The organism is Fusobacterium perfoetens ATCC 29250, assembly GCF_000622245.1.
GTDB lineage: Bacteria > Fusobacteriota > Fusobacteriia > Fusobacteriales > Fusobacteriaceae > Fusobacterium_B > Fusobacterium_B perfoetens.
In genome coordinates this window covers 57,672-159,297 of record NZ_JHXW01000005.1, presented here as the reverse complement: position 1 = coordinate 159,297, position 101,626 = coordinate 57,672, and the positions used below count along the sequence as shown (strand labels likewise).

At 26.3% G+C, this 101,626-nt stretch carries 90 protein-coding genes and 2 rRNA genes (1 of these 92 running past the window's edge); 67 read left to right on the top strand and 25 right to left on the bottom strand.

Annotated features, from left to right (window positions below):
- Positions 1-143, top strand: a 23S ribosomal RNA gene (locus T364_RS0103175); the annotation flags it as partial.
- A gap of 46 nt (positions 144-189) precedes the next feature.
- Positions 190-306 (top strand): 5S ribosomal RNA (rrf, locus tag T364_RS0103170).
- A gap of 893 nt (positions 307-1,199) precedes the next feature.
- On the opposite strand, the gene brnQ is transcribed toward rrf, so the two are convergent.
- Positions 1,200-2,483, bottom strand: a complete 1,284-nt coding sequence (gene brnQ / locus T364_RS0103160; RefSeq protein ID WP_035945258.1) for a branched-chain amino acid transport system II carrier protein — start codon at positions 2,481-2,483, stop codon at positions 1,200-1,202.
- 594 nt (positions 2,484-3,077) lie between these two features.
- Here brnQ and T364_RS0103155 point away from each other — a divergent pair.
- The 5 genes from T364_RS0103155 to T364_RS0103135 all read left to right on the top strand — a co-directional run bounded on the left by T364_RS0103155 (position 3,078) and on the right by T364_RS0103135 (position 7,671).
- A complete protein-coding gene (locus tag T364_RS0103155; RefSeq protein WP_027128293.1) occupies positions 3,078-4,217 on the top strand; it encodes an ABC transporter substrate-binding protein in 1,140 nt (379 codons plus the stop codon).
- Positions 4,218-4,286: 69 nt separating this feature from the next.
- Complete coding sequence (locus T364_RS0103150) at positions 4,287-5,171, top strand: branched-chain amino acid ABC transporter permease (protein ID WP_027128292.1); 885 nt, start codon at positions 4,287-4,289, stop codon at positions 5,169-5,171.
- Between the two features lie 10 nt (positions 5,172-5,181).
- The gene (locus T364_RS0103145; protein ID WP_027128291.1) at positions 5,182-6,156 is read left to right on the top strand and encodes a branched-chain amino acid ABC transporter permease; all 975 of its coding nucleotides are present in this window, start codon (positions 5,182-5,184) and stop codon (positions 6,154-6,156) included.
- The gene (locus T364_RS0103140) at positions 6,149-6,946 is read left to right on the top strand and encodes an ABC transporter ATP-binding protein (protein ID WP_027128290.1); all 798 of its coding nucleotides are present in this window, start codon (positions 6,149-6,151) and stop codon (positions 6,944-6,946) included. The genes T364_RS0103145 and T364_RS0103140 overlap by 8 nt, the downstream gene beginning before the upstream one ends.
- Before the next feature lie 2 nt (positions 6,947-6,948).
- Complete coding sequence (locus tag T364_RS0103135) at positions 6,949-7,671, top strand: ABC transporter ATP-binding protein (protein ID WP_027128289.1); 723 nt, start codon at positions 6,949-6,951, stop codon at positions 7,669-7,671.
- An 89-nt stretch (positions 7,672-7,760) separates the two neighbouring features.
- Here T364_RS0103135 and T364_RS0103130 read toward each other — a convergent pair whose 3' ends face one another.
- The 3 genes from T364_RS0103130 to T364_RS0103120 are packed head-to-tail and all read right to left on the bottom strand — an operon-like array spanning position 7,761 to position 9,559.
- A complete protein-coding gene (locus tag T364_RS0103130; RefSeq protein ID WP_027128288.1) occupies positions 7,761-8,456 on the bottom strand; it encodes a 5'-methylthioadenosine/adenosylhomocysteine nucleosidase in 696 nt (231 codons plus the stop codon).
- Between the two features lie 24 nt (positions 8,457-8,480).
- The gene (locus T364_RS0103125; protein ID WP_027128287.1) at positions 8,481-8,672 is read right to left on the bottom strand and encodes a hypothetical protein; all 192 of its coding nucleotides are present in this window, start codon (positions 8,670-8,672) and stop codon (positions 8,481-8,483) included.
- An 8-nt stretch (positions 8,673-8,680) separates the two neighbouring features.
- A complete protein-coding gene (locus T364_RS0103120; protein WP_051532626.1) occupies positions 8,681-9,559 on the bottom strand; it encodes a YitT family protein in 879 nt (292 codons plus the stop codon).
- A 188-nt stretch (positions 9,560-9,747) separates the two neighbouring features.
- Between T364_RS0103120 and T364_RS0103115 the strand changes: the two genes are divergently transcribed.
- Both T364_RS0103115 and groL read left to right on the top strand, forming a co-directional pair.
- The gene (locus T364_RS0103115) at positions 9,748-10,020 is read left to right on the top strand and encodes a molecular chaperone GroES (RefSeq protein ID WP_027128285.1); all 273 of its coding nucleotides are present in this window, start codon (positions 9,748-9,750) and stop codon (positions 10,018-10,020) included.
- A gap of 17 nt (positions 10,021-10,037) precedes the next feature.
- Complete coding sequence (groL, locus tag T364_RS0103110; RefSeq protein ID WP_027128284.1) at positions 10,038-11,648, top strand: chaperonin GroEL; 1,611 nt, start codon at positions 10,038-10,040, stop codon at positions 11,646-11,648.
- A 135-nt stretch (positions 11,649-11,783) separates the two neighbouring features.
- On the opposite strand, the gene T364_RS0103105 is transcribed toward groL, so the two are convergent.
- Positions 11,784-12,467 (bottom strand): hypothetical protein, encoded by a 684-nt coding sequence (locus T364_RS0103105; RefSeq protein WP_027128283.1) that lies wholly within the window; start codon positions 12,465-12,467, stop codon positions 11,784-11,786.
- A gap of 13 nt (positions 12,468-12,480) precedes the next feature.
- The gene (locus tag T364_RS0103100; protein ID WP_027128282.1) at positions 12,481-13,200 is read right to left on the bottom strand and encodes a ParA family protein; all 720 of its coding nucleotides are present in this window, start codon (positions 13,198-13,200) and stop codon (positions 12,481-12,483) included.
- Between the two features lie 552 nt (positions 13,201-13,752).
- Here T364_RS0103100 and T364_RS0103095 point away from each other — a divergent pair.
- The 9 genes from T364_RS0103095 to T364_RS0103055 all read left to right on the top strand — a co-directional run bounded on the left by T364_RS0103095 (position 13,753) and on the right by T364_RS0103055 (position 23,237).
- Positions 13,753-15,246 carry an ABC transporter substrate-binding protein gene (locus T364_RS0103095; protein ID WP_035945256.1) on the top strand — a complete coding sequence of 498 codons (1,494 nt, stop codon included), beginning with the start codon at positions 13,753-13,755 and terminating at the stop codon, positions 15,244-15,246.
- A 14-nt stretch (positions 15,247-15,260) separates the two neighbouring features.
- Positions 15,261-16,160 carry an ABC transporter permease gene (locus T364_RS0103090; RefSeq protein ID WP_027128280.1) on the top strand — a complete coding sequence of 300 codons (900 nt, stop codon included), beginning with the start codon at positions 15,261-15,263 and terminating at the stop codon, positions 16,158-16,160.
- A 10-nt stretch (positions 16,161-16,170) separates the two neighbouring features.
- Positions 16,171-16,986, top strand: a complete 816-nt coding sequence (locus T364_RS0103085) for an ABC transporter permease (protein WP_027128279.1) — start codon at positions 16,171-16,173, stop codon at positions 16,984-16,986.
- Positions 16,987-16,992: 6 nt separating this feature from the next.
- The gene (locus tag T364_RS0103080) at positions 16,993-17,967 is read left to right on the top strand and encodes an ABC transporter ATP-binding protein (protein WP_027128278.1); all 975 of its coding nucleotides are present in this window, start codon (positions 16,993-16,995) and stop codon (positions 17,965-17,967) included.
- Positions 17,942-18,706, top strand: coding sequence for an ABC transporter ATP-binding protein (locus T364_RS10385; RefSeq protein ID WP_051532624.1), 765 nt, complete (start codon positions 17,942-17,944; stop codon positions 18,704-18,706). Before T364_RS0103080 ends, T364_RS10385 begins: the two co-directional genes overlap by 26 nt.
- Before the next feature lie 103 nt (positions 18,707-18,809).
- Positions 18,810-19,748, top strand: coding sequence for a hypothetical protein (locus T364_RS0103070; protein WP_027128277.1), 939 nt, complete (start codon positions 18,810-18,812; stop codon positions 19,746-19,748).
- A 330-nt stretch (positions 19,749-20,078) separates the two neighbouring features.
- The gene (locus tag T364_RS0103065) at positions 20,079-20,741 is read left to right on the top strand and encodes a YczE/YyaS/YitT family protein (RefSeq protein WP_027128276.1); all 663 of its coding nucleotides are present in this window, start codon (positions 20,079-20,081) and stop codon (positions 20,739-20,741) included.
- A gap of 106 nt (positions 20,742-20,847) precedes the next feature.
- A complete protein-coding gene (locus tag T364_RS0103060; protein WP_081775653.1) occupies positions 20,848-21,936 on the top strand; it encodes a glycosyl hydrolase family 28-related protein in 1,089 nt (362 codons plus the stop codon).
- Positions 21,937-22,247: 311 nt separating this feature from the next.
- Complete coding sequence (locus T364_RS0103055) at positions 22,248-23,237, top strand: LacI family DNA-binding transcriptional regulator (RefSeq protein WP_027128274.1); 990 nt, start codon at positions 22,248-22,250, stop codon at positions 23,235-23,237.
- Between the two features lie 104 nt (positions 23,238-23,341).
- On the opposite strand, the gene T364_RS0103050 is transcribed toward T364_RS0103055, so the two are convergent.
- Positions 23,342-23,533 carry a hypothetical protein gene (locus T364_RS0103050; RefSeq protein WP_147386020.1) on the bottom strand — a complete coding sequence of 64 codons (192 nt, stop codon included), beginning with the start codon at positions 23,531-23,533 and terminating at the stop codon, positions 23,342-23,344.
- A 122-nt stretch (positions 23,534-23,655) separates the two neighbouring features.
- On the bottom strand, positions 23,656-25,182 hold the full coding sequence (locus T364_RS0103045; protein WP_027128272.1) for a sodium:solute symporter family protein: 1,527 nt from the start codon (positions 25,180-25,182) through the stop codon (positions 23,656-23,658).
- Between the two features lie 192 nt (positions 25,183-25,374).
- Here T364_RS0103045 and T364_RS0103040 point away from each other — a divergent pair, with 192 nt between their 5' ends.
- Together T364_RS0103040 and T364_RS10380 are read left to right on the top strand one after the other, a co-directional pair.
- The gene (locus T364_RS0103040; RefSeq protein ID WP_027128271.1) at positions 25,375-26,247 is read left to right on the top strand and encodes an N-acetylneuraminate lyase; all 873 of its coding nucleotides are present in this window, start codon (positions 25,375-25,377) and stop codon (positions 26,245-26,247) included.
- Positions 26,248-26,310: 63 nt separating this feature from the next.
- Positions 26,311-27,147, top strand: coding sequence for an ROK family protein (locus T364_RS10380; protein ID WP_211249022.1), 837 nt, complete (start codon positions 26,311-26,313; stop codon positions 27,145-27,147).
- A gap of 112 nt (positions 27,148-27,259) precedes the next feature.
- Here T364_RS10380 and T364_RS0103030 read toward each other — a convergent pair whose 3' ends face one another.
- Together T364_RS0103030 and T364_RS0103025 are read right to left on the bottom strand one after the other, a co-directional pair.
- Complete coding sequence (locus T364_RS0103030; protein WP_027128270.1) at positions 27,260-27,901, bottom strand: NUDIX hydrolase N-terminal domain-containing protein; 642 nt, start codon at positions 27,899-27,901, stop codon at positions 27,260-27,262.
- 10 nt (positions 27,902-27,911) lie between these two features.
- A complete protein-coding gene (locus T364_RS0103025; protein WP_027128269.1) occupies positions 27,912-28,943 on the bottom strand; it encodes a threonine aldolase family protein in 1,032 nt (343 codons plus the stop codon).
- Positions 28,944-29,080: 137 nt separating this feature from the next.
- Here T364_RS0103025 and T364_RS0103020 point away from each other — a divergent pair, with 137 nt between their 5' ends.
- The 10 genes from T364_RS0103020 (at position 29,081) to T364_RS0102975 (ending at position 38,737) form a co-directional block, all read left to right on the top strand.
- The gene (locus T364_RS0103020) at positions 29,081-29,773 is read left to right on the top strand and encodes a DUF554 domain-containing protein (RefSeq protein ID WP_027128268.1); all 693 of its coding nucleotides are present in this window, start codon (positions 29,081-29,083) and stop codon (positions 29,771-29,773) included.
- 9 nt (positions 29,774-29,782) lie between these two features.
- On the top strand, positions 29,783-30,232 hold the full coding sequence (locus tag T364_RS0103015; protein WP_051532623.1) for a YbjQ family protein: 450 nt from the start codon (positions 29,783-29,785) through the stop codon (positions 30,230-30,232).
- 305 nt (positions 30,233-30,537) lie between these two features.
- Complete coding sequence (locus tag T364_RS0103010) at positions 30,538-31,254, top strand: amino acid ABC transporter permease (protein ID WP_027128266.1); 717 nt, start codon at positions 30,538-30,540, stop codon at positions 31,252-31,254.
- Positions 31,247-31,975 (top strand): amino acid ABC transporter ATP-binding protein, encoded by a 729-nt coding sequence (locus T364_RS0103005; protein ID WP_027128265.1) that lies wholly within the window; start codon positions 31,247-31,249, stop codon positions 31,973-31,975. The genes T364_RS0103010 and T364_RS0103005 overlap by 8 nt, the downstream gene beginning before the upstream one ends.
- 34 nt (positions 31,976-32,009) lie before the next feature.
- Positions 32,010-32,735, top strand: coding sequence for a basic amino acid ABC transporter substrate-binding protein (locus T364_RS0103000; protein WP_027128264.1), 726 nt, complete (start codon positions 32,010-32,012; stop codon positions 32,733-32,735).
- 343 nt (positions 32,736-33,078) lie between these two features.
- On the top strand, positions 33,079-34,443 hold the full coding sequence (locus T364_RS0102995) for an alanine/glycine:cation symporter family protein (RefSeq protein WP_027128263.1): 1,365 nt from the start codon (positions 33,079-33,081) through the stop codon (positions 34,441-34,443).
- Positions 34,433-35,200, top strand: coding sequence for a DeoR/GlpR family DNA-binding transcription regulator (locus tag T364_RS0102990; protein ID WP_027128262.1), 768 nt, complete (start codon positions 34,433-34,435; stop codon positions 35,198-35,200). The genes T364_RS0102995 and T364_RS0102990 overlap by 11 nt, the downstream gene beginning before the upstream one ends.
- 309 nt (positions 35,201-35,509) lie before the next feature.
- A complete protein-coding gene (locus T364_RS0102985) occupies positions 35,510-36,784 on the top strand; it encodes an MFS transporter (RefSeq protein ID WP_027128261.1) in 1,275 nt (424 codons plus the stop codon).
- 20 nt (positions 36,785-36,804) lie between these two features.
- The gene (locus T364_RS0102980; RefSeq protein ID WP_027128260.1) at positions 36,805-37,845 is read left to right on the top strand and encodes a sugar phosphate isomerase/epimerase family protein; all 1,041 of its coding nucleotides are present in this window, start codon (positions 36,805-36,807) and stop codon (positions 37,843-37,845) included.
- 22 nt (positions 37,846-37,867) lie between these two features.
- Positions 37,868-38,737 carry a YitT family protein gene (locus tag T364_RS0102975; protein ID WP_245596552.1) on the top strand — a complete coding sequence of 290 codons (870 nt, stop codon included), beginning with the start codon at positions 37,868-37,870 and terminating at the stop codon, positions 38,735-38,737.
- A 119-nt stretch (positions 38,738-38,856) separates the two neighbouring features.
- Here the strand turns inward: T364_RS0102975 and T364_RS0102970 are convergent, their stop codons facing one another.
- Positions 38,857-39,321, bottom strand: a complete 465-nt coding sequence (locus T364_RS0102970; RefSeq protein WP_027128258.1) for a CAP domain-containing protein — start codon at positions 39,319-39,321, stop codon at positions 38,857-38,859.
- Positions 39,322-39,461: 140 nt separating this feature from the next.
- Here T364_RS0102970 and ylxM point away from each other — a divergent pair, with 140 nt between their 5' ends.
- From ylxM to T364_RS0102915, 11 genes are all read left to right on the top strand, one after another.
- Positions 39,462-39,773: a YlxM family DNA-binding protein gene (ylxM, locus tag T364_RS0102965; RefSeq protein ID WP_027128257.1), complete on the top strand. Its 312-nt coding sequence runs from the start codon at positions 39,462-39,464 to the stop codon at positions 39,771-39,773.
- A gap of 9 nt (positions 39,774-39,782) precedes the next feature.
- Positions 39,783-41,135: a signal recognition particle protein gene (gene ffh / locus T364_RS0102960; protein WP_027128256.1), complete on the top strand. Its 1,353-nt coding sequence runs from the start codon at positions 39,783-39,785 to the stop codon at positions 41,133-41,135.
- A gap of 64 nt (positions 41,136-41,199) precedes the next feature.
- Positions 41,200-41,460: a 30S ribosomal protein S16 gene (gene rpsP / locus T364_RS0102955; RefSeq protein ID WP_027128255.1), complete on the top strand. Its 261-nt coding sequence runs from the start codon at positions 41,200-41,202 to the stop codon at positions 41,458-41,460.
- A 137-nt stretch (positions 41,461-41,597) separates the two neighbouring features.
- Positions 41,598-43,769, top strand: a complete 2,172-nt coding sequence (locus T364_RS0102950; protein ID WP_027128254.1) for a Tex family protein — start codon at positions 41,598-41,600, stop codon at positions 43,767-43,769.
- A gap of 16 nt (positions 43,770-43,785) precedes the next feature.
- Positions 43,786-44,112, top strand: coding sequence for a hypothetical protein (locus T364_RS0102945; RefSeq protein WP_027128253.1), 327 nt, complete (start codon positions 43,786-43,788; stop codon positions 44,110-44,112).
- Positions 44,113-44,388: 276 nt separating this feature from the next.
- Entirely contained in the window at positions 44,389-46,218 is a 1,830-nt protein-coding gene (locus T364_RS0102940; RefSeq protein ID WP_027128252.1) for an ATP-binding protein, read from the top strand.
- On the top strand, positions 46,219-48,996 hold the full coding sequence (gene ileS / locus T364_RS0102935; protein WP_027128251.1) for an isoleucine--tRNA ligase: 2,778 nt from the start codon (positions 46,219-46,221) through the stop codon (positions 48,994-48,996). It begins immediately after the preceding gene.
- A gap of 9 nt (positions 48,997-49,005) precedes the next feature.
- Positions 49,006-49,473, top strand: coding sequence for a signal peptidase II (gene lspA / locus T364_RS0102930; protein ID WP_027128250.1), 468 nt, complete (start codon positions 49,006-49,008; stop codon positions 49,471-49,473).
- Between the two features lie 29 nt (positions 49,474-49,502).
- Positions 49,503-50,378 (top strand): glycine--tRNA ligase subunit alpha, encoded by an 876-nt coding sequence (gene glyQ, locus T364_RS0102925; protein ID WP_027128249.1) that lies wholly within the window; start codon positions 49,503-49,505, stop codon positions 50,376-50,378.
- Between the two features lie 46 nt (positions 50,379-50,424).
- On the top strand, positions 50,425-52,494 hold the full coding sequence (gene glyS / locus T364_RS0102920; RefSeq protein WP_027128248.1) for a glycine--tRNA ligase subunit beta: 2,070 nt from the start codon (positions 50,425-50,427) through the stop codon (positions 52,492-52,494).
- Positions 52,495-52,600: 106 nt separating this feature from the next.
- Positions 52,601-53,794 carry a coenzyme F420-0:L-glutamate ligase gene (locus T364_RS0102915; RefSeq protein ID WP_027128247.1) on the top strand — a complete coding sequence of 398 codons (1,194 nt, stop codon included), beginning with the start codon at positions 52,601-52,603 and terminating at the stop codon, positions 53,792-53,794.
- 51 nt (positions 53,795-53,845) lie between these two features.
- Here the strand turns inward: T364_RS0102915 and T364_RS0102910 are convergent, their stop codons facing one another.
- Complete coding sequence (locus T364_RS0102910) at positions 53,846-54,010, bottom strand: hypothetical protein (protein WP_158413624.1); 165 nt, start codon at positions 54,008-54,010, stop codon at positions 53,846-53,848.
- A gap of 268 nt (positions 54,011-54,278) precedes the next feature.
- Here T364_RS0102910 and T364_RS0102900 point away from each other — a divergent pair, with 268 nt between their 5' ends.
- The 7 genes from T364_RS0102900 to T364_RS0102870 all read left to right on the top strand — a co-directional run bounded on the left by T364_RS0102900 (position 54,279) and on the right by T364_RS0102870 (position 62,900).
- The gene (locus T364_RS0102900) at positions 54,279-55,091 is read left to right on the top strand and encodes a Cof-type HAD-IIB family hydrolase (RefSeq protein WP_027128245.1); all 813 of its coding nucleotides are present in this window, start codon (positions 54,279-54,281) and stop codon (positions 55,089-55,091) included.
- A 51-nt stretch (positions 55,092-55,142) separates the two neighbouring features.
- Positions 55,143-55,763 (top strand): TetR/AcrR family transcriptional regulator, encoded by a 621-nt coding sequence (locus T364_RS0102895; protein ID WP_027128244.1) that lies wholly within the window; start codon positions 55,143-55,145, stop codon positions 55,761-55,763.
- A gap of 230 nt (positions 55,764-55,993) precedes the next feature.
- A complete protein-coding gene (locus T364_RS0102890) occupies positions 55,994-57,397 on the top strand; it encodes a TolC family protein (RefSeq protein WP_027128243.1) in 1,404 nt (467 codons plus the stop codon).
- On the top strand, positions 57,397-58,521 hold the full coding sequence (locus T364_RS0102885) for an efflux RND transporter periplasmic adaptor subunit (protein WP_027128242.1): 1,125 nt from the start codon (positions 57,397-57,399) through the stop codon (positions 58,519-58,521). The genes T364_RS0102890 and T364_RS0102885 overlap by 1 nt, the downstream gene beginning before the upstream one ends.
- 9 nt (positions 58,522-58,530) lie before the next feature.
- A complete protein-coding gene (locus T364_RS10375) occupies positions 58,531-61,635 on the top strand; it encodes an efflux RND transporter permease subunit (RefSeq protein WP_051532622.1) in 3,105 nt (1,034 codons plus the stop codon).
- On the top strand, positions 61,620-62,114 hold the full coding sequence (locus tag T364_RS0102875) for a TetR/AcrR family transcriptional regulator (protein WP_027128241.1): 495 nt from the start codon (positions 61,620-61,622) through the stop codon (positions 62,112-62,114). The genes T364_RS10375 and T364_RS0102875 overlap by 16 nt, the downstream gene beginning before the upstream one ends.
- Before the next feature lie 111 nt (positions 62,115-62,225).
- Positions 62,226-62,900, top strand: a complete 675-nt coding sequence (locus tag T364_RS0102870; RefSeq protein WP_027128240.1) for a lipopolysaccharide kinase InaA family protein — start codon at positions 62,226-62,228, stop codon at positions 62,898-62,900.
- 50 nt (positions 62,901-62,950) lie between these two features.
- Here the strand turns inward: T364_RS0102870 and T364_RS0102865 are convergent, their stop codons facing one another.
- Complete coding sequence (locus T364_RS0102865; protein ID WP_027128239.1) at positions 62,951-63,973, bottom strand: YeiH family protein; 1,023 nt, start codon at positions 63,971-63,973, stop codon at positions 62,951-62,953.
- 109 nt (positions 63,974-64,082) lie between these two features.
- On the opposite strand from T364_RS0102865, the gene T364_RS0102860 reads away from it, so the two are divergent.
- Positions 64,083-64,931: a LysR substrate-binding domain-containing protein gene (locus T364_RS0102860; RefSeq protein ID WP_027128238.1), complete on the top strand. Its 849-nt coding sequence runs from the start codon at positions 64,083-64,085 to the stop codon at positions 64,929-64,931.
- 138 nt (positions 64,932-65,069) lie between these two features.
- Here T364_RS0102860 and T364_RS0102850 read toward each other — a convergent pair whose 3' ends face one another.
- From T364_RS0102850 to T364_RS0102830, 5 genes are all read right to left on the bottom strand, one after another.
- Complete coding sequence (locus tag T364_RS0102850) at positions 65,070-65,765, bottom strand: uracil-DNA glycosylase (RefSeq protein WP_027128237.1); 696 nt, start codon at positions 65,763-65,765, stop codon at positions 65,070-65,072.
- 23 nt (positions 65,766-65,788) lie between these two features.
- Positions 65,789-67,567 (bottom strand): TIGR03960 family B12-binding radical SAM protein, encoded by a 1,779-nt coding sequence (locus tag T364_RS0102845; RefSeq protein WP_027128236.1) that lies wholly within the window; start codon positions 67,565-67,567, stop codon positions 65,789-65,791.
- 15 nt (positions 67,568-67,582) lie between these two features.
- Complete coding sequence (locus T364_RS0102840; RefSeq protein ID WP_027128235.1) at positions 67,583-68,005, bottom strand: HD domain-containing protein; 423 nt, start codon at positions 68,003-68,005, stop codon at positions 67,583-67,585.
- The gene (locus T364_RS0102835) at positions 67,992-68,849 is read right to left on the bottom strand and encodes a KH domain-containing protein (protein WP_027128234.1); all 858 of its coding nucleotides are present in this window, start codon (positions 68,847-68,849) and stop codon (positions 67,992-67,994) included. The genes T364_RS0102840 and T364_RS0102835 overlap by 14 nt, the downstream gene beginning before the upstream one ends.
- A 69-nt stretch (positions 68,850-68,918) precedes the next feature.
- Entirely contained in the window at positions 68,919-69,572 is a 654-nt protein-coding gene (locus tag T364_RS0102830) for a toxin-antitoxin system YwqK family antitoxin (protein WP_027128233.1), read from the bottom strand.
- Between the two features lie 149 nt (positions 69,573-69,721).
- Between T364_RS0102830 and mutL the strand changes: the two genes are divergently transcribed.
- The 6 genes from mutL to lysS are packed head-to-tail and all read left to right on the top strand — an operon-like array spanning position 69,722 to position 75,824.
- Complete coding sequence (gene mutL, locus T364_RS0102825) at positions 69,722-71,605, top strand: DNA mismatch repair endonuclease MutL (RefSeq protein WP_035945252.1); 1,884 nt, start codon at positions 69,722-69,724, stop codon at positions 71,603-71,605.
- A 9-nt stretch (positions 71,606-71,614) separates the two neighbouring features.
- A complete protein-coding gene (gene rlmH, locus T364_RS0102820; RefSeq protein ID WP_027128231.1) occupies positions 71,615-72,082 on the top strand; it encodes a 23S rRNA (pseudouridine(1915)-N(3))-methyltransferase RlmH in 468 nt (155 codons plus the stop codon).
- A gap of 24 nt (positions 72,083-72,106) precedes the next feature.
- Positions 72,107-72,445, top strand: a complete 339-nt coding sequence (locus T364_RS0102815) for a DUF1292 domain-containing protein (protein WP_027128230.1) — start codon at positions 72,107-72,109, stop codon at positions 72,443-72,445.
- Positions 72,445-72,813, top strand: a complete 369-nt coding sequence (locus T364_RS0102810) for a DUF1934 family protein (protein WP_027128229.1) — start codon at positions 72,445-72,447, stop codon at positions 72,811-72,813. Before T364_RS0102815 ends, T364_RS0102810 begins: the two co-directional genes overlap by 1 nt.
- 8 nt (positions 72,814-72,821) lie before the next feature.
- On the top strand, positions 72,822-74,276 hold the full coding sequence (locus T364_RS0102805; protein ID WP_027128228.1) for a tetratricopeptide repeat protein: 1,455 nt from the start codon (positions 72,822-72,824) through the stop codon (positions 74,274-74,276).
- Between the two features lie 51 nt (positions 74,277-74,327).
- Entirely contained in the window at positions 74,328-75,824 is a 1,497-nt protein-coding gene (gene lysS, locus T364_RS0102800; RefSeq protein ID WP_027128227.1) for a lysine--tRNA ligase, read from the top strand.
- Between the two features lie 51 nt (positions 75,825-75,875).
- Here lysS and T364_RS0102795 read toward each other — a convergent pair whose 3' ends face one another.
- Complete coding sequence (locus tag T364_RS0102795; RefSeq protein ID WP_027128226.1) at positions 75,876-77,072, bottom strand: HTH domain-containing protein; 1,197 nt, start codon at positions 77,070-77,072, stop codon at positions 75,876-75,878.
- A 156-nt stretch (positions 77,073-77,228) separates the two neighbouring features.
- Here T364_RS0102795 and T364_RS0102790 point away from each other — a divergent pair, with 156 nt between their 5' ends.
- The 8 genes from T364_RS0102790 to T364_RS0102755 all read left to right on the top strand — a co-directional run bounded on the left by T364_RS0102790 (position 77,229) and on the right by T364_RS0102755 (position 87,254).
- Positions 77,229-78,785 carry an AbgT family transporter gene (locus T364_RS0102790; RefSeq protein ID WP_027128225.1) on the top strand — a complete coding sequence of 519 codons (1,557 nt, stop codon included), beginning with the start codon at positions 77,229-77,231 and terminating at the stop codon, positions 78,783-78,785.
- A gap of 10 nt (positions 78,786-78,795) precedes the next feature.
- Complete coding sequence (locus tag T364_RS0102785; RefSeq protein ID WP_027128224.1) at positions 78,796-79,977, top strand: M20 metallopeptidase family protein; 1,182 nt, start codon at positions 78,796-78,798, stop codon at positions 79,975-79,977.
- Between the two features lie 137 nt (positions 79,978-80,114).
- A complete protein-coding gene (recJ, locus tag T364_RS0102780; RefSeq protein ID WP_027128223.1) occupies positions 80,115-82,688 on the top strand; it encodes a single-stranded-DNA-specific exonuclease RecJ in 2,574 nt (857 codons plus the stop codon).
- Positions 82,689-82,800: 112 nt separating this feature from the next.
- The gene (locus T364_RS0102775; RefSeq protein WP_027128222.1) at positions 82,801-84,363 is read left to right on the top strand and encodes a chloride channel protein; all 1,563 of its coding nucleotides are present in this window, start codon (positions 82,801-82,803) and stop codon (positions 84,361-84,363) included.
- Between the two features lie 18 nt (positions 84,364-84,381).
- Complete coding sequence (locus T364_RS0102770) at positions 84,382-84,990, top strand: copper homeostasis protein CutC (RefSeq protein WP_027128221.1); 609 nt, start codon at positions 84,382-84,384, stop codon at positions 84,988-84,990.
- A 187-nt stretch (positions 84,991-85,177) separates the two neighbouring features.
- Positions 85,178-85,939: an amino acid ABC transporter substrate-binding protein gene (locus T364_RS0102765; RefSeq protein WP_027128220.1), complete on the top strand. Its 762-nt coding sequence runs from the start codon at positions 85,178-85,180 to the stop codon at positions 85,937-85,939.
- A 32-nt stretch (positions 85,940-85,971) separates the two neighbouring features.
- Complete coding sequence (locus tag T364_RS0102760; protein ID WP_027128219.1) at positions 85,972-86,598, top strand: amino acid ABC transporter permease; 627 nt, start codon at positions 85,972-85,974, stop codon at positions 86,596-86,598.
- Entirely contained in the window at positions 86,598-87,254 is a 657-nt protein-coding gene (locus tag T364_RS0102755) for an amino acid ABC transporter ATP-binding protein (RefSeq protein WP_027128218.1), read from the top strand. The genes T364_RS0102760 and T364_RS0102755 overlap by 1 nt, the downstream gene beginning before the upstream one ends.
- Positions 87,255-87,351: 97 nt before the next feature.
- Here the strand turns inward: T364_RS0102755 and glpQ are convergent, their stop codons facing one another.
- Together glpQ and T364_RS0102745 are read right to left on the bottom strand one after the other, a co-directional pair.
- A complete protein-coding gene (gene glpQ / locus T364_RS0102750; RefSeq protein ID WP_245596554.1) occupies positions 87,352-88,392 on the bottom strand; it encodes a glycerophosphodiester phosphodiesterase in 1,041 nt (346 codons plus the stop codon).
- Between the two features lie 470 nt (positions 88,393-88,862).
- Positions 88,863-90,368 carry an L-lactate permease gene (locus T364_RS0102745; protein ID WP_027128216.1) on the bottom strand — a complete coding sequence of 502 codons (1,506 nt, stop codon included), beginning with the start codon at positions 90,366-90,368 and terminating at the stop codon, positions 88,863-88,865.
- A 498-nt stretch (positions 90,369-90,866) separates the two neighbouring features.
- Here T364_RS0102745 and T364_RS0102735 point away from each other — a divergent pair, with 498 nt between their 5' ends.
- Positions 90,867-91,820: an L-lactate dehydrogenase gene (locus T364_RS0102735; RefSeq protein WP_027128215.1), complete on the top strand. Its 954-nt coding sequence runs from the start codon at positions 90,867-90,869 to the stop codon at positions 91,818-91,820.
- A 233-nt stretch (positions 91,821-92,053) separates the two neighbouring features.
- Here T364_RS0102735 and pssA read toward each other — a convergent pair whose 3' ends face one another.
- A complete protein-coding gene (gene pssA, locus T364_RS0102730) occupies positions 92,054-92,815 on the bottom strand; it encodes a CDP-diacylglycerol--serine O-phosphatidyltransferase (protein ID WP_027128214.1) in 762 nt (253 codons plus the stop codon).
- 221 nt (positions 92,816-93,036) lie between these two features.
- Here pssA and T364_RS0102725 point away from each other — a divergent pair, with 221 nt between their 5' ends.
- Together T364_RS0102725 and T364_RS0102720 are read left to right on the top strand one after the other, a co-directional pair.
- The gene (locus T364_RS0102725) at positions 93,037-94,332 is read left to right on the top strand and encodes a hypothetical protein (protein ID WP_027128213.1); all 1,296 of its coding nucleotides are present in this window, start codon (positions 93,037-93,039) and stop codon (positions 94,330-94,332) included.
- Between the two features lie 9 nt (positions 94,333-94,341).
- Entirely contained in the window at positions 94,342-95,115 is a 774-nt protein-coding gene (locus T364_RS0102720; protein ID WP_027128212.1) for a type III pantothenate kinase, read from the top strand.
- A gap of 160 nt (positions 95,116-95,275) precedes the next feature.
- Here T364_RS0102720 and T364_RS0102715 read toward each other — a convergent pair whose 3' ends face one another.
- The gene (locus tag T364_RS0102715; protein ID WP_027128211.1) at positions 95,276-95,542 is read right to left on the bottom strand and encodes a type II toxin-antitoxin system RelE family toxin; all 267 of its coding nucleotides are present in this window, start codon (positions 95,540-95,542) and stop codon (positions 95,276-95,278) included.
- The gene (gene relB, locus T364_RS0102710) at positions 95,539-95,769 is read right to left on the bottom strand and encodes a type II toxin-antitoxin system RelB family antitoxin (RefSeq protein ID WP_027128210.1); all 231 of its coding nucleotides are present in this window, start codon (positions 95,767-95,769) and stop codon (positions 95,539-95,541) included. Before relB ends, T364_RS0102715 begins: the two co-directional genes overlap by 4 nt.
- A 202-nt stretch (positions 95,770-95,971) precedes the next feature.
- On the opposite strand from relB, the gene T364_RS0102705 reads away from it, so the two are divergent.
- A complete protein-coding gene (locus T364_RS0102705) occupies positions 95,972-100,744 on the top strand; it encodes an autotransporter outer membrane beta-barrel domain-containing protein (RefSeq protein WP_027128209.1) in 4,773 nt (1,590 codons plus the stop codon).
- Between the two features lie 40 nt (positions 100,745-100,784).
- Here T364_RS0102705 and T364_RS0102700 read toward each other — a convergent pair whose 3' ends face one another.
- Positions 100,785-101,626, bottom strand: partial view of a pyridoxal phosphate-dependent aminotransferase gene (locus T364_RS0102700; RefSeq protein ID WP_027128208.1) — the 3' portion only. The gene runs 361 nt beyond the window's last position; only the last 842 of its 1,203 coding nucleotides appear in the window; the start codon falls outside the window, past its right edge; its stop codon occupies positions 100,785-100,787.

Here is a 101,626-nt window from a genome sequence, read left to right as displayed (position 1 = left end):
CCGCTGAAAGCATCTAAGCGGGAAACTGACTTTAAGATAAGTACTCTATAGACAACTTCGAGACTAGGAGTTAGATAGGTTGGGAGTGTAAGTGAAGTAATTCATTAAGCGGACCAATACTAATAAGTCGGAATCTTAATCAAGAGAAATTACTATGTAGTATTGAGTGTTTAAAAACTCAAAATATAAGTTGGCAAGAAAAGCTACGAGGGTACACCTAGTAACATACCGAACCTAGCAGTTAAGCTCGTAAACGCTGAAAGTACTTGGGGGGCAGCCCTCTGGGAGGATAGGAACTTGCCAACTTTTTTTATTTTTTGAAAAAATATATTAAAATATTAAATTAATAGTAAATAGGTTAAATAAAACTAAAGAGATATAGAATATAAAAAAAATTATATTAGAATTATGTGATTTAAGTGAGTTAGTTAAAAGAAAAATTAATAATGAAGAATTGATTATTAGAATAATTGGATAAACTATTATTGTTAAAAATATTAATTTTTTGAGAAAATCTTTTATATATAAGAAGCTTGAGATTTATGAGATTTATTAGAAATAAAAGAAAATGTTTAGAAGTTTGAAAGAAGTAGAAAAAAGTAGTATAAAAATATTAACTTTTTTAATATTAAATAAGAGTGAAATAAAATTTTTAGAATTAAATAAAAAGATAGTCTAATTTATAAAATTATTAATCATTATGGAGATAGCAATGTTTAAATAATCATAGATTAATAAAATATGAATTAAAATTTATGAAAATAGAATATCTTAAAAAAGTTTTTTAAATTTAAATTTATAATAGAAAAATCATTAGAAGATAAATAAAAGAGTTTTAAATTTATTTTAGGATAAAAGGATTAAAATTTTTGTTAAAACTATGGTACTGATTAATAATTATTTTGAAAAACAAGATATTAATTTAAGAATTAAAAGGAAAATAAAAATTAAATAAGCTATTATCAATTATTTTTTACTTAAAATATATAAAAATTATGTTTTAAGTAAATAAAATTTTTAATATAAAAATTTTAAAAAATTTAGACTTGGAATTTATTTAGAGATATATTTAAAAATTAAAAAGAATAGCTTAAGATTAATTTTGAAAATTGAATAATATATTTTATTGGAAAAATTCTTTATATAAATAAAAAAATAACACTTAATTTAAATAATTAAGTGTTATTTTTTAGATAAAATTAATATTTTTTATATTTTTTTCTGTTACTAGATATGATGTATGCAATGAAAATTCCTAAGATACAAGGAATTAACCAAGCAAATCCTTCTTTACCTAAAGGTAAAAGTTGAATAAATTTAGTAAAAGAAGTGATTTTAAAAGTATTTCCTAAAACTTCGATAATACTAATAAAAATAGAAATATATGTTCCAGTTCTAAAAGCAGCTTTATTTTCAATACCAACAATGTTTAACATTATTAAAACTATTGTTATAGGATATAAAATACAAAGAACAGGAACAGAAAGTTTAACTATGAAATCAACTCCTCCTATAGCCATAATAGTAGAAAATAAACTTGTTGCAATAGCTATAGTTCTATAGGAAAATGGAGTAATTCTTGAGAACCAATCACTTGTAAGAGCTGTTAATCCAACAGAAGTAGTAAGACATGCAGCAGCAACACAAATTCCAAAAGCAATTTTTCCTATTGATCCTAGTGTCATTTGTGCTATATATAAAGCTAATCCAGTAGTATTAGTACCTATATTAATACCACTTATTCTAGCACCTAGGTACATTAATGATAAATAAATCAATCCCAAACCTAAAATAGCTATAACTCCAGCACTTGTTAAATATGTTTTTTGTTCATTAGTATTTATAATTCCTTTTCCTTCAAGACCTTTAACAACAACAACACCAAATAAAACAGCAGCTAAAGCATCCATTGTTTGATATCCTTGAATAAATCCAAATGTGAATATTCCATTGGTTACTTTTTCTATTGGAGTACCAAAATCTCCAAAAATTCCAATAATTGTTATAGAAAATAAAATGATTAAAATAATGGGAGTCAAAAATTTTCCAATAATATCAGTTATTTTTGACTCTTTTAATACTAAAGCCAAAGTAATTCCAAAGAATAAAACAGATGCAATAATAGAAACAACTAAAGGATTTAGGTTTGGTGTAAGAGGTAAAACTCCCATTTCGATAGTAGTAGAACCTGTTCTTGGAATAGCAAATAAAGGACCTATTACTAAAACAAGAATACTACAATATAGATTATTGAATCTTCTAGAAATTTTTATAGAAAAATTTTCTAATTCTCCTACTTTTATAAATGCTAAAACTCCAAGTAAGGGAAGACCAGCAGCAGTTAGTAAAAAACCTATTCCAGATAGAAACCAATCTTTTCCCATATTATAACCAACAGAAGGAGGGAATATTAAATTTCCTGCTCCAAAGAACATAGCAAATAATGCAAAACCGAGTACTAAAATTTCTTTTCTTTTGTTCATATTAAATAATCTCCTAAGTAATGTTATATAAAAAGGCAGCCTTATATAAATTAGGTTGCCGCTTTTATTTTTTGTTATAATACCACTTAAAAATTTTATCAAAAAAAATATTTTATGTCAATCTTTATTTTAAAACATATTAAATATATTATTTTTTTAATAATTAAATATTAAATATTTGATATTAAATAAAAAGATAAAATTATTTTTTTAAAGATAAATATAATAAATTACAAGAAATATAAAAAAAATAAAATTATATATAAAAAAAAAGCTTGATTTTTTTTTAATTTGGGTTTATACTTCTTTTAAATAATTTTTAGAATTTAGTTTTATGAAAGGAGAGAAAAAATATGTTTATACTTAATATAATAGGATTAGTCATATGTGCAGTAATTCTCATACAAGTGAACATGAGATTAATTTTATATACAAAAAATTATGTTAGGTTATGAATTTATGTTAATTATATTTTTTCTTTTAATTTATTTAAAATTATTTTTTAAAGATAAAAGTTATTTAAACAACCTAACAAGGTTGTTTTTTTTTATATAAAAAATAATTAAAATTAATTTATATTAAGGAGGAGTACTTATGAAAAAAAATACGATAACATTATTAGGACTTTCTTTATTAATGGTTGCTTGTGGAGGAAAACAAGAGGCAAAAGAAGCTGAGGTTATTAAAATTGGAGGATTAGGACCATTAACAGGACCAGTAGCTGTATATGGTGTGTCTGCTACTAATGGAGCTAAACTAGCTTTTGAGGAAATTAATAAAGCAGGAGGAGTTTTAGGAAAAAAAATAGAATTTATACTTTTAGATGAAAAAGGAGATTCTACAGAAGCTGTAACTGCGTATAATAGACTTATTGATGAAGGAATTGTTGCTTTAGTTGGAGATATTACCTCAAAACCAACTTTAGCTGTAGCTGAAATAGCTGCTCAAGATAATATGCCAATGGTTACACCTACAGGAACACAATTTAATATTACAGAAGCGGGACCAAATGTATTCCGTGTATGTTTTACAGACCCATATCAAGGAGTAATTCTTGCTAATTTAGCAAAAAATAATTTAAATGCTAAAACTGCTGCTATAATGGTTAACACTTCTAGTGACTATTCAGATGGTATAGCACAATCATTTGCAGAAGAAGCTAAAAAAGTAGGACTTAAAATTGTAGCACAAGAAGGATATGCAGAAGGAGATAAAGATTTTAGAGCTCAATTAACAAAGATAGCTGCTACAAATCCGGATGTATTATTAGTCCCAGAATATTATGAACAAACAGCTTTAATAACAACTCAAGCTAGAGAAGTTGGAATAAAAGCTAAATTTATTGGACCAGATGGATGGGATGGAGTTGCTAAAGCATTAGATGCCTCAGCTTATCCAGCTATTGAAAATAGTTACTTTACAAATCACTATTCATTAGAAGATACAAATGAAAAAATTCAAAACTTTGCATCAGCATATAGAGCAAAATATAATGAGGATCCATCAGCTTTCTCAGCATTATCTTATGATGCTGCTTATTTAGTTAAAGAAGCTATAGAAAAAGCAGGAAATACAGATAAAGATGCTATAGTAAAAGCTATGAAAGAAATTGATTTTACTGGAGTTACAGGACATTTAAATTTTGATGAAAAAAATAATCCAGTAAAAGCTGTTACTATTTTAAGAATAGAAAATGGAAATTATAGATTTGATTCAGTTATTCAACCTAAATAAAATAAAATTTATATAGTTACCTTATTTTTATAAGGTAACTATATATTTAACATACAAAGGAGAGAATTTATGGAATTTTTATTGCAGATTATTAATGGATTGCAAATAGGAAGTATATATGCTTTAGTTTCATTAGGTTATACAATGGTTTATGGAATTGCTCAACTTATAAACTTCGCTCATGGAGATATTATAATGGTTGGGGCATATATTTCTTTATTTAGCATACCTGTTTTTTCTAGAATGGGATTACCCGTGTGGCTTACTATAGCACCAGCTATAGTTATTTGTGTTCTTTTAGGAATGTTAACAGAAAGAGTTGCTTATAGACCTCTTAGAAATTCACCTAGAATTTCTAATTTAATCACAGCCATAGGAGTAAGCTTATTATTAGAAAATCTTTTTATGAAATTATTTACACCTAATACAAGAGCTTTTCCAAAAGTATTTAATCAAGCTCCTTTATCATTCGGAGGATTACATCTTAACTATGGAACAATTGTAACAATTTTTTTAACAATTATATTATCAGTTGGACTACAATATTTTATGAAAAAAACTAAATATGGAAAAGCAATGATGGCAACAAGTGAAGATTATGGTGCAGCTAAATTAGTAGGAATTAATGTTGATAATACAATTCAACTTACTTTTGCAATTGGTAGTGGACTTGCAGCAATAGCATCTGTTTTATATGTATCTGCTTATCCTCAAGTTCAACCTTTAATGGGATCTATGTTGGGAATAAAAGCATTTATTGCAGCAGTACTTGGTGGAATTGGAATTCTTCCTGGAGCTGTTCTTGGTGGATTTATATTAGGAATTGTTGAAAGTTTAACAAGAGCATATTTATCATCACAACTTGCTGATGCTTTTGTTTTTGCTATACTTATAATAGTATTACTTGTTAAACCAACAGGAATTCTAGGTAAAAACATTAGAGAAAAAGTTTAGGAGGAAAGAGATGGATAAAACAAAAAAATGGAGTTATTTATTAACTTTTATTTTAGTCACAATTTTATTTTTTGCATTAACAGGACTTATTAATGCAAGAATAATTTCAAGATATCAATCAAGTATTATGATTCTTATTTGTATAAATATTATTTTGGCTGTTAGTTTAAATATTACAGTAGGATGTCTTGGACAAATTACAATAGGCCATGCTGGGTTTATGTCAGTAGGAGCTTATGCAGCAGCTTTATTTTCAAAAGCTGGTTTTGTAGATGGACTTCCTGGATATATATTAGCTCTTATAGTTGGTGGAATTATTGCTGGAATTATAGGAATAATTATAGGAATTCCTGCTCTTAGATTAAATGGGGATTATTTAGCTATAATTACTCTTGCTTTTGGAGAAATTATAAGAGTATTAATTGAATATTTTGATTTTACAGGTGGAGCACAAGGATTAAGAGGAATACCTCGTTTTAATAATTTTAGTATTATTTATATAATAATGGTTGCTTGTGTTATGATGATGTATTCTTTAATGACTAGCCGTCATGGAAGAGCAATTCTTTCAATAAGAGATGATGAAATAGCTAGTGGAGCTTCTGGTGTAAATACAACTTATTACAAAACATTTGCTTTTACAGTATCGGCTGTTTTTGCTGGTATTGCAGGAGGAATATATGGACATAATTTAGGAATTTTAGGAGCTAGACAATTTGATTTTAACTATTCTATTAATATTTTAGTTATGGTTGTATTAGGTGGAATGGGAAGTTTTACAGGTTCTATAATTTCTGCTATAGTGTTAACAATATTGCCAGAAGTTTTAAGAGAATTTTCAGATTATCGTATGATAGTTTATTCTTTATTATTAATTTTAACAATGATATTCCGTCCAACAGGACTTTTAGGACGTAAAGAGTTTCAAATTTCAAAATTAGTAAATAAATTCATTCTTAAGAAAAAGGAGGGTACAAATGAGTAAAACAATTTTAAATGCTAAAGATATATGTATAACATTTGGTGCCCTTAAAGCAGTAACAGATTTTAATTTAGAGATTAAAGAAAAAGAGTTAGTAGGATTAATTGGACCAAATGGAGCAGGAAAAACAACAGTTTTTAATATTTTAACAGGAGTTTATTCTGCTACATCAGGAACTTATACTTTTAATGGGGAGATAATTACAAAAACTCCTACATTTAAGCTTATAAAAAAAGGTTTAGCTAGAACATTCCAAAATATAAGATTATTTAAATATATGACTGTTTTAGACAATGTTTTAGTTGCTAATAACTTTAATATGAAATATGGAGTATTAACAGGAACTTTTCGTTTTCCAAAATTTTGGAAAGAGGAAAAAGAAGCGAAAAATAAAGCAATGGAGTTATTAAAGATTTTTGATTTAGACCAATATGCCAATATTGCAGCAGGAAATCTTCCATATGGAAAACAAAGAAAACTTGAAATAGCTCGTGCAATGGCAACAAATCCAAAATTACTTTTATTAGATGAACCAGCAGCAGGAATGAATCCTACAGAAACAGAAGAATTAATGAAAACTATAAAATTAATTAGAGATAAATTTGGAATTGCTATTCTTTTAATAGAACATGATATGAAACTTGTTTTAGGAATTTGTGAAAGGCTTATCGTTTTAGACCATGGAACAATAATAGCAACAGGAGAACCTAAAAAAGTTGTAAATGACCCAGCAGTTGTTACAGCTTATTTAGGTAAAGATGATGACGAAGATGAGTTTATTGAGGAGGAATAGTAATGGAAAAGGAAACTATGTTAGAAGTAAATGATTTGCATGTTTATTATGATAATATTCATGCTTTAAAAGGAATATCTCTTAAAGTAAAAAAAGGTGAAGTAGTTTCACTTATAGGTGCTAATGGTGCTGGAAAAACAACAACTCTTCAAACAATTTCAGGATTAATTCCTTCAAAAATGGGAAAAATTATATTTGAAGGAGAAGATATAACAAAAACTCCGTGCCATTTAATTTGTAAAAAGGGAATAGCACAAGTTCCAGAGGGAAGAAGAATATTTGCAAGATTATTAGTAAAAGATAATTTAAAATTAGGTGCTTTTACTGTTAATGATACTCCTGAAAACTTAGAAAAAGATAGAGCTAAATTTTATGAAGTATTTCCTAGAATGGCCGAAAGAAAAAATCAAATGGCTGGAACTTTATCTGGAGGAGAACAACAGATGCTTGCAATGGGAAGAGCCTTGATGAGTAGACCTAAGTTATTAATATTAGATGAACCATCAATGGGACTTTCTCCTTTATTTGTTAAAGAGATATTTTCAGTAATTAAAAGATTAAAAGAGTCAGGAGTAACTATCTTACTTGTAGAACAAAATGCTAAAATGGCTCTTTCTGTAGCTGACTATGCTTATGTAATAGAAACAGGAAGAATTACTATGGAAGGAAAAGCAAAAGATTTATTAAATAATCCAGATATTAAGAAAGCTTATCTTGGAGCTTAGTGATAATAAAAAAAGGACTATTTAAAAATATTAATAGTCCTTTTTATTTTGAATAAAAATATAGTAGATATTTTAAATATCAAAAATTTTTATAGATTATTTAAGATTTCTAAAACTATTTTAGCTGAATGGTCAGAAGCTAAAGGTTTAAATTCTTCATAATTCATATGAGCAGACCCATCAGCTTTATCAGACATAGCTCTTATCACAACAAAAGGAATATTAAAATGAGAAGCTACTTGAGCTACAGCTCCTCCTTCCATTTCTACAGCAAAAGCATCAAAGATAGAACCGATATTTTGAACTTTATTTTTATCAGCTATAAATTGGTCACCTGTAGCAATGATACCAGTGTAAACTTTATCATCTCCTAAAACTTTAATGGCAGCATTTTTAGATAATTCAACTAAAGTTTTGTCAGCATCAAAGAAAACAGAATCTTCTCCATCAATAAGTCCTAAAGGACAACCAAAACCTGTAAGGTCAAAATCATGTTGAACAAGTTTTTCTGAAACTACAATATCTAAAATATTAAGTTTATTATTAATAGCTCCAGCAATTCCTGTAAATATAATTTTTTCTATACCAAAATTTTCAATAGCTATTGTACAACCTATAGCAGCATTAACTTTTCCAACTCCTGTTCTAAATAGTACAATATCTTTATCAAAAATTTTTCCTTCATAGAAGGTAACCTTTCCTATAGTTTTTTCAGTAGGATTTGTCATAAAATTTTTTATTAAATTTATTTCAGAATCCATAGCTCCGATTATACCAATTTTCATAAATTAAATTCTCCTTTATATAAATTAAATTCTTTTACAATATAGATTAACTTCTTCTCCATCAATAAGAGTTAGTATATACCAATCACAATTATCTTTTAAACCACTTTGACCAACTTTTTGAAATCCAATAATACAATCACTTGCAAAAATTTTTTCAAAAGTTTCTACAGATACAACCTCTGTATCTAACTTTATTATCTCCTCTTTAGTCATTTTTCCTCCTAATTATTATCAATATTTTTAAATCCTTCACCTAATACTTCGGAAACTTCACTGATGAAGATAAAAGCATTTCTATCAATATTTTTTACAATTTTTTTAACAGAACTTACTTCGTATCTACTTACTATACAATAAACAATCTCTTTAGGGTCCCCTTTATATCCACCTTTGGCTATTAATAAAGTAGTACCTCTATCTAATTCTTCCATAATTTTATCTTTAATTTCATTACTTTTATTAGAAATTATTCCCACAGATTTAGAAGTATCAAGTCCTTCTTGTATAACATCTATTACTTTGGTAGAAGTAAAAAGTCCAACTAGAGTATACATAAAAACTTCTTTTCCAAAAAGAAAACCAAGTAGAGATAAAACTATAAAATCTAAAACAAGAAATGCTTTTCCAACAGAAATGTCAAAATATTTATTTAAAATCTTAACTAAAATATCAGACCCTCCACTAGAACCTCCAGCCATAAAAATACTTCCTAAACCAATTCCAATCAGAAGTCCTCCAAAAAGAGAAGCCATTATTTTATCATTCATAGGACCTTGGAAATCTTTTAAAATTCTAAAAGCTAGAGATGTCATAGCTGTTCCATAAAATGTTTTAATAATAAATTTACCACCGATTAATTTATATCCAAGAATTATCAATGGGATATTTATAAGAAAATAAGATGTACTTATATTAAATCCAAAAAGAAAATAAAGTATAGTACAAATACCAGCTACTCCTCCATCAGCCATTTTATTGGCTACAAAGAAATAATTAACTCCAAAAGCATAAATAAAAGCTCCTAAAGTAATGATAAAAGTATCTTTAATAATATCTTTGAAATTTGTTTCTAAAAAAATAGATTTTAAAGTTTTTTTCATAGAAATCACCTAGAATATTAATTGATTACCACAATAATTATAATCTATTTTTTTAAATTTAGCAATATCACAGAAAAGATAATAAAATTTCTAAAAAATTCTTGACAAAGAAAAGAATAAGTGATAATATAGCATTATGAAAATTATTAGCACTCACTTATTAAGAGTGCTAAAAGGAGGGAAGGAAAATGAGCATTCAAGCTATTGGAGAAAGAGTAGTTGCTAAAGAAGTCAAAATAGAAGAAAAAACTCAAAGTGGTATTATATTATCAGGAATGAGTAATAAGAAAAATCCAAATGTGGTAGAAGTAGTTGGAATAGGTTCTGGAGAAAAAGTTTCTAAAGAAATTTCTGTTGGAGATAAAATAATTCATTCTGGATATGGAATTACAAAAGTAAATGATAATAATGAAGAATTTTTAATAATAGATTTTGAAAATATTTTAGGTATAATAAAATAATTTTAGGAGGCTAGAAAATGGCAAAAGTATTATTATTTGATGAAGCAGCTAGAAAAAAATTGGAAAAAGGTGTGGATACTTTAGCTAATGCTGTAAAAATAACTTTAGGTCCTAAAGGAAGAAATGTTATTTTAGATAGAGGATTTGGTTCTCCTTTAATAACAAATGATGGAGTATCTATAGCAAGAGAAATAGAATTAGAAGACCCATTTGAAAATATGGGGGCAAAATTAATAAAAGAAGTGGCTACTAAAGCCAATGATGTGGCTGGAGATGGAACTACAACAGCTACAATTTTAGCTCAAGCAATAGTAAAAGAGGGATTAAAAATTGTAAGCTCTGGAGCTAATCCTATGTTTGTAAAAAAAGGAATAGAAAAAGCTGTAACTGAAGTAATAAAAAAATTAAAAGAAAAATCTAAAAAAGTTGAAACAAACAGTGAGATAGAACAAGTAGCTTCTATATCAGCTGGAGATAAAGAAATAGGAAAATTAATAGCTGAAGCTATGGCAAAAGTTGGAGAAACAGGAGTTATAACTGTAGAGGAAGCAAAATCTTTTGAAACTTCTTTAGAAGTTGTAGAGGGAATGGAATTTGACAAAGGTTATATCTCTCCATATATGGCTGACCCTACAAAAATGGAAGCTGATATGGAAAATCCATATATATTAATAACTGATAAAAAAATAACAAATATTCAAGAACTTTTACCAATATTAGAAAAAGTTGTAAAAAGTTCAAAACCATTGTTATTAATAGCTGATGACTTAGAGGGAGAAGCTTTAACAACTTTGGTTCTTAACTGTATCCGTGGAACTTTAAATGTAGTAGCTGTAAAAGCTCCAGGATTTGGAGATAGAAGAAAAGCTCTATTAGAAGATATTGGAGTTTTAACAGGGGCTGTTGTAATTTCTGAAGAAAAAGGAATGAAATTAGAAGAAGCAGACTTAAGTATGTTAGGAAGAGCCAAGAGAATAAAAGTTAATAAAGATAAAACAACAATAGTTGATGGACTTGGAGATAAAGAAGAGATAAAAGAAAGAATATTACAAATTCAAAGTCAATTAGAAAATACAACTTCTGAATATGACAGAGAAAAAATGCAAGAGAGAATAGCAAAAATTTCTGGTGGAGTGGCAGTTATAAAAGTTGGAGCTGTCACAGAAACAGAGATGAAAGATAAAAAATTAAGAATAGAAGATGCTTTAAATGCCACAAGAGCAGCTGTAGAAGAGGGAATTGTTCCTGGTGGAGGAGTTGCTTTAGTGGAAATTGGAAAATCTATGGAAGATTTTAAACTTGATGGTGAAGAGGGAATGGGAGTAGAGATTGTTAAAAAAGCTTTAACTGCCCCAATGAGACAGATAGCTATCAATGCTGGACTTGATGGTGGAGTTGTAGTTGAAAAAGTAAAAACTCTTAACCCTGGAGTTGGTTTAAATGCTGCCACAGAAGAATATGTGGATATGTTAGAAGAGGGAATAATAGACCCAACTAAAGTAACAAGGTCAGCTGTACAAAATGCTGCTTCAATAGCTGGATTAATACTTACAACTGAGGTATTAGTAACAGATAAAAAAGAAGAAAAGGTAGGAGGAAACCAACCTAATCTTCCAGATATGATGTAAAAAAATTAATAAAAAATAAATTAAAATATAAAAATGTAGGTAAATACATTTAAAAAACTTTCAAATCAAACTTTCAATCAATAAAAAAAGTTGGAGAAATCCAACTTTTTTTATTTTATAGAAAATTATAATTTTTTATTGTACATCATTTAAAATTTTATCTATTTTTTTTAAAAGAGTGATTAAAGTTTTTTTCTTTTTGCTAGGAAGATTTTCTAAAGTTTCTTTTTTTGGAAGATGATTTAAAAAATTATCCAAATAAAAATTATCATTATCTTCAAATTCTATTGGTGTTTTCAAATCAATTATTAAACTTTCATTTAAAATATCTATATTATTAGTTTTTTCCAATTTTGAAATAATCTCTTGAGGATTTTCAGATTTTAAAATTTCATCAATTTTTTTATAAGAAAGTTTAGCAATAGACTCTTTAGAAAAATCAGTAGAACATAGAGAGTATAATTTATAACGATTTCTATGTCTTAGGGCTGTCATTTTATTATAACCGTTTGTTTCTAACCATTTAACATAGCAACCTGTATATCTATTTCCACTCAATTTACTTTCCACTTCAGTAAAAATTTTTCCTAATTCTAGAGAAGTACGAGCTTGTAAGTTTAATACTTCCAGAGATTTTTCTTTTAAAAAATCATTAAGCTCATTATCATCTGTTAAATTAAAATCTCCATTAATAGATTTTATAATTTGAAAATCAGTTTTTTCTTTAGAATGAGAAGTATTAGTTTTAAGATTATCATCTTGCTTAGTTCTACGAGAATTAAGTAGATTTTTTAATCTTTCATCAATTTTTTTTTCCATATTTTTCACCTATTTATTCACCTAGTTCAATCATAATGTCAGCTAAAGTTTTCTTTGCATCATCTAAAAGTTTAGATTTTGTTTCCCAAATAGTTTTTCCATTTCCTAAAAGATTTTCTACTTGTGAAAGCTCTCTAATAGGCTCTGGGAAAAGAATATCTGTTTCTCTTAAAAGATTTTTTAATTTTTCAAGATTTTCATTTTGAGTAACAGTACTTCTATATTTATTAGGAACAACAGCTAGAATTTTTTCAATTCCAGCTTCTTCTATAACATTAACAACTCCCTCAATAGTAGCTCTATCACAGAAAACAGGGATTATAATTTTATCAGCACATCTAACAAATTCAGAGTCTATTTTTAAAAGAGGCATACTATCTATTAATATATAATCATACTCCTCTCTCATTCTATTTAAAAATGGTTCTAATTTTTTTGAGAATACAGATGAAAATTTACTATTTTCAAGAGGGATAAAGAAAAGATTTTCTCTTAGTTTTATAAGCTCTCCTCTTTTACCTCTAACCCAAACCTTAAGACCATTTTTAAAAGTTGGAACTTCACCATCTTTAAAAGTATAATGAAGAATATTATTTTGAGAGTCTGAAGTCAAAATTAAAACTTTCTTTCCAATAGAAGCAAGTCCAGCACCTAATTGGACGGTAAGAAAAGTTTTTCCAACTCCACCTTTATTAACTTTAACAATTATAACTTTACCATTATTTTTATCCATATAAAACTCCTGTATAAAATATAATTTTTTATCTACTTATTGTATCACAAATAGTAAGAAAAGTTTAGAAAAAAATATTTTTTACAAAATAAAGCTTGATTTAATTTGATTTTCATAATATAATCTGTAAAGTATAAAATGGGTAAGTAATAATTATAAAAATTTATATAGAATTTAGTATAAAACTCAAATTGAGTTAATAATAAAAAAGGAGGATGTACTAAAATATATAGGTATATTTAAGTTAAAAAATTTGATTTTTTTAGGGGGTTTTTTAAAACTTACTAATAGTTAAATTTAAATATATGAATTTTTTATAAAAATTTAGTATAAAAAATTTATATATATCAATTAATTTAACTTTCTTCATTTAGAGGAGAATTTATAAAAAAAGAGTTTTATATATTCAAATCATGAGAACGAAAAATGGAGAACCTAAAAAAAGGATTTTGTACTCCGAGAAGTCTGCTGGGTAGCTATGAGAGTAGTAGACACCATACATATATATTCTTTTGGATTTTTTTATTCAAAAAAATTAAGTACAAATATTTTATGAAAAAGAAGATTTTTGCACTGTTAATGATGTTGATTATGTTAGTAGGATGTGGAGGAAAAAATGAGTCAGAAACTACTATAACAAAAAATAAAGTAGTAGTAAGAGTATCACAAGACCCAGATTTTTTAGACCCACATCAATATGTTGCTGCAGCTACAGGAGAAATTCTTTTTAATATTTTTGAAGGATTATTAAAAATGGATTCTACAGGAGAAATTCATCCTGCTATTGCTGAAAGTTATACAATTTCAGAAGATGCTTTAACTTACACTTTTAAAATAAAAAAAGGAATTTTATTTCAAAATGGTGTAGAAGTAACACCTGAATTAGTTAAAGCTTCTTATGATAGATTTTTATTAAAAGATTTTCCAACTAATCTATCAACTACAGAGTTCAAAAAAAATATTGAATATGTAAAAGTAAATGGAGATGAAGTTATTTTTAAATTTAAAAAAGTATCTGGAGAAGGAATAGCAGCTTTCTTAGATGGAATTGTTTATGAAGAGGGAGAAAAAATTTATGGAACAGGACCATATTATTTAGAAAGTTATATGCCTGGAGAAAAAGTTACTTTAAAAAGATTTAAAGATTATTGGGCTAATGACAAAATTGGAAATGTAGAAGAAGTTGATTTTAGAATTATAAAAGATGAGCAAGGAGCTATAATAGCTTTCCAAATGGGAGAAGTAGATGTAATTCCTAGATTATTAGTAGGATATATTGATATGATAGGAGAAAATGGAAAGATAGAAAAAGGGGAACAAAATATGGTTCAACTTTTAGCTTTAAATAATGCTGTAAAACCTTTGAATAATCTAAAAGTTAGACAAGCTATTCATTATGCTATAGATAAACAAGAAATTATAGATGGAGCTTCTCTAAAAGAGGGAAGTATTTCTGGAGGGCCAATTAGTCCATCTGTAAAATCTATTTATAATGAAGAAACAGAAAATTTATATAAAATAGATATTGAAAAAGCAAAAGCTTTATTAAAAGAAGCTGGATATCCAAATGGATTAAAAATAAAATTAAGAGCTCCAGCTAACTATCAACTTCATGTGGATACAGCTCAAATAATAAAAGAGCAATTAATAAAAGCGGGAATTGAAGTTGAAATAGAAGAGATAGAATGGGGAACTTGGTTAAGTGATGTTTATAAAAATAGAAATTATCAAATGACTGTTATAGGATTTGAAGGAAAACCATCTCCTTATGCAACAGTTGACAGATATATAACTAAAGACCCAAGAAATATGGTTAATTTTTCAAATAAAGATTATGATAAAGTATTAGAAAAAATACCTTATGAAATAGACCAAGAAGAACAAGGAAAATTATATAAAGAAGCTCAATATATATTAACAGAAAATGTTGGTTCAGTATTTTTACAAGCACCAAATTATATAGTGGCTTTAAATAAAAATATAGAAGGATTTAAAATCTATCCAATATATGTAATAGATATAGGAAGTTTATCAATAAAAAAATAAAAAGGAGATAAAAAGTGTTTTTTATAAAAAAGATTTTTACTTCATTAACAACACTTTTTCTAGTATCTGTTATTAGTTTTACAGTTTTAAATGTTATACCAGGTGACCCTATTTTATCAAAATTAGGTGTTGATGCAACTAAAGAACAGGTAGAAGTTTTGAAAAAAGAATATGGTTTAGATAAACCTAAATATATAGCTTATATAGAGTGGGTAGGAAAAACTATACAAGGGGATATGGGAGAATCTATAAGATACTCTACCCCTGTTAATGAGCTTATAAAAAAGAGAGTGAAAACAACTTTAAATTTAGCAACAATGGCTATGGGAATTACAATTTCTGTAGGTTTTCCATTAGGACTTTTTTCAGCAATGAGAAATAAAAAAAGAGGAGATAAATTTTTAACAATTTTTAATATGATTGGAATTTCTATTCCTTCTTTTTGGATGGGATTACTTTTAATGATGATTTTTGGAGTTTATTTAAAAGTTTCATTAAAAACTGTAAATGGAATACTTCCAGCAGTAACTTTGGCTATTTCACAGATTTCAATAACTTCTATTTATTTAAAAAATATTATACTAGAAGAGTTAAATAAAGATTATGTAAAAGCAGCTATTGCTCGTGGGAGAGGAAAGGCAGAAGTTATAATAACTGATGTATTAAGAAATATATTATTTCCAATGCTTACTATAATTTCTGGATTATTTATAAAAGTTTTGGCTGGTAGTGTAATAGTAGAAAACTTATTTAATATTTCAGGGCTTGGAAGTCTTATGGTTTTAGCAGTAGAAAACAGAGATTATCCAGTAGTACAAGCTTTGGTTTTATATAGTGCAGTAGTTGTAATATCAATAAATTTAATTACGGATTTATTATATTCTTATATAGATCCTAGAGTAAAAATATCATAAGGTGAATTTTATGAAGAAATTAAAAAGTATTAATAAAAATCTTCTATTTGGAATAGGATTTTTTGTAGTGCTTATATTAATTATAGTATTGACTAAAATATTTAGTCCTTATGGAGTAACTTCTATAGATATAGATAATAAATTAGTTTCTCCAAGTTTAACTCATCTTTTTGGAACAGATAAATTTGGTAGAGATATATTTACAAGAATTATGGAAGGTGGAAGAATAGCTTTATTTGTAGGGTTTTCATCTATAGGAATAGGACTTTTTGTAGGTGGAATTTTGGGAATGTATTCTGGTTATATAGGTGGATATGTAGATGAAATTATAATGAGAATTATAGATGCTTTTATGTCTTTTCCAGGAATACTATTTGCTTTGATGATGATAACAGCTTTTGGCCCAGGAACTTTTAATACAATTCTTGTTATAGGAATAATGAATATACCTCATTTTACTCGTTTTGCTAGAGGAGAAACTTTAAAAGAAAAAGAAAAAAATTATACTCTTTCAGCTAAAACTAGAGGGGCTTCAAATTTATGGATATTAAGACATTATATTTTTCCTAATATAAGAGGAAAATTAATTGTGTCTACAGCTTTATCCTTAGGTGTATCTATTCTTACAGAAGCTTCATTGAGTTATTTAGGACTTGGAATACAAGCTCCTTATCCTAGTTGGGGTTCTATGCTTAGAGAAGCACAAATTTATTTTCTAGCAGCTCCATGGTATGCAATATTTCCAGGATTATTTATAACACTTACAATTTGTTCTATAAATCTTATAGGAGAATATGCAAGAGAAAAGTATAATTCTAAAGGATAGGTAAAAATGAAATTATTAGAAGTTAAGAATTTAAACATATCTGTAGATTATAAAGGAGAATTATTATCTCTGGTTGAAAATTTAAATTTTTATGTAAAACAGGGAGAAATATTTGGAATAGTTGGGGAGTCTGGTTGTGGAAAAAGTATTTCTTCTAAAAGTATTTTAAGAATATTAGAAGATAGGTTTCATCCAACAGGAGAGATAATATTTCAAGATAAGAATTTATTGGATTTAACAGAAAAAGAAATGAGAAAGATTAGAGGAAATAAAATAAGTATGGTCTTTCAAGATGCTCTTAGTGCTTTAAATCCATTAAAAAAAATTGGAAAACAAGTTGATGAAGCATTACAAATTCATAAAAAAGATTTAACAAAAGAGGAAAGAAAGAAAAAAGTTTTAGAAATATTAGAAGAGTGTGATATTTATAATCCAGAAGAAGCTTGTAAAAAATATCCTCATCAACTTTCAGGGGGACAAAGACAGAGAGTAATGATAGCTATGGCTGTTATATGTGAGCCTGATTTAATAATTTGTGATGAGTCAACAACAGCTTTGGATTTAAGAACACAACTTAGAATAATAAAACTTTTAAAAAAATTAAATAAAGAAAAAAACATGACAATAATATTTGTTTCTCATGATATAGCTCTTATTGAATCTATTTGTGACAGAGTAATGGTAATGTATGGTGGAAGAAGTGTGGAAATTTTAGAGGGAAGTTTAAAAAATGCTAAACACCCTTATACAAGAGCTTTGTATAGTATGCTTTTCAGTATGGAGGATAAAAATAGAATGTTGCCATATGTACTGGGAACAGTTATTTCTCCACTTGTAAGAACTAGAGAAAAATGTTATTTCGGTGATAGATGTAAATATTACAATAATTGTAAAGAAAATGATTTGATGGAAATTGAAAAAAATCATTTTGTAGCTTGTGAAAAGGTGATAAAAGATGTTATTAGAGATAAAAAATCTTAATAAATTTTATGATGACAAGCATATATTAAAAAATGTATCTTTTCATATAGAAGAGGGAGAAGTTTATGGACTTGTGGGGGAGTCTGGTTGTGGAAAATCAACAACAGCTAGAGTACTTACAGGTTTAACTTCAATTAAAAGTGGAGAAATAATTTTTGAGGGAAAGAAAATTGATTATAAAAAAATAAGAGGGGTTAGGGATATACAAATGGTATTCCAAGACCCAAACTCATCTTTAAATCCTATGAAAGATATAAAGTGGATATTAGAGGAGCCATTCAAAATAAATAAGTGTAAAGATAAAAAACTTATGGAGAGCAAAATAAAAGAGATGCTTGAAATGGCAAATCTAAATGAAGATGTATTGGTAAAATATCCTGGTGAATTAAGTGGAGGACAAAAACAAAGGATAGCAATAATTTTGGCTCTTCTTTCAAATCCAAAACTTTTGATAGCTGATGAAGCTGTTTCATCATTAGATTTATCAGGACAAGCAAGTATTTTAAACTTTTTTAAAAAGTTACAAAAGGATTTAAAATTATCATATTTATTTATTTCTCATGATTTGAGAGTAGTTTATCATATGTGTGATAGAATAGGAGTTATGAGAAATGGAGAGATAGTGGAAGAGGGAACTCCAGAAGAGATATACTTAAATCCAAAACATGATTATACTAAAGCTTTATTAAAAGCTTTACCAGGTTCTTCAGATTTTGAAGAAGCATTAAATAATATATAAAAATAAAATGAACTTATTTTGAAAGCAAAAACTCAAGATAAGTTCATTATTTTTATAAGTTACTAGAGAAAAATAATATATAAATAATTTTGGGAGAATCTAAATGAAATCAGTACTACAACAAGATGAGTTAATTGAATTTATAAAAAATAATAAAAAAATAGTTTTTGAAAATCTTTTTGAAGAAGAAGAGATGAAGGTATTACTAAATGCTTATAACTATCTTAATATTTTTTCTCTAAAATATTTTTTTGCAGATGGAAAAAGTAAATGTATAAATAAAGATGGAACTTATAGAATTGTATATACTTATAATTATGCTACAAAATATAAATTTTTAAAGAAAAAGTATTTAGAACTTTTAAGATTTGAAAGAAAAATTAGAGAAGGTGTTTTAAATTATGAAATAGAATTAAAAAGCCATTTTATCTTTTTCTTAGATGAATTTCTTAAAAAAAATAAACTTCAATTTAATGAGTTTTTAAACTCTTTAGAAGATTACGATTTTAATACTAAATCTTTAAGGCTGATTTCTCCAAAAACATTAGAGAAAATAGAAAAAGAATGGAAAAAGCAAACAGACATATTTCCTAGAAAAAATCCTGATTTTTCAGAGTATTATTATCTTTTAATAAAGGTTTTAAGTTTTGGAACTCTTGGAATATTATTGAACCATAGTTATAAAGGGAAAAAGATTTATACATTATTTAGAAATTATTTAAAAAAACAAAATAATTTTTCTATTGGAAACATATTTAATGATTTACAATCTATAATAATTTTAAGAAATAGTTTATGTCATAAAGAAAGCCTAATAATCTTTTTAGAAAAAGGATTAAAAGCTAATAATATATATAAAAATCCTAAGAAAGATTTTCTTCAAACAAGAATAAACTCAATAATAAGAATTTATGAATACTATCATTTGAAGAATAATAAAAAGAAAAATTTAAAGGAAAATACTTGGATAAGAAATTACACAAGATATAGATTAAGTAATAGAAAAGAAATTAAATTTGAAAAATTAAAAATAAATGTATAAAAAAAAAGCCACCAACACTTGACGGGAAGCTGCGTGACTTTCGGTTTCGTTAATTAATTATACTATTTTTTTTTTTAAAAGTAAAGATATAATATAAAATTATCATATTTTTTTATAGTTTTTATTATAAATTTAATTTCTTTATTTACATTTTTTAATTTTTCGAATAAAATATGATACATTAATATTAGAGAATATGTGTTTTAATTGCGTGTAGTCTCCTTTGTATAAAAAGTTGTGGTAAATATATTATACAAAAAAGAGTGCTGGGTAAAGTATTTTTAAAATGCTACTCAGTTTTTTTTAAAATAAATTTTGTAGAGGGAAGAGATGGAGAGGAAAAGAGTAGAAGAAGTAAAAAAATATTTAAGATTATTAGCTGGACTTTTTATGTGTGCTTTAGGTTGCATAATGATATTGAGGTCAGACTTAGGATTAGCTCCTTGGGATGTATTACATCAAGGGCTTTCAAAAACTGTGGGAATAACAATAGGTCAAGCAAGTATAGGACTTGGGATAACAATAGTGTTTTTGGATATAGTTTTAGGTCAACCAATAGGGCTTGGTACAATTATTAATTTTATTTGTGTAGGACTTTTTATGGACTTAATTATATTTTTAGATTTTATACCTGTAAAAGAGTCTTATATCTATAGATTTATAATTTTATTTATAGGAATATTTTTTTATGCCTACGGGACTTTTTTCTATATGGTACAAGGAATGGGTTGTGGTCCAAGAGATGGATTTATGCAAATTTTAACTAAGAAAACTAAATATCCTGTTGTATATATAAAAAATTCTATAGAGCTTTTTGCTTTAATAAGTGGTTGGCTTTTAGGAGGAAAAGTTGGAGTAGGAACTTTTGCTACAGCTCTAATAATGGGAGTGTTTTTACAATATATTTTTAGATTTTATAAAATTGATTTAAAAACTTTAAAACATAGAAATATAAAAGAGGAACTTATACATTTAGGGGAAGTTTTAAGATAATAATTTTAGGAACTATTAAAATTAATTTAGTAGTTCCTTTTTTATAAATTTTTATTGTACTATATTTTTGAATTTGTTATTATATTATTTATAAAGAAAAAATCTAATGAAAAGAGATGATAAAATGCAATTAGAAGTAAATACTGTTGTAGAATTAAAGAAATTAAATCTTTCAAAAGGGAATATTGTTAAAGTTTTAGGATATTATTCAAATTATGATGGAGCAGAGCATAAAAGAATAATATCTGATACAGATAATGGAAGTGGAATAAAACTAGACAATGGGCTTTATGGAAATATTATTTGTGATGGAGAGGTAAAAGTTAGTTGGTTTGGAGCTAAAGGTGATGGAGTAACAGATGATACAGAAGCTTTTAAAAAGGCATTTAATACAAAAGCTACAGTTAATCTATCAAGAAAAAATTATATTATAAATTCAACATTATTTTTAAATAAATATCAAGTTTTAAAAGGAAATGGAGCAGTAATAAGCACAAATTCAGATGTTGTAATTATAAAATGTAGTGATAATAATATTATTGAAAATTTATTTTTTGAAAATTCTCAAGTACAGGGGACAGCAATAGATTTTACCAATGGTTTTAATAATATGATTAATAATGTTCAAATAAAAAATTATAAAAAAGGATTATTATTTGGTCGTTCAGTAGGAAATCATAGTGGAAATCAGATAACAAATCTTTTTGCCAATAAGTGTGAGGTAGGAATTTATGTAGATGTCAGAGGGGAATTTTCTACTTTTACAAATTGCACTTTATCAGAAAATCAAATTGCTTTAAAAATTATTGGAGGAAACACCCATTTTGTAGGTGGAAATATTTGTAATAATGAAATTGGAGTAGAGATAGGAAAAGGAGAAAATGACGCCCATGGTTTAATTGCTGCTACTTCAATAAAACATAATACAAAATATGCAATAGTTGTGGATAGTCCTAATGTGGGAGAGTTTTTATTTGAGGGAATTAGCCTTTATTATGGAGATATTTATTTAAAAGATTGCAAGGGAATCTATTTTAGTAATTCTACAATAGATACAGCTAATGTATTTGAGGAAAATGCAACTGAGTGTAAATTTAAAGATATTAATTTCTTTAATAGACCTATTAAAAATATTCCAAATTATAATAATAGTTTTAGTTCAGTTTTATATGAAAATGTTAGAGGGAAAGAATAGAGGAAATTTAGTAATAAATAGGGTAAAAACTATATATTATATATAAAAATTAAGAGATTTTATTTTCTTAATATCAATAAAATAAGTAATTATAGAATAAAAATATAAAAATCACTCATAAATTAAGGAACTTTACCTTTAATTAAAAAGAGTGATTTTTTATTATATATTAATAGGTTATAGTTTTAATAATTATTTTCAGAAATTAAAACTTCCATTTTTCTGGAGAAAAAATATTTTAAAGAAAATTTATTTTATTTTTTTTATAAATATTTTATAATATAGATAAATAAAATTAGGAGGTTAATATTTTGCGACAGGAAGATATAGCAAAATTAGCAAGAGTTAGTAGAACAACGGTTTCTCGTGTTTTAAATGGAGATAATACAGTAAAAAAAGAAATAAGAGAAAAAGTTTTAAAAATTGTAGAAGAAGTAAAATATGAAAGAAATTATATTAGTAGTACCCTAGCATCAAAAAAGAAAAAAAATATATATGCTTTTATAGTTCGTTCGATAGTTCCATATTATAATGAAGAAATAAAAAAAGGTTTAATTAAATTTGAAAATGAATTTAAAAATTTTGGAATAAATTTATATATAATAGAAAATGATATTAACAATCCAGAAGAACAATTAGAGTCACTAAAAAAAGTTTTAGAAAAAAATGAAGTAGCTGGAGTTATAATAACTCCTCTTTTAAAAGAGAAAGTTTCATCTTTAATTTTAGAAAATGAAAATGTAAAATTTATAACAATGGATAGTTATTTATCTCCTAGAATACCTTATGTAGGAGCAAATTATTTCAATAGTGGAGAAATAAGTGGAAATATTGCTGATGGGATTCTTAGAAAATATGAAAAAGCTCTTGTTTTAAAATTTCCAGATGATAAAGTTTCAGCTAATAGATATTATCAAGGATTTATAAATTCTTTAGAAGAAGAACAATTAATTATATCTTTTGAAAAAAAGGAAATTTTTTCTAAAGAAAATTTTCTTTCAGATAAAATTTCAAAAGATGTTAAAGTAATTTTTACAAATAGATTTTTAAAGGAAGTTATTGAAAATAATATAGATTTTCTTAGAGAAAATAAAGATATAAAAATTATTGGGATTGCAGGAAATCCAGAATTAAATAAATACTTAAGTTCTGGAATGCTATTTGCTTCACTTAATGAGCAATATTCTATGATATCTTATACATCAGGTTTATTAATATTTAATCTTTTATATAAAAATATATTTCCTGATTTAATTACTTTAATTCCAGCTAATATATTATTTAAAAGTTCTATTTTATAATAATAAATAAAGAAGTCTTATAAATTAAATTTTAATTTACAAGAACTTCTTTATTTTTATATTTTAATTTTTCATTATAAAATTACTATTGCTTTTTTTAAAGATTATTTTATAAATTCAGGTAAAATTTCTTTACATTTATTACGAACAAATTCAACATCTTTTTCATCTATTCCATTTGCTTCTTTTCCAACTTTATTTATAAAATTAATTTTAGTTTCTTTACTATAAGGAAACCAATCTGGTAAGATTACTTGAATTGCTGAAGGTTTTAGTTCTCTAGCAACCTTTATCATTTCCAAGCTAATTTAAGGCTCATATGGTTACAACCAAATAGATTCATTATCAAAAAAGACTTACCTAATTTCCTTTTATTTTTTTATTAATTAATGCTTTTATTTATACCTCTTCCTTTTATCTATTTATTATTTAAAGTAAAATAAGTTAAACCACTTATTTTTTCATCTTTAGGTTTTCCTAAGAATAAAGAAGAAATCCAAGCTGGAATTATACAAGCTCCCATTACTACTACTGAAATTAAAATTTCAAAAACTTTAGGCTGAACATATCCAGGTAATAATTTACTTAATAGTCCTCCAGGGTTACCAAGATAAGTAGCTAATAAAATAGATATAATAAATCCAATCCAAGCAGCTTTATTGTCTACTCTTTTAAAGAAAATTCCGACTAAGAATAATCCAGCTATAGGTCCTCCTAATAAACCTGTTATAGCTTGGAAGTATAAAAACATATCTCCTTGACCAGCATGTAAAAATCTTATTGCAAGAATTGTACTTAAAATACCAGCTCCCCAACTTACTAATTTAGCGATTTTTAATTTTTGAGCATCTGTTAAATCTTTTTTTAGTGGAGTAATGATATCAGCAGTAACACAAGTAGCTAAAGAGTTTAAACTTGAAGAAACTGTTGATTGAGCAGCAGCAAATATAGCAGCTATAATGATTCCAGAAAAACCTATTGGAGTATAATTTATAACAAAATATGGTAAAATAGCGTTTCCATCTATATTTTCAGGTAGAATTGCTTTATATTTAAAGAATAAATATAATGCAGTACCCATTCCAGTAAATATAAATACACTTACACATAATAAAGGAACGTTTATTAATAAACTTTTCTTAGCTTCCTTTTCATTTTTTGTTGTGTTATATCTTTGAACTATGTCTTGAGAACCTATATAAGAATAAATAGAATTAAAAAATCCTCCAAAGAAAATACCTAAGAAAGTTGCACCACTAAGAGATAAATCCCAAGCAGAACCAGGGATTGTTTTTCCATCAGTTATTAAAGTTGAAAAAGCATTTCCAATTCCTTCAGGAACAGTAAAATATCCTATAAAAATTATTAAAAATGCCCCAAATAATAAAACGATAGTTTGCATTGCATCTGACCAGACAACAGCTTCTATTCCACCCATCGAAGTATAAACAACACATAAAAAAGAAACAATAAATAATAAAATTGTTGGATTTATGTTAGGTAAAGCTTCCTTTAAAGCTAAAGTTGGTAAATATAAAACAACAGCCATTCTTATTAAGTGAAAAAGAATAAAAGATAAACTACCTACCCATCTAAAACCATTGTCAAATCTTTTTCCTAAATATTCATAGGCTGTAGTAACATTAATACTTCTAAAAAATGGAACAAAAACAAAAGCAGACCAAATAACCATTATAATTATTCCTAAGGGAGCCATTCCCATTATAATTCCTTTATGAAATACAGAAGCAGGAATAGCTATGAAAGATAAAGATGATAAAGCAGTCGCATAAATACTACAAGCATTAACCCAAGAAGGAATTCTACCACTTGCTTTAAAATAATCTTCTGTAGAATTATTATTTTTTGAGAAATAAACCCCAAGTCCTATAAAAAATAAAAAATATGCACTCAAAACTATCCAGTTAAACCAATGCCAATTCATATAAAACCTCCATTTAATTTTTTGATATAAACGCGCGTTTTTATAATATATATTCAATAATATAACTTTTAATATCATTTGTCAACATTTTTTAAATTTTTATTTTTTTATTGACAAAATTATAAAAAAGTATTATATTAATATCGCTATATAATAAACGCGCGTTTTTTAAATTAAGTTTAGGAGGTTTTTATGAAAGATTTAAAAGGTATTTTTTCTGCTTTATTAGTTTCTTTTGATAAAAATGGAAAGATTAATGAAAAAGGTACAAGGGAAATTGTAAGACATAATATTGATACAATGAAAGTAGATGGACTTTATGTAGGAGGTTCTACAGGAGAAAATTTTATGTTATCTACAGAGGATAAAAAAACTATTTTTAGAATAGCTATGGAAGAATCACAAGGAAAAGTAGCTATGATTGCTCAAGTAGGTTCTATTAACTTAAATGAAGCTGTTGAACTTGGAAAATATGCAACTGAATTAGGATATGATGCTTTATCTGCTGTAACACCTTTTTATTATAAATTCTCTTTTAATGAAATTAAAAATTATTATAACACAATAGTTAATGAAACAGGAAATAAAATGATAGTTTATTCTATATCTGCTTTAACTGGTGTTATGATGGGAATTGAACAATTTAGAGAACTTTTTGAGAATCCTAATATTATTGGAGTTAAATTTACTGAAGGAAATTTCTTTTTAATGGAAAGATTAAGACATGCTTTTCCAGATAAAATTCTTTATTCAGGATTTGATGAAATGTTACTTTCAGCAACTGTATTAGATGTTGATGGAGCTATAGGAAGTACATATAACGTAAATGGTTTAAGAGCTAGAAAAATATTTGAATTAGCTAAAGAAGGAAAAGTAAAAGAAGCTAGAGTACTTCAAAAAGAATCAAATGATATGATAGAAGCAGTATTAACTAACGGATTATTCCCAACATTAAAAGAAATGTTAAAATGTTATGGAGTAGATGCTGGATATTGTAAAGAGCCATTTGAAAAATTATCAGAAGAAAAAATTCAAAGAGCAAAAGAAATTTTTAAAACTATTTAATTTTAATCAAGCTGTTGCAAATTTTTATTAAATAAGAGCAACAGCTTTTTTTAAGGAGGAAAAATGTTGATTGGTGGAATAGAAGCTGGAGGAACTAAGTTTGTTTGTGGAATAGGGAATGAAAAAGGAGAGATTTTAGATAGAATTAGTTTTCCAACAGAAACTCCTGAAATTACTTTAAAAAAAGTTGTTGAATATTTTAAAGATAAAAATATAGAAACTTTAGGAATAGGGTCTTTTGGTCCTGTTGATATTAATCCTAAATCAGAAAATTATGGTTCTATAAGAAAAACTCCTAAATTAACTTGGACAAATTTTAATATTTTAGAATATTTAAAAAAACATTTTTCTATTTCAATGGTAATAGATACAGATGTTAATGGAGCAGCTTTAGGAGAGTCTATATGGGGAGCAGCTAAAAATCTTGATAATTGTATTTATTTAACTGTTGGAACAGGAATAGGAGGAGGAATATTAATTTCTGGAAAACTTGTTCATGGAATGTTACACCCTGAGATGGGACATATAATTATAAAAAGACATCCTAATGATAAATATGAAGGGAAATGTCCATTTCATAAAGATTGCTTAGAAGGACTTGCTTCAGGACCAGCTATAGAAGAAAGATGGAAAACAAAAGGTGATAAACTGCCTTTAGACCATGAAGCATGGAATTTAGAAGCTTTTTATATTGCTCAAGCTCTTGTAAATTATATATTAATTTTGTCTCCAGAAAAAATAATTTTAGGTGGAGGAGTTATGAAACAAAAACAACTTTTTCCTAAAATAAGAAAATATGTTAAAGAGATGTTAAATGAATACATTCAAGCAGATGATATTTTAAAAAATATAGATGAATATATAGTTTCTCCTAAATTAGGAGATAATGCTGGATTTTAGGAGCTATGGCTTTAACATTAAAATAAAAAAGTAAAAAAATAATAAAGAGATTATTGTAAAAGTTTTATTATACAAAACAATAGTCTCTTTATTGTATAAATAAAAAATATAATTATTCAAAATAAGTTTTAGAATTTTCATCTTTAGCTAAATTAACTAAAGTTTTAATTTGTTCTTCTAAAATTCTATAAGTAGATAGAGGAGGAAGATTATCTAATTTAAAAAATTTAACATTAGTAATATCAAAAGTTGTTTTTAAATTACCATCTAATTTTTTACAAAAAAAAGCTATTTTATAAGTGTAAAAAGTATCAGCAGGGTGATTATGAAACTTTTTATCAAAAATAGCAAGTACTTTTACAATTTCCACATCTAAACCTGTTTCCTCTTTCATTTCTTTAATCATAACCTCTTTTGGAGAAAAACCAATATCACACCAACCACCAGGGATAGACCATTTACCAGGGTCTAATTTTTCTTCTACCATTAAAACTTCATCATTTTCATTAAGAAGAAGCCCTCTTACTTCTACTTTTGGAGTTGGATATTCACTTATAGGTAAATAAAAATCATGTAATTTATCTAAAGTTATATTTTCATCTGTTAAAATATCTAAAATTTCTAAATTAATTTCTTTAAGCTCTCTATATCTTTCATCATCATAACCATTATGAGCATACAGAATACCTAAATCAGAAAGAGTTATATTTCTTTTAACAAGATTTAATAATTCTACCAATTTTTTATTATCCATAAAAAATCACCTATTTAATAATTTCTTTAAAATCTTTTATAAATTCATCTACATTTTCTTCTTTTGTAGCCCAAGAAGTAACAAATCTCACTACAGTATTATTTTCATCATATTTTTCAATAATAGAAAATTTATATTTATCTGATAATTTTTTTATTAATTCATTAGAGAAAATCACAAAAAGTTGATTAGAATAAGAATCAACAACAAAAGGAATATTATTTTTTACAAATATATCTTTTATTTTTTTTGCCATTTTATTAGCATGTTTTCCAATCTCTACAAATAAATTATTTTTAAATAACTCATTAAATTGAATTCCAAGTAATCTACCTTTAGCAAGTAAAGCTCCTCTTAATTTGATAGAATATTGAAAATCTCCAACTAAAGAAAGATTGAAAAATACCACAGCTTCTCCAAATAAAGCTCCAGATTTTGTAGCTCCTATGTATAAAATATCACATAAATCTTTGTAATCAGATAAATCTATATTATTTTTTTCAGAGGCTAAAGCAGAAGAAAGTCTAGCTCCGTCAATATAGAAATAAAGATTGTTTTCTTTACAAAATTCATATATATTTTTTAATTCCTCTTTAGTATAGATAGCCCCTAATTCATTTGGATTTGATAAATAAACCATTTTAGGTTGTACCATATGGGCGTCAGTATGAATATCTAAAACTTTTTTTATTGTTTCAGGAGTTAATTTACCATCTTTTATTTTTTCAGTAGTAAGAACTTTGTGTCCTGTTCCTTCAATAGCTCCTGTTTCATGTACATTAATATGTCCCACATCAGAAGATATAACAGCTTGATGAGGTCTTAGAAGATGAGAGATAACTACAAGATTAGTTTGTGTACCTCCAACTAAAAATCTAATATGGCAATCATCACAATTAAGAGCAGTTTTAATTTTTTCGTAAGCTAAGTTAGTATAATAATCTTCACCATATCCATCTGTTTGTTCAAAATTTGTTTCGATAAGAGCATTTAATATATTAGGATGAGCTCCCTCGCTATAATCATTATTGAAACTAATCATATTTATCACCTTTTATTTTTGAAATTATAGAAATTATAACACTAATTTTTTAGAAATTAAAGAAAAATATTGAAATTTAAAAAAATTTGTTATAATATTCATTAATATAGAAAAAGAATTTTATTGGGAGGGGAAATATGTTTATAATTCTTTTAAATGGCTTGACTATAGTTTTAGGAACTTTATTAGGATATATATTTAGAAAAGCTTTACCTAAAGATATATCTGAATCAATAATAAAAATATTAGGACTTTTTACTTTTATAATGGGTCTAAAAGACGCCCTAACTTTTAAAAATGGAATGTATGTAGCAATATATTTAGTAATAGGAGTTGTAATTGGAGAAAAATTTGATTTAGATGGAAAATTAAAAAATCTAGGAAAGATATTACAAGAAAAGTTTGGCAAAGAAAAAGAAGAGGGAGGAATGATAAAAGGGTTTGTAACTTCAACTTTAATATTTTGTGTAGGTTCAATGGCAATATTAGGCCCTGTAAAAATAGCATTAAATGGTGATGGAAATTTAATTTATATAAAATCAATATTAGATGGTGTAATGTCTATGATGTTAGCTTCTACTTATGGAATAGGAGTTATTTTTTCAGGAATAATGGTTGTGCTTTATCAAGGATTGATGTTTTGTATGGGAAATATTTTAAAAGTTGTTACAACACCAGAAGTAATGGGAGATGTAACAGCAGTTGGTGGAGCAATTTTAACAGGATTAGGCTTGACTTTAATATTTGGAGAAAAATATTTAAAAGTTACTAATATGCTTCCAGGAATGTTTTTACCAATTATATTTTCATTAATAATGAGATTATTTTAAGGAGGAATTATGGGAAAGAAATGTGCAAAATGTGGAAAAGAAGCTGGATTTTTTAAATCTATAACATTTTATAAAATTGGAAATGAGGAATATTGTGCTGATTGTGGAAAGGAAGAGATTGAAAGAAGAATTTCTACAATAAAAATTACTACAACTAATAATATTGAGGGATACAAAGTTGTAGACTATATAGATATTGATAGTGCAGAAGTAGTTATAGGAACAGGAATATTTTCAGAGGTAGAGGGAAATATATCAGACTTATTTGGAGCTAGGTCTTCTGGTTTTGAAGAAAAATTAGCTAAAGGTAAAAAATATGCAATGGATAAATTAAAATATAATGCTATGCTTAAAGGTGGGAATGCCATTGTTGGAGTAGATTTAAGTTATACAGAGTTTGATAAAAATAGAATTGGAATAATAGTAAGTGGAACTGTTGTAAAAATAGAAAAAAGTTAAATAAATTATTGACAAAAGAGAATTTATTTGATACTATTAGTTAATAAAAAAATAAATGGGGGAATCAAAATGTTATTTATGACGAGGCAAGAAAGGAATAGAAAATTTTAAACGAAATTTAATATCGTTTCTTTGAACTTGTCCAAAAATATCTATTTTAGTTTGTAAAGATTAGGGGATTCCTATGAGCATAATATAACCACAAGTTATTTTAATTAAGATGTTAAGGCTTAGTTTCAAAAGAAACTAAGCTATTTTTTTTAAGTTAAAAAATTTAAAATTTATATATATTTTTAGGAGGAAAAATGACAGAGTACTTAGGAGTATTAAAAGAGATTTTTATCGAAGGACAAAGATATCAATATATGATACAAGGTCTTTCTTTTTCAGTTGGAGTAACATTATTTTCAGCTATCTTAGGAATTATCTTAGGAATTTTAGCAGCAATTATGAGAATTTGTAATTTCCGTCCATTTAAACATAGTAAAAATAAAAAATGGAAAAATTGGACTCCATTAACAAATTTATCAATCTTATACACAGATATAATAAGAGGAACTCCTGCAGTAGTTCAACTTATGATATTAGCAAATATTATTTTTGCTGGATTTAGAGATATGCCTGTATTTTTAATAGCAGGAATTGCTTTTGGTATAAACTCAGGAGCTTATGTTTGTGAAATCATTAGAGCAGGAATTGAGGGACTTGATAAAGGACAAATGGAAGCAGCTAGAGCTTTAGGAATGCCTTATCATATAGCTATGAAAGAAGTTATAATTCCTCAAGCTATAAGAAAAATTTTACCAGCTCTTGTTAGTGAATTTATTACATTATTAAAAGAAACATCAATAGTAGGATTTATAGGTGGAGTAGATTTACTTCGTTCAGCAAATATAATTACTAGTCAAACTTATAGAGGAGTAGAACCATTATTAGCAGTTGGACTTATTTATTTAGTAATGGTAGGAATATTTACTAAGATTATGAGAAATGTTGAAAAGGGGTTGAAAGTAAGTGATTAAGGTAGAACATTTATATAAAAGTTTTGGAAAATTAGAAGTTTTAAAAGATATATCAGTAGAAATAAAAAAAGGTGAAGTTATAGCTATAATTGGACCATCTGGAAGTGGAAAATCTACTTTCTTAAGATGTCTTAACAAATTAGAAGAACCTACAGGTGGAGCAATCTATATAAATAATCAAAATTTAATGGACGATAAAACAGATATAAATAAAATTAGAGAAAAAGTTGGAATGGTTTTCCAACATTTCAATCTTTTTCCTCATAAAACAGTTTTAGAAAATTTAACTTTGTCTCCTTTAAAAGTAAAAAATGCAAAATTAGAGGAAATTAATGAGAAAGCAAGAAAATTATTAAAAAAAGTAGGTTTAGCTGATAAAGAAAATGCTTATCCTGACCAATTATCAGGAGGACAAAAACAAAGAATAGCTATAGCTAGAACTCTTGCTATGGACCCAGAAGTAATACTTTTTGATGAGCCAACATCAGCATTAGACCCAGAAATGATAAAAGAAGTTCTTGATGTTATGAGAGAGTTAGCTGATGAGGGAATGACAATGATAATAGTAACTCATGAAATGGGATTTGCTAAAAATGTGGCTGATAGAGTGTTTTTCATGGACAGAGGAACAATATTAGAAGATGATTCTCCAGAAGTTATATTTGGAAATCCTAAACATGAAAGAACTAAGGAATTTTTAAATAAAGTTTTAAATCGTTAACAAATTTTATTAAATTATATATGGAGGAAAAAATATGAAAAAAGTTTTAAAGGTTTGTGGTCTTGTTTTAACAATGTTAATGTTTTTTGCTTGTGGAAAAGAAGAGAAAAAAGCTATCTATGTAGGAACTAATGCTGAATTTCCACCATTTGAGTATTTAGAAGATGGAAAAATGGTAGGGTTTGATATTGACCTTATTAATGCTATTGGAAAAGAATTAGGAAGAGAAGTAGTAATGAAAGATATGAGTTTTGATGGATTATTACCAGCTCTTCAATCTAAAAAAGTTGATTTAGTAATAGCTGGAATGACAGCTAGTGAAGAAAGAAAAAAATCTGTTAACTTCACAGAACCATATTATTCAGCTAATCAAGTTATTGTTTTACAAGAATCAAATAATGATATAAAAGATTTTGCTGATTTAAAAGATAAAAAAATAGGAGTTATGCTTGGATTTACAGGAGATTTAGTAATAACAGAAATGGGATTACCTTCTGAAAAATATAATGCTGCTTATGCTGGAATAATGGCTTTACAAAATGGAAAATTAGATGCTGTTGTATTAGATTCTGAAACTGCTGTAAACTATGTAAAGAAAAATCCTGGATTAAAACTTGCTGAAGGAAAAGGTGAAGCTGAAGATTATGCTATAGCTGTAAGAAAAGAAGATACAAAATTATTAGAAGATGTAAATAAGGCTATAACAACTTTAAAATCTAATGGAGAATTTGAGAAATTATTAGAAAAATATTTTAAATAATTTAAAAAAATATCTTAAATAAATTTAGAGTAAGATTTATAAAAAGAAACGAAAGTCTAAGATTTATCTTAGACTTTTATTATTATTTAAAAAATTATAAATTGATTTTTAATAAAAATCTAGAAATAAAAAGTCAAAAAATTAAGATTAAAAAAAATTTTAATATAAAAAAAAGAGTTGAGTAAAATATTTTTTATTCTATCTAACTTTTTTATAAAAAGAAAATTTTTTCAAAAGTAACAACGAAAACAACAAAAAACTATAAAAATTAAACAAAATACTTCAAAAAAACTCATAAATATGTTATGATTATATCAAATAATTTTATTGTTTAGGAGGATATATGGAAAAGATAGAATTTATTTTAGAAAGAATATCTAATATTATCTGGGGAAATTATTTAATGATAACTTTAATGGGAGTTGGAGTATTTTTTACTATAATTACAGGAGGGATACAATTAAAAGGTTTTCCTTTAGCTATTAAGGAGCTTGTAAAATCTATTAAGGGAAAAAATCAAATAAAAGGAGAGGGAACTCTTTCATCATTTCAAGCGCTTTGTACAGCTTTAAGTAGTTGTGTTGGTAATGGAAATATAGTTGGAGTTGCCACAGCTATAGCTAGTGGAGGACCAGGAGCAGTATTTTGGATGTGGATTGCTGGAATTTTAGGAATGGCCACTAAATATGCTGAAATAGTAATAGGAATGATATATAGAGAAAAAACAGATGAAGGAAATTATGTTGGTGGTCCAATGTATTATCTTTCTAAAGGATTGGGATGGAAAAGAGTAGGAGTACTTTTTGCTTTTTTAATGCTTATTCAAATAAGTGGAGGAGCGCTAATTCAATCAAATGCTGTTGCTATTGTTTTAAAAGATATATTTGGAATAAAGCCTATTTTAGGTGGAGTTTTAATGGGAATAATAGTAACAATGGTTGTAGTTGGTGGAGTAAAAAGATTAGGAGCAGTTGCTGAAAAATTAATTCCTATAATGACATCTATTTATTTTTTTGGAGGAATTATAATAATTATTTCTAACATAAATCATGTTCCTTATGCTATAATGAATATTATATCTAGTGCTTTTAATACAGAATCAGTAGGAGGAGGAGTTTTAGGATATACAATTAAAGAAGCTATGAGATATGGAATTGCTAGAGGATTATATTCTAATGAGGCAGGAGAAGGAAGTGCTCCAGTACTTCATTCAGCAGCAATTACAGATTTTCCAGCAAGACAAGGACTTTATGGAATATTAGAAGTATTTATTGATACAGTAGTAATATGTAGTTTAACAGCATTTATAGTTTTAACTTCAGGAGTAACAGAACAAAATATTTCTCCAGCCATTTATGTAATTACAGCATTTGGAGGAATTCATCATTTATTTAAGTATATTATAGGAATAAGTATGATACTTTTTGCTTTTTCAACAGTTTTATCTCAATGGTATTTTGGAAATGTTACTCTTACTTATATATTTAATTCAAAAGTTGCTTCTTATTTTAAATATATATTTGTATGTTTAACTTTAATAGGGTCTATTAGTACTCTAAAAATTGTATGGTTATTACAAGATACAGTTTTAGGACTTATGATAATACCAAATCTTATTGGAATTCTTCTTTTAAGTGGAAAAGTGAAAAAAGCAACAAAAGAATTTTTAGATTATTTAAAAAAGGAGAAAAAAGATTATGTTGGCTAATGATAGACAAAATAAAATAATTGAAATCTTAGAGAGAGATGGAAGTGTAAAAGTATCTAATCTAGTTACTATTTTTGATGTGTCATTGGAAACAGTAAGAAGAGATTTAGATGTTTTAGAAAAAAAAGGCATAGCTGAAAAAGTTTATGGAGGAGCAATCTTAAAAGATAAGGAAAATAATTCTAATTTAAGTTATTCATTTAGAGAAGCAAAAAATAAAGACCAAAAAAAAGAAATAGCATCTATGGCTATTAGATATATAAATGAAGGAGAGACTATAGCTTTAAATGGAGGAACTACTAATGTAGAGATAGCTAGACTTATAAAAGATAAATATAATGTACTTACTGTAGTAACTAATTCCTTAAAAATAGTTGAAGAACTAGCAGATTCTAAGGGGATAAATTTAATCCTTGCTGGAGGAATATATAATAAATCAGAATTTTCTTTTCTTGGAATTCAAACAGAAAAATTTTTAAATAATTTTACTGTAGATAAATCTTTTATAGCAGTAGGAGGAATTTCTTTGAAAAGAGGAATTACAGATTATCTTATTGATGAGATAGTAGTTCAGAAAAAAATGATAGAGATAAGTGAGGAAGTAATAATATTAGCTGACTCAAGTAAGATAGAAAATAATTCCCTTATAAAAATTTGTAATATGGAAGATATAAACTTTATAATAACAGATTCTAATCTTGATGAAGAAACAAAAAAATTATATTTAAAAAGAGGAATGGATATAAGAAACTCATAAATAAAAAAATAATATAAATTAAAAAATAGAACTATTGTAAAGAAAAACAATAGTTCTATTTTTTTGTAGAATAAAATTTTATAAAAAGTTTTTATATATTTTTGATATTGAAAATTTTTTTATAAAAAATTAATTTATATTTTCTAGTTTTTAAGTAAAAAAACATTTTTCAAAGTAAAAATCAAAAAATAAAACAAAAAACAACAAAATAACAAAAAATATATTGATTTTTGTAAAAAAATGTGTTATTATTCTTTTGAAGATATTAAAATAAAACAAAAAATTAAAAGTTAGGAAAGGAGATTACAAATGGAAAAGACAACAGGATTTAAAAAATGGCTAAGATTTATAATTTTAGTAATAGGAGCAGGAACGGTATTTAAATTATCATCTTTAAAAGATGCTTTTTATGTTCCTATGCAAGAATTTATGGGATTATCACACACACAAATAGGAGCAGCACTTTCTATTTATGGATTAGTTCAGACAATAGGGAATTTTGCTTCTATTTATATTTCTGATAGATTTTCTAAAAGAATAATGATTTCAGTGTCTTTAGTGTGTGTAGGACTTGTAGGAATTTATATTTCTACTTTCCCAGGATATATGGGAATTTTATTAGCATGGGGATTATTATCATTCTTTGGTGAAGTTGTATATTGGCCAGTTCTATTAAAAGCAGTTAGACTTTTAGGAGATGAAACAGAACAAGGAAGACTTTTCGGATTCTTAGAAGCTGGAAGAGGAGTAGTAGATACAATAGTAGCTTTTTCTGCTTTAGGAATATTTGCTTTACTTGGTAAAGGGTCAGCAGCATTAAGAGGAGGAATTTTATTCTTTGCTGGAATTGTAATTGCTATTGGTGTTATTTCTTATTTCTTTATTGAAGATGATACAATTGAAACTGTTGATAAAGATGGAAATGAGTTAAGTAAAAACAAAGTTGCTTGGAATGGAGTTATGCAAGCTGTAAAAACTCCAGAAATCTGGGTTGTATCTTTAACAATTGCTTCTATATATTCAGTTTATTGTGGACTTACATATTTTATTCCCTTCTTAAAAGATATATATGGAATGCCTGTAACTTTAGTTGGAGCTTATGGAATTATAAACCAATATGGATTAAAAATGGTTGGAGGACCTGTAGGTGGAATGTTAGCAGATAAAAAATTCAAATCAGCAACTAAATTTATGAGAGTGGCTCTTTTAGTCTCAATAGTAGCAATGTTTGGATTTATGAATTTACCACATGAAACAATGAATGTTTATGTTGGAATGGCTTGTACTTTAGGATTTGGAGCTATAATTTTCTCAATGAGAGCTGTTTTCTTTGCTCCAGTTGATGAGATAAAAATTCCTAGAAATATAAGTGGGGCAGCAATGTCAATAGTATGTATTTTTGGTTATTGTCCACAAATGTTTGCTTTCACATTATATGGAAGTATGTTAGACAAATATCCTGGAATGGCTGGGTATAAAATGGTATTTACAACAATGATTGGATTTGCAGTTTTAGGAGTAGTTATAACTACAGTATTATTAAAAATGATAAAAAGAAAACAAAATGAAGTTGTAACAGATTAATTTTATAGGAGAGGATAAAAATGTTAAAATTAGGATTAGAAACTGAAAGCTTACATTTATGGTTTCAAAATAAAAGAATGGATATTTTTGGATTTATTGAAAAAGCTCATGAAATGGGATTTGATGGGGTACAAATTAATGTGGTTCCAGATTATAATCTTGACCCTGTTTGGGGAGCTTTAGGTGGAAATTCAGATGAACATTTAAAAAAAGTAAAAGAATTAATAGATAAATATAATCTTTATGTAGAGATTGATACAAGAAATTTAGAGTATGACCATTTAGTGGAAGTTATAAAAGTTGCTGATAAATTAGGAGCAGAAATAATAAGGTCTTATATTCCTATAAAACCATTAAAAGCAGAAGCTATGTCAGGAGAAGATGGAGCTTATGATTTTGCAAAAGTTCGTTGTGATTTTGACCCAAATTCTTTTGATGAAGGGATAGAAAAAATAAAAAAATTAATTCCTGTTTTACAAAAATATAGAATAAAACTTGCACTTGAAAATCATGAGTATGAAACTTCAGAAGAATTAGTAGATGTAGTAAAAAAATTAAATTCTAAATGGGTTGGACTTCATTATGATTTTGGAAATTCTATGATGGTTTGGGAAGAACCTATAAAAGCAGCAGAAAATATGGCTCCTTATACTTTAACAACACATTTTAAAGACCATATAATAATAGAAGACCCAAGTGATAAATATGGGTATGTAGTTTGTGGAGTTCCAGCTGGAGAAGGGAATATAGATTTAGAAAAAACTTTTGCAATTATGATGGAAAAATCAAGCTTAACAAGAATAAATGTTGAGATGTGTTATCCATATTGTGCTCAATTTAAAAGAACACCAGGAACAGGTGGAGTGGAAAAAGTTGGAGAGGGAGCATTTAAAGTAGAAAAATCATTATATGATTACAATGTGATGAGACCTCGTCAGTATTATTATCCACAAGAAGTTTCAAATGAACTTTTAGAAGAATTACTTAAAAAACAAATGGAAGGGGTAGAAAAAAGTTTTAAATATTTAAAAAATTTAAGAGATAATTATTTTGGAAAATAAAATATTTTGAAAAGAGGGATTTATGTTGAAGAAAAAATGGATGGATTATATTATAGTCTATATTGGTTGTATAATACAAGCCTTTTCTATAACATGTATATTAAAGCCTAATGGACTTACAGTTGGAGGAATTACAGGATTATCTTTAACTTTAGGAAAGATATTTAATCTTAATTATACTTACATTTATTACAGTATATGTCTTTTAATCTTAGTTTGTGCAAAGATTTTTTTAGGAACAAGAGAGGTAAAAAAAATAGTTCTCCTTTCAACTACCTATCCATTAATTCTTATTGGAATGAATCAAATAAAATTTAATTTTCTTTCTGATACTCCAGAAAAATTACTTATATGTATTTACTATGGAATATTTATGGGTGTGGGGACAGGCTTAGTATTAAAAAAAGGATTTTCTCAAGGAAGTTCAGATACAGTTGCAAAAATTTTACACAAGAAATTATTTCCATTTATGGAGATAAGTCAAGTTTTATTAGGCTTAGATATAACAATCCTTCTTATATCAGGAATTGTATTTGGGAAAACAGCAGTTCTTTATGCAATTATAATGCAAATGATATATAGTAAAACTATAAGTACAGTATTATTTGGTTTTGGTTCTTCTCTTGTAAAAGTTGTAATTATTAGTGACCAAATAGTAAAAATTTCTAACTTTATGAAAAATACAATTCATAGAGGATATAGTATAGGAACAGTAGTTGGAGGATATAATAAAGTAAAAAGAGAAAAAATAATTTCAGTTTGTTCTTTAAGAGAAGCTATGTTGATAAAGGAATTTATAACTAAAATAGATGAAAATGCTTTTGTAAATATAGTACCAACAATAGCAGCTTGGGGAAGAGAAGATGGATTACAAAAATTAAAAGAAAATTAATAAAAATAAAGAGAAGATATTATAAATTTTTAATATCTTCTCTTTTATATATTATCAGAAAAATTATATTTTTTAATTATTTAAAAATAATTTTAGAGAATTTACAAAAATAATTCTTTTTATTTTTGAGTTCTTTCTTTTAAAAATAATTGAACCCAATAGGTATTATTATTTTCATCAGTAAATTTTCCTATACCTGTATATGTATATTGAGGATTTAAAAGGTTGGCTCTATGTCCTTTAGATTCAATCCAACTTTTAGCCACATCTTTTGGTCCATTTGAATTTCTAGCTAGATTTTCAGCAATAGCCAAATAAGAAATCTCATACTCTTTAAAAAATTCTCCTAAAGAAGAATATCCACCAGCATAATGGTCAAGTTTTCCCTCTTTAGCTACTAAAGAAGCTTTTTTTATTGCCATTTCATTTAAAATCTCTTTTTCTTCTAATGGTGAAAGATTATTTTCAACCCTTTCATTATTTATAATATCTAAAATCTCTTGTTGATAATTTTCTCCATAAGAAATTATAGAAAAAATTATAAATGTAAAAATAATAAGTAAATAATTTAATAATTTTTTCATAGAACCTCCAAAAAATAAAATAATTATAATATATTATAAGATTTTTTTTAGAAAATTTCTAGAGGTTATAAAAAAATAAAAGTAAAGAAAAAATACTTGACAAATTTTAGAAATTCTAATATAATATCTTGGTGATATAAATGGAACTAAAAGAAATGATAGAAATTGGTATTTTACTAGATTATTATAAAGTTCTTTTAACAGAAAAACAAAGTAAATATTTAATAGAATATTTTGAAGAAGATTTATCACTTACAGAGATTGCTGAAAATTATGGAATAAGTAGACAAGCTGTTTATGATAATATTAAAAGAGGAATAAAAATTTTAAAAAATTATGAAGAAAAATTAAAATTTTATGAAAGAGATAAAGAACTTCAAAAAGATTTATTAGAATTAAAAAATAATTTTACAATGGAAAAACTTGATGAAATTATAAAAAAATTAAGTTAGGGAGAAAATATGTTAGAAAATTTAGGAAATAGATTTCAAAGCATTTTCAAAAAAGTAAGAGGGCAAAGTAAACTTACTGAGAGTAATATAAAAGAAGCTTTAAAAGAAGTTAAAATGTCATTATTAGAAGCTGATGTAAACTATAAAGTTGTAAAAGATTTTATAAATAAAATCCAAGAAAAAGCTATTGGAACTGAAGTTTTAATTGGAGTAAATCCAGGACAACAATTTATAAAAATAGTTAATGATGAATTAGTAGAACTTCTTGGAGGAACAAATTCAAGATTAACTAAAGGAGTAAAAAATCCTACAGTAATAATGTTAGCAGGACTTCAAGGGGCAGGAAAAACTACATTTGCCGCAAAACTAGCTAATAAATTAAAAAAAGATGGAGAAAGACCATATTTAGTAGCTGCTGACGTTTATAGACCAGCTGCTATGAAACAATTAGAAGTATTAGCTAATCAAATAAAAGTTCCAGCTTATATAGATGAAACAAATAGAGATGCAGTTGATATTTGTAGAAGAGCTTGGGCAAATGCAAAAACTCAAGATTATACATATATGATAATAGATACAGCAGGAAGATTACATGTTGATGAAGCTTTAATGGATGAGTTAGCTGATATAAAGAAAACTGTAAGACCTCAAGAAATATTATTAGTAGTAGATGCTATGATAGGACAAGATGCTGTAAATTTAGCTAAAAACTTTAATGATAAGTTAAGTATAGATGGTGTAATTCTTACAAAATTTGATGGAGATACTAGAGGTGGAGCAGCACTTTCAATAAAATCAGTAGTAGGAAAACCAATAAAATTTGTAGGGGTTGGAGAAAAAATTGAAGATTTAGAATTATTCCATCCTGAAAGATTAGCTTCAAGAATTTTAGGAATGGGGGATGTTGTATCATTAGTTGAAAAAGCTCAAGAAAGTATAAATGCTGATGATATGAAATCTTTAGAAGAAAAAATAAAAACTCAAAAATTCGATTTAGAAGATTTCTTAAAACAATTACAAGCTATAAAAAGAATGGGACCATTAGGAAGTATATTAAAAATGATACCAGGAATGGGAGATATTGGAGACTTAGCTCCTGCTGAAAAAGAAATGAAAAAAGTTGAAGCTATAATCCAATCAATGACAAAATTAGAGAGAAAGAAACCAGAAATACTTAAGGCTGAAAGAAAGCTTAGAATTGCAAAAGGAAGTGGAACAGATGTATCTGATGTTAATAAACTTCTAAAACAATTTGAGCAAATGAAGGGAATGATGAAGATATTTAGCTCTGGAAAGATGCCTAATTTTGGAGCTGGATTCCCAAAAATGCCAATGGGTAGAAATGGAAAAAGATTTTTTTAGTAGTAAACAATAAAGTTAATAAATAAAATAAAAATAAATAGAAATTATAAGGAGATGTGATTAAATGTTAAAATTAAGATTAACTAGATTAGGAAGCACAAAAAGACCAGTTTACAGATTAGCTGCAATGGAAAGTTTATCAAAAAGAGATGGTAAAGCAGTAGCTTACTTAGGAAACTACTATCCATTAGAAGATTCTAAAGTAGAATTAAAAGAAGAAGAAATCTTAAACTTCTTAAAAAATGGAGCTCAACCTACAAGAACTGTAAAATCTTTATTAGTTAAAGCTGGAGTTTGGGCAAAATTCGAAGAATTAAAAAAATAATTGAAAAAATTATTTGAACAAGAATAAGGCAGCCTTAAGGTTGCCTTTTTTATTAAAGATAGTGTTCATAAGATGGAAATCTCTATGAAAATATGTTATAATATAAGAGTTTATAAAAGTATATTGTGGAGGAATAGATGAAAAATATTTTTGAAATAATAAGTGAAGAACTTAAAATAGGAATAAAACAAATAGAAAATACAGTAAAACTTTTAGATGAAGGCTCTACAGTACCTTTTATATCTAGATATAGAAAAGAAGTAACTGGAAATCTTGATGAAAATCAAATTGGAGATATTTTAAAGTCTGTAACTTACATTAGAAATCTTGAAAAAAGAAAAGAAGAAGTTATAAATCTTATTGAAGAACAAGGAAAACTTACAGATGAATTAAAGAAAAGTATATTAGAAGCAACAAAATTACAAGAGGTAGAAGACTTATATTTACCTTATAAAAAAAGAAGAAAAACAAAAGCTGATATAGCTATTGAAAAAGGATTAGAACCTTTATCTCAATTTATATATTTAGCAAAAAGTGTAGACAATGTAGAAAAAGAAGCTAAAAAATATATAACTGAAGAAGTTGAAACTTCTGAAGAAGCTATTGAAGGAGCAAAATTAATAGTAGCTCAAAAAATTTCTGAAAATGCTCAATATAGAGAATATTTAAGAAATGTTTATTTAAAAGATAGTATTGTAACTTCAAAAAATACTAAAAAAGCTTCTGAATTAGATGAGAAAAAAGTTTATGGAGATTACTATGAGTATAGTGAAACTATAAAAACAATACTTTCTCATAGAGTTTTAGCTTTAAACAGAGGAGAAAAAGAGGAAATTTTAAATGTTTCTTTAAAAATTGAAGATGTTGTAAGAGATAGAATAGAAAAATATATTTTAAAGAAAGAATTTAAAAATTATGAGATAGAAGAATTTCTTTTAGAAATTATAAAGGATTCTTTAGATAGATTAATACTTCCATCAATAGAAAGAGAAGTAAGAAATATTTTAACAGAGAAAAGTGAAGATGAAGCTATAGGAATATTTAAAGAAAATTTAAAAAATCTTCTTTTACAACCACCTTTAAAAGAAAAAAATATTTTAGGATTAGACCCTGGATATAGAACAGGTTGTAAAGTTGCAGTAGTAGATAAAAATGGATTCTATGTAACAAATGATGTATTCCATTTAGTTGAAGGAATGGACAGTCCAAAACAACTTGAAATATCTCGTGAAAAATTATTAAAATATTTAGATAAATATGAGATAGATATAGTTTCAATAGGAAATGGAACTGCTTCAAGGGAGACAGAAAGTTTTGTAGCAAAAACTATAAGAGAAAATAATAAACAAGCAAAATATGTAATAACAAATGAGGCTGGAGCTTCTGTATATTCAGCTTCAAAATTAGCAAATGAGGAGTTTCCAGATTTAGATGTTACAGTAAGAGGAGCTATTTCAATAGCTAGAAGAATACAAGACCCATTAGGAGAGCTTGTAAAAATAGACCCAAAATCAATAGGAGTTGGAATGTATCAACATGATGTTGACCAAAAAAGATTAGCTGAATCTTTAGAAGAAGTAATTGCTTCAGTTGTTAACAGTGTTGGAATAAATGTAAATACAGCTTCTTGGGCATTACTTGAGCATGTATCAGGAATTAAGAAAAACATTGCTAAAAATATTGTAGAATACAGAAAAGAAAATGGAAACTTTAAAAATAGAAAATCTTTATTAAAAGTAAAAGGGCTTGGAAATAAAGCTTATGAACAAATGGCAGGATTTTTAATAATAGAAGATGGAGAAAATATTTTAGACAATACAATTATCCATCCTGAATCATATGGAATAGCAGAAGAAATCTTAACAGTAAATAATATATCTTTAAAAGAATATAGAGAAAATTTAAAAGATAGTAGAGAAAAATTAAAATCATTTAATTTTGAAAAATTTGCTGATGAAAAAGGGTATGGAAAAGAAACTGTAAAAGATATATATGAAGCATTAATAAGAGATAGAAGAGACCCAAGAGATGAACTTGAAAGACCTCTTTTAAAATCTGATATATTAAATATTGAAAATTTACAACCTGGAATGGAGTTAGAAGGAACAGTTAGAAATGTTGTAAAATTTGGAGCTTTTGTAGATATAGGCTTAAAAAATGATGCTCTATTACATATATCAGAAATTTCTGATAAGTTTGTAAAAGACCCAAGTGAAGTATTATCTGTTGGACAAATAGTAAAAGTTAGAGTAAAAGATATTGATAAAGAAAGACAAAGAGTAGGATTAACTAGAAGAACTACTAAGTAAAAAGAGTGAGGTTATCTTGAAAAATTTTAGATTAAGAATAAATAAAGATTCTATAGTTCTTAAAATAATATTTTATACAAACATAGCTATAGTAATTTCATCTATATTTGTAGCTACAATAATAACTTTTATTACATTTAAAGATATGGAAAGTAAGTTATTGAATACTGCAAAGGAAAAAGTATTTATATTAGAAAAAGCTAATATGAATTATATGTATAGTTTTATGGCTGATGTAAATCAAATTTTACTAAAAGAAAATTACTTTCAAAAGATATCAGAAGCTGAAATTAATAAAGATTATAGAAAATTATGTGGAATTTTAAAAAATGAACTTATATGAGAAAGTTTTAAAAAATATTATAAAACAGAGATTGCTTTTTTAAATGAAAATGGAAAAATTTTAGGGTATACAGGAGAAAGAAATATATTTATTGATGAAAGAAAAGTTTCACTTGGGCAAATAAAGGAACTTGCAAAAGATAAAATATATTATATAGCAAATTATAATTCAGAAATATATTTAAGAAGTATTCTATCAATTTCAATAAATAGGGAAAGAAATATAAACGGATATTTAATTGTATCTACTCCATTAGATAGTAATATTTTAGAATATATGAGAGATTATATAGAACTTTCTCCATCAGATAGAATTTTTATTCTTTCAAATGAAGAACATATTTATGGAGATTTTAATTTTGATGTAAAAGAAAAAGGGGTATTTAAAAGAAAAAATAGTAAAATAGTAAAAAATGCTCAATATTTCTTTAAAAATATCGAAATAGATGGAAAATCTTATTATATAACAACAACTGCTTTGAAAAATATAAATGGAGATGAAAATCTAGGATATTTTGGAATTGGAATTTCTCGAGAAAATTTTCTTAAAACTAAAATAATTATTGCTATTTTTATAGGAATCATGGTATTATCTTTTGTGACTATAGCAACTACATGTTTTAGTAAATTATTAAAAGAAATTTTATTACCTCTTAAAGAAATTTCAGATGCTGCAGAAGATATAAGTAATGGAAAATATGATACTGTTATAGATTTTAATGGAAAAGGTGAGATAAAAGTTTTAGAAACTTCTTTAAAAGGAATGTTAAAACGTCTTGAAGAAAATCAAAAAACTTTAAAAATAAGAAATAAAATTTTAAAAGAAAATTTAAATAAAATGAAAGTTATAGAAAAACTTATTTTAGGTATAGAAATTGAAGATGATATAGTTTATACTGTAAAAAAAATAATGAAATCTTTTGTTTCAGAATCAGAATTAGGTTTTGCAAGAGCTATGTTTTTTAGATATAGTCGTGAAAGAGATGCTCTAGTTGGAGAAATGTGTATTTTAAATTCTCATATAACTGAAATAAGAAATGATATATTAAAAGAAAGAAAAAATGGGTTTGATTTTCAGATAAATAAATTAGAAGATGTAATTAAATTAATAAAAATACCTTTTTCAAGTGAAAATTTTATTACTACATCTCTTAAAGAAAGAAAAATTTTATATATGAATGATAAAGGGTATAAACATAATTTAGGAAATGACCTTTTTAATAGTATAGGGCTTAAAAATTTTATAGCAATTCCTATTTATAACATAGATTATTATACTGGAGTAATGTTATTTGATTATTATACCAAAGAAAAACAAATAACAGAAGAAGATGTAGAACTTATTAAAATTCTAATAATGAATGTTGCTACAAAATTAAAGAATAAAGTTGAGGAAAAAGAAAGAATAGACTTTGAGAGAAATAGAACTATAAATAATATAACTGAAAGATTTTTAACAACAAGAGAAGAAGCTTTAAATAGATTAGTTGGATTAGTACAAGAAAATAAAAGTGATAATCTAACTGAATTAGAAGAAGAAATTAAAGAGTTTAAAGAAAAAGTTAAGAATATAAAATATTCTAATAAAATTTTAAAACAATATTCTAATCCTTCAAATAGAAAAAAATTAGAACCTGTAAATATAGAACATTTTATAGTTGAAGTTATAGAAGAATTTAAGAATTTAATCAAAGAAGAAGGAAATGAAGATAAAGTAAATATAGCTTCTTTTATAAGTTATACAGGAGATGTTCTAGGGAATAGAGAAAGATTTAGAAGAGCCTTTATAGAACTTTTAAAAAATGCTTATGATGCTGTTTTAGAAAATGGAAAAACAGATAAAAAAATAACAATAATTGTAATTAGAGATAAACTTGCTAATAAAATAAAAATAGATATAAAAGACAATGGAATAGGAATGAATGAGGAACAATTAAAAGATATATTCCAACCTTTTATGACTTATAAAGGAGACACTCCAGGATTAGGAATTCCTTTAGCAGAAAGAGTAATTAAAGATTGTAAGGGAGTTATAAAAATTTATTCAACTCCAAATCAAGGAACTGAAGTAAAAATAACTTTAAATATATTTAAGGAGGATAATTAAATGGAAGATAAGGATTATGGAAAAACACTGAATCTACCAAAAACTAGTTTTCAAATGAAAGCTAACTTACCAAACAAAGAGCCTTTAATGGTTAAGGATTGGACAAAACAAAAAATATATGAAAAAAGTATAGATGAAACTAAACCAAGTTTTATACTACATGATGGACCTCCATATGCAAATGGAAATATTCATATAGGACATGCTTTAAATAAGGTTTTAAAAGATATAATTTTAAAATATAAAAGATTAAGAGGATATAATGCACCATATATTCCAGGATGGGATACACATGGGTTACCTATTGAATTAAAAGTAAGTGAAGAGCTAGGGGAGAAAATGAAAGAGATGTCTCCTTTAGAAATCAGAGAAAAATGTACAAAATATGCTAAAAAATGGGTTGGAATTCAAAGAGACCAATTTATAAGACTTGGAATTTTAGGAGATTGGGATAATCCTTATTTAACTTTAAATCCAGAATATGAAGCAAAACAATTAGAAGTTTTTGGAGAATTATATAGAAATGGATATATATTCAAAGGTTCTAAACCAATATATTGGTCTCCTGTAACTGAAACAGCTTTAGCTGAAGCTGAAATTGAATATAAAGATATAAAATCTCCTTCAGTTTATGTAAAAATGAAAGCTAATCAAGATGTGTTAGATAAAATTGGAATGACTGAAGAAACTTATATAGTAATTTGGACAACTACTCCTTGGACTTTACCAGCAAACGTAGGGATTTGTTTAAATGCTGAGTTTGAATATGGAGTTTACAAAACAGAAAAAGGAAATCTAATTTTTGCTAAAGTATTAGCTGAAAAAGCAATGCAAGAAATTGGAATTAAAGAATGTGAATTAATAAAAGAATTTAAAGGTCAAGATTTAGAAAGACTAACTTATCAACATCCATTTATTGAAAGAACAGGAACTATTATTTTAGGTGAGCACGTTACAGCTGATGCAGGAACAGGTTGTGTACACACAGCTCCTGGACATGGACAAGATGACTATGTTGTTGGTGTAAGATATGGATTACCAATCCTTTCACCTATTAACTACAAAGGTGTTTTAACAGAAGAAGCTGGAGAATTTGCTGGTTTATTCTATGAAAAAGCTAATAAAGTAATTTGTGAAACTCTATTAGAAAGAGGAATAATGTTAGCTTATAATGAGTTTGTTCACTCATATCCACATGACTGGAGATCAAAAACTCCAATAATCGTTAGAGCTACTGCTCAATGGTTTGTAAAAGCTGAAGGTTCTGACTTAAGAGAAAGAGCATTAAAAGCTTTAGATGGAGTAGAATTTGTACCTGATTGGGGAAGAAATAGAATAGGTTCTATGTTAGAGAAAAGACCTGACTGGTGTATCTCTAGACAAAGAGCTTGGGGAGTACCAATTCCTGTATTCTATGTAGATGAAGAAGTAGTATTCAATCAAGAAATTTTAGAAAGAGTAGTAGAAATTGTTAAAAAAGAAGGTTCAGCAGCTTGGGTAAAATATTCAGCTGAAGAATTAATTGGAGAAGAGTTATTAGCAAAATATAATTTAAAAGGAAAAGAAATTACAAAAGAAACTAACATAATGGACGTTTGGTTTGACTCTGGAGTTTCTCATAGATCAGTTCTTGAAACTAGAGGAACATTATTACACAGACCAGCTGATTTATACTTAGAGGGTTCTGACCAACATAGAGGATGGTTCCAAACATCTTTATTAACATCAATTGGTTCTACATTTGATGCACCATACAAAAAAATATTAACACACGGATTCGTAAATGATGGACAAGGAAGAAAAATGTCTAAATCTTTAGGAAATACAGTTTCTCCAGAAGACGTAATTAAAGTTTATGGAGCAGATATTTTAAGACTTTGGTGTGCTTCTGTTGACTACAGAGATGACGTAAAAATTTCTGACAACATTTTAAAACAAATGGCTGAAGCTTACAGAAGAGTAAGAAATACAGCAAGATATATATTAGGAAATACTTTTGATTTTGACCCAACTAAAGATGCTGTTCCATATGCAGAATTAGAAGAAATTGATAAATGGGCATTACATAAATTAGAAGTATTAAAAAGAGAAGTTACAGAAAGTTATGATAAATATGAGTTCTATAACTTATTCCAAGCAATTCACTATTTCTCTGGAATAGATATGTCAGCTTTCTATTTAGATATTATAAAAGATAGATTATATACTGAAAAACAAGATTCTAAAGCTAGAAGATCAGCCCAAACAGTAATGAACGAAGTTTTAGTTTGTCTTGTAAAAATGATAGCTCCAATCCTTTCATTTACTGCTGAAGAAATTTGGGGAAGACTACCTGAAAAAGATAGAGATGGAGAATCAGTTCATTTAACAAATTGGTTTGAATTTAATGATGAATATCTAAATGAAGAATTAGCAAACAAATGGAATACTGTAATTAAATTAAGAAAAGTTGTAAATAAATACTTAGAAAAAGCAAGACAAGGAGAAAATAGAATAATTGGAAACGCTCTTGATGCTAAAGTAGTATTAAATACAACTGATGCAGAATTAAAAGAATTTATAAATTCAAATAAAGATTTATTAGAAATGGTATTTATAGTTTCTCAATTAGAATACACAGATGAAGCTACAGATGAATTTGTAGCAGATGAAGAAATGGAAATAAAAGTTAAAGTTGCTCATGCTGATGGAGAGAAATGTGAAAGATGTTGGAAATATACAACAGAGTTAGATCACGAAACTTCTCTTTGTCCAAGATGTGCTGCAGTTTTAAAATAGGTAGATACTATGATTTATTATTTAATAGGAATAGTTGGGTTGGTCTTTTTAGACCAACTGACTAAAATTCAAATAGAGAATAATTTTTTTATTGGAGATTCTTTAGCAATAATTCAAGATTTTTTTCATATTACTTATGTTCAAAATAGAGGAATAGCCTTTGGAATTTTTCAAGGAAAAATAAATTTGATAAGTGTATTTACAGTAATAGCTATTATAGGAATTATATATTATTTTATAAAAACTTTTAAAAAATCTAGTTTTTTAGAAAAGTTAGCTTATATGTTAATAATTTCTGGAGCTGTAGGAAATATGATAGATAGAATTTTTAGAGGTTATGTTGTTGATATGATAGACTTCAGGGGAATTTGGTCTTTTGTATTTAATATGGCTGATGTGTATATAAATATAGGAGTGGCTGTAATACTTTTAGATATGTTTATCAAAGCTAAAAAAGATTTAAAAGAAAAAAAGTAAAATTTTAAATTTAAAGTGGAGGAATGAAAATGACATTTCAAGAGATAATAACAACTCTTCAAAGATATTGGGGGTCAAAAGGTTGTGTTTTAGGAAATCCATATGACATAGAAACAGGAGCAGGGACATTTAACCCTAATACTTTCTTAATGGCTTTAGGACCAGAACCTTGGAAAACTGCATATGTAGAACCATCAAGAAGACCAAAAGATGGAAGATATGGAGAAAACCCAAATAGAGTTTATCAACATCATCAATTCCAAGTTATAATGAAACCTTCTCCAGATAATATTCAAGAATTATATTTAGAAAGTTTAAGACTTTTAGGAATAATTCCAGAAGAACATGACATAAGATTTGTTGAAGATGACTGGGAATCACCAACTCTTGGAGCTTGGGGACTTGGTTGGGAAGTATGGTTAGATGGAATGGAAATAACACAATTTACATATTTCCAACAAGTTGGAGGATTAGAACTTGATATAGTTCCAGTAGAGATAACATATGGATTAGAGAGAATAGCTCTTTATATTCAAAATAAATCAAATGTTTATGATTTAGACTGGACAGAAGAAGTTAAATATGGAGATATGAGATACCAATATGAATATGAAAACTCAAAATATTCATTTGAATTAGCAGATTTAGAATCTCATTTTAAATGGTTTGATGAATATGAAGCAGAAGCTAAGAAAATCTTAGATGCAGGACTTGTATTACCAGCATATGACTATGTTTTAAAATGTTCTCATACATTTAACGTTCTAGATTCAAGAGGAGCTATTTCTACTACAGAAAGAATGGCTTATATTTTAAGAGTAAGAGATTTAGCAAAAAGATGTGCTGAAATCTATGTAGAAAATAGAAAGAATTTAGGATATCCATTATTAAAGAAAAAAATCTAGTAAATTAATAATGGAAATATAATTGAGATAAAAAGGAGATAAAAACATGAGGTTATTATTTGAAATAGGAATGGAAGAAAATCCAGCTAGATTCCTAGTTAATGCTTTAAATGACTTAAAAAATAATTTATCAAAAAAATTCAAAGATGAAAGAATAAAATATGAAGATATAAAAACTTTTGGAACTCCTAGAAGATTAGTTATTTTAGTAGAAGGATTAGCAGAAAGACAAGAAGACTTAAATGAATTAAATATGGGACCAGCAAAAAGAGTGGCTTATGGTGAAGATGGTTCTTTATCAAAAGCAGGACTTGGATTTGTAAAATCTCAAGGAGTAGAAGCAAAAGATTTAGAAATAGTTGAAACACCAAAAGGAGAATATATTGCTGTTAGAAAATTCTCTAAAGGGGTTGAAACAAAATCTTTATTATCTGATATTCTAAAAAATCTTGTATTAGAATTAGAATTCCCAAAATCAATGAAATGGGCAGATAGAAAATTTAGATTTGCAAGACCTATTCAATGGTTTTTAGCAATAGTTGATGATGAACTTGTAAAATTTGAAATCGAAGGAATTGAAAGTGGATTAGAATCAAGAGGACATAGATTCTTTGGTGGAAGATTCACAGTGTCAAATGTTGATGAATATTTTACAAAAATAAGAGAAAATAATGTTATCATTGATATAGCAGAGAGAAAACAAATGATAAGAGATATGATAGCTAAAAATTGTACTGGAGAAAACGAAGTAGTTTTAATCCATGAAAATCTATTAGATGAAGTTACAAACTTAGTAGAATATCCTTATCCAATAGTTGGTACATTTAATTCAGATTTCTTAGAAGTACCACAAGAAGTTTTAATTATATCTATGGAAGTTCACCAAAGATATTTCCCAATTTTAGATAAAAATGGAAAATTATTACCAAAATTTGTTGTAATAAGAAATGGTATTGAATATTCTGATAAAGTTAAAGCTGGAAATGAAAAAGTTTTATCAGCAAGACTTGCTGACGCAAGATTCTTCTATCAAGAAGACTTAAAACAACCTTTAGTAGAAAATGTTAAAAAATTAGAAACAGTAGTATTCCAAAAAGATTTAGGAACAATAGCTGCTAAAATCAGAAGAGTATCAAAACTTGCTGATACTTTAATTGATAGATTAGGATATAATGATGTAAGAGAAGATATCCAAAGAACTATCACTTTATGTAAAGCTGACCTTGTAACAAATATGATAAACGAGAAAGAGTTTACAGAACTTCAAGGATTAATGGGAGCTGACTATGCTTTAAAATCTGGAGAAAAAGAAACAGTTTCTTTAGGAATTCAAGAGCATTATTTCCCAAGATTTAAAGGGGATAAACTTCCAACAACTAAAGAGGGAATTGTAGCAGGAATCTGTGATAGAATGGATACTTTAGTTGGATGTTTAGGAGTTGGAGTACAAGTTACAGGTTCTAAAGACCCATTTGCTTTAAGAAGAGCTGCTTTAGGAATTGTAAATGTTATTATAAATTCAAACTTAAATGTATCTTTAGAAGAGTTAGTTGATAAAAGTATAGAAGTTTTAGAAGCTGACGGAGTATTAAAAAGAGATAAAGTAGAACTTAAGAAAGAAGTATTAGAGTTCTTAAAACAAAGAGTAATCAATGTATTTACAGATATGGGATATAGAAGAGATGTAATATTATCAGTAGTAGCAGTAGCTTGGGATAATGTTATTGATACAAAAACAGCTATAGAAGTATTAGAAAGTACAGTTCAAGAAGAAAGTTTCAAAAACTTAGTAGGAATTGTAAAAAGAGTTGGAAATATAGTTAAAGCTCATAAAGATTCTTCTGTTGATGTTAACTTATTCAATGAAGATGCAGAAAAATCATTATATAATTATGTTGAATCATTAGATAAAGAAGTAGATTCTTTACTTTCTTCAAAAAATTATAAAGGATACTTAAATGAAGTATTAAAAGGTGAAGAAGTAGTAAATAATTACTTTAACAATGTAATGATAAATGATAAAGATGAAGCTATAAAAAATAATAGATTATCTCAAATGAAAAAATTAAATGACATTTATGAAAAAATGGCAGATTTAAATCTAATAGAGGGATAGAAAAAGAGCAGTTTTTACTGCTCTTTTATTTTTTATTTGACAAAAGTAGCTAAAAAATATTATAATTAAATGTTAAAAGTAAAATCAATGTAAAAGGAGAAGATGTATGGGAAGATTAGTAGGAACTATTTCAAGAGGACTTCGTGCACCAATTATAAAACAAGGTGATGACATTGCAACTTTTACAGTTGATGCTGTATTAGCTGCTTGTGAAAGTGAAAATATTGCATTAAGAAATAGAGACGTAGTGGCTATAACAGAATCAGTTGTAGGAAGAGCACAAGGAAACTATGCTACAATAGATGATATAGCAGCAGACGTTAAAGCAAAATATGGAGAAAATACAATAGGACTTATATTCCCAATATTAAGTCGTAATAGATTTTCTGTATGTTTAAAAGGGATAGCAAAAGGAGCTAAAAAAATAGTTTTAATGTTTAGTTATCCTTCTGATGAAGTTGGAAACCATTTTATCGATTATGATTTATTAGATGAAAAAGGTGTAAATCCTTGGACAGATGTTTTAACAGAAAAAGAGTTTACTGAAAAATTTGGAAATCCTATCCATGTATTTACAGGAGTAAATTATATAGAATATTATTCAGAATTAATAAGAGAGCAAGGTGCAGAAGTAGAAGTTATTTTTGCTAACAATCCAACAGCTATCTTAAAATATACAGATTATGTGTTAAATTGTGATATTCATACTCGTATGAGAACTAAAAAATTATTAAAAAAAGCTGGAGCTAAATTAGTTTATGGAATGGATGAAATATTAACTGAATCAGTTAATGGAAGTGGATATAATGCTGATTATGGATTATTAGGTTCTAATAAAGCTACTGAAACTTCAGTTAAATTATTCCCTCGTGATTGTAAAGAGTTAGTTGTAAAAATTCAAAAAATGTTAGAAGAAAAAACTGGAAAACATATAGAAGTTATGGTTTATGGAGATGGAGCTTTCAAAGACCCAGTTGGAAAAATTTGGGAACTTGCTGACCCTGTAGTATCTCCTGGATATACAGATGGATTAGAAGGAACTCCAAACGAAATCAAATTAAAATATTTAGCTGATAATGATTTAGCTGGATTAAAAGGTGAAGAGTTACAAAAAGCTGTTGCTGAAGCAATAAAAGGAAAAGATTCTGACCTTAAAGGACAAATGATAACTCAAGGAACTACTCCTAGAAGATTAACAGACTTAATCGGTTCACTATGTGACTTAACTTCTGGAAGTGGAGATAAAGGAACACCAATTATTTTAATTCAAGGATATTTTGACAACTATATAGATGACTAATAAAAAAGGGAGGCTATTGTAAATATACAATAGCCTTTTTTATAAAATTATTTATATTTTTTCATATCCCTCTACATCTAATACCATACCAGATGTAAAAACACTTACAAAATTACAACTTATTTTAATATATTTTAAATTTTTTAAATAAATTGGAATAAACACTTTTATTCCATTAACATCTTCGTTGATATATTCAATCTCTCTTTTTTCCATATCAGAAATATGTTTAATGAATTCACCCTGAATCACATCACGACATCCAGCTCAGCCAAAAGCTAATGTTTCTCTTTTTAAACAAATACCAATGAGATTATTTTTTTTAGCATATTTTAAAACTCTTTCAGTAATTTCTATTTTCACATTTACCTCCTTTATAACTTTTTATATATTATACCATAAAATTTTTCTGAATATTTTTAATTATTGAATTATTTTTTATTCTAATATATAATTATAGTGGGAAAAGAAAAAGGAGAGGAAAATGAAATATAAAGTAGTAGTAAGTGATTTAGATGGAACGCTTTTAAATTCAAAGCACGAGATTTCAGATTATACAAAAGAAACAATAAAAGAAATAATAGAAAAAAAAGGAATAAAATTTATAATAGCAACAGGAAGACATTTTATAGATGCTTCTTGTTTTATGAAACAATTAGGTAGTGAATCTTATTTAATATCATCTAATGGAACTAATGCACACAATGAAAAAGGAGAAATTTTAATTGAACATCTAATGGATGAAAAAATAATTAAAGAATTATTGAATTTAAAAATAGAAGAGGATATTTCAGTAAATATTTATACGAATGATGGTTGGTATGTAGAAAAATATCTTCCTGAATTTGAAGAATATCATAAAGAGTCAGGATTTGCTCCTAATGTAGTAGATTTTAAAACTTTTGATAAAAAAGATGTATTAAAATTTTGTTTTATATCAGATAATGTGAAAAAAATAGAAAAATTAGAAAGAAAGATAAGAGAAAATCCTATATTGAAAGAAGAGGTAACTATTACAGCTTCTTTAGATATATGTTTAGAAATTATGAGAAAAAATGTATCAAAAGGTAAAACTTTAAAAGAAATATTGGATAAAGGAGGATTTAAATTATCTGAAACAATAGCTTTTGGAGATGGACTTAATGATGAAGAAATGTTAAGTGTTGTAGGAAAAGGATTAATTATGGGTAATGGAAGTGAGAAGTTAAAAAAAGCTTTACCTAATAATGAAATAATTTTGACTACAGATGAAGATGGAGAAGCTAAGTATTTAAGAAAAATATTTTTAGAAGAATAGTAAAGTTATATAGAATTAATTGGAGAAATAATTATAATTAGGAGAATATTTATGAGACAAAAAGAAAAAAATACAATATCACAATATAAAATATTTCAGGCTGCTTTAGAGGAGTTTGGAAATTATAGTTATGATAAATCTTCTATAAATAGAATTTGTGAAATTGGAAAAATATCAAAAGGAGTTATGTATCATTATTTCAAAGATAAAGATGAACTTTATCTTTTATGTGTAAAATATTGTTTTGATTTAATGGTAGATTATTATAAGGAAAATTTAAATGAAGATTTAGGTTGGAGAGAGTGTATAAAAACTTTTTTAGAAATAAGATATAAGTTTTTTACTAAATATCCAAATATGCAAAAAATATTTTTTAATACTTTAATAGGAGAGCCTAAACATCTTGCTAATGAAATAGCAAATATAAAAAAAGAATTTGATGAATTTACCTTTAATTTTGCTAGAAAAAATCTTTTAAAAATGAAAATTAGGGAAAATTTAAAAATAGAAGATATTATTACTTTTATCGAATTCACTCAAAATGGACTAAATGAAAGATTACATAAAAAAGTACAGGAAATAGGGGATATAGAAAAAGTATTTGAAGAATATGATGAGAATATAGAAAAATGGTTAGATATATTATTATATGGAATTGTAAAAAATGATTAAAATAAAAATTAAATAGTAAAAATTTTTAAAGACTATTACAAAGTTTGTAATAGTCTTTATTTTTTATTTAATTTTAGACTTTATAGTTTTTAAATAAAAAAATATAATAATATATAAAAAATAAAAAAAAGTATTATAAAATAAGAAAAAATAATTGACAAAAAAACAAAAAAGTAGTATATTAGACTTGCTAAAAATAGACTATATGGTTTACAAAAAAAGGAGGAAAAATGAAAAAGTTTTTATTAATGATATCTTGTATTTTTATAATAGGATGCTCTAATAATCAACCTGAAAAAAATATAAATTTAGAAAAAAATAAACCTAAAATAGAAAATAAAAATACAGAAGTTCCTAAAAATTATATACAAGATATTTCTGTTGCAGAAGCTATATTAACAGCCAGAGAGAGAAATTTAGATTTAGAGATTAAAAGACTAGAAAGTGAAATTTCAACTTTAGATAGAAAAATAGCTTTCAGTAATTTTTTACCCTCAATTAATTTTGGTGGAGGATATACAAAATTAGATGATGATATAAATATTGGGGTAAATACTTATGGACTAGGTAGTCAATTTGGATTACCTGATATTTTAGGAATGAGAGCAGTTGATAAATCTTTCTATACTTATGGAATAAATGCTCAAATTCCTGTATTTGTTCCATCTACTTGGTATTTATATAGTGCTAGAAAAAAAGGAGAAAATATTTCACAGATTGTGGAAGAGTTAGCAGATAAAATGTTGCAATTACAAGTTATGGGGGAATATTATTATATACTTGCTTTAGAATCAGAACAAGAAGCTTTAAAAAATCAATTAAAATCAGCTAAAGAATTTCAGAGAAAAGCAGAAGTTTCATTAAAAGTTGGTAGTGTATTACCTTGGGAATTAGAAAAAGCAAAAACTTTAGTAGCAACAAAAGAGTTTTTATTAAATAAAAATCAAAGAGATTTATATATAGCAAAGATAGCTTTAAAAAGAACTTTAAATATGGATATGTCAATAGATATAAGATTAGAAAATATAGATTCTAATATAAAAAAATTATCTTCTTTAGATGAATGTATATATAAAGCTATAAATCAAAATGAAAAATTAATAATTACTGAAGAACAAAAAAACATAGGAGAAGATATTAAGAAGATAGCCATATCAAATTTTTTACCTAAGATTGTTTTAGGTGGAGGTTATGAAAATAATAGCAATGAAATTTTAATGGATTCAGACTTTTTATATGGGAATGTTTCAGGAATTGTAAGTATATTTAATGGATTTAGAAATATTAATGAATATAAAAAAGCAGTGAGAAATCAAAAAATAGGGGAATTAAAATTAGAAAAAGAGTATATGACAACTATTTTAGAAACTGCAAAAGCTTATAAAAATGTAGAAAATGCTCAAGAAATTTTAAAAATAGCTAATATGAATTTTGATTCTGAAAAAGGAAAATTAAAACAAAAAAAGACAGAAAAAGAAGTAGATTTAATAGATAATGAGGAATATTACAAAGCTTTAGCAGATTATGAAAAAGCTTTTAGTGATAGAGAAAAAGCAAAATATCAATATGAAATGGCAGTTGGAACATTAAAAATAGTTATGGGAGAAAATCCTTTTGAGGAGGAAGTAAAATAATGAAAAATAAGTTTTTATTAATAGGATTTTTATTAATTTTTATAGTAGGGTGCAAAGAGGAAGAAGCTAAAACTTTAATAAGACCTGTAGAAGTATTTAATGTAAAAACTATATCTAATGAAATAGTAAAAGAATATCCTGGAATTGTATCAGCTAAAAGTGAGACATCATTAGCTTTTAAAATAGCTGGTCCACTTGAAAAATTAAATGTAGAAGTTGGAAGTTTTATAAAAAAAGGAGAGATAATAGGAGAACTAGATAAAAGAGATTATAAAATACAGGAAGAAATCTATAAAAATAAAGTTATAATGGCTGAGAATGGGTATAATTCTTCTAAAGCTATTAGTGAAAATGCAAAACAACAATTTACAAGAATAGAAAAACTTTATAAAACAAAAAATTTACCTAAAAAATCTTATGATGAGGCAGTAGCTAAAGTAAAATCAGCAATAGCTGGGGAGAAAGCTTCTTTTGCTCAATATCAAGAAGCACTAAAAGGATTGGAAAATGCTAAAAATCAACTTAAAGATACAGTATTAGTAGCCCCTTATGATGGATATATAAGTAGTAAATTTTGTGATGAAGGGTCTATAGTAGGAGCAGGGCAACCTATTGTAAAAATCTCATCTTTAGATGATAAAAGGATAAAAATAAATATCTCAGAAAATGAAATAAAAGAATTTTCAAAAATATCTAATGGAAAATTTTTATATAATGATATAGAAAAAGATATAGAAATTATTGAAATTGGAAAGGTTAAGGGAGTAATAAATTTAAGTTATCCTGTGGTTTTTAAATTTTTAGAAGAAAATATAGATATTCCTGTAGATTCTCAAGGAATTGTAAAAATAGATTTTGAAAATGAAAAAGCTAGAGGAATGATAATACCTATTGAATCTATTTTTGAAAGAGATAATCAAACAAAAGTATGGATTTATTCAAATGGTGTTGTTAATGAAAAAAATATAAAAATAATCTCTCCTTATTCAAATGGAAAAGTAATAGTAAAAGGATTAAATATAGGAGATAAAGTAGTCTCAAGAGGAGTTCATGAATTAAGCAATAATCAACAAGTAGAACTTTTAGAATCATTTTCAAAAACAAATATAGGAAAAGTTTTATAGGTGATTTATATGAAAATGACAGATTATTCAATAAAAAATACAATAGTTATAAGGTTTTTAGTTTTTATATTATTTATAGGTGGAATTTTTTCTTATATTAGACTTGGAAAATTAGAAGACCCTGAATTTAAAATAAAAGAAGCTTTAGTAATTACTCTTTATCCACAGGCTGATGCTCATACTGTAGAACTAAATGTCACAGATAAAATAGAAGAAGCACTAAATAAAATTCCTAATATAGATTATCTTCAAAGTGTTTCAAAACCAGGATATTCAGAAGTAAAAATTAAATTAGATGAGGGAATAGATAGTGATAAAGTAGAACAATATTGGGATAATGTGAGAAGAAAAGTTTCAGATGCTCAATTAAACTTACCTTTGGGAGTTGTTCCAAGTATTGTATTAGATGATTATGGAGCTGTTTATGGAATGTTTTTAGCTGTTACAAGTGATGGTTATACTTATTCAGAATTAAAAAGATACACTGAATATATAACAAAAGAATTAAATTCTATAAAAGGAATAGCTCAAGTTGCTCAATTTGGAAAACCAACAGATGCCATTGAAGTTATAATAGATAGAGAAAAAATCAATTCAATGGGAATAAGTGATAAAAGTATAAGTTTAGCTCTTTTATCTCAAAATCTTATCACAGGTGGTGGAACTATTGACTATGGAGATTTAAGAGTAAATTTAAGATTAAATAATGAAATAAAAACAATAGAGGAACTTGGTGATTTAGTAATTTTTTCTAAAAAATTACCAAATGGAACAGATGAAATTATAAGATTAAAAGATATAGCACAATTAAAAAGAGATTATGTAGAACCAATAAATCAAAAAATGTATTATAATGACAAAATGGCAATGGGAATTTCTCTTTCCCCTGTTACAGGAACAAATGTTGTAGAAACAGGAAAATTAATTGATGAAAAAATAGCAGAATTAAAAGAAAAATTACCAGTAGGAATTAATATAGAAAAAATTTATTATCAACCAGATTTAGTAACCTCTGCAATAAATAATTTTGTATTAAATCTTATAATGTCAGTAGTAACAGTTGTAGGAGTATTACTTTTTACTATGGGAATGAAAAGTGGACTTATAATAGGAAGTGGATTAGTTCTTTCAATATTGGGAACTTTAATTTTTATGTATATTTTAAAAATAGATATGCAAAGAGTTTCCTTAGGTTCTTTTATAATAGCAATGGGAATGTTGGTTGATAACTCAATAGTTATTGTTGATGGTGTATTAGTAAATAGAAATAAGGGAATGGAGATGGAAGATGCTTTAAAAGAAGCTTGTTATAAACCAGCTTTACCACTTTTAGGAGCTACAGTTATAGCTGCCATAGCTTTTATGCCATCATATTTTATGCCAACATATGCTGGAGAATATGTAAGTTCCGCCTTTTTAATAATAGGAATTTCTCTTATTTTAAGTTGGTTTTTATGCCTTACTCAAACACCTGTATATTGTAAATTATATTTGGAAAATGAACCAATAAAAAAAGAAACTAAAAAAGAAAAAAAATTTTATAAAAAATGTCATAGATTATTGTATGCTCTATTAAGGATAAGAAAAACTACTTTAACAGTATTATTAGGAGCTTTTGTAGTTTCTTGTTTAATGTTTTTAGGAATACCTAGAACATTTTTCCCAGACTCTGATAAAAAAGGATTTACTATTAATATGTGGGCACCTGAGGGAAGTAAAGTAGAAGTTGTTGAAGAGAAAGCTAAAGAGTTAAGTGAGTATTTAAGAACAGATGAAAGGGTAAAAGATATAACAATAACTGTTGGAGCTTCTCCATCAAGATATTATATAGCAACTTTACCAGAAATGCCAAATCCATCTTTTGCTCAATTAATAATTAATGTGAAAAAAACAAAAGATGTTGATATAATAGGGAAAAAAGCTATGGATTATGCTCAAAAAAATATTATAGGAGTTACTACTAGTGTAAAAAAATATCCTAATGGAATTCCAACTCAATATCCAATAGAGATAGCTTTTTCTGGACCAGACCCAAAAATTTTAAGAGAACTTTCTAATAAAACTATAAATATAATGAAAAAATATCCAGAAGCTCTTAATATAAAAACAAATTGGAGAAATAAAATTTTAACTTGGGAAGGAGATTATTCAAAAATAAATGGAAAAAGAGCTAATATTTCTCCATTAGATATTAGTACTTCTCTTATGAGAACAACAGATGGTTTACCTATTGGAAAATTAAAAGAAAATGATAATTTAGTAACAGTAATTTTAAAAGAAAATAGTGAAAATAAAAAAAATCAAATAGATAATCTTAAACAAACACCAATTTGGGGAACAAATTTCACTTCTCAATCTTTGTCTTCAGTAATTGAAAATGATAAATTAACATATGAAGAGGGACAAGTATGGAGAAGAAATAGAATAAGAACAATGATAGTTCAATGTGATGTTCCTGTTGGAATTAATGCTGAAGAAGTTAGAAGTAAATTTAGTAAAGAAATTGAAAAAATAAATTTACCAAAAGGTTATAAAATGTATTGGTTAGGAGAATATTATGAACAAGACAAAAATAATATGGCTTTATTGAAAGCTGTGCCTGTTCCAGCTCTTATGATGTTAATAATTTGTGTATTATTATTTGGTAGTGTGAAAATAGCAACTTTAATATTTATAAGTTTACCATTAGCAATGATAGGAATTGCTCCAGGACTTATAATAACAGGAAAGACTTTTGGATTTATGTCAATAGTAGGTTTTATATCTCTTTCAGGAATGATGATAAAAAATATAATAGTTTTAGTTGATGAAATTAATTATGAGATTAATGTATTAAAAAAAGATAAATTTACAGCTCTTATTGATTCAGCTATAAGTAGAATAAGGTCAGTAGGACTTGCTGCTTTAACAACAATTTTTGGTATGATTCCTTTACTTTGGGACCCATTATATAAAGATATGGCAGCTACAATAATATTTGGACTTTTTGCTTCTACAATTCTTACATTATTTATATTTCCTATTATTTATAGTGTAGTTTATAATATAAAACCAAACTTAAAATCAAAAAAATATTCAAGAAGATTTGGAGGAAAAAGATGTCTAGAAAATTGATGTTTTGTAAAAAACAAATTTTTAATAAAGCTTTTGAAATTTTTTTAGAAGAGGGAATGGATAAAGTTACAGCTAGAAATATTGCTAAGATTGTAAATTGTTCAACAACTCCAATTTATAGTTATTATCAATCAATGGAAGAATTAAAAAAAGAATTAATAAACCATTTGGTTGTAGAAATTAAAAAATATGTAGATTGTTCTTATACAGAAAATGAATACGTTAATAAAAGTATAGGTTTTTGTAAATTTGCAAAAGAGAAGAAAAAAATATTTTTATCAGTATATAAAAATAAAGATTTTTTAAAAAATATTGTTATGGATTTTTCTAAAAAAAATATAGAGTTTGATTTAAAAAATTGGTGGATTTTTGTGTATGGTTATTCAGTTCTCATAGGAAACTCTTATATATCTCCAGATTTAGAAGAAATTAAAAATACTTTAATAAGTAATGAGAAAATAATTTTAAAGAAAAATTAAATTAATTGATTTTTTTTAATTTTTATAGTAAAATATAATCATTCTTTACAATTAATTCTTATATATTTGGGAAAAATTATGAAATATTTTTAAAAGGGGAAAGAAAAATATATGGAATTAAAGTTATTTTTTGATGAAAACACCGAGAATAAAACTATTCTTGGAGAGTTAATCGAAGATAAATACAAAGAAGAAAAAGTTTTTACAAAGAAACATAATAGAGAGGTTTATTTATTAAAAATAGATAATACAGATTATGTTTTGAAAAAAGAAGTCTCTAAAGGACCTTTTGCATTAAAAAATAAAATAAAAATGATGCAAGAGAATATAAAAAGATTAAGAGCAAGAGGTTTTGAAAATACTTATAATGTAAAAGTCATAGCCGAAGAAAAAATACACCCGTTTTTTAAAAATATTTATTATGTTACTGATTATATAAAGGGAGATACTCCTAAAAGTAAAGAAGATTTTGAAGAAGTAATGAAACTTATAGTAAAATTACATGAATTAGGGCATTATCATGGAGATTGCAAACCAGAAAATTTTGTAAAAACTGAAAATGGAAAAATCATAATGATAGATAGTAAATTTAGAAAATCTATTTTTAATAAGCTTGGAATGTATAAAGATGTTTTAAGATTACAAAGATTTTCTGATAATAAATTGGATTTGAATAAATATTTTAAAAAATATAAAAAACATTTTTTATATTATATAGCTATTTTATTAATCTATAGAAGAGATATTTTTAGAGGAAAAAATAGTTTTTGGAAAAAAGTATTATAAATTGAATAAAATAAAAAAGCACGATTATTTCGTGCTTTTTTTATTAAAACTTATATAAGTCCAATAGTATATTCTACAAATAATGCCACAATTACAACTAATAAAGATACGATAAATCCATGAACCATAGGAGAAGTACCAGACTTTCTCATTTCCCTAAAGCTTGTATTAAGTCCAATAGAAGCAAGAGCAGCAACCATTAAAAATTTACTTGATTCTTTAAGAAAATTTGAAAGTGAAGAAGGAATTATTCCAAAACTATTTATAATAGCTAAACCTATAAATCCAAAAATAAACCAAGGGAAAATAGTTAAAACATATGATTTTGTTTTTACACTAGCTTCAGCATTAACATTTTCTTTTTGTTTTAAACGCATATTGATAACAGCAAAAATAATAACAACAGGAATTATAGATAAAGTTCTAGTAAGTTTTACCATTGTAGCAAAATCTCCAGCAGCTTCACTAAAAGCATATCCAGCAGCCACAACACTAGAAGTATCATTAACAGCAGTACCAGCCCATAAACCATAGGCAATATCAGATAATCCCATCCATTTTCCAATTATAGGGAATAAAATAATCATAACCATATCGAAAATAAATGTAGCTGACATAGCATAAGCAATATCACTATCTTTTGCATCTATAACAGGAGATATAGCAGCAATAGCTGAACCACCACATATACCAGTTCCTGCTGAAATAAGATTAGAAAGTTTCCAATTTAGTCCTAATAATTTTCCAATTACATATCCTCCACCGAAACATGTAAATAAAGTAAATAACATTATAGTTAAAGACATTTTTCCAATATTAACAACAGTTCCAATACTTAAAGAAGCTCCTAATAATATAATGGCAAATTTTAAAATTTTCTTAGAAGTAAATTTTAAACCTACTTGAATTAATTCAGTTGGTTGATAAAAATGATTGATAACCATTCCTATAAAAAGAGCAATAACTGAAGCTCCTACTAAGTGGATAGGTAATAAGTCTTCTAAATATTTAGAAACTCCCGCAATTATTAAAGAAAAAATAAATCCTGGTAATATTTTTGTGATATTTTTCATAAATTCCTCCTGATATTTTTTATAGATTGATTTTAACATAGAAAAATGATAAAATCTAATAATCATTTATTATATATTGATAATAAAATTTTATTAACGGAGATGAAAGATGTTAGATTATAGAATGATAACTTTTTTAAAATTATGTGAAAAAATGAATTATAGATTGACAGCAGAAGAGTTACATATGACACAACCAGCAGTTACTCAACATATTCATTATTTAGAAGAGGAGTATAATTGTAAACTTTTTAATTATGATAAAAAGAAGTTAGAAAAGACAGAGAGTTGTCTTATATTAGAAGAGTACGCAAAATCAGCTTATTATAATCATATAAAAATAAAGGAGATTATAAATTCTGAGAAAAAAATAAAAATAAGAATGGGAGTAACAAAAACGATAGGAGAATTTGTGATAAATGAAAAAATAAGAAAGATGTTTGAAAATATTAACTATGATTTTTCTTTAGTAATTGATAATACAAAAAAACTATTGGAACTTTTAGAAAAAAATCAATTAGATTTTGTTTTGGTAGAGGGGATTTTTGATAAAAATAAATATGAATATGAGCTTTATAAAAAAGATGAATTTATAGGAATTTGTAATAAAAAGCATAGATTTTTTAATAAAAAAGTAAAGATAGAAGAATTATTTGATGAAAATATTATAGTAAGAGAAAAGGGTTCTGGAACTAGAGCAATTTTAGAAAAGATTTTAGAAAGTAAAAATTTCTCATTGAATTCTTTTAAAAAGCAAATTTCTATTAGTAATTTTTCTTTGATAAAAGAATTAGTTCAAGGAAAGGTAGGGATATCTTTTGTTTATGAATCATTTACTAAGAAATATAATGATATAGGAAAGTTTTTCTTAGAGGAAAAAATAGAAAGGGAATATAATTATGTAACTTTGAAAAATACTTTTGCAAAAAATTATATAGAAATTTTTAAAAATATATAAATAAAAAAGAGGGTTGTTATATAAAAACCCTCTTATATTTTTATTTTCTTTTATTTTTTCTGTTAATTCTTATAACAAACCATACAATAATTCCGATACTAACAGGTAACATTGCAAGATTGGCGATAGCTAAAGGACTCATAATTTACCCCCCTTTTTTTTAAGATTAGGAATGCTCCAATCAATTTCCTTTTCTCCTAAAGATTTTAAGATTTCATTAACTTTTTTGAAGTGACCACAACCGAAAAATCCACGACTAGCAGAAAGAGGACTTGGATGAACTCCCTCAATTATAAAATGTTTTTTATTTGTAATAAGTTTTTTCTTAGATTTTGCATTATTTCCCCAAAGAATAAAAATTACAGGAGAATCTTTTTCGTTTAGAAGTTCAATAATTCTATCTGTAAAAATCTCCCAACCTTGTCCTTTATGAGAATTAGGTTGTCCCTCACGAACTGTTAAAACAGTATTTATCATAAGGATACCTTGTTTAGCCCAAGAAACCAAATAACCATTATTAGGAGGTTTGATTCCCAATTCATTTTCAATCTCTTTATACATATTTTTTAATGATGGTGGTGGAGTGATACCAGGTTTTACAGAAAAAGCAAGGCCATGTGCTTGTCCCTCTCCATGATATGGGTCTTGCCCTAGTAATAAAACTTTTGTATCCTTGTAACTAGAAAGTTTTAAAGCTGAAAAAATATCATTCATATTAGGGTAGATAGTTTGAGTTTTATATTCATTTACTAGAAAACTTCTTAATTTTTGATAATACTCTTTTTCAAATTCAGGTTTTAATAATTCGTCCCAATCATTTCCAATATTTATCACAAAATCACAACCTTTCATAAATTTTATAAAGAAAAATCTTTTTTAGTATCTACAATATTTCCACATTCTGGAATTATTTTTTTCATTCCACAACCTAAGCAGCCAAGTCTACAATCATGAGATAAAGTTTGAGCCTTAGCTTTTTCATATTCTCTCTTTAAAAATTCCTTTGAAACTCCAATATCAATAATATCCCAAGGAAGAGTTTCATCAAAACTTCTTTCTCCAAGATAATAATCAACACTTAATCCAAGTTCATTTAAAGCTTCCATCCATAAATTATAGTTATCTCTATAATCATCTAATTTAACACCTTTTTTGAAAGCTAATTCTATTAAATCACCAGTTCTGCTATCTCCTCTTGAAATTAATCCCTCTAATAAAGATTTTTTAGGTGGATGAATTTTTAAAGCTACACCTTTTAAACCTGTAAATAATCCTTTTAAGAAATTATGTTTTTCTACCATTTCATCCATAGACATTTGTTTACACCATTCAAAAGGAGTATGAGGTTTTGGTACAAAGTTAGAAACACTAGCAGTGATATTTATTCTTTTATCTATACTTCTACACATTTGAGAAACTTTTTTAACAAGCTCATAAATTCCTTGTACATCTTCCATAGTTTCAAAAGGAAGTCCAATCATAAAATAAAATTTTAATGACATCCAACCAGCTCTTACAGCAGCTTCAGCTGTAGCCATAATTTCATCTTCAGTAACACCTTTATTTATTATATCTCTCATTCTTTGGCTTCCAGCTTCTGGAGCAAAAGTAAATCCTGTTCTTTTTCCTCCACTTATAATTTCAGCAACTTTAACAGAATGAGGATTCATTCTAAGAGATGGAAGTGAAACTCCAACACTATCACAAGAGTATTTAGATTTTATACCACTGATAAGTGAATCGATATTTGTATAGTCACTACTACTTAATGAAGAAAGAGAAATTTCTGAATGTCCTGTATTTTCTATTAATTTTGAAACAAGTTCTATATTTTTTTCTAAACTTCTCTCTCTAACAGGTCTATATACAATTCCAGCTTGGCAGAATCTACAACCTCTTGTACAACCTCTTTGAATTTCAGCAGTGGCTCTATCGTGGACTATTGCCATATAAGGTATAAGTTGTTCATCATATAAATCACATTTATTTAAGTCTTTTACAATAGCCCTTTGAACTTTTTTATTTTTATTATGTAGACTAGGAATGTAAATTCCTTGAATATTTGAAAGAGCTTGTAATTTTTCGGCCTTTGTTTTTCCCTTTGTAGCTACTAAAATTCTAGCAAGTTCAGGCATATTTTCCTCACCGTCACCAACCATTAGAAAGTCTACAAATTTTTCAAGAGGAGCTGGGTTCATAACACAAGTACCTCCAGCCATTATAAGAGGATATTCCTCCCCTCTTTCCTCTCTTCTTAAAGGAATTCCTCCAAGAGAAAGAGCATTTAACATATTTGGATAACACATTTCATAAGAAAGAGAAAATCCAACTACATCAAAATCTCTAAGTTCACTTTTAGTTTCTAGAGAAAACATAGGGATATTATTTTTTCTCATAATATCTTCCATATCGTCCATAGGCATAAAACCTCTCTCTAAATAGAAACCAGGGACTTTATTCATAAGAGTATATAAAATTTTAATTCCCAGATTTGACATTCCAACTTCATATATATCTGGGAAAACAAGACACATATTACTTGTCCATGCATCTTTATGGCAACTGTTTATTTCATTTCCGAGATATTGAGCTGGTTTTTCAACTGATAAAAGATATTTACTTATATTTACTTTCATTATTACCTCTTTGTATTATTTATCATCTAATTGTTGGAAGATTTTCATATTTTCATCATAATATTTATCATGATGATGTTTTGCTAATATCCCAACATTTAAGTTTATATTTTTTAATTTTTCATAGGAAAGATTAGGATGATTTTCTAACTCCTTATCTCCTACTAAAACTTTTTTTATTCTTTTAAATAAAGAAAAATTTTTCTTACCACAATCATGAAGAAGGGCAAGTTTTTGATAATCTTTATTATTTTTTAATATTTCATTATTTAAAATTAATTTGAGTAAATTAAAAGAGTGAATTTTTTCATACCTACTCATTTTGTTAAAAATTTCAAACTCTTCTGAATTTAAAATTTCCCTTACTAAAAGATTATTTTTTTCATCATATTTGCAAAATAAGTATGTATAAACTTGCTTCACTCTAGATAAAATCATATTCCCTCACAATAACATTTCCAAGAGATTTTTTTAATTTTTTGATGTTAGAACCATTTTTACCTATAACTTCACCTTTTTTAGAAGGATTAACATATAGAAGATAAGTATCTCCTAAAGAGTTTCTTTCAATCTTTTCTACATTGTCAATCTTTAAATCATCAACTTCTGTAAAAATATTATTTAATAATTCATCTTCTAAAATTACACTATGAAGTTTTAAATATTTTCCAGGCAGAGGAGTTTTTTCTCCTGTAAGAATAAATCCACTTGTTATTCTAACCTGTTTTGGCATAAATGAATCTCCTAAAAAAATAAGTTGTCCATTTTCATAAGTAATCTCCACAGTTCTAATATGTTCTTTAAGATTTTCTCCTTTAGAATCAGTAAATATACTTACATCATAAGTACCACTATACTCTTTGCAAAGAGTTTGAATCTCCTCTTCAGAACGAGTTATTAATTTTTTAGGATATTGATATATATATTTTCGTTGTTTTACATAATCAGGGAAAACGAGATTAGGAAAAGTTTTTCTACAACGAGTTATTTTCATTTCCCCCTTAGCTAAGCCGTTGAATTCAGATATTATTTTCTGAATATTTCTGTTGAAAGTACTACTAACATAAAGACAATTACTTCCGGAAACTTTAGCATCTGTCCTTCCTCCTTGTTGGATACCTTTAGCCCATGTAAAGCCTAAAGAGTTCATAAGATTTTTAAACTGACCTTTTACACTTTTTTTATTTGTAACCTCATCAAAAGAGTCAAAATACTTTCCTTGATAAAAAATATCAAATATATAACCGATTTTATTAGTTTTTTCTAAAGCTCTTATATCCATATTTCTCTCTTTCAAAAAATAAATTACACATGCATTAAATTATAACATAAAATCTTTGGTTTCACAAGATTATTTATACCATTTTTGTTTTAAAATAGTCCCTTTATTAGAATATTGAATTTCTTTTTCAATTTCTCCCTCTTGATTAAATTCTTTCCAAGTACCTGTTTTTTTGTGTTTAGTAAGATTTCCAATTTCTTTTATCTTTCCATTGTTCCAATAAACAATATATCTTCCTGTACCATCTATAATTTCACTTGTATCAAAAAGAAGTCCATTTCTGTTATACCACTCAATAGTTCCTTCAACTTTTCCATCTTTAAATGGAAAAATAGAACGGATATTTCCATTAGGATAATATGTAATTTGGTTTCCTACTTGTTTTCCAGATACAAAATATTTTCTCATTCCAATATTTCCATCATCTCCAAACCAAACTTGAGCTCCATCAAGAAGTCCATTTTTATATTCTTCAAAATATAAAAGATGTCCTATATATCTACTTGTAAAAACTCCTGTAAAAGGAGTAGTTTCTCCTGCAACATAAGCAATTTTTCCTTTATAAACTTTTTTTTCAATGGCCACTTCTCTTAAAGATTTATTTAATTCTTTTTCTGATTGTAAAATAATTTCTGTATTTGTTTTTAAATTTTTTATATTGTTATTAGTAGAAGTACAACCTACAATTATTGAAAGAATAATTAAAAGTAAAAATTTTTTCATAAAATTCTCCCTATCTTTTAGTATTTTTTTAAAATATTATAACATAAAATTTAGAAAAATAAAAAATAATTAAAAAAATAATATAGAAAAATTTCTTTTTATGAAGTATAATTTGATATCACTAGAATTTTTTTATAGGAGGTAAGAAAATTAGAACTATAAATATTTTAGATGAAAAGGTTTCTAATATGATAGCTGCTGGAGAAGTTGTAGAAAGACCAGCTAATATGATAAAAGAACTTTTAGAAAATTCTATAGATGCTAAAAGTACAGAGATTTCAATCAATATAAAAAATAATAATAGATATGTAAAAATAAGTGATAATGGGATAGGAATGTCTAAGGAGGATTTATTACTTTGTATTGAAAGACATGCAACAAGTAAAATTTCTACCAAAGAGGATTTATTTAATATAATGACTTATGGCTTTAGGGGAGAGGCACTTTCTTCAATAAGTTCAGTTTCAAAAATGACTATTTCTTCAAAAGATAAGGATAGCGAAATAGGAACTATGTTAACTTCTTTAGGAGGGAAGATAACTAATATTCAAGAAATCTCAAGAGGAGTAGGGACAGAAATAGAAGTTAAAGATTTATTTTTTAATACTCCAGCAAGACTTAAGTTTTTGAGAAAAGAGATTACAGAATTTAGAGCTATAAAAGATGTGGTATTGTTAGAGGCTTTGGCAAATCCAAATGTTTCAATAACTCTTTTAAATGATGGAAAAGAGGTGTTGAGGACAAGTGGAAGAGGGATGAAAAATACAATTCTTGAAATTTTTGGAAAATCTACTTTAGAAAACTTAGTATCTTTTCCATTGGGATTTTTAGGAAATATATCTCTTAACCGTTCTAATAAAGATTTTATATTTATTTTTATAAATAATAGGCCTGTAAAATCACAACTTATAGAAAATGCTTTAATTGATGGATATTATACAAAACTTATGAAGGGAAGATACCCTTTTGCAATTTTATTTTTGGAATTAGACCCAAAAGATGTAGATGTAAATGTGCATCCTACTAAAAAAATAGTTAAATTTTCTGATGAAGAGTATGTATATAATTATGTTTATGATGAGGTAAATAAAAAACTTTTTGGTGATGATGATTTTATAGCACCTGTAATAAAACCAGAAACTAATGAGAATTTTTTAAATATAAAAGATTTTCAAAAAGAAGTAATTCAAGCTGAAAAAATCTCTTTAGACCTTTCAATACCAAAAGAAGAAAAAATAGAAGAGAAGGTTGTTGAAAAAAGTTTTGAAGAGGAAAAATTTATTGTTAATGAGCCTATTAGTGAACCAAAAATTCAAAATATTACAGAAGAAAAAACTTTGGAAATAAATAAAGATTTTGAAAAAAAAGAAAAAAATTTAAAAAAAATCTTTGCAAATAACGAAAAAATTGATACACTAGAAGGTAGAGAAAACGAAAAAATTATAGAAAAAACAGAAGAAAAATATTACAAAATAATAGGTCAATTAAATGATACATATATTTTAATAGAAAGAGATAATAATTTAGAAATATATGACCAACATATAATTCATGAAAGAATATTATATGAAAAATATAAAAAGGCTTATTATAATAAAGAGATATCAATACAGCATCTGTTAGTACCTATAAAATTTAAAGTTTCTAACAAAGAGAGAGAATTAGTTGAGGAAAATATGGAAACTTTAAAAAGTTTTGGATTTGATATTGATTTTTTTGAAAAAAATGATATTCTTGTAAGAGGAATACCAAACTTTAAAATTTTATGTAGTATTGAAGAATTAGTAAAAAATATCATAGAGGATTTAAAAAATTCAAAAATAAAAAATTCTCTATTAGAAGAAAGTATAATAATGACATCTTGTAAAGGTGCAATAAAAGCAAATCAAAAATTATCTATTGAGGAAATGAAAATTCTTTTGGATAAATTATTTGAAATAGAAGAATACACTTGCCCTCATGGAAGACCGATTTTATTAAAACTTTCTTTAAGGGATATAGAAAAACATTTTGGAAGATTAGGGAGTAAATAAGGAGCTATTTTGAATATAAATATTATTTGTATAGGAAAAGTAAAAGAAAAATATATTTTAGATGGAATAGCTGAATTTTCTAAGAGGATGCAAGCTTTTGGAAAATTTAAAATAATTGAGTTAAAAGAGTTTGGAAATGATTCTGATAGAAGTACTTCTATAGAAAAAGAATCAAAAAGTATATTTGAAACTTTAGAAAAAAATAAGGGCTATAATATATTACTAGATATACAAGGAAAAAATATATCTTCAGAGGAAATGGCTAAGGAGATAGAAAATATTTGTATAAAAGGGTACAGTACTATTAACTTTATAATAGGTGGTTCTTATGGAGTATCTGATGAATTAAAAAAGGAGTCAGATTTTAGATTGAGTTTTTCAAAAATGACTTTTCCTCATCAACTAATGCGTCTTATACTATCTGAACAAATTTATAGATGGTTTAGTATAATTAATAATATAAAATATCATAAATAAAAGTTTAACTTAGGAGGGATTTTTATGTTTTTACCTGGAGATTACTTTACAGGAAGAGTTCTAGGAGATGAAATTGAATTTGAAATTGTAGCTACATTAACTTATGATAATGATGATTATGTAATTGCTGAAAGTAGCGATGGAGAAAAATATGTATTTTTAGCAAATGATGAGGAAGATTTAGAGTATATTGATGACGAAGACCAAGTTGAAGAAATCTTAGAATATTGGGAAGAAGAGTATGGTGACGACAAAGAAGATATTGGGGATTGGGAAGATGATGAGTACTATGACAGAGAAGATACTCGTAATTCAAGAGAAAGATTTGATAATGAAGATTACCATGATGAAGAGGATTATTAATGAAAGTTCTTTTAAGACTAAAAACTTTGGAAAATCAACAAAGTTTAATTGAAAAAGAGATAAAAGCTTTAAAAAAAAATGATGGAAATCAAATAGAATATATTTATATAGATGAACTTGGAAGAAATATTATAAAGCTTTTTAAAGATTCTGTTATAATAGAAAGAGTTGGAAATACTAAAACATCTCTTTTATTAAAAAAAAATTTGGAAACAACATTTAGATATAAAAATCAATATCTTAATGTAGAATTAAGTTTATTTACTAGAAAATTAGAAATTAAACCAAATGGTTTTGCAACAGAATATACAATATATCAAGGAAAAGAAGAAATTAATAAAATCTTTATTTCTATAGAAGAAATATAGGAGGATTAATGAAAAAGTTTATATTTATTGCTGTTTTAGTAAACCTTTTTTATAGTTGTCAAAATTTGACTTCATTAAATGGAGGTTATGGAAGAGTACCAGAGCTTAATATGGAAGTTGAAAAAGATAAAGCACTTTCACAAGAGAAATTTTTCTTAAGTGATTCTGGAATTGCTTATTTTTTAGATATAGTATCTAGTAACATAAGAAACAATACAACTAGAACATATATGGATGGAAATGCTTTTGATTTATATTTAGGAGAGTATATAGCAATACCTACTACTGCTTATAACTTTACAGTTCTTGCAACACCTAATGTAAATTCTTATGATGCTTTCATAAGAGGCGGAATATTTTATTTTAGAAGTTTATATCAGGGAAAATTTGGATTTGTTTTAGAGAAATATGGAGAAAATTCTCAAACTATTGTTATTAATAATAAAGCACCTTACCAAATCTCAGCTTTCGATTTAAATAATATCATAAGTAAAAATGTTGAAGAACAAGATATAGGAAAATTAAAAAATAGTGTTCAAGCTTTTAAAATTTTATTCCCAGAAAGTTCAAGAGTAAAAGATGCAAGTTTTGCTCTATTTAATCAAGGGGTAACAAATAATGATAGACAAGTAGTATCTAGTGAAGCTACTTTCTTAGAAGAAAATTGTCAATTATCTTCTGAAGAAAAAATAAAAATTTTATTAGGTAGAGAAAAAGTTTTAAATAATGATTATGCTTTATCAAAAACTTATTTTAATTTTAAAGAAAATACTATAGAATTAAATGAAGTTATAAAAAATAATATAATAAAAAGAGGAAGACCAACAGCTGAAGAATTAAATTTCTTAGAAGAGTTTTACTATGTAAAACCTAGTAGGGAATTAGCTAACTCTTTAGGAGTTTTCTATTTTAGAAGTGGAAATATTTCTAAGGGAACTCATTATTCAGAAAATAAAGGTGGATTATTACCAACACCTTTAAAAAGTAGTTTTACAGAAACTATATTAAATAATACAACAGAAGGAAATACTACAGAAAACACAGAAAATAATAATGAAACAAATACAGTAGAAGAAAATATAAATTTAGAATACAATACTTTTATATCAGATTATGATAAAGGTGTAACTTATTATAAAAATGAAGACTATGCAGAGGCAATATTGGTATTAGAAAAAATTATTCCTCAAGCAAAACCTGAATATAAAGAAACACAAGAATTATATTTCTTACTTGGAAACTCTTACTATGTTACAGGAAATCAAAGTAAAGCTAAAGAATATTTAGAAAAAGTAACATTAGAAAATAGTAAATATCCAGAAGCTCAATATAAATTAGGTGATATCTATTTCAAAAAAGGTGAGAGAGCAAAAGCTATCAAAACTTTTGAAGGCGTAAGTAAAAATTATAATTCTACAGTTTGGGGTAGAAAAAGTATAATATATTTAAGAAGTTTAAAGTAATTTACTAAATAAGAGATTAAAATAAAATTTAATATAAAAGGAGAAGAGTTAATGAAAAGATATGCTGATTTTGTTGCTGAAGACCGTCTTTTAGCAGAACAATGGCAAAAAATTGCTGAAATAAAAGAATTAGGATTTGACCCATTTGGAAAGAAATTTGATAAAGAATTTATGATAGGAGAAATCTTAGATAAAGAAGTTCCAGCAGAAGATGCAGAAGTAAAACCTGTTTATAGAACAGCTGGAAGAATAATGGGATATAGAATCCAGGGTAAAGCAGGATTTGCTCATTTAGAAGACCAAACAGGAAGAATTCAATTCTATGCTAGAAAAGATGCTTTTGAAGATGAAAAAGTTTGGGAATTAATAAGAAAATGTGGAGTTGGAGATATTGTAGGAATAGAAGGAACTCTATTTGTTACAAAAACAGGAGAAAAAACTTTAAGAGTTAGTAAATTTACTTTACTTTCTAAAAACGTAAAAGCTTTACCTGAAAAATTCCACGGTTTAACAGATATTGAAACTAGATATAGAAAAAGACATGTAGACTTAATAATGAATAGAGAAGTTAAAGAAACATTTATAAAAAGAACTAGAATTATAAGTGAGATTAGAAACTTCTTAAATGCTAAAAATTTCTTAGAAGTTGAAACTCCAATGTTACATCCAATCGTAGGAGGAGCAGCTGCAAAACCATTTATAACTCATCACAATGCTTTAGATATGCCTCTATATTTAAGAATAGCTCCTGAGTTATACTTAAAAAAATTAATAGTTGGTGGATTTGATAGAGTATATGAAATCAATAGATGTTTTAGAAATGAAGGAATTTCTACAAGACACAATCCAGAATTTACATCAATAGAATTATATATGGCTTATGCTGATTATGAATCTATGATGGATTTAACAGAAGATATTATTAAACATGTAGCTATGAAAGTTTTAGGAACTTTACAAGTTCAATATAATGGAAAAGATTTAGATTTATCTAAATTCCACAGAGTTCATATGGTTGATATGATAAAAGAAGTTACAGGAGTTGACTTCTGGAAAGAAATGACTTTTGAAGAAGCTAAAGCTATTGCTAAAGAGCACAATGTAGAAGTTTTACCTCATATGACTGGTGTAGGACATATTATAAACCAATTCTTTGAAGAAAAATGTGAAGATAAAGTTACTCAACCAACATTTATTTATGGACATCCAGTAGAAATATCTCCACTTTCAAAAAGATTCCCTAATGACCCAAGATTTACAGAAAGATTTGAGTTATTTATCGATTCAAGAGAATATGCAAACGCTTTCTCTGAGTTAAATGACCCAGCTGACCAAAGAGGAAGATTTGAAGCTCAAATTGAAGAAGCAGAACTTGGAAATGATGAAGCTACTCCAGAAATTGACGATACATTTATAGAAGCTTTAGAAGCAGCTTTACCACCTACAGGAGGACTTGGAATAGGAATTGATAGACTTGTAATGCTTTTAACTGGAAGCCCTACAATTAAAGATGTAATCTTATTCCCTACATTAAAAAATCTTAAATAATAAAATATTATTATAAAAATAAAAGGAGATGATATTATTTTTCATCTCTTTTTATTTTAAAATATAAAATTTTTTAGGTCGCCCTCTTTTTATTTTTTTTATAAAAAAAATAATTATGTTACTTTTATATAACTTTTCTAATATTCTATTTGCTGTTCTTTCTGATACATTTAAATAAGAAGCAAGTTGATCTGCAGTTACTCCTTCATTTTTTTTCAAACACTCAATCAGAATATTTGCTTTTTCTCCAACAATATTTAAAGAATAAAACTTTTTAATTATCTCTAAATCATTTTTTCTATCAGAATTTTCAGATGAAAGAAGAATAGTTTCTTTAGAGGAAATCAAAAAAAAGTCTTCTCCTAAAGAAATTTTATTTTTTTTATAAGAATCTTCAGAATAATACCTAGCTTCTCCAATAGTATTTCCTAGTCCCCATCCAATGTAAAATGAAGAATTAAGTTTTTCTTTTAAAAAATTATGAAGATTAGAAGAAAAAAAATCTTCTTTTATTATTAATATTTCAATATTTGTTTTATTTTGTTGTACAATGCAATTTTTACATATAGAAGAGATTAATATTTTGAAATTTTCCTCATCTAAATTACAAGTTATTTTTCCAAAAATAATTTGTTTTTCCTCAAATTTTTTTGCTTTTATATCATTTATAGAATTTAAAACAATTTCCTTTATAGTTTCAGATGATGGAAACAAAAACATAAAAGGAATATTATTTTCCTCTAAAAATGGTAAAATATTACTTATTCTTGTAAGAGCTAAATCAATCTCATTATTTTCTTTTAAAGTTAAATATTTAGTTTTAAAATTTTCATAAAGAGAAGTTTCGCTGTAATCTAGTGGTAAAAAAATAGGACACTCTTTTTTTGAGAAAATATTTTGAAGCCAGTAGTTTCTATCTTCTTCAGAAATAAAATCAATAAAAATTCTCGAAAAATTTATATTAGGATTTTTTCTTAATATATCAAAAAGATATTTAAATAAGTCACTTCTAGAAATTTCTAAAAAATATATAGGTGTAGTTATTTTAGCATTTTTTTTAATTACTTCATATCCAATAGGACCACTTGTAATAATACCATGATATTTATGAGCAATATTTAAATATATTTCTCCTAATTTATATAAATCATCATAAAAAATATAATCAATCTCTTCAGAAACATTTTTTAGAGCTTCTTTTATTTTAGAATATGAATTTTTTGGAGTTAATATAGCTATTTTTAACATAAATATAATCCTTTATAATATTTTTATAATAATTATAACATAAAATATTTATATTTAAAAATAAAAAATTGACTTTTAAAAAGAGATATTGTATAATAATTTTAATTTAATGTCCTAAAAGATGACTGAAAATATTAAGAAAGGGGAGAGAAAATTATGGAAAAAAAAGGTAAGACAACATTTCTAGAAAAATTTATAGGAGTTATTGAAAAACTGGGAAATAAATTACCACATCCATTTTGGTTATTTCTTTTACTATGTTCAATAACTTTAATTTTATCTTTTATTTTAAATAAGTGTGGAGTAGCTGTAGAATATTTAACTCCTAAAGATGGAAAAATGGTAATGACAAAAGTATCTGTAGTAAATTTACTATCTTATGCAGAGATGAGACCATTTATAGCAGGATTAGTAAAAAATTATATATCATTCCCACCATTAGGTTTAGTATTAGTGATGATGATGGGGGTTGGATTAATAGAACAAACTGGATTTTTATCATCAATAATAAGAAAATTAATTTTAAAAGCACCTTCTTATATAGTTACAGCAGTTTTAATATTTATAGGAATAAATTCAAGTGTAGCTTCTGATGCAGGAATATTATTTACACCTACTATTGGAGCAGCAATATTTAAAGCTTTAGGAAGAAATCCTTGGTTAGGAATAGTAGCAGGCTATGCAGCTGCTTCTGGAGGATTAAGTGCTAGCTTATTTATTTCAGGAAATGACGTAGTTGTATCAGGAATAACAGAAAGTGTAGCTAAATCATTAAATATTCCAATGACAATAACACCAGTAATAAACTGGTATTTTATGTCTACAGTGACATTTATTTTAACAGTAGCTTTAACTATTGTTACTGAAAAGTTCTTAGTAAAATTAGTAGATGAAAATGTTGAACTTGAAAATACTCAAGAAGAAAAATATGATTTATCAAAAGAAGAAGAAAAAGGATTAAAATATTCTTTAATTGCTTTAATTATATGGATTATAATATTATCAATTTTAATTTTTCCTGAAAAAGCATTTTTCAAAAATGAAGTTGGAGGATTTTTACCAAAATCCCCTTTAATGTCATCAATAGTTCCTGTTATTTTTTCAACTTTCTTTATAACTGGAAGTGCTTATGGAGTAGGAGCAGGGGTAATAAAAAAATTACATGATATACCTAAATTTATGCAAAAAGAATTAGTAGGAATGACTTCTATATTTGTAACAATGTTTCCAGCTTCTATGTTTGTATATCTTTTTGGAAAAAGTAAACTAGCTACAATACTAGCTGTTAAAGGAGCAGATTTTATAAAAACATTAGATATAGGACAAATTCCTCTATTAGTAATTTTAATTTTTATGTGTACATGTCTAAATTTATTTATAGGAAGTTCTTCAGCAAAATGGTTGATTTTAGCTCCTGTATTTATACCTATGTTTACAATGGTTGGATTTTCTCCAGCTTTAACACAAGTAGCTTATAGAATAGGAGATGGAGCAACTAATATAATATCTCCAATAGCAGGAGCAGTACCTGTAATTTTAGGATTATTAGAACAATATAAACCTAAAAATTATGATAAACCTATTGGTGTAGGAACTATGATATCTTTAGAGTTACCTTTTACAATTACTTTATTAGTTATTCAAACTATAGTATTAATTGGATGGTTTATTTTAAATATTCCATTAGGTCCTGGAGCAGGAGTATTTATTTAGGAGGTTATTAATGTTTCAAAATAATTTTATAAAAAATGAAGTAGAAAAGATAAAAGAAGAATTAATAGAAATTAGAAGAAGAATCCATGAAAATCCTGAACTTTCAATGGAAGAATACGAAACAAGTGATTTTATTGTAAAAAAATTAAAAGAATTTGGTTTAGAAAATATAGAAAAAATAGGAAAAACAGGAGTAGTGGCTTTAATAGAAGGAAAAGGGGAAAGATGTATAGGAATAAGAGCAGATATAGACGCTTTACCTCTTAGTGAAAATACAAAATTATCTTTTTCATCTAAAAAAGAAAAAGTATGTCATGCATGTGGACATGATATTCATACAACTTGTCTTTTAGGAGTAGCTAAAATTCTTAATGAAAATAAAGAGAAATTACTTGGAAAAGTAAAATTAATATTTCAACCAGCAGAGGAAACAGGAGTAGGGGCTAAATATATGATAGAAAATAAAGCTTTAGAAAATCCTGTGCCCGAAGTAATATTTGGATTACATTGTTGGCCAAATGTAGAAGCTGGAAAAGTCTATCATAGACATGGGGAAATGAGTGCAGCTTCAGATACTTTTAAGATAATTATAGAAGGAAAACAAGGACATGCTGCACACCCATATAAAGCAGTAGACCCTATAATGATAGCTGGAAATATTATAGTAGGGATTCAAAATATAATTTCTAGAGAAGTTTCTCCTTTAGAATCAGGAGTAATAACAATTTCAACTATACATGGAGGAGAAGTTATAAATGTTATTCCCAAAACAGTAGAAATTCAAGGAAGTATTAGAACTTTATCAAATGAAATAAGAGAATATGTTCATAAAAGATTAGAAGAAGTAGCTTGTGGAATAGCAGAAACATATAGAGGTAAAGCTATAGTTCAAATAAATAAAAAGACTCCAAATGTTGTAAATGAAGAAAAAATTTCTAATCTTATAGAAAAAGCATGTAAAGATATTTTAGGAGAAGAAAATTATATTTATAATCCTGTTCCATCAATGGGTTCAGAAGACTTTGCATATTATTTACAAAAGATACCAGGAGCAATGTTTAGATTAGGATGTGGATATAAAGATAAAGAAAATTATCCATTACACTCTGATATGTTTAATGCTAATGAAGAATGTATAACTACAGGAGTTATATCACTTTTAGCTATAGTTAATAAGTTATATGAAGAATAAAATATAAAAGAAGGAGAGAAATAAATCTCTTCTTCTTTTATATTATAAAATAAATTTATCTCTATAAAATTTTCTTAAATTTTTATCAAAAAAATTATATAATTAAAATAGAAAAAATACAAAAGTAGGTGTTTGAGTTGAGAAATACAAGATGGATTTATAAAACTACCCAAAATATCAAAAAAAATAAAAAATATAGTAAAGATTTAATTTCTATTTTAGAAGCTAGAGATGTAAAGACAGATGATGAGATAGAGAGATTTTTATATGGAGATATAGAAAATTTAAGAAATCCTTTTGATATTAAAGATTTAGAAAAAACTATAGATATTTTATTAGAGGCTAGAGAAAATAAAAAAAATATTTGGATATATGGGGATTATGATGTTGACGGTATAACTGCAACAAGTATCCTTTATAGAGTTTTTAAAGAGATTGGAATAGAGGTAAATTATTATATTCCTTTAAGAGATGAGGGGTATGGCCTTAATAAAGAAGCAATACAAAAAATAAAAGATGATGGTGGAGATTTAATAATAACTGTTGACTGTGGAATATTCTCTGTTGATGAAGTTGATTTTGCAAACTTTATTGGAATGGATATGATAATAACAGACCACCATGAAATAAATAATGATTTACCAAAGGCTCTTTGTGTTGTAAATGTAAAAAGAGAGGACAATGATTTTAATTTTAAAGGACTTTCAGGAGCTGGTACAGCTTTTATGTTAGCTTTAGGACTTTTTAGAAAATTAAATTCAGAAGAAAAAGCCTATAAATATCTTGATATTGCAGCTATTGGAACTGTGGCTGACTTAGTTCCTCTAATAGAAGACAATAGAATAATAGTAAAAAAGGGTTTAGAACAATTAAAAAGAACAAATTGGAAAGGATTAAAAGTATTAGAGAGAAAACTTTTTCCAGATTTTTCAGAGAAAACTTATGATACTTATGATATTGGATTTATAATAGCTCCTATTTTTAATGCTGCTGGAAGATTGGAAGATGCTAAAAAAAGTGTTGAACTTTTAATAAATGAAGATAATAAAATTTTGGATATAATCTCTTATGAGCTTATAAATCAAAATGAAGATAGAAAAGATATTCAAAAAGAAATTTTTGATTTAGTGGTAGAAGAAATAGAGGAAAAGAAATTAGATTCTAATGGAATACTTATTGTTGCTAAAGAAAAACTTCACAGTGGAGTAATTGGAATAGTAGCTTCTAAAGTTTTAGATAGATATTACAAACCTACACTTATAATTGATATAAAAAAAGATGAGGGTGTAGGGGTAGCTTCTTGTAGAAGTATAGAAAGTTTTAATATAATAGAAGCCCTTAATCATGTAAGAGATGTTTTTGTAAAATATGGAGGACATTCAGGGGCAGCAGGATTTACAATTCCTATTGAAAAAATAGATGAATTAAAAGAAAGATTAAATGAATATGTAAAAACTCAATTAGGAGATGAAGATTATTTAAGACCTATAAAAATAGATAAAGAGGTACAGATACAAAAAATTTCTTTTGATTTTTTACAGGAAATTTCTAAGATGGAGCCTTTTGGTTTTGGAAACTCTACACCAATTTTTGTTATGAAAAATTGTAAATTTACAAACTTTAGAAAGATTGGAAAAGATTTAACACATCTTATGTTAAATATAATAAAAAATGGTGTTGAAGTAAGAAACTGTGTTTGGTGGAATAGTGCAGACTTATATAATGAGATAGAAGATTTAGAAACTATTGATATAGCCTTTAAATTAAAAACAGAAATATTTAGAGATAAATATCAGTATAAAATTTTTATAGAGGATATAAAACCAAGCCAAAAAGATAATACTTATAAAAATATAGCTCTTTATGAAGATACAGAACTTTATGATACAGTTTTTCCAATTAAAACTGTATTTTATACAAGAAAGAGAATAAAAGATAATTTAACTTTTAATTTTTATGATAATAAAGTTTATGTCTTAGAAAATAAGGTAATAGTTGGAGAGTTAGATGATACTACTTCATATTTACTTTCAAATTTAAAAAATAGATTTGGTTATAATTTTTCTTGTGAATTAGAAGAAATAAAAGAAACTTCTGAAAATTTTAATGTATATATAAATATTTATAGAGATTTTTCTTTTGAAACTTATAAAATAAAAAATAGTGAGATTTTTAGAGATATAAAAGAATATCTTATAGGACAATTAAATTATAATTCTTTTCAAAAAAATATTTTAGCTTCAATATTTAAGGAAAAAAATAATACTATAGGAATTTATAAAGAAAATAGAGGAATTGGAATAATTATAAAAACCATAGGACTTTATTATAAAAGTATTGGAAAGAAAGTATTATTAGTAACTGAAACTATTGAGGATAAAAATTTAGAAAATTTTTTAGATATATCTTGTAAAATAGAAAAGGGATATGATTTTTATATTTTCTTAAATAATTATCCAAAAAGTAAAATAGATAATTATTTGATTTTTATAAAAGAGGGGGAAAATATAAAATCTAATAAAAATATAAAAATAGTAGAAGATAAATATGTAATTCCTAAAAATATAGAGATAGTTTGTGAAAAAGAGCTTATAAATTATCAAAATTCTTGGTCAAAAAAATTATCTTTAAAAAATAAAGAATATATTTATAATCTTTTGAAAAAAGGTGAAAAAGTTTATGGAAAAAAAGATATAGTTGTATTGTTATAGTTATAAATAAAAAAAGATAAGGTTAAATATTTAGATAAATAATTGACCTTGCTTTTTTTTAATAAATATTATATAATTATACAATGTAAATAAAAAACAAGGAGAAGCATATATGAAAAAAGAAACAGGTTATAGTGCCTTAAAGTTTCATATGAAGTCTCATATGGATTTATATTTTTTAGCTTTTCTAGTTGGAATTTTTTCAGGAGCAGTAGCAGTAGCTTATAGAGCTTCTTTAAGTTTGGCTGAAATTTTTAGAAGAGATGTCTATAGTTATGTAAGAGAAAATTTTGGAATTAAAGTCTTTTTAGGTTTAGTAATTGGAGGAGTAATAATCTCTTTAATTTTAGGATGGATAATTGTTAAAATTCCTATGGTTAAAGGGAGTGGAATTCCTCAAGTAAAAGGAATAATTGCCAGACAAATGGATTTTAATTGGGTAAAAGAATTAGGAGCTAAATTTTTTGGTGGTGTACTTGCTATTGTAGTGGGTATGTCATTAGGAAGAGAAGGACCTTCTGTTCAATTAGGAGCAGAGGTTGGTAGTGGAATTTTTAGAATATTTAAGAGAGAAGAGTATGAAAAAAAATATTTAGTAACTTGTGGAGCTAGTGCTGGACTTGCAGCAGCTTTTGGGGCTCCAATAGCTGGAACAGTTTTTGCAATAGAGGAATTACATAAATTTATGTCTCCACTTCTTGTAACTTGTGTATTAATTGCTTCTGTATCAGCAGAATTTGTTTCAAAATATTTTTTTGGATTTTCTCCAAGTTTTAATATTCATGTAGATGAATTCTATCAATTAAATCATTATATGTTAATAATAGTTTTAGCTATAATAATAACATTTATTGGAAAATTATTTAGTGATGGAATTTTTTATTTTCAAAAATTGTATAAAAATATAAAAATGAATCCAATGATAAAACCTGTAATAGTTGTAGGAATAACTATTGTAGTAGGAATATTTTTATTTGATATTACAGGTGGAGGACATGGATTAGCAGAAAGAATAATTCATGAAAATTTTGCTTATAAGACATTATTTATTTTATTAGTTGGAAAATTTTTATTTACATTAGTTTGTTATGCGACAGGAATTCCTGGAGGAATATTTTTGCCAATGTTAGTAATAGGAGCAATTATTGGAAAAATATATGGAATGGTTGTAATAGATATGTTTAACCTAACAAATGATTACGATGTATATTTTATAATTTTAGGTATGGCAACACTTCTTACAACTGTTGTAAAATCTCCTTTGACAGGAACAGTACTTATACTTGAAATGACAGGTTCTTTCTATCATTTCTTTCCAGTTGTAACTGCATGTATGACAACATTTTTAATATCAGAATTAATAGGTATAAAACCTATTTATGATTTATTATTGGAAAATATGTTACCAAAAGAGCAAGAAACAACAGGAGATAATGAGAAAAAGGTAATAGTAAAAGTACCTGTAGGGCCAGATTCAGAGTTTGATAATACTTATATAAAAGATATAGTATGGCCAGGAAGTTGTTTGATAGTTGAAATAGAAAGAGGAGATAGAGGAGTGACTCCACATGGAAGTACAAAAATATTAAGTGGGGATTTATTAGTAATACTTATGGACGAGGAAAATGCTAATAAATTTACTCATACTCTAATAAAAATGGGAGAAGGAATATAAAATCAATAAAGGGGGATTATGTTAAAGGAAGTTTGTGTAGGCTCTTTCACAGAAGCTTTAAATGCAGAAAGAAGAGGAGCGGATAGAATAGAACTTTGTGATAATTTAGAAGTAGGAGGAACCACACCTTCTTATGGTACAATAAAACAAGCTGTATCAAAAATAAAAATACCAGTTTTTGTAATGATAAGACCAAGAGGCGGAAATTACTGTTATAATAAAAATGAGATAGAAATAATGAAAAATGATATAGAAATGTGTAAATCTTTGGGAGTAAAGGGAGTAGTTTTAGGAGTTCTTACTAAAAATGATGAGATTGATTATGATTTATTACAAGAATTAATAGAATTATCTTCTCCAATGGAAGTGACTTTTCATAAAGCCATTGATGATTTAGAAAATCCTATACCAGAAGTTCCAAAATTAGCAAAAGTTGGAGTAAAGAGAATACTTTCTTCAGGGACAAAAGCAAAGGCTTTAGATGGAAAAAATATATTAAACAAAATGATAAAAAAAGCTAGTAATAAAATTACTATAATCGTTGCAGGTGGAGTTACAACATCAAACTTTGAAGAAGTTTCAAAAGAAATTATTTCAACAGAATATCATGGGAGAAAAATTATTTAAAAAACTCTTGACAAATATTTTGGAAAGTGATATTATCTATCCATAGAAATAATTTAGTAGACTAAAGTAAAAATTAAAACCATTTAGTTTATTCTAAATGGTTTATTTTTAAAAAATATCACTTTAGTAAAATAAAGTAATAAAGTAAAAAAGTAAAATTTATATAAATATTTAGGAGGTAGGACTTATGAAAAAAATAATAGTAATTATAATGATGGTTTTAGGAGTATTTACAAGCAGTTTTGGAGCAGATAATTCTTTGAAAGATATTCAAAAGAAAGGAAAAATGATAGTAGGATTAGATGCTACTTTTGCTCCAATGGGATTTAGAGATGAAGCTGGAAATATTGTTGGATTTGATATTGATTTAGCTAATGAAGTGGCTAAAAGATTAGGAGTTACAGCTGAATTTAAACCTTGTGAGTGGGATGGAATTTTATTTGATTTAAAAGGAAAAAAAATAGATATGGTATGGAATGGAATGACAATAACAGAAGCTAGAGAAAAACAAGCATTGTTCTCTGAACCATATTTTGAAGATGGGCAAATGATATTTTCGAGAAAAGAGAATAAAATAGATAAAGTTGCAGAATTAGAAGGAAAAGTAGTAGGATTGCAACTTGGAAGTTCAGCTGATGTAGCTGTAGCAAAAAATCCAATATCTCAAAAAACAAAAGAGATAAAAAAATATGCAACTAATGTAGAAGCTTTAATGGATTTAGAAGCTGGAAGATTAGACGCTGTTGTAGTTGATGCAGTAAATGGTAAATATTATAACTCTAAGAAAAATGCACTAGCTTATTCAACAGAATCTTTAACAACTGAGTATTATGGAGTTGCTTTTAGAAAATCTGATAAAGCATTTAGAAATGAAGTTCAAAAAGCTTTAGATGAGATGAAAAAAGATGGAACTTATAATAAAATAGTATCAAAATGGTTTGGAGAATAATTAAAATAGATAGGATTAGGAGAGAGAAATAAATGTATAATGATTTTTTATTCATACTTAAAGGTATGGGACTTACAGTAAATTTATATATATTAACAATGGTATTTTCATTACCTTTAGGTGTGATTTTATCTTTAGGAAGATTAAAGAATAAAGGAATAGTAAATAATATAATAGTTGTGTATACTTCTATATTCAGAGGTACTCCTCTATTATTACAACTTTTCTTTGTATATTATGGACTTCCAATAGTTGGAATTACTTTAACAGCTTTTTCAGCTGCTGTAATAACTTTTACAATAAACTATGCAGCATATTTCTGTGAGATTTTTAGAGGAAGTATTTTAGGAATTGAAAAGGGACAATATGAAGCAGCAAAAGTATTGGGATTAAGTTATTGGCAAACTATGAGAAGAATCATAATCCCTCAATCTCTTATAACAGCATTACCACCTTTATCAAATGAAGCAATAGCATTAGTAAAAGATACTTCTTTAGTATCAGCTATAGGAATGGCAGAAATTCTTAGAAATTCAAAAGAGTTAGTAACTAGAGATTTCTCTATAATTCCTTTTGCAATTTGTGGAGCTTTATATTTCTTAATGTCTGTAGTAATTATAATGTTATTTAAAAAATTAGAACAAAAGGTGATGATATAATGAGTTACATTTCAGTAAAAAATTTACATAAAAAATTTGGTGATGATGAAATTTTAAAAGGGATTGATTTGGATATAAACCAAGGAGAAGTAATATCTATAATAGGAGCATCTGGTGGAGGAAAATCAACTTTCCTAAGATGTCTTATAGATTTAGAAACTATTGATTCTGGTGAAATTAATGTTCCTGAAAAAAATAAAATGGGAATGGTATTTCAATCTTTTAATCTTTTTCCACATAAAACAGCAGCACAAAATATAATGGAATCTTTAGTAATAGTAGATAAAATGGATAAAAAAGAAGCTAGAAAAATAGCTATAGAACTTTTAGATAGAGTTGGATTAAAGGAGAAAGCTGATGTTTATCCAAAAACTTTATCAGGAGGACAAAAACAAAGGGTGGCAATAGCAAGAGCCATGGCAAAAAATCCAGAAGTTTTACTGTTTGATGAGCCAACATCAGCATTAGACCCTGAAATGGTAAACGAAGTTTTAAATGTTATTGAAGATTTAAGAGAAACAAGTAATATCACAATGGTTATTGTAAGCCATGAAATGAACTTTGTAAATAAAGTTTCTGATAGAATAGTGGTATTTGAAAAAGGAAAAATAAAAGAGATAATAGATAATTCAGAAAATAGAAAAAATAAAAAATAATAATTAACCCTCAATTTATAATTTAGATTGAGGGTATTTTTTTATATTGAATTAATAAAAAAGAGAGAAACATAAAAATGTTTCTCTCAAAAATTTATTATTTACTTTCTACAAATTTAACTCCTAAATCTGGAAAGTCTGTAAATAATCCTGTGGCTCCTGCTTTATATAATAAAACATCATATAATTCATCTACATTGTCTACAAATTCTGGTAGAGCATCTTTTCTTATAGTATATGGGTGACATTCCATATTAGTTGATTTTATATCTTCAACCATATTAGTCATAACAAGATTTCCTTTTTTAGAATTATTTTCATCAATCATCATATACCAAGCAGGTCCAACTCCATCAGCATATTTAGAAATTTCTTTCATAGCACCAGGTTCAAACATCCAATCATAACTATAATTTACCCATTCACCATCTTTATTTTTTTCTTCTGTTTCGTGCCAATCAGTATAGGCAATTAATTGGACTAATTTTAAATCCATTCCCATTTGAGGAAGTAATTGAGTTTTTACACGAATTAATTCATTATAGTCAAATGTTTGGAAATAAATAGGACTATCTTTAGTAGTATATCCATATTTTTTTAGTACTTCAAGAGTTGCTTTTGCTATGTCTTTTCCATTTTGATGATGGAACCATGGAGCTTTTATCTCTGGATATATACCAACTTTTTTTCCTGTTGATTTTTCCAACCCTTGAATAAATTCAATCTCTTCTTCTAAAGTATGGATTGTGAAATGAGATTTCCATAGAGGGAAACGTCCAGGATACACAGCTACTTCTTTTCCATCTTTTGTTTCAAAATTTTCTGTCATCTCTAAAGATTTTATCTCATCAAGAGTAAAATCAATAACATAATAACGGCCATCGGCTCTTTTTCTATCAGGGAATTTCTTTGCTACATCTGTTAATTGGTCTAAAAAATGGTCATGTATTACTACTATGTGGTCATCTTTTGTCATTGCAAGGTCTTGTTCTAAATAATCTGCTCCTTGAGCAAATGCTAAGGCTTTTGATTCTAAAGTGTGTTCTGGTAAATATCCACTAGCTCCACGATGAGCAACTATAACTCTGTCATTTTCTTTTCCTGTTTTTGCAGTTGCTCCCATAGCCAGTGTAGACATTGTTGCTAAAATTCCAACCATTAAAAATTTTTTGCCAATATTCATTTTTACCTCCTAGATTTTAGTATGATTTTCCCAGATACTTAAATAGTATCATAATCCCTATATTTTTTCAATATTAAATAAAAAAGTTCTATAAAAATATATAAAAAGTTTAAAATTACATAAGTTTTATTTAGGAAAGTTTAAAATTGCTTAATATTTTTAGAGTTACAAAGCAATTTTTTTGATATGATAACGTATATTTATTTCAAACAAAAATTAGTAATTATTTATATATTTTTATTTGATTTATGTTGTAATTAAAAAAGATATTAATAAATTAAAAAAAAGGCAAGAGATAAAATTTTAAATAATGTACAAAAATTATATTTAAAATGAGTTTGAAAATAATAAAAAATATGGAGCTATTATATTTTATTGATGACTTATAAAATATAATAACTCTATTTTGTTATATAAATATATTTTTATAATCCCCAAGTTGGAAAAATAATATGAGTATACAACATAGTTACTACCATATAAGTTGAAACAATTATAAAGAAAGGTTTAAATACTTTTTTCATAATTTCTCCCTCTCTTCCTATTAAATCCACAGTAATAGCAACAGCAATTATATTATTAGTACAGATTAAATTTCCTAAAGAAGCTCCAGCATTTTGTCCAGCAAAAATTGTTATTGGATTTAAACCTAATTTTGTAGCAGCTTCTAAGTGCATAGGAGCAAACATTATATTAGAACCTAAACCTGTTCCTGTGATAAATGCTCCTAAAGAACCAATTACAGGGGACATTGCAGGATATAAATCTCTTGTAACCATAGCAATTGTATTTGCCATTATACTTATCATACCAGAAACTTTCATAATATTACTTAAAACTAATAAAGTAGAGATTGTAATAAGTGCTGGAAAAACATTTAAAGCAGCATTTTTAGCATGGACTAAATAACTACTTGTTTTTAATTTTAAAATTAATCCTCCTAAATAAGAACTAACAAATACTACAGCAGCAACCCACATAATATATCCATATTTGGCTAAAACATTCAATGGGAAAGAGTATCTAACTATAGGTAAAGCTAAAGATAAAATAATATATGGACCAAAAGCTTGGAAACTACTGTAATTTATTTTTTCTCTAACTATATCCCTTGGAATTTCTTCTTTTTTATAACGATATTCTTCTGGAGTATCTAATTTATAAAATTTTAAAAATATAACAGATGCAGCTATAGATAAAACTCCTGTACCTAAACTTGCCAATTCAGGTCCAATAAAATTAGAAATAAAAAATAATATTGTAGGAGTACATAAACTACTGAATATTAAAAATGGAGCAAAGTTTTTAAATCCTTTTTTTCCAAAAGCCATATAAATTAAAATATAAGGAATTAAAAATAGTCCAAATATATGAATTCTTCCAACCATTACAGAAGATTGAGCAGCAGTCATAATTCCAGCTTTTATTAAAGCAGAAGAACCATTAATAGTAGTTAAACCAGCTCCTCCCCATGAAGCAGCAGTAGAATCTCCTAATAAAGAAGCAGCAGCTGCAACTACAGGATTAAAACCTAATCCAACTAAAAATGGACCAGCAATAGCAGCAGGACTTCCAGCTCCAGCAGCCCCTTCTAAGAAAGTTACAAACATAGAAGAAATAATAATAAGTTGAGCTCTTTTATCACAAGTGACACCAGATAAAACTTCTTTTACTTTTCCAATGGCTCCTGTAAATACCATAATTTTTAAAATTATAAAAGCTGGCCATAAAAGGCAAATTATCTTAATTCCTTCAATAATTCCAGATTTACTTTGGATAATAACAGTATTTATATCTGTTTGAAAGAAAATTAAACTAAGGATAATAGCATATACTGTAACTATAGGAGCTACATACATTGCTGATTTTCTCATAATAACCATTCCTATTAAAATCGCCACTATTGGGCTAACTGCAAGTAATAACATCATTGGTATATCCCTCCCTAAAAAATTTGTAAAAAAAAACAGCCTATGTAGGCTGATAATTTTTCTATTTCTCAAAATATTTTTTTATATAAACTTATAGAATTAAAAAGTTATACATCTTGAGAAAATATATATTATTAAACCTAACATATTTTTTAGCATATAAAAATTTATTATCAATAAGTGCTAGCAATATTATTGATAATATCAGTATTATTATTACTAAAAGTATGTTAGTTAAATACATTTGTGTTCCCTCCTAAAATTTTTGCTTTGGGAATAATAATACAGTATTTTTTTTATTTTGACAAGATATTTTTTTTATTGATTGATTTTATAGAACAAAAAAATATAAAAAATGGATAAAAAATCTTTTATTTTCAATAATTTATTTATAAATAATACGAACAAAAAAATATTTTTTATTGTTCACTAGAAATAAAAATAATTTAGTGATAATATTGATACAATAATTTTTTCACATTAGGAGGTACTTGATTTATGGAAATTAAAAGTAGAAAAGTTGTTGTTATTGGAGCAGGACATGTAGGTTCTCATGTAGGATTTTCACTTGTGACACAAGGAGTTTGTGATGAACTTGTTTATATAGATATAGATAAAAACAAAGCTATAGCTCAAGCAGAAGATACTCATGATGCTGTAGTATATTTACCACATAGGGTAAGAGTAAAAGCTGGAGATTATTCAGATGTTGATGATGCTGATATAATTGTTGTTTCTGTTGGACCTTTACCAGAGCCAGGTGAAACAAGAATGGATACTTTAGGAAAAACTGTTAATTGTTTACAATCTGTAATTGAAGGAATAAAAAATTCTAAATTTTCAGGAATTATTATAGATATCTCTAATCCAGCTGACGTTATAACTTATTATTTACAAGCAAAATTAAATTATCCAGCAAATAGAATATTATCAACAAGTACAACATTAGACTCTGCTAGACTTAGAAAAACTTTATCAAAAGAATTAAATATAGACCAAAAATCAATCTATGCTTATGTAATGGGAGAACATGGAGAATCTCAAATGGTGCCATGGTCTGTGGCTACAATATTTGGAAAATCATTGCTTGATTTAATGAAAGAGGAACCAGAAACTTATGGACATCTTGATTTAGAAAAAATAGCTTATGATGCAAGATATGGAGGTTGGTTAGTTCTTAATGGTAAAGGTTCTACAGAATTTGGAATAGGGACTTCTTGTGTAGAGCTTATAAAGACAATATTTGCTGATGAAAGAAAGGTTTGTATGGTATCAACTTTATTAAAAGGTGAATATGAAGAAACTGATGTATATGCCAGTGTACCAGCAATTCTTGGAAAAAATGGAGTAGAAAAAATCATAGAGCTTCCTATGTCAAGAGAAGATTTAGAGAAATTTAAAGCTTCTTGTGAAATTATGAAGAAAAATTATAAACTTGCTCTAAGCTTATAAAATTTTAGTATCCCGAAGGTTGAGGATATATTTAAGAGCAGAATAAAAGCTCTCAATCTCTTGAGAGCTTCTATCTGAACTTGTTTAATCTAACACATGAGTACCCAACGGGTATTTATATGTATATTATAAATTATTTTTTTTAAAAGTCAATGAATAAATAAAAAAGTAGTAAAAAAAGAGACTGTTACAAAATATTTATTTTATAATAGTCTCTTTTAAATTATCTTTTTTTATTTTTCAATTTCTTCTTCTTTAATTTCTTCGATTTCTTCTACATCATTATCTATAGAGTTTTTAAGTTCTTTTTTATACAAATGATATTGAAATAAATTATAAATTATATAATAGAAAGAACAGATAAACATACTATATTTTAAAGTTACTAGAACGAATATAATAAATAATGGCATAAACTTTTTAGGTACAAAATTAAATACCTTGTCTGGTGTTAAAAATGGAATAGTTGAAACCATTAGAATAGCTGCTATAACTGTAATAGATATAAAAGTTTCTACATTAAATAAATTATATCCAAAATTATTAATAGAATCACAAATTAAAAGATAAGAAATTATAGAAGCAGCTCCATTAGGAATAGGCATTCCACTAAAGTCATCTTTTTCATTAGAAGCAACTGTAACTACATTGAATTTTACAAGTCTCATTACTCCACAAAGAGCATATATAAAAGCTACAGGCATAGCCAAAGTTACATATTTTGGATATTGTGAAAGTATAGAATAAACAAGTATACTAGGAGCTAATCCAAAAGATATGGCATCTGAGAAAGAGTCAAATTCTTTTCCAAATTCACTAAAAGCGTCAAATTTTCTTGCTGCTTTACCATCAAGACCATCACAAACCATTGCTAAAAATATAAACCAGATAGCTTGAGTAACATTTCCTTTTATAGAGGCTGTAATACTTAGATAACCAAGAAGCATATTAGCTGCAGTAATTCCATTTGGTGCTAAATATTTTTTTTCTACCATATAATCACTTCCAATTTTTAGATTTTATAAGTTTACATTATATATTACCATATTATTCATTTTTTTTCAATTTATTTGTAGTTTTAAAGAAAAAACCATTAAAATTATGTCTAAGTTAATATAAGAATTTTTAAATATATATTTTATTATTGAGGAAAAAATATAAACTGTGATATAATCTATATATTAAAAACTAGATATAGATTACGAGAGGAGAAAAAATGAAAAAAATTGTAAATATTGTAATTTGTTTTGTAATATTAATAGTTATTGGATTCTTTGGATTAAAAGATGTCTTTATAAAGAAAATGTTGGAAAAAGAATTAACCAATTCTTTAGAAACAAAAGTAAGAATTTATGGAGTAGATTATTTTGTTTTTAAAGAAAAATTAGAATTAAAAGGTTTAGGAATAGAAAGTAAAGAAGATGATTCAATAGATGCTATCTATATAAAAAATATTTCTACAAATATAAAAATTAATGAGCTTGTAAATAAAAAAATATCTTTAGAAAATCTAGAGATTAGAGATATAGAACTTAATAAAAAAACAGATAGAAAAAATGTAAAAACTCCTGTAAGAAATGGAGAATATCAACTTGCAAATAAAGAATATACAAGTGATGAATTTAAAACTATAGCAACTAATTTCATAAATAACTATAAAATTATGATATCTGGAATGTCTGCTGATGATTTAGAAAGAAATAATAGACTTAAAGCTGTATTTTTAGGTACAACAATTCCAGTTGTAGATAAATATGTTGATTATAAACTTTCTAATATAGCTACAGACTATATGGCAGATATAGTGGATAAATATCACTCTATGAAATATAACTTTAAAGAAAATGAAGCTCAGTTAAAAGAAGATACTTGGGTAGTAGAAATTGCAAATTTAAGTGTAAATACAGAATTATTAGGAAGAAATTTATTTGGAGTAGTTCAAGGAGTTACTACTGATAAATCAAAAATGAATAAAGATATATTATTCACTTTGGGAGCTAATGCTGGAGATGAAAGAAGTTCTATAACAGGAGTTTTAAATCTTGTAACTTTTGTTGGTGAAATTGATATGAAATTTGAAAATATGGAAGTTTCACAATTTTTAGAAGAAAAAGATTTTGTATCTGGAAAGGCTAACTTAGTTCAAAAAATTATTCTTAAAGATGATGAGATTTCTGTAGTAGGAAAATTAGATGTTAAAGATTTAATTTTACATAAGGAAAATATTTCAGAAGCTCTATTAGGAGATAAAGATGGAATAGATGTAATTGTTGGCGGAACTGATGAAAAAATAAATGATATTAAAGTGGAATATAATTATAATCCTCAATTTAATAAAGTATTTGTAAATAGTAATCTAGCTGAAAAAGTGGCTGTTTATTTAGGTGGAGATATAGGAGAACTTGATAAGATTAAAAAAGAATTTAATCAAAAATATGGAGAAAAAATCAATCAAGCTAAAGAAGAAATAAAAAATAAATTGGAAGAATTTATAAATATTTTTAGTAAATAGGAGATAATTATGTATATAGTTTTTGATGTAGGAAATACTAATATTGTAACTAGTATTTTAAATTCAGAAGGAATCGTTGAAAATACTTTTAGGAATCGTACTAATGATAGAATCACAGAAGATGAATTTATGGGATTTTTTAAAAGTATGATGGATATAAATAATATTGAGGTAAAAGATATTGAAGGGATAATGGTTTCTTCTGTTGTTCCTGTAATTACTAGTATGTTACAGAGATTTGGAAAAAAATACTTTGGGTTAGATGTATTTGTAGTAAGTGTCAGTCAAAAAATACCTTTTAAGTTTGCTGATAATATAGATGCTTCTGGAATGGGAGCTGATAGAATAATAAATGTAGTTCAAGCCTTAAAAGAGTATCCAGATAAAAATTTAATAATTTTTGATTTTGGTACTGCTACAACTTATGAAGTTTTAAAAGGGAATACTTATATTGGTGGTGGAATTTTTCCAGGGCCAAGAACATATATAAACTCTCTTTTTGGAACTACAGCTAGACTTCCTAAGGTTGAGTTTTGTGAAACTGAAAGTGTATTAGGAAGAAATACTGTAACAGGAATACAGTCTGCAACTTTCTTTGGATATATTGGACAAGTTAAATATCTTATTGAAAAAATAAAAGAGGAAGTTGGAGAAGATTGTTTTGTAATTGCTACTGGAGGTTTTAGTAAAATCATTGGTGAATATGTAAAAGAAATTGATAAATGTAGTTCAAAATTAAGTATAAGAGGAATATATACTCTTTATAAAATGAATAAGGAATAATAATTGACTATATTTAAAAAAAATAGTATAATATAAAAAAGGAAATCCGAAATAGAAGTTAGGTATTAGACTAACAAGTTGGCGGACAACAGAAAAACCTTTTTAGATAGTTTTTATAGATAATTAATATAGGAGGCATCTCTGCCTCCTATTATTATTTTTATTTATAAATTTTACTTCTATGTCCTACTTCTAAAACTAATATTGTAAGAATTTCATCTTGGATATTACACAATATTCTATAATTTCCAACTCTATATCTCCAAATTCCTTTTTTATTACCTGTTAAAGATTTTCCGTGGATTCTAGGGTCTTCACAATTAATTAAATTTTTGTTAATCCATTTTAAAAGAGTTGTTTTGGTTGAATTATCCATTTTTCTAATATAATTAGCAGCTTCAATAGAAAAATCAACTTTATACACTATAATTCAACTCCTAATTCTTTAACAAGGTCGTCAAATTTTATAGTTTTCCCACCATTTTTCATATGTTTTTCATAAGCTTCATTAGCTAATTTTAAATCATACTCATCTTCTAATCTTTCAAAAATTATTTTTTTTAAATAAGAAGATAATCCTACACCTTCAAATTCAGCAACTTCTCTTAATAATTTTTCTTCATTTTCATTTAATCTTAAAGATATAACAGCCATCTTTATCACCTCTTTTGTATTACCATTGTAGTACAAAATAAAGAAAATGTCAATTTATTTATAAAAATTGAATATTTTATAATTTTAATATGTATAGTGTTTAAAAAAAGTTATAAAAAAATTTTTTTTATATAAAAAGATTGAAAAAAATATATTTCAAGAGTATAATTTTAAAAAAGGAATTAAAAAGGGGTGATATATTATGAATAAAATGTCAAAAGAAGAGAAGCTATTTAAAAGATATCTAAAGAAAAAGGTTTCTTTTGATGTAAAAACATTAGTTAAATATTTAATAACAGGAAGTGTAGTTTTATCTTTGACTGCTTGTGGTGGAGGTGGAGGAGGAAGCTCTTCAGGACCTTCATATATTCCAAGAGAAACAATAAATAATACTGAAGCTAAAACAGATAGTACTGTTTTAAATAATAAAAACTATAATAATGAAGGAAGTGTGACATTAACTAAAGGAACAGAAGGAATTGTAGGAATAGCTGTTTTAAATGGAGATATAGATAATAGAGGGAATATATCAATTACTAAAAAAAATTCTAATACTTATTTAGCAATGTTAGCAATGGAATTTTTATCTACTGGTTCAAATAATTTAGATAATTTATTGAAACAAGGAAATTCTATAGGAATTTATAATGAAAATGGAAAACTAGTAAATAATGCAATGATAACTGTTTTTGGAAACAATTCAATAGGAATATACGGGAAAAATTCAGATATTCAAAATAGAGGAACAATAAATGTTAATGGATTATTTGTGAATGGAATAAAAGCGAATGGAAATATAAAAATAGAAAATAATGGAAATATAAATATTATATCTGATAGAGTAGACGAAGTAATAGAAGAAGCTGAAAATAATTATTCAATTGGAATAAATGGAGAAACATCTTCTCAAGGAATTATAATAAATAATGGAATAATTACAATGGAATCAAATATATACTATTACAAAACCAATGAAAATGAACAGGGAAATATAAGAGAAGGATATAAATGGAATAATGTAATAGGAATGCTTGGTAAAGGAAATGTTAAAGTTATAAATAATAAAAATATAAATATAAAAAATAATGGTTTGGGAATGGTAGGATATGGAAATGCTACTATAGAAAATAATGGAAATATAATTGTAAATGGAAAAAATAAACATGAAACAGAAGGAGATGTTTCAAATGAATTTACAGTTGGAATTGAATTAAATAATAATTCAAAAGGAATTAATAATGGAATGATAGTAGTTAATGGAGATACAGATAATAGAGGCGTAGTTTTAGCTGATCTAAATTCAAATTTTATAAATGAAAAAAAAGGAGAAATAAAAGTATCTTCAACAGAGGAAACATACACTATAGGGATACAAGCAATGAGAGGAGAAAAGAATCAAGAACTAGGAATAAAACAAGAGATAATAACTAATAAAGGTAAAGTAACAGTTTCAAATACAAGTGAGAATGGAATTGTTTATGGAATAAAAGTAAGTGGTTCTTTAAAAGACAATTTAAAAGTAATTAATGAAAAAAGTGGAGTTATTAATGTAACTGGAAATAAAGTAGTTATAGGAATGAAATTGAATGATACTAAAGGAGAAATAATAAATGATGGTATCATAAATGTTAATGGTAATTCTGAAATACAAATAGATGGATATTCAGCTAATACAGGAATGACTTTTGATGGGCCAATAGAAGGAAAAAAAGAAGAAACTATAGTTAGAAATAATGGAACAATAAATGTAATAGGATTAGGTTCTGGAATGTCTGGATTAGGTATTGGAACTATTATAAATGATAAAACAGGAAGAATAAATGTTGAAAATAGTGGATATGGAATATTAGGATACTCACTAAATGGCGATATAATTAATAAAGGAATAATAGAGGTAAAGGATTCATTAAATATAGAAAATTCATTAAATGAATATAAATATGGAATAAAAAGTAACTCAGGAAATGTGACTAACGAAGGAATTATTAAAATTAATAGTAATAAAAAAGAAGGAAGTTATGGAATAGAAGTACAAAATGAAAATTTAGATGTTTTATCAGTAATAACTAATGAAAAAGAAGGGTTAATAAATATATCTGGAAGTTATGTAGAAGGAATATCTGCAGTCGGAAATGTTAAAAGTATAAATAAAGGAACAGTGATAATTGAAGCAAAATCAAGTATAGGAGAGGATTCATATGGTTATGCAATGACAGCCTATAATGGAGCTCAGTCTATTAATGAAGGAATAATAACTGTTGGGGAAAATTCTTCTGGGATGAAAGCTGAAGGAGTAAAAAGTAAAATTACAAATAAAGGAACAATAAATGTTGAATATAATGCTTTAGCTGGAATGGAAGTAGTTGATAATGGAATACTAGAAAATGTAGGAAAAATTAACATTGAAGAAGCACCAAAAGATGAAAATAAAATTTTAGGAAATGAAGTTATACCATCCGATATATCAGACGAAAAGCTTTTTGATGAGATACAAAATGTTATAGATAACTTTACTGTAAATGAAACTATGCTATCAGGAATAGTTGCTAAGGATTCTCAAAATATTGTAAATTCAGGAAATATAACAGGAACAGGATTTGTAAATGGCATAGATTCAATAAATTCAAATGTAAAAAATGATGGAAAAATAGAATTAACTTCTAGCTTAATTAATTCAGATATAACAATAACACACCAAAAAGGAAGCTTTAACTTAGAAATGAAAGTTAATCAACTAGCTTCTGAGGTTATAGGAATGAATGGTAATGGTGGAAGTTTAGAAAATGGAGAAAATGGAATAATATCAATAATAGGTTCAGGAGTAGGAATAAATGCTATTAATGGAGCAACAGTAACTAATAATGGAAATATAACAATGAACTCTATGGAATTATTAGGAAGTATGACTTCATCAGATAAAACAGAAGAAAATGGAGCTGTATCAGATTATAAGAGTGAATGGGGTGCTTTATATAGTAAAGTAGTAGGAATAAATGGAGAAGGAGCAGGAACTACAATAGTTAATGGAGAAACAGGAAAAATAAATTTAACAGGCTCAGGAGTAGGAATAAATGTTTCTAAAGGAGCAATTGCAACTAATAAAGGAGAAATTATTATTAACCCTGTAAAAATAAAAGATGGATATGAAGAATACATAGAAAAAAATGGAGAAAACATAACGAATGAAAAAAATGAGAACCTTTATACTTATGTTGTTGGAATGACAGGAAAAGATTATGGAACAGAAATAATAAACGAAGGAATTATTACAATGACAGGAGCAAATGGAGTAGGAATAGAAGTATTTGATGGCGCTAGTGCAATAAATAAAAAAGAAATTAATGTTAATGGAAAAAATGCAGAAGGAATGTCATCCTATAAAAACTCATCAGTAACAAATGAAGGAACAATAAATGTAGGTAAAAATTCTTATGGTATGACAGCAGAAGGACAAGGAAGTCAAGCGATAAATAAAGGGACAATAAATGTAGGAGCTGGAGCTTATGGTGGAATGATGGCACTTAATGGTGGATATATTTACAATAGTTCTACAGGAGTTATAAATATTGATAAATCATTAGGTGAAGGATTGGCAATGATGGTTGATGAAACTTCTAAATTTAAAAATGAAGGAAGAATAAATGCAGAAGGAGATGTTACAATAGGAGAAGGAGCAACATATATAGTAGGAACCACAACAGATGGTAAAGTAGGAGTGATAAATGCTGACAATGTTGATTTAAATGGAAATGTAAAATTAGATACTACTATAGCCAAAGGAACATATAAAGATTCTTACGATTTAGGAACAATAGTAAATGGAGATGTGAAATTAGGAGAAAATTATAAAGTCTCTTCAAACTCAATTTTCTATGATGCTAATACAGAGTTAGATGATGATGGAAATTTAAAAGGAACATTAGAAAGAAATGATAATTCAGTTTCAGATTATGTAAATAAAAACTTTATGGCTGTAGCTGGATTATTTGATAACTATTTAGAAAATAATGGTAAATATGAAGAATTAACATCAACTCAACAAGAATTAGTAGATAATATATTTACTTCATCTTCATCAATAGCTGAATTAAGAAGTACTATAGCGGATATATCAGGAACTGAGTATTTAAGTATTTCAAGACAAATCTTTGATATAAAAGATGAGTTTGTAAAATATGATAATTCAGTAATAGATAACATAAGTGACTATAATTTTAATATTGAATTTATTGGTGGATATTCTGAAGTGGATAGTAAAAATGATATAGATGGATATGAAAGTAAAATGACTGGATTTAATGGAGCTATGAAGTTAGGAGAAAATCTATATGGAACTTTAGGATATGGATATTCAGATATAGATTATGACAAAGATTCTAAAGAGAAGATTCAAACTATTCATATGGGATTACAACAAAGATTAAATTATGGTGGATTAGATATTAAATTTGGATTATCAGGTGAATATAATTTCCATGAAATGGATAGAGGAGTACAAGGAAAAATAGTAAATTCAGATTTTGACTCATATATTATTGGTCTTAATGGAGAAATAAGTAAAAAATATGGAGAAGCATTATATATGAAACCATATTTCTCTTTAGATGCAAATTATGGAAAAATAAAGGGATTTAAAGAAACAGGAGATATTTATAACTTAGAATTTAAATCACAAGATTATACTTCAGTAATACCAGAAATAGGATTAAAATTAGGTAAAAAATATGATACAGCAGAAATATATGGAATATTAAGTTATGGATATGAATTAGGAAATATTTCTAAAGATGAAAAAATTTCTATAAATGGTGGAGAAGTAGAATTATTTAATAACGAAATGAATAATGATGATATAAAAGCTTCATTGGGTACAAAAGTAGATTTAGAAAATATTAGCTTTAATGTAGAACTAGGAAAAGAATTTGGAAAAAGAGATAGAGAATATGTTAAAGTAGGCTTTAGTTATAAATTCTAAAGATAATATTAAAGGCTGGAAATTTTCCAGCCTTTTTAAATTATTTGTTTAATTTGTTGTATTCAATCAATCCTTTTTCTAGGATATTAAGAGCTTTTTTAATTTTATCTTCTTCTAAACAGTAAGTAATTCTAACTTGTTGTTTTCCAGCATCTGGAGTTTTGTAGAATCCTTGAGCAGGAGTAAGCATAACAGTTTCTCCGTCGCAATCAAAAGATGAAAGTAACCAAATAGCAAATTTTTCACTGTCATCAACAGGAAGAGTTACCATAACATAGAAAGCTCCCTCAGGTTTTGTAACTTTTACACCATCTATTTTTTGAAGTCCCTCAAATATTACATCTCTTCTATTTTCATAGATTGCTCTATTTTTATCAAAATATTCTTTTCTTAATGTGTTGTATAATCCCTCTGCTCCTATCATATCAAGACTTGATACAGAAAGTCTTGCTTGACATAATTTGTAAACAGCTGACATAAATTCCTTGTTTTTACTAACAATAGCTCCTATTCTAGCTCCACAAGCTGAATAAGTTTTTGAAATTGATTCTATAATTACAGTATTTTCTGCATATTCAGGGAAAGCTCCCATACTTGTAGCAATTTTATTATCATAAGAAAGAAGTCTATATACTTCATCACTTATAACAAAAAGATTGTATTCCTTTGCAATATCTCCAATTACTTTTAATTCTTCTTCTGTATAAACTGTTCCTGTTGGATTTCCAGGATTTGTAAGAAGAATAGCTTTAGTATTAGGAGTAATTTTTGCTAAGATTTCCTCTTTTGCTGGTAGATGGAAACCCTCTTCTGCTTTTGATTGGAAAGCATTAACTTTTATCTCAAGCATTTCAAAGAAACTATTATAGTTTGCGTAATATG

Excerpts from the sequence above, each read along its gene's own strand:
- T364_RS0102875 (WP_027128241.1), top strand. The coding sequence starts at position 61,620 with ATGTCTAGAAAATTGATGTTTTGTAAAAAACAAATTTTTAATAAAGCT.
- T364_RS0102900 (WP_027128245.1), top strand. The coding sequence starts at position 54,279 with ATGAAATATAAAGTAGTAGTAAGTGATTTAGATGGAACGCTTTTAAAT.
- T364_RS0103085 (WP_027128279.1), top strand. The coding sequence starts at position 16,171 with ATGAAGAAATTAAAAAGTATTAATAAAAATCTTCTATTTGGAATAGGA.
- T364_RS0102815 (WP_027128230.1), top strand. The coding sequence starts at position 72,107 with ATGTTTTTACCTGGAGATTACTTTACAGGAAGAGTTCTAGGAGATGAA.
- glpQ (WP_245596554.1), bottom strand. The coding sequence starts at position 88,392 with ATGTCTACACTGGCTATGGGAGCAACTGCAAAAACAGGAAAAGAAAAT.
- T364_RS0102840 (WP_027128235.1), bottom strand. The coding sequence starts at position 68,005 with ATGATTTTATCTAGAGTGAAGCAAGTTTATACATACTTATTTTGCAAA.
- T364_RS0103020 (WP_027128268.1), top strand. The coding sequence starts at position 29,081 with ATGTTTATAATTCTTTTAAATGGCTTGACTATAGTTTTAGGAACTTTA.
- T364_RS0102865 (WP_027128239.1), bottom strand. The coding sequence starts at position 63,973 with ATGAAAAATATCACAAAAATATTACCAGGATTTATTTTTTCTTTAATA.
- T364_RS0102790 (WP_027128225.1), top strand. The coding sequence starts at position 77,229 with ATGGAAAAAAAAGGTAAGACAACATTTCTAGAAAAATTTATAGGAGTT.
- T364_RS0102755 (WP_027128218.1), top strand. The coding sequence starts at position 86,598 with ATGAGTTACATTTCAGTAAAAAATTTACATAAAAAATTTGGTGATGAT.
- T364_RS0102720 (WP_027128212.1), top strand. The coding sequence starts at position 94,342 with ATGTATATAGTTTTTGATGTAGGAAATACTAATATTGTAACTAGTATT.
- T364_RS0103070 (WP_027128277.1), top strand. The coding sequence starts at position 18,810 with ATGAAATCAGTACTACAACAAGATGAGTTAATTGAATTTATAAAAAAT.
- ileS (WP_027128251.1), top strand. The coding sequence starts at position 46,219 with ATGGAAGATAAGGATTATGGAAAAACACTGAATCTACCAAAAACTAGT.
- T364_RS0103135 (WP_027128289.1), top strand. The coding sequence starts at position 6,949 with ATGGAAAAGGAAACTATGTTAGAAGTAAATGATTTGCATGTTTATTAT.
- lspA (WP_027128250.1), top strand. The coding sequence starts at position 49,006 with ATGATTTATTATTTAATAGGAATAGTTGGGTTGGTCTTTTTAGACCAA.
- lysS (WP_027128227.1), top strand. The coding sequence starts at position 74,328 with ATGAAAAGATATGCTGATTTTGTTGCTGAAGACCGTCTTTTAGCAGAA.
- T364_RS0102760 (WP_027128219.1), top strand. The coding sequence starts at position 85,972 with ATGTATAATGATTTTTTATTCATACTTAAAGGTATGGGACTTACAGTA.
- T364_RS10385 (WP_051532624.1), top strand. The coding sequence starts at position 17,942 with ATGTTATTAGAGATAAAAAATCTTAATAAATTTTATGATGACAAGCAT.
- T364_RS0103140 (WP_027128290.1), top strand. The coding sequence starts at position 6,149 with ATGAGTAAAACAATTTTAAATGCTAAAGATATATGTATAACATTTGGT.
- T364_RS0103105 (WP_027128283.1), bottom strand. The coding sequence starts at position 12,467 with ATGGAAAAAAAAATTGATGAAAGATTAAAAAATCTACTTAATTCTCGT.
- T364_RS0102860 (WP_027128238.1), top strand. The coding sequence starts at position 64,083 with ATGTTAGATTATAGAATGATAACTTTTTTAAAATTATGTGAAAAAATG.
- T364_RS0102770 (WP_027128221.1), top strand. The coding sequence starts at position 84,382 with ATGTTAAAGGAAGTTTGTGTAGGCTCTTTCACAGAAGCTTTAAATGCA.
- T364_RS0102915 (WP_027128247.1), top strand. The coding sequence starts at position 52,601 with ATGGGAAGATTAGTAGGAACTATTTCAAGAGGACTTCGTGCACCAATT.
- T364_RS0102735 (WP_027128215.1), top strand. The coding sequence starts at position 90,867 with ATGGAAATTAAAAGTAGAAAAGTTGTTGTTATTGGAGCAGGACATGTA.
- T364_RS0103115 (WP_027128285.1), top strand. The coding sequence starts at position 9,748 with ATGAGCATTCAAGCTATTGGAGAAAGAGTAGTTGCTAAAGAAGTCAAA.
- pssA (WP_027128214.1), bottom strand. The coding sequence starts at position 92,815 with ATGGTAGAAAAAAAATATTTAGCACCAAATGGAATTACTGCAGCTAAT.
- T364_RS0102785 (WP_027128224.1), top strand. The coding sequence starts at position 78,796 with ATGTTTCAAAATAATTTTATAAAAAATGAAGTAGAAAAGATAAAAGAA.
- T364_RS0102980 (WP_027128260.1), top strand. The coding sequence starts at position 36,805 with ATGTTAAAATTAGGATTAGAAACTGAAAGCTTACATTTATGGTTTCAA.
- T364_RS0102885 (WP_027128242.1), top strand. The coding sequence starts at position 57,397 with ATGAAAAATAAGTTTTTATTAATAGGATTTTTATTAATTTTTATAGTA.
- T364_RS0102990 (WP_027128262.1), top strand. The coding sequence starts at position 34,433 with ATGTTGGCTAATGATAGACAAAATAAAATAATTGAAATCTTAGAGAGA.
- T364_RS0102745 (WP_027128216.1), bottom strand. The coding sequence starts at position 90,368 with ATGATGTTATTACTTGCAGTTAGCCCAATAGTGGCGATTTTAATAGGA.
- rpsP (WP_027128255.1), top strand. The coding sequence starts at position 41,200 with ATGTTAAAATTAAGATTAACTAGATTAGGAAGCACAAAAAGACCAGTT.
- T364_RS0102725 (WP_027128213.1), top strand. The coding sequence starts at position 93,037 with ATGAAAAAAATTGTAAATATTGTAATTTGTTTTGTAATATTAATAGTT.
- T364_RS0102835 (WP_027128234.1), bottom strand. The coding sequence starts at position 68,849 with ATGGATATAAGAGCTTTAGAAAAAACTAATAAAATCGGTTATATATTT.
- T364_RS0103130 (WP_027128288.1), bottom strand. The coding sequence starts at position 8,456 with ATGAAAATTGGTATAATCGGAGCTATGGATTCTGAAATAAATTTAATA.
- T364_RS0103050 (WP_147386020.1), bottom strand. The coding sequence starts at position 23,533 with ATGATAAAGGTTGCTAGAGAACTAAAACCTTCAGCAATTCAAGTAATC.
- T364_RS0102890 (WP_027128243.1), top strand. The coding sequence starts at position 55,994 with ATGAAAAAGTTTTTATTAATGATATCTTGTATTTTTATAATAGGATGC.
- T364_RS0103100 (WP_027128282.1), bottom strand. The coding sequence starts at position 13,200 with ATGGATAAAAATAATGGTAAAGTTATAATTGTTAAAGTTAATAAAGGT.
- T364_RS0103015 (WP_051532623.1), top strand. The coding sequence starts at position 29,783 with ATGGGAAAGAAATGTGCAAAATGTGGAAAAGAAGCTGGATTTTTTAAA.
- T364_RS0102975 (WP_245596552.1), top strand. The coding sequence starts at position 37,868 with ATGTTGAAGAAAAAATGGATGGATTATATTATAGTCTATATTGGTTGT.
- T364_RS0103145 (WP_027128291.1), top strand. The coding sequence starts at position 5,182 with ATGGATAAAACAAAAAAATGGAGTTATTTATTAACTTTTATTTTAGTC.
- T364_RS0102985 (WP_027128261.1), top strand. The coding sequence starts at position 35,510 with ATGGAAAAGACAACAGGATTTAAAAAATGGCTAAGATTTATAATTTTA.
- T364_RS0102795 (WP_027128226.1), bottom strand. The coding sequence starts at position 77,072 with ATGTTAAAAATAGCTATATTAACTCCAAAAAATTCATATTCTAAAATA.
- T364_RS0103155 (WP_027128293.1), top strand. The coding sequence starts at position 3,078 with ATGAAAAAAAATACGATAACATTATTAGGACTTTCTTTATTAATGGTT.
- glyS (WP_027128248.1), top strand. The coding sequence starts at position 50,425 with ATGAGGTTATTATTTGAAATAGGAATGGAAGAAAATCCAGCTAGATTC.
- T364_RS0103010 (WP_027128266.1), top strand. The coding sequence starts at position 30,538 with ATGACAGAGTACTTAGGAGTATTAAAAGAGATTTTTATCGAAGGACAA.
- T364_RS0102845 (WP_027128236.1), bottom strand. The coding sequence starts at position 67,567 with ATGAAAGTAAATATAAGTAAATATCTTTTATCAGTTGAAAAACCAGCT.
- T364_RS0103080 (WP_027128278.1), top strand. The coding sequence starts at position 16,993 with ATGAAATTATTAGAAGTTAAGAATTTAAACATATCTGTAGATTATAAA.
- ylxM (WP_027128257.1), top strand. The coding sequence starts at position 39,462 with ATGGAACTAAAAGAAATGATAGAAATTGGTATTTTACTAGATTATTAT.
- glyQ (WP_027128249.1), top strand. The coding sequence starts at position 49,503 with ATGACATTTCAAGAGATAATAACAACTCTTCAAAGATATTGGGGGTCA.
- brnQ (WP_035945258.1), bottom strand. The coding sequence starts at position 2,483 with ATGAACAAAAGAAAAGAAATTTTAGTACTCGGTTTTGCATTATTTGCT.
- T364_RS0102870 (WP_027128240.1), top strand. The coding sequence starts at position 62,226 with ATGGAATTAAAGTTATTTTTTGATGAAAACACCGAGAATAAAACTATT.
- T364_RS0103065 (WP_027128276.1), top strand. The coding sequence starts at position 20,079 with ATGGAGAGGAAAAGAGTAGAAGAAGTAAAAAAATATTTAAGATTATTA.
- T364_RS0102775 (WP_027128222.1), top strand. The coding sequence starts at position 82,801 with ATGAAAAAAGAAACAGGTTATAGTGCCTTAAAGTTTCATATGAAGTCT.
- T364_RS0103120 (WP_051532626.1), bottom strand. The coding sequence starts at position 9,559 with ATGAAAAAAACTTTAAAATCTATTTTTTTAGAAACAAATTTCAAAGAT.
- T364_RS0102810 (WP_027128229.1), top strand. The coding sequence starts at position 72,445 with ATGAAAGTTCTTTTAAGACTAAAAACTTTGGAAAATCAACAAAGTTTA.
- T364_RS0102950 (WP_027128254.1), top strand. The coding sequence starts at position 41,598 with ATGAAAAATATTTTTGAAATAATAAGTGAAGAACTTAAAATAGGAATA.
- T364_RS0103040 (WP_027128271.1), top strand. The coding sequence starts at position 25,375 with ATGAAAGATTTAAAAGGTATTTTTTCTGCTTTATTAGTTTCTTTTGAT.
- T364_RS10380 (WP_211249022.1), top strand. The coding sequence starts at position 26,311 with ATGTTGATTGGTGGAATAGAAGCTGGAGGAACTAAGTTTGTTTGTGGA.
- T364_RS10375 (WP_051532622.1), top strand. The coding sequence starts at position 58,531 with ATGAAAATGACAGATTATTCAATAAAAAATACAATAGTTATAAGGTTT.
- T364_RS0102705 (WP_027128209.1), top strand. The coding sequence starts at position 95,972 with ATGAATAAAATGTCAAAAGAAGAGAAGCTATTTAAAAGATATCTAAAG.
- T364_RS0102910 (WP_158413624.1), bottom strand. The coding sequence starts at position 54,010 with ATGGAAAAAAGAGAGATTGAATATATCAACGAAGATGTTAATGGAATA.
- T364_RS0103095 (WP_035945256.1), top strand. The coding sequence starts at position 13,753 with ATGAAAAAGAAGATTTTTGCACTGTTAATGATGTTGATTATGTTAGTA.
- T364_RS0103000 (WP_027128264.1), top strand. The coding sequence starts at position 32,010 with ATGAAAAAAGTTTTAAAGGTTTGTGGTCTTGTTTTAACAATGTTAATG.
- groL (WP_027128284.1), top strand. The coding sequence starts at position 10,038 with ATGGCAAAAGTATTATTATTTGATGAAGCAGCTAGAAAAAAATTGGAA.
- T364_RS0103060 (WP_081775653.1), top strand. The coding sequence starts at position 20,848 with ATGAAAAGAGATGATAAAATGCAATTAGAAGTAAATACTGTTGTAGAA.
- T364_RS0102805 (WP_027128228.1), top strand. The coding sequence starts at position 72,822 with ATGAAAAAGTTTATATTTATTGCTGTTTTAGTAAACCTTTTTTATAGT.
- T364_RS0103150 (WP_027128292.1), top strand. The coding sequence starts at position 4,287 with ATGGAATTTTTATTGCAGATTATTAATGGATTGCAAATAGGAAGTATA.
- T364_RS0102970 (WP_027128258.1), bottom strand. The coding sequence starts at position 39,321 with ATGAAAAAATTATTAAATTATTTACTTATTATTTTTACATTTATAATT.
- T364_RS0103025 (WP_027128269.1), bottom strand. The coding sequence starts at position 28,943 with ATGATTAGTTTCAATAATGATTATAGCGAGGGAGCTCATCCTAATATA.
- T364_RS0103125 (WP_027128287.1), bottom strand. The coding sequence starts at position 8,672 with ATGACTAAAGAGGAGATAATAAAGTTAGATACAGAGGTTGTATCTGTA.
- ffh (WP_027128256.1), top strand. The coding sequence starts at position 39,783 with ATGTTAGAAAATTTAGGAAATAGATTTCAAAGCATTTTCAAAAAAGTA.
- T364_RS0102830 (WP_027128233.1), bottom strand. The coding sequence starts at position 69,572 with ATGAAAAAATTTTTACTTTTAATTATTCTTTCAATAATTGTAGGTTGT.
- T364_RS0103045 (WP_027128272.1), bottom strand. The coding sequence starts at position 25,182 with ATGAATTGGCATTGGTTTAACTGGATAGTTTTGAGTGCATATTTTTTA.
- T364_RS0102765 (WP_027128220.1), top strand. The coding sequence starts at position 85,178 with ATGAAAAAAATAATAGTAATTATAATGATGGTTTTAGGAGTATTTACA.
- T364_RS0102995 (WP_027128263.1), top strand. The coding sequence starts at position 33,079 with ATGGAAAAGATAGAATTTATTTTAGAAAGAATATCTAATATTATCTGG.
- T364_RS0103030 (WP_027128270.1), bottom strand. The coding sequence starts at position 27,901 with ATGGATAATAAAAAATTGGTAGAATTATTAAATCTTGTTAAAAGAAAT.
- T364_RS0102895 (WP_027128244.1), top strand. The coding sequence starts at position 55,143 with ATGAGACAAAAAGAAAAAAATACAATATCACAATATAAAATATTTCAG.
- relB (WP_027128210.1), bottom strand. The coding sequence starts at position 95,769 with ATGGCTGTTATATCTTTAAGATTAAATGAAAATGAAGAAAAATTATTA.
- T364_RS0102940 (WP_027128252.1), top strand. The coding sequence starts at position 44,389 with ATGAGAGATTATATAGAACTTTCTCCATCAGATAGAATTTTTATTCTT.